The organism is Candidatus Methylomirabilis limnetica (assembly GCF_003044035.1).
Lineage (GTDB): Bacteria > Methylomirabilota > Methylomirabilia > Methylomirabilales > Methylomirabilaceae > Methylomirabilis > Methylomirabilis limnetica.
The window spans coordinates 1-113,495 of sequence record NZ_NVQC01000009.1; the positions used below are offsets into that span (position 1 = coordinate 1).

The window sequence follows — 113,495 nt, forward strand, 5'->3', positions numbered from 1 at the left end:
TTGGTTGAAATAGCCATTGAGAAATCCTCCCGTTTTCTGCAAGGGGTGCAGACCGGATTTTACCAGATGCCACAAGGCTTACAGAGGATTTCATGTTAAATTCACCCACTCGATTACGCGAAGAGCCATAATTTAGAACCTTCAGTCTTCAGCCTTCAGCCTAAACACCTGAGTAACTACTAATCCAGGTCGATGTCCCGAATGGGCCGGGCGATGGGTTCGTCTTTCGCCTTCTTGAGCAACTCCGTGAATTTCCGCTCCAACAGCTTTCCTTTTTCTTTCTCCGCTTCCATCGACTCCTTGAAGCGCGCCTCCCGCCGGCCAGCCTCGCCCTTCAGTTCTTCGACCGCGGCCCTCAGGTCTGTGACGATCGCCTCTTTGGGTGGCAGCTCATGACGCAAGACGGCGCCACGTTCGGGGTCAACGATCAGCCTCGCCTGGCAGCAGGGGCAGATCACCTCAATGGTAAATTTCGCCTCTTCGCTCATCATTTACCCCCAATCCGACCTCACACAAAGACAGGCTAGCACACTGCATATCCCGCTGCAAAACCGGGTCAGCATGGGTGCTGGGGGAGGGGGTCTCTCGGGTCAGTAAATGGCCGCCCAACCGGCAGGGTCCTGGAAGAGGCGAATGCACTTGATCTGCCGATCCTCGGCCAGAGTAAACCAGTGACGGGTACCCGCAGGCACGGTGATCAGATCGCCTGGGTCTACCCTTACGTCGAAGTAGCAGCCACTCCGCCCGCGGATCGTGAAGATGCCGTGGCCGTCGATCACGAACCGCACCTCGTCCTCAGTGTGGTGATGCTCCCGTCTGAACTTGTCGAGCAACGTCTCCAGGTCGGGGGTCTTTTCCCAGAGGACGACGATGTCGGCTGTAACATACCCCCCTTCAGCCTTGAGCGTCTCCAGGTCGCCCTCAAACGTCGCCAGGATCTCCGCCTTTTCGGCCTCGGTCAGGGCGTAGTTGTCCCGCAATTCACCTCGCAGCTTCGACACATCCCAGTTGCGGTAGACGAGGCCCTCGTCGTCGAGAAAGCTCGCCATCTCCGCCGGGGCGTCGATGCGCCGGTTATCGGGGTGCAGCCTGATCGCCGTCATGCTTCTCCTCCCACGATGCCCCCTTGCCCTGCCTCGGCCAGCTCGTAGGGGCGATCCTTGTGGTCGCCCTTCTGAGCAGGCACAAGGCCTGCCCCTACAGTCCACCGACGGAGCAGGTATTCAAACATAAACTCGAAGGCTTCCACGTGCCGCTTGGCCTCGAACGGGTTCGTACCCCAGGCGTACAGTCCATGATGCCGGATCAGGATACCTGGCACCCTCGGGTCTGTAGTCCGCTCCACCACGGCCTCTGCCAGAACGGGTAGCTTAAAAAGATTCTCCACAATAGGAACCCGGACCTCTGTCCCCTCCTCCCAGATGTCGAGCCCCTTGATCATCTCAAGATCCCGGAGCACAACCTCACCCTGGGAGGAGAACAGTTCCGCGATCAGGTTGTTCCACACCGTATGCACGTGTAAGACGCAGCCGCACCCGGTGGCCTCGTAGATGCGGGCGTGAACCACCGTCTCAGACGACGGGCGTGGTTCGACGTTGCTCACCACAGGCTGAACTCCGGGCCCCACTGGTTGAAGCGATCCGTCCACCAGGAGGAAGTCGGCCGCCGTCATCGCCTCTTTGTCCCGACCGCTGGCGGAGACGACCAGCAAGAGTGGATCGCCCGGGGCGCTGACCCGAGCCGAGAGGTTGCCGCTGGTCGCGGGGAACCAGCCCCTCCGGGAGAAGCTGGCCGTAATCTCAACCAGAGCTGTCAGAGCCCGCTCTGTGGCTAGGCGCGCCATTGTCATCCGCACACCTCCGCCTCCACACGGTCGAGTACCGTCATGACATCATAGAAGGTCTCAAAGGGCTCATAGGGAATCCCGGCCTGCCGGCACTTGACGGACAACAGATCGCGGGCCACTACCATGTCGGCCAACCTGGCCGCGGGCAGGTCCGTGATCCCGTCTCCCACCACCACCCTGCGATACTGCTCCGATGGAAAGCGGCGCATGATGCTGGGCTTGCACATCCCGCAGTCGGCCAGACAGTGCTCGTCGCACCCGTGGGGCCAGAGGATGCGCACCGTTGGGCCACTGCAGTCGCTCTCGTTACAGTAGATCTGGTCCCGTGGCAGGAGCTCCTCCATGAGGGGGTAGATGTAGAAATCGATCCCTCCGCTGGTCAGCAAAAATCGGTGGCCCTGGACCCGGCAGTACTCTATAAACTCCCGAAATCCTGATCGTAGCGTGGCGTTCCGCCGAGCATACGCCACCATCTCTGGGACGCGGTGCGAAGGGATCTGGGCAAAGAGGCGACCAACCCCCTCACGTACACTCAACGTCTCACTGATCACCGCGTCACGCACCGCCTCCCATCCTGGCTGGCCAAAGGCTTTAAAGAGGGACACGATGACCTCCTGCTCGGCGGCTGTCCCATCGAAGTCGCAGAAGATGACCACCTGTCTGCTCATATCGGAAACTCTTTCGGGATTCGGGCCTTGTCGCTACCCCACTGGTCAAGGGCCGCCCGAAGATCGCTGCTTCCTGCGGCAGCCTGTTCCAAGGGAACGCCGGCTACGCTAGCAGCTATCGCCGCGCGGAAGGCCCGCCCGCCCGCAGCCGCACCGCCCGGATGACCGTGGATGCCGCCGCCGGCATTGATCACGACGTCGAAGCCGAAGTCGTCCATAATGTGTGGCACCAAACCAGGGTGAATCCCCGCTGAAGGCACAGGAAAAGCCGGAAGGCAGGGGAGGCGGGTCTTGTCCTTGAGTCGCGAGGCCAGATCCAGGGCCTCGGACCGTTCCAAGGCCATCCCGCCATAAGGGGACGGGAACAGGACCAGGTCGGCCCCGGCCAGACGCATCAGCGTCCCCAACAGAAGTGGCGCAGCGATGCCGTAGTCGCCGGAGGGGTACATGGCCCCAGCCAGCGCCGGGTGGGCCACAAGTGGTACGGTAATCTCCGGGTCCTCGGACAGCCGCTGCAAGAGGTCAAATCCGTAGGGTAGGACATTGATGAGCAGGGCATTCGCTCCCAGGCGCACGGCCCGTCGGGCCTTCTCGGGCAACTGATGGACGGGACCGGTAAGGTTGATGGCGTACAGCACCGCCTGGCCCGTCTCCCGCCGCGCCCGTTCGCCCGCCCGCAGGCACGCCTCCAGGCGCCGCTCAAATGGCGCTTCCGAGTCGTTGAAGAAGATCTCGTCGTCCTTGATCAGGTCCACGCCGCCCAATGCCTGCGGAAAGAACCCCTCGGCCAGCTCAGTAAGTGTAAGCCCAAGGCAGGACTTGAAGATGCTCATAAGCAACGGCCGACCGTGAACCCCGGTTCTTTCGCGTACCCCTTCCACCCCAAGCTTCGGCCCAGCAAAGGCGGCGGCGAAGTGGGGTGGCAGGGTAAGGTCCACCAGGCGGATCTTGCCATCCATAGAGAGCTTGCCGAAGGTACAGGTGAGCAGCGCCGGGAGGTCTGGTGTGAGGTTCGTGAGCGGGTAGGCGATACGGATAAGGTTCCCCTCCACCGTCACCACTCGACCGGCGTGGCGATCCAACGCTTCCTGCCGGGCAGCCGGCAGGCCGGTCCAACTGCCGACGGTCATGCCCAGCGCGATCGTCTCGGCCTTCTTGGCCAGATCACCCGAGGCGGCCAGGCGATAGGTCGCAATAACATAATCTTTCCAGGTGTCGTTCAATTCAGACACTCTGGTCAATTGGCGCAAGGCCCTTGCGTCACCTCCGCCCTGCCGGCAAGAGCAGCGTAGGACTCTTTGACGAGCGATTGCGGATCGATCCCCAGCGCCCGCTGTATCCCTTGGACCTCGTCGGCGACTAACGGCAGCTCTCCCGAGTGATCGACAGTCCCTTGAAGCTCAACAAAGCCGCCCAGCCCCTGCACCTTGTCGAGGTGGATCCGGACATTACCGATCACAAAGGTCTCGCGCCGCTTCGTGACCACTGCACTGACACTGAGCGCCTTGGTGAGTATCGCCTTGAGACCCTCAGGGTCCTCTACCTGATAGAGATCGTAGTGACTTTCCCGCGCCCCGGCAACATCGCCTCGGGCATAATAGATCAGCTCGGCCCCTGACTCTGACGACTCCCGGAGCTTGAAGCGGCCATGGCTCACGCTGAAATAGGTATCGACCTGTCGCTCCGGCCCCTGACCCTCTGCCCCAAGCGACTCGCAACTCTCCCGAAGTCTTGCGAGATCTTCACAGCGCGCTTTCAGCTCGATGTTTAGCATCGGTTAATTCCTCATCGCACGAACCTGCCCCTCGAACCGGGCATCCGGTTCCAGTCGGAACTCCTCCCCGCACTTGCCGCACTTTCCCAACCAGGAGCGATCCGGCTGTCTGGCCAGTGTGACGGCGCCGCAGACTATCTGGCCGGCGATCCGGTGAAGCGTGATAGCGACAAACTGCTCTTCCACTATCTCCCTCCAGGCATCAAGCTATCCCGAGTCCTACGAGTTGCTCCGGGCTTTCACCGCCATGAATCTTGGATATTGAGTACCGCCAGTTCTTCGGTGGCTCGTGGGATCCCACTTACAATCCTCTTTCTGCGTTTAAGGGGCAAATTCGAGCCAAAATCGCCGGAGGGGTTGGCGACTACGGGCGTGTGGCGGCTCGGTGGCGTTCACGTGGCGCTGAGGCGGCTGAGCCGCTGGCGGAGCATGTCATGCTCCTGCCGGATCTGGACGGGCAGCCGCGCGGCAAGCCGGTCGAAGAACAGACCTTGTTCCGCGTGCTCCGCAGCCCAGGCATCGGCATCGATCCTCAACAACTCATCCATGGCGCCAGCGGGCAAACTGAGCCCATCCATCTCCAACGCATCAGATGTGGGAACGAAACCTATGGGAGTCTCGGCGGCCTTGCCCTGACCTTGAACTCGCTCCAGGATCCACTTGAGGACGCGAATGTTTTCGCCAAAGCCGGGCCAGAGGAAGCGGCCCTGTGTATCGGTCCGGAACCAGTTGACGTGGAAAATCGCGGGAGGGTGGGCGATCCGCTGGCCCATGTCGAGCCAGTGGGCGAAGTAGTCGGCCATGTTATACCCACAGAATGGGATCATCGCCATTGGGTCGCGCCGGGTGACCCCGACCGCGCCTGACTGCGCGGCTGTAGTCTCAGAGGCCATGCCGGCCCCGACGAAGACACCGTGCTGCCAACTATATGATTGGTAGACGAGTGGCGCCACCCGAGCCCGGCGTCCTCCAAAGATGATCGCCGAGATCGGGACACCTTCCGGATCCTCCCAGTGAGGGGAGATCGACGGGCACTGCCTGGCGGGAACAGTGAAACGCGAGTTAGGATGTGCGGCCGCCCCCTCCCCCGGCGTCCAAGGATTACCTTGCCAATCAACGAGACCATTGGGTGGTGTCGGGTCTTTTCCCTCCCACCATGGCTCGCCATCCGGCGTCACGGCCACATTGGTGAAGATCACATTTCTGTCGATCGCCGCCAGCATGTTCGAATTCGTCTTAACGCTGGTGCCGGGCGCGACACCGAAGAACCCGGCCTCCGGATTGATGGCTCGCAGCCGACCGTCGGGCCCGACGTGCAGCCACGCGATGTCATCGCCCACGGTCCACACCTTGTAGCCCGAGAGCTGGAGAGGGGCGACAAGCATTGCCAGGTTGGTCTTGCCGCAGGCGCTCGGAAAGGCGGCCGCCATATAGGTGACCTGCCCTGACGGATCTTCCACTCCGATGATCAGGGTGTGCTCAGCCAACCAGCCCTCCTCTCGACCGATCCAACTGGCGATACGAAGGGCGTGGCATTTCTTTCCCAGCAGGGCGTTGCCCCCATACCCTGACCCGATGCTCCAGATGAGACGCTCCTCGGGGAAGTGAAGGATAAAACGGCGGTCCGGACTCAGGTCCCCAAGCGAGTGCAGGCCACGGACAAAACTGTCTGATTCGCCAAGCCGCTCAAGCGCGACCTTTCCCATGCGAGTCATGATCCGCATGTTGACGACGACGTAGGGGCTGTCCGTAATCTCCACGCCGATCTTGCTGTAGGGAGAGCCGGCCGGGCCCATAAGATAGGGGACGACAAACATCGTCCGGCCTTTCATGCTGCCCTCAAAGAGCTTCCCGACTTGCGCTCGCGCCTCTTTGGGCTCCATCCAGTTATTGGTGGGGCCGGCGTCCTCCTTTCGAGACGTACAAATGAAGGTCAGGTGTTCGGTCCTGGCGACATCCGACGGATGGCTCCGATGTAAGTAACATCCGGGGTAGCGCTGATGGTTCAGTCCAATCAAGGTCCCATCCCGTAGCATCCCCTCAATCAGGACCTGATACTCCTCCTCTGACCCATCGCACCAATGGATGCGGTCCGGACGGGTTATACTCGCCACCTGATCCACCCACTGCTCTAACGCTCTATGCTGAGGCATCGGGTCTCCTTCGTGTCGTGCATCATAAATACTTTTACGTTCCGTTCGTGGTGAGCTGGTCGAACCATGAACGGAACCCATTGAAACACTTCACCCTTTCGACAGGCAAGGGCGAACGGAATGTGTAAAGAAGCGTTGGATGTGCTACACCAGCAAGTCAATTTTCGATAACAATAAAATGGCTCCCGGGGTAGGACTCGAACCTACAACCTAGCGGTTAACAGCCGCTCGCTCCACCGTTGAGCTACCCGGGATCAATAACAGCTTTAAGAACAGCTTTCAGCGGTCAGCTATCAGCCAGAGACTGACAGCTGAAAGCGTTGTTGTAATTTAGCGCACCCGATGAGTGTGAGCAACCACTTTCTACTCCGCGAGCGTCAGATCTCGCGTCGCCCCTCCAATGCCTTGGAAAGGGTTACCTCGTCGGCGTACTCCAGGTCGCTGCCCATTGGTAGGCCGCGAGCGATTCGCGTGGCCCGAACGCCTAACGGTTTCAACAGGCGCGAGAGGTACATCGCTGTCGCCTCGCCCTCGACGTTCGGATTCGTGGCCAGGATGACCTCTTTAACCTCCCCTCCCTCCAGGCGCTGCAGAAGAGCCTTGGCCGTGAGCTGTTCAGGGCCGCGTCCCTCCAGTGGCGAAAGTGACCCTCCCAGCACGTGGTACCGCCCCTTGAAGCTCGCGGTCTTCTCGATGGCCCAGAGGTCGTTCGCCTCCTCCACCACGCACAGCGCCGATCCGTCTCGATTTGGGTCGGAGCAGATGTTACATTGGTCGCTCTCAGAGATGTTGTAGCAGACCGCACAGCTCTGGATCCGATCCTTCAGCTCGATGATGGCCTGGGCCAACGCCACCGCCTCCTCCTTGGTGGCTTTGAGGAGATGGAAGGTCAGGCGTTGGGCGGTCTTGGGGCCGATGCCGGGAAGGCGGACCAGCTCACCAATCAGCCGAACCAGGGTAGGGGCATAGCGGGCCACGGCTGCTCTACACCAGCCCCGGGGGCAGTCCCAACCCGCCGGTCAGCCGACCCATCTCCTGGCTCAGCAGCTCGCGAGCTTTTCGGAGTGCCTCGTTCGCCGCCGCCACAACGAGGTCCTGCAGCATCTCCAATTCATCCGGGCCGGAGACCTCTGGATCGATCTTCACCTCGACAACCACGCCCTGACCGTTGCATACGACGGTGACCATCCCGCCGCCTGCGGTCCCTTCAACCCGTTTCGTCGCAGCCTCCGCCTGAATCCTTTCCGCCTCAGCTTGCATTCGCTGCGCCTGCTTCATCAGGTTCCCGAGGTTCTTCATCTTATTCTCCTGTCACGCCCTATTCGGGCTGTTTCGCTTTGACCCGAACGACTTGGCCGTCAAATAGCTCCATAGCTCGCTGCACCAGGGGATGACCCCGCAGCGCCTCCTGATCGGGTTGCGCCATCTGCGGCTCCGGGACGGTCGTCTGTTGGGTGTCCCGTGCTTCGCGGTGAGCCTCGCCAGACCGCGGAGGCTGACGCAACTCGCCCTGGCCTGTGGTGAGCCCGGCCGAATCGCTCCTCGCGGGCACCTTGCTTGGACTGCCGAATCGAAACTCAACCGTCAGGGGCCGCCCAAAAGCTTCGGACGCGGCTTCGGTCACAAGACGCCGGTTTTCACGGTCGTCCAGCGTTGATCGCGCAAAGGTCGTCCCGTTTTCCAGCATGACAATGAGCCTGCCTCCCTCAAGCGTCACATCCTTGGCCGCGGTGAGCAACGCGGCGAGGGACCGCTTCTTCCGTTCCAGCAGCCGCGTGGTGCGGGCCCAGCCTTCCTGCGGACTCTTGGCGCTGTCGGCCGGAGGAGGGGGTGGTGCTTCGACTGGGGGGCGGGGGGCGGGGGGCGGAGTAGCGGGGGCGGGGGCAAACACGGGGGTCGGCGATGGCCCCGGGCCGGTTGCCCGCCCGGTCAGCAACTTCTCCTCCAGGGTGGACAGGCGCTCCAGGAGCACCTCAAGGGTTTGCAGCGACCGGGCCTCTGTCGCCTCGACAAGCGCCATCTCCAGGACAAATCGCGGCTGGGGAGCACGTCGCATCTCGAACTCGGCCCGGCTCAGGACCTGAAAAATCGTTTCGATGTCTGCGAGTGTCATGGCCTCGGCTTGCGAGCGAACCGTTTCCGGTAGCACGCGGCTCAACTGAAGTAGGGGGGTGGGGTTTTTGCTCACCTTCGAGACCATCAGGTCGCGCAGGTGAGCCAGCAGTTCCTGGCAGAACCGCTGAAGGTCGTCTCCCCGGGCGCTGAGCGACTCAACCACCGCCAGGGCGAGGCTGCTGTCACGCTCGATGATCGCCTGGGTAGTCTGCGCCAGCAGCTCCCCTTCCACCAGCCCCAACACGACCGCGACGTCGAGCTCGCTCACCTCATTGCCGCTATAGGCAATGGCCTGGTCCAGAAGGCTTTGGGCGTCTCTGAGGCTCCCCTCTGCGGCGCGGGCAATTGCCATCATGGCGCCGTCCGAAACGGTAGCCCCTTCCTCGCGAGCGATCTGCTGAAGCCGCGGGAGGATCTCTCCTGGTCCCAACCGCCGAAAGTCATGGCGCTGGCAACGCGAGAGAATGGTGGGCGGGATCTTGTGCGCATGAGTGGTCGCCATGATGAAGACTACCCCGGGGGGCGGCTCCTCAAGCGTCTTCAGTAACGCATTGAAGGCCGGCTCGGTCAGCATATGGACTTCATCGATAATGATTACCTTGTGCTTGTCGCGCGACGGGGCATACCGCACGATCTCACGCAACTCCCGGACCTCGTCGATCCCCCGATTGGAGGCGCCGTCGATCTCCAGGCAGTCGAGTGAGCGGCCCGTCGCAATCGCAGTGCAGTTCGCGCACTCGCTACAGGGATCGGGCGTACGGCCCCGCTCACAGTTCAGGGCTTTCGCCAGGATGCGGGCGGTCGTCGTCTTCCCGACCCCGCGCGGACCCGTAAAGAGCAAGGCGTGCGCAACGCGATCTTTGGTGATAGCGTTCTTCAGGGTCTGCGTGACCGGCTGCTGGCCCACCACCTCATCGAAGTTCTGGGGTCGCCATCGCCTGGCGAGAACGAGATATGACATCTGAGATCCAGGGTATAGGGTTTAGGGTCTAGGGTGGAGAGGGTAGGGGATAGGGCTCAGAAGGTGTCTGCCTTGCTAAACCCTAAACCCTTTACCCTCTACCCTGCATTTCTTGGCCGTGCACCCGCCGTCGATCGCGGCTGCCGGGCTGTACCCGTGACCGAGGCTACGGCCGAGCTTCCCCGCGGCACAGGAGCCTGTTCGTTTACCGCTGCTTCCTTCCGGATCTGGCGGGGTTCACAAACTCTCCTTGCGCGGGACTCGACCATCGTCACCACGATCACAGGTCATCGCTCGAAGGCTTTAAACCTCGGGCGGGGATTCGATCCCGCTAGAGCGGATTGCGGGTACAGGGCACCGCTAACTCCCCATCTAGCACGGCCAAGTCTATTCCTGTTCATGACAACTCATGCTGCATCAGGCCGGCTTCCATCAACCGCTTGGCGTATTCTGCAATCCCTCGATCGATCGGATACTTCGGAACATATCCTAGTTCCGCGCGCGCGCGAGTCACGTCGGCCTCGGTGTGCGGCTGATAGAATGGGTACGGGTTATCGAAGTAGTCGGGATCGTGGTCAGTCCCCAGGGCTTTATTCAGGAGCGCAACGACCTCGTTGAACGAGGTGGGACGCCCGGAGCCGACATTATACACGCCGCTATGATTAGCCTCTGCGGCCAGCAGGGTCGCCTCCACTACGTCTTTGACGTACACAAAGTCACGTTGCTGCTCTCCGTATTTAAAGATCCGCGGCCGCTTGCCCGCTCGAATCTGCTCCGCCAACTGATAGATCATGCTGGCCGCCGCACCTTTATGGACTTCGCCTGGCCCGTACACATTGAAATACCGGAGCCCGACGGCTCTACAGCCTCCTGAGGTATCAGTGTAGCGCCGAGCCAGATTCTCCAGGAGCGTTTTCGAAAAGCCATACACGTTGGCAGGGCGGGCAGCCTGGTCCTCCTGCATCCGGCCCGAGCGGCAGACACCATAGACAGCGGCCGAGGAGGCATAGATCAGGGGCGTCCCGGAGAGACGCGCGAACTCCGCCGCCCGCCGAAAGCCCTCCACGTTGCTCCAGATCATCTGCCGCGCATCGGTGACGGTTGTATCGGTGATTGAAGCCAAGTGGAATACCACCTGAAATTCACCTGGCCGAAATCGGCTGAGGAGGTCCAACGACGCGAGATCCTGCGCCACCAAGTCGCCCCGAAACCCAACCAGATTGCTGAACTCGCCGGAGCGGAAATCGTCGATGATGGTGACCCGAATATCCGGGTATCGCCTCTCTAACTCCAGAGCCAGATTCGACCCGATAAAACCGCCGCCACCGGTGATCAGAGCGCTTTCCATGTTTCCTCAGTCAAGCAGGGTTCAGCGTTTAGCTTTAGCTGATGGCTGACCGCTGATAGCCGGACAGCTTCTTGTTTGGCGGAGAGGCCGGGATTCGAACCCGGGGCAGAGTTTCCCCCGCTCACGCTTTCCAGGCGTGCCAGTTAAACCGCTCCTGCACCTCTCCGCGAAGTACGTTTAGAGTTTTGCGTTTCGGGTTTCGGGCCAACGCGAAACTCCAAACTCGAAACTCGGAACCTGCTTGTTTGGGTTGGCGGAGAGGGGGGGATTCGAACCCCCGGAGCAGTTACCCGCTCAGCGGTTTTCGAGACCGCCCGATTCAACCACTCTCGCACCTCTCCGTGAGTTACAGCGATCAGCTTTCAGCCATCAGCTTTAGTGATGGCGGAGAGGCCGGGATTCGAACCCGGGCTGCACCTTTCGGCACAGACTCGCTTAGCAGGCGAGCACCTTCGGCCACTCGGTCACCTCTCCGGTAGAACCAGCGCACAGCTATCAGTTTTTGCTGATGGCTGATTGCTGACAGCTTCCCTGCTTCTTGTTGGCGGAGAGGCCGGGATTCGAACCCGGGCTGCACCTTTCGGCACAGACTCGCTTAGCAGGCGAGCACCTTCGGCCACTCGGTCACCTCTCCGGTAGAACCAGCGCACAGCTTTCAGCGATCAGCTTTCAGCTTTTGCTGATGACTGACCGCTGATAGCCGGACAGCTTCTTGTTGGCGGAGGGGGTAGGATTCGAACCCACGAGGCTTTCACCTAACGGTTTTCAAGACCGCCGCCTTCAACCACTCGGCCACCCCTCCACGGGTTCATCGTTCAGGGTTCGTAGTTTATAGATGATTCCTGTTCTTAAGGCAGATCGTTTTCCGTTCTATGAACTCTGAACCATGAACTATTAACTACTTCCTGATCCGTTCGAGCCCGTCCAGGTAGGGTCGGAGAGCTTCAGGTATGACCACCGTCCCATCCGCCTCCTGGAAGTTCTCCAGGATCGCCAGCCAGGTTCGTCCCGCCGCGACCCCTGATCCGTTCAGCGTATGGACAAACTGCGGCACCGCCTTGGGCGAAGGCCGGTAGCGGATGTTGGCCCGCCTCGCCTGAAACGTCTCACAGTTACTAATCGACGAGACCTCCCGATACGCCCCTTGACTCGGGATCCAGAGTTCAATGTCATAGGTCTTTGCGGCCGCAAACCCCAGGTCGGCCGTGCAGAGGACCACCACCCGGTAAGGCAGGCCCAGTCGCTGAAGGACTGTCTCCGCGTGTCGAGTCATCTCCTCCAACGCGTCATGGGAGCGCTCGGGCTCCGCGAACTTCACCAGCTCCACCTTGTTGAACTGGTGCTGCCGCATGAGACCCCGAGTGTCTTTGCCGTAGGAGCCCGCCTCCCGCCGAAAGCAGGGGGTAGAGGCGACGTAAGACAGGGGCAGCGTTCCGGGCGGCAGGATTTCCTCACGGTGAAGGTTGGTCACCGGGACCTCTGCAGTCGGGATCATGTAGAGCCCCTCGTCCTTGGTCTTGAAGAGATCCTCACCAAACTTGGGGAGTTGGCCCGTCCCGCGCATGGCATCGGCGTTCACCAGCAATGGCGGGAAGATCTCCGTGTAGCCGTGCTCCTTTCCGTGGAGGTCGAGCATGAAACTGATTAGTGCGCGCTCCAGCCTGGCCCCAACTCCCTTGAGGACGGCAAAGCGCGATTGCGCGATTGCGGCCGCCCGTTCGAAGTCCAGGATCCCCAGCGCCTCCCCAAGCTCCCAGTGAGATTTTGGTGCGAAGTCAAACTGGCGCGGTATTCCCCATCGCCTGATTTCAACGTTATCTTCGGCCGATTTCCCGATCGGGACGGAAGCATGCGGGAGGTTGGGGAGAAACAGCGCCGCCTCCTGTAAGAGCTCTTCCTTTTCCTTGAGTTGTTTTTCCAGACCAGTGAGAAGCGGCGCTTCCACGACCACCCGCGCGACAACATCGCTTGTACTTTTACCTTGTCGTTTGAGTTCGGCAACCTCTTTAGACAACTCGTTGCGCCTCTGCCTGAGCCCTTCCACTTCGGCGAGCAGGGCTCGCCGCTCAGCATCGAGCTGAACAAACTCGTCAAGGGTTGAGGGCGCAGCGCCCCTGGCTGCAAGTCGCTCGCGCGTCAGTTCGACATTGTCACGAATAAATCTCAGATCCAGCACGGCATCCCTCGTTCAGAGTTCATGGTTCACAGTCAGGAGAGGAGCTGCCTGTGCTGGTTTTGTCTACGAACTACCAACTATGAACTCATAACGTTGCACTATACCACGCCCCCCGGCATCTCTCAAGCCTCGTCGAGCGGACCCGCTTCCGGTTCCGGTTCGGGCGGGAACTCCGGCCCCTCCGACTCCACCTCGCCCTCTTCGTCGCTCACCAGCCGCGTCACTGCGGCCACGCGATCGCTGGGCGTGAGCCCCTGGAGCCGCACCCCTTGGGTCGCCCTGCCGATGAGGCTGATCTCGTCCACCCGCATCCGCGTAATCTTTCCTTCCTGAGAGATCATCATGATCTGATCGCCGGGCTGTACCTGCATCACCCCGACCGCCGGGCCGTTTCTTTCGGTGGTCCGAATGTTGATGATCCCTTTGCCGCCTCGGCCCTGCAGCCGGTACTCTTCGTGCTCGGTCCGCTTGCCATAACCGTGCTCGGTCACCGTAAGGACTGCCGCTCCCGGGGCCACCACCTCGGCCCCGACCACCGCATCGCCCTCCTCAAGGGAGATCCCGATGACGCCTCGGGCCGCCCGGCCCACCGACCTGGCCTCTTCCTCTTTGAACCGGATCGCCATCCCCCGTCTAGTCCCGAGCAGAACCTCGTCGTCTCCCTTGGTCATGCGGACCGCGATCAACTCGTCCCCTTCATCCAGCGTAATCGCGATGATGCCCCCCGCGCGCGGGTTGCCATACGCGTTGAGCTCGGTCTTCTTGATGATCCCGCGCTTGGTTGCCATCAGAAGGTAGCGATCAACCTCAAACTGGCGGATCGGAATTACGGTCGTCATCGTTTCGCCGGCTCCGAGTTGCAGGAAGTTGACGAGGGCCTTGCCCTTTGCGGCCCGTCCGAGCTGGGGCAGCTCGTGGACCTTGAGCCAGTGCACCCTCCCCTGGTTGGTGAAGAGGAGGATGTAGCTGTGGGTGGTGGCGACGAAGAGGTGCTCCACGTAGTCCTCTTCCTTGGTCGCCATGCCGGTCGTCCCCTTACCGCCTCGACGCTGGCTCCGGTAGACGTTGAGATTGCTCCGCTTGATATAGCCGCCATGCGTAATGGTGATCACCATCTCCTCATCGGCCAGCATGTCCTCCAGCTCGATGTCGGCGGTCTCTTCCAGGATTTCCGTGCGGCGCGGGTCCCCATACGTTTCCTTCACGACCAGCAGTTCATCTTTGACGATCTGGCGAACCAGGGCATCGCTGGCCAGGATGCTTCGGAGACGCTCGATCGTGGCGAGGATCTCGCTGTACTCGTCCTGGATCTTCTGCCGCTCAAGCTGTGTCAGGCGCTGCAGGCGAAGATCGAGGATTGCCTGGGCCTGGATCTGGCTCATCCCGAACTGGTCCATCAGGCCGGTGCGAGCGTCGTCCACCGACCGGGACCGGCGGATGAGGGCGATGACCGCGTCCAGATGGTCTAACGCGATCCGGTACCCCTCTAAAATGTGGGCCCGCTCTTCGGCTTTCCGGAGGTCGAAGCGCGTCCTGCGAATGACGATGGTCTTCCGGTGCTCGATAAAGTGATGGAGCATCTCCTTCAGCGTCAGCACCTTCGGCTGGTTGTTCACAAGGGCCAGCATGATGACACCGAAGGTTGATTGCATCGGGGTGTGCTTGTAGAGCTGGTTCAGGATCGGCGGGGCCATCTGGTCCTTTTTGAGCTCGATGAAGATCCGCATCCCCTCGCGATCCGACTCGTCCCGTAGATCCGAAATCCCCTCGATCTTCCTGTTCCGAACCAACTCGGCGATCCGCTCGATCAGCTTGGCTTTGTTCACCTGGTACGGGAGCGCCGAGACAATGATGCTCTCCCGGCCGCCCCTGCCCTTCTCCACAAACGCCTTCGCACGCATCCGGATCAGGCCTCGGCCCGTCGTGTAGGCATCCCGGATCCCCTGCCTGCCGTGGATGTACGCGGCCGTTGGAAAGTCTGGTCCAGGCAGCACCTCCATAAGCCGATCCAGCGTCACCTCGGGATCATCGAGCTGTAGCAGGAGGGCGTCCACGGTTTCGCCAAGATTGTGGGGCGGGATGTTGGTGGCCATCCCGACTGCGATCCCGGAAGAGCCATTGACGAGCAGGTTTGGAAGGGCCGCCGGCAGGAGCGTTGGCTCTTGAAGCGTGTCGTCAAAGTTGGGAGCCCGGTCCACCGTCTCCTTGTCGATGTCCCGGAGCATCTCCTGAGCGATCCTGGCAAGGCGAACCTCCGTATATCGCATCGCCGCCGGCGCGTCGCCATCTACTGAGCCGAAGTTTCCCTGGCCGTCGATGAGGGGGTACCGCATCGAGAAGTCCTGGACCAGACGAACGAGGGTGTCGTAGACTGCCGTGTCGCCATGCGGGTGGTACTTGCCCAAGACCTCACCTACGACGCGGGCCGCCTTCTTGTATGGGCGGTTAAAGGGGAGTCCCAGCTCCTGCATGGCGTACAGGACCCTGCGGTGCACCGGCTTCAACCCGTCCCGTACGTCAGGTAGGGCCCGGCCGATGATCACGCTCATGGCGTAGTCCATGTACGACCGGCGCATCTCCTCGTGGATGTCGGTCGGCCTCACCTCGCCAATTCGGCTTAGCGCGCCTTGTTGTTCGTCAGGCATTCACTCCTCCACGAGCCACACAATGAACTACCCCGCAGCAAGCTACGGGGTAGCGTCTTCTGTTCTGGCCCGTCATTCCGTGCTTGACACGGAATCCAGTCGGGCCTGCTTGATACCGGTGCCTGCCCCGGACCCAGATCCGGGGTCCGCCGGTATGACGAACTCGCGGCAAGCCGCGGGTATCGCCTCTCGACGAGAAAATAAATGGCCCGATCGCCGGGCCTCCACGCGATGGCAGCTTAGCATTGATAGTTCATGGTTCATAGTTCATGGTAAACCAACCCGATTCTGCCGGTAACCAAGGGTCGCCCTTCGTCCATGAACCCTGAACTATGAACTCCGAACTAGATATCCAGGCTGCTTACCTCTGTCGCGTGCCTCTCAATAAATTGCCGCCGCGGCTCCACCTGGTCGCCCATCAGGGTGGTGAAAATCTGCTCTGCGGCGACCGCATCCTCAACCGCCACCCGCAGCAGCGTCCGGGTCTCGGGGTTCATGGTGGTTCTCCAAAGCTGCTCAGGGTTCATTTCTCCCAGACCCTTATAGCGCTGGACCGCCAACCCCTTCTTGGCCAGCTCCATACTCTTGCCGAGCAGGTCGCTCCAAGACTCCACGGAGGTGCTTTCCCCCTCCGCCGCCACGGTAAACGGGGGCATCCCGAGCCCAGCGAGCGCGGCGGCTGCGGTCTCTAGCTCTCGGTACTCCGGCGATCCGATGAGCCCACGATCTATGACTGCGACGCTTCGCTGCCCTTGGCCGTTGCTACCAAAGGACAGGTGGATTCGACATTCCTCCTGCTCTTCATCCCACTCCACTCTTCCCTCGGCCGGGCCTAGTCGCTCTGCCTGGGCCATCAGCGCCACCAGCAGCCGATCCAGAAGCTGGCGCGCTTTATCCTCGTCCTTCAGAGTTCCCCTGGGCACACCACCCAACTGCACCAAGGCCACCACCACGCCAGGGTGACGCCCCCGCCGCTCCATCGCCCGGAGACAGTGCTGCCAGGTAATGAGTTTTCGCATCATGCCATGGAGCCGCTGTCCGGTCCAGGCCGTTCCACCGTTGCTGCCCTCTACTCGGAGCGAGTCGGCGACCGCCTCCAGGAGGAACTCCTCCATCGCCCGATCGTCCTTCAAGTACCGCTCAACCTTCCCCTTCTTCACCTTATACAGGGGTGGTTGCGCGATGTACAAATGGCCCCCCTCGACGACCTGGCGAAGGTGTCGGAAGAAGAAGGTCAGCAGCAGCGTCCGGATGTGCTCCCCATCCACGTCGGCATCGGTCATGATGATGATCCTGTGATAACGCAGCCGGCCGATGTCGAATTCTGGGTCGATCCCAGCCCCGATGGCCGAGATGAGGATCCTGATCTGCGCCGAGGAAAGCATCTTGTCGGCCCGCGCTCGCTCGGTATTCAGGATCTTGCCCCTGAGCGGCAGGATGGCCTGGAACCTCCGATCGCGCCCCTGCTTCGCCGAGCCGCCGGCCGAATCTCCCTCGACGATGTACATCTCGCAGAGGGCAGGGTTTTTCTCCGAGCAGTCCGCCAGCTTTCCCGGCAGATCATCGCTCTCGAGCGGGCCCTTCCTGCGAGCCAACTCCTTTGCCTTGCGGGCCGCCTCGCGCGCGCGGGCCGCCTCGGTCGCCTTCTCAATGATTTGCCGGCCAATCGCCGGGTTCTCTTCCAGATATTCTGCCAGCTTCTCGTTGATGATGGTTTCGACCAGGCCCTTCATGTCGGGATTGTTCAGGCGAGCCTTGGTCTGCCCCTCAAATTGGGGATTGGGAAGCTTCACGCTGATGACGGCGGTTAGCCCCTCACGGATGTCGTCGCCGGTCAGCGTCGCCTTCAAGTTCTTCAGCAGGTCGTGCGATGTCGCATAGCTGTTAATCGTCCTGGTCAGGGCCGATCGGAATCCGATCAGGTGCGTGCCGCCGTCATGGGTATTGATGTTGTTGGCAAAGGAGAAGACCGTCTCGCTGTACCCATCGTTATACTGGATGGCCACTTCCACGACGGTCGCATCACGCTGGGCTTCGATGTGGATCGGCTTAAGGGGAACACAGGTTTTGTTCTCGTTGAGCAGCTCAACGAACGACCTGATACCCCCCGTGTAGTAGAACTCCCGCGCCTCGTTAATCCGCTCATCGGCTAGCCGAATGCGTAGACCCTTGTTGAGAAACGCCAGCTCGCGCAGGCGATTGCTGAGGGTGTCCAGGCTAAACGTCCGGTCTTCGAAGATCTCATGGTCGGGAACGAACGTCACGCGGGTTCCGGTCCTCCGAGCCTTGCCAACCTCTTCAAGGTCGCCCGTCGGCTTACCGCGCTCATACTGTTGCTGATACCGCTTGCCACCGCGCCAGATTTCGACCTCGAGCCGCTCCGCGAGCGCATTCACCACGGAGAGGCCGACGCCATGCAAACCGCCCGACACCTTATAAGCCGAATTGTCAAACTTACCTCCAGCATGAAGGGTGGTCATCACCACCTCCAGGGCTGGTCGGCCGGTTCGCTCGTGGATATCGACCGGGATACCGCGCCCGTTATCTACGACGGTGATGCTGTTGTCGGAATGAACTGTGACATCCACCTGGTCGCAGAATCCAACGAGCGCCTCGTCCACGCTGTTGTCTACAACTTCGTACACCAGGTGATGGAGCCCATCGAGCCCGGTGCTGCCAATGTACATCGCGGGGCGCTTCCGTACTGCCTCGAGGCCCTCGAGGACCTGGATCTGGGAGGCATCGTAGGCGTCTGGCGGGTGGCCGCCGATCGAGAGAGGGGCCGTCGACGGCGTGAAGCTCGCGTCTCTCGCTTCCTGGTCAGCGGCGTCGTTATTGAGATCCTTCAGTTCTCTACTCATGCTCCCCTTATTGTCCACTGAACGTTAGATCCTCATCGGCATAATCACGCAAGTGTAGCGCTTGTCGTCTTTTCCGGCAAACAGTGCCGGGCTGAGCGGATCCTGCAACCGGATCGTCGCCTGCTCGGTTGTGAGTACGCCCAGGAAGTCCAGGATGTACCGTGCGTTAAACCCTGTACTCATCTCTTCGTGCTGATACTCGACGTCGAGGCGTTCTCGCGCCTCTCCAAGGTCGAGATTCACGCAACTAAGGAGGAGTTTTCCGGGGGTGAGCTTCATTGTTGTGGGGAGGGCACGCTCGCCCAAGACGGTGGAGGTCCGGCGAAGCCCGGCCAAGAACGCCTCACGGTTTACTGTGACCTCTTTTGTTGCGTTTGCGGGGATGACCTGTTCGTAGTTAGGAAACTGTCCCTCGATGAGGCGCGCATCAATCAGGGTATCGTCGGTATGGAGTAGGAGATGGTTCTCTGAGATCTCAACTGTGATCTCGCCGGGTTCTTCTCGCAATAGTTTGAGCGTCTCTGCCGCGGCCTTCCGTGGGATAATTGCCTCCATTGGGCTACCATCTTTTAACACGTCACAGTCTATGGTGGTCATGGCGAGCCGATGACCGTCGGTGGCCACCATCCGGACATCCGTCGGCGTCACGCGAAAAAGGATCCCGTTCAAGGTGTAGCGAGTTTGGTCATAGGAAACCGCGAATAGCGTGCGGCGAATCATGTCGCGGAATAGGCGGCGATCAAGAACAATTCCTTTCTGCTTGGGTTCGCGCATTACAGGAAAGTCGTCGCGTGATAGACCTTTTATTCTAAATTCTGAGCTTCCACATGTGATGGTTGCTGTCAGGTCCGCGTCGACTGTCAGATCTACAGATGTTGCGGGGAGTTCGCGAACAATTTCATACAGTTTTCTCGCTGAAAGTGCAATCGATCCTTCCTTCAACACCTGCGCTGGCACTCGTTTCCGCACCCCAACATCCAAATCTGTTCCAAATACCGAGAGGCATGGAGGGGAAGTTTCGAGAAGGAGGTGGGAGAGGATGGGAAGACTTCGTTTGGTTTCTACAACAGCTTGGATTGGCCCGACACCATTAAGCAGATCATCACGCAACACCTTAATGTGCATGTATCCCCCACCTCGTCAAAAGCGTTAAAGGACTCTTCTATAAATATACGTAGATAAGATTATAAAAAGATCGGAGTAGTAATAGGGGCACTGGAAATGTGGAAAAGCCGGCCGACACCCAAATTCACACGTCTTACACAAGGTCAACTCCACGGCGAGTGCTGTGAATAAACTATACAAGTACTAGCAGTGTCAACAGATTTCCACAGGCGACCCCCAGAAAACGACAGCTTGTTAACATTGCGCACTTACACACACCTTGTCCACACCTGTTGAAAACTTATATAGCTTTAAATATCGACACTTAGAAGAAAATCCTATCAAAGAGAGCAAAAAGAAGGTAGCAATAGCCAACGCGGTCGTCTCCATCCGCTATTTAGGCTTGACAGCAGGGATGGTGCAGGCTATATTGACGCTTGCTTTCATCGTTAACAGAGGAGTTAACCGTACTGTTCAATGGGGACTCACCATGAAACGGACATACCAACCTAACAATCGTAAGAGAAAACGAACACACGGCTTCCTTGCTCGAATGAGCACCCCCAATGGCCGAAAGGTCCTCAGTAGAAGAAGGGCAAAAGGCCGAAAAAGACTCACCGTGTGAGCTTGCCCTACGCTTCCACCGAGCGCTGCCACCCCAATCACTCTCAAGCGCAAGAGATCGATCGGTAGAGATGCGAAAATCGGAGTTGGGACGTGCAGCCCGACTAAGAAGGGCTTGTAGCAGTGGCTACTTTACTCTCTACGCAGGGTTTCCGTCAACTAAAAAACAAGAGCTCAGGCTAGCTTTTGGGGCGCGCGTAGGTACGGCGCCAGTTCGGAATAAAGCAAAGCGCATGGCGCGCGAGACCTTTCGGCTGAATCGTCATCAGCTTCCCATGGGTATTGAAGTTCTGATTAGTGCCAAAAAGGGCATTGGTGCTCTTAGCCGACGCGATATGAGATGGCAGATCCTCGACCTCTTCAAACATGCGTGCAAACTCTCACCCCCTAGCGCCTCCGAAGCAGTTCGGCCGGATGATGCCAGCGAACATCGCTAGGGGGATTCTGCTGGTGTACAAGACGATTGTATCGCCGCTACTCCCCCAGTCCTGCAGGTTCTACCCTTCTTGCGCCGATTATGCCTCTGAGGCAATCGGCCGTTACGGACTGGCGCGAGGTATGCTTTTCGCCGTACGTCGTCTGGCCCGATGTCACCCGTGGTGCCAGGGCGGATACGACCCGGTGAAATAGGCGGCCACCCTTTTGGGCTTACGGTTTCGGGAATAGGAGCTTTACATGACGACACAGGTACGGGCACTGTTGGCGACCGCCCTTGCGACCATTATACTTTTTGCCGGGCAGTACCTCATACCGTCCCCCTTTGAGGCGCCAGGCCCAGTGAGCGAGCAGGCCGTCCCTGCAGCAGCAAAATCCTCCACGGCTCCATCGGGCACAACCCCTTCTCCCACAGACGGACTTCACGTGCAGAAGGCTCCGCCCAGGGCGCCGGAGCGAGAAGTGATCGTGGAGACGGATATCGTGAGGGCCGTCTTAACATCACGGGGGGGGACGCTGAAGAGCTGGCGGCTCAAGCCGTACCCGGTCGCTGATGGGCAGGGGGTAAACCTCGTCGCCCCCCCACAGGAAGACCTTCCTGGCCCGCTTTTGGTGTCCAGCGGGAGCTCCGAGGATCCGGCGCCACTAGACTTTGACATCGATAAAGCGCAAATCAACCTCCGCTCGTCGTCCGAGACCGGGTCGATTCTATTCTCTTCGCGGGGAAGCGGGCCCCTTCAACTTTCCAAGCGCCTGACTTTCAAGGGCAACAGCTACCGCGTTGAGGTTGAGCTCTCCTGGAAAAACGCCGGCAAGAAGCCGATGACCATCACACCGGAACTCACGTGGGGCCCAGGATTCTATAGCGACGTCAGCGATCAGCGCGCGCAGGTGCTATCGTCTGCCAGTTGGATAGATGGCCGCCGTGTGACGGACGACATCGGAAGCCTCCAGGGCGTCGCCACCCATAGCGGGAAGGTGTCATGGACAGCCCTTCAGAACCTCTACTTCGCCGCAGCGCTCTTGCCTGAGGATAAGGGGAGCGCGGCGACGCTGCGCAAAGGACCGCAGGAGCAACCGATTATTGCTCTCGTTGCTCCAACGCAGATCCTTGAGCCAGGAGGGGAACTGACCCAGCGCTTTGCCCTCTATGGTGGGCCGAAGGACGTCGACCACCTGAAGGTCGCCGGGTCGGATTTGAGTAAGCTCTTGGACCTTGGGTGGTTCGACGCGCTCGCCCGTCCTGCGCTTCACCTCATGCGCTTCCTGTATCGCCTCAGCGGCAACTACGGCGTCGCCATTATCCTGATCAGTCTGCTGCAAAAGATTGTCCTCCATCCTCTTACCGCAAAAAGTCTCCGGTCGATGCAAGAAATGAAGGCCCTACAACCGAAGATAGCCGTCATTTCGGAGCGGAACAAAAACAATGCGCAGAAGAAGCAGCAAGAGACGATGGCGCTGTATAAGAAGCACGGGATTAACCCTCTGGGCGGGTGCCTCCCCATGCTCGTTCAAATCCCTATTTTTATTGCCCTGTATAACGCCCTCTCGAGCTCAGTAGAGATGTGGCGGGCCCCTTTCCTCTGGATCCGTGACCTCTCGCAACCGGACGCGCTTTTCACGATTGACGTGTGGGGCTTGAAGGACTACCCATTTAACCTCTTGGCGCTTTTCATGGGCGCCAGCATGTTCCTCCAGCAAAAGATGTCCCCTAGCGTGGGCGATCCGCAGCAGGCGAAGCTCATGCTGTATATGATGCCGATCATGTTCACTTTCATGTTTTGGACGTTCCCCTCAGGTCTTGTGCTGTATTGGCTTATAAACAACGTCCTCCAGGTGGGTCAGCAGCACTGGCTGCAGAAGCGGGGGAAGCCCGTACTGGGCGGGTTGGAGGAGACCTGACGGGGGATTTTGCCTTGCCAGAGCAGGCGGCCCAACAGAGCGTTACTTGTCGCAAGGAGTTGCTGCGCCGAGGGCTCGATCGGATCGGCATTAGGCTGACGCCGGCACAGGACGAGGCCTTTGGCGTGTACTTGTCGGAGTTGGTACGATGGGCCTCGCAAGTGAACCTGACCGGGCTGAGGTCTGAGGAAGCCATCATCCGCGAGGGGTTCCTGCGCTCCCTTAGCTACAGGGTGGCCTTCGAGCCCTTACCGTTGATGAAGGCCATAGACGTTGGGTCGGGCGCGGGATTCCCGGGCTTGGTCCTCAAGATAGGCTACCCCGCGATCGACATGCTGCTGCTCGAGCCCAGGCGCAAGCGAGCCTCCTTTCTGCGCTCCACAATTCGACGACTGGGGCTTACCGGGGTTCGCTGCATTCAGGCGAGGGTCGAGGATCTGCATGGGGATGCCGAGCATCAGGGCAGGTACGCGCTCGCTTTCGCGCGGGCAGTTGGTCCGGTCCCGGATGTAGTGCGCATGATAGAGCCCCTTCTGGCGCCTAGTGGGCGGCTGATTCTACAGACGGGGCAAAAGACTCGCGACTCGCTTCCGGCCACGCACCCGTTGCTCGCTGCATTAGGGATGAGGGCGGAGGAGTGCGAGGCCCCTGCCCCCGATGTGGGGTTTCCGCCAACCCGGCTGCTTATCCTGGATAGATCGCCCTCCATGGCCCCCTAATGTTTCACGTGAAACACCCCATGCGGCCGCGACCGCACCACGGCGCACGAAAACCCCCTCAATCCCCCTTTACGAAAGGGGGATTGAGGGGGTTTGTCTGAGGCTGACGGCTGAACGCTGATTGCTGAATGCTTTTTTATGAGGAAGGGCAGCGATGCGCATCATTGCCATTGCGAATCAAAAGGGTGGGGTCGGTAAGACCACAACAGCCGTGAACCTGGCCGCCTCTTTCGCGGCGGAGGAGCAGCGGACGCTCCTCCTCGACCTTGACCCGCAGGGCAACGCCACGAGCGCATTAGGGGTCGCACGCGGGGCCGAGCCGGCCGCCTATGACCTGCTCATGGGGGGGGCGAAGGTCGCTGAGGTGGCGCAGCCAACCTTGGCCGCTGGGCTGGATCTGATTCCGGCTGGGGACCGCCTGATCGGGGCGGAGGTGGAGCTGGCCTTAAGCCCGCATCGGGAAGCTCGCTTGAAGGATGCGCTGGGCGCCGGAGTGGAAGAGTATGCCTACGTTTTGATCGACTGCCCGCCTTCCCTTGGCCTCCTGACCGTCAATGCCTTGGCAGCGGCCCACTCAGTCCTTATCCCGCTTCAATGCGAATACTACGCCCTGGAGGGTTTGGCCAGGATCATGGAGGCGATCGCCCTCTGTCGCGTGAGTTTGAACCCCGGCCTCCAGGTCGAGGGGATCGTCCTGACCATGTATGATATGAGACTGAACATTTGCGAGCAGGTGGAACAGGAGGTGCGGCGTCACTTTCCCCACGCAGTCCTAAAAACGGTGATTCCCCGAAACGTGCGACTGAGCGAGGCGCCCAGTTTCGGTAAACCGGTCATTATGTATGACAGGCGCTCGGCCGGGGCCGAGAGCTACCTCCGCTTAGCCAAGGAGATCATCGATGGTGCAACGCAGAGCCCTCGGTAGGGGGCTGGAGACACTGATCCCCGGAGATGATCCCTCCAGGGCGACACAGGTTCGGATCGAAGAGATCGCGACGGGCTCACTCCAGCCCCGCCGCTCTATGAACGACGCCAAGCTCAATGAATTGGCAGCTTCCATCAAGGCCCATGGGGTGCTCTTGCCAATCCTCCTTCGTCGAGAAGGCGGTCGGTTAGAGGTGGTTGCAGGGGAGCGGCGCCTGAGGGCAGCGCGGCTTGCAGGACTTGACTCGGTCCCGGCCTTGGTGAAAGAGCTCTCCAACAGCCAGGCGCTGGAGGTGGCGTTAATAGAGAATCTGCAGCGGGAGGATCTGAACCCGATCGAGCAGGCCGAAGCATACCTGAGGCTCCAGGACGAGTTTGGGCTGACCCAGGAAGAGGTGGCTCGTCGGGTGGGTCGGGATCGCTCGTCGGTGGCGAACGCGCTGCGGCTGCTCAAGCTCCCAAAGCAGGTCCAGGCCGACTTGGTTGAGGGCGTCCTATCGGAAGGGCACGCCCGGGCCCTACTGGGGCTGGAGCAGGGGGCCGACCAGATCAGGGCGCGCGCGGAGATAATCCGTCGGGGTCTATCCGTGCGCGCGACCGAAGCGCTGGTCCGGCGGTTGAAACCGGCTGGCAGCCGGGAGCGTCGTCCCACAGCAAGCGAGCCGGCGATCCGGGCAGCCGAGGACGCCCTTCGGCAGGCGCTCGGGACCAAGGTTCAAATCTGCAAAAAGGGGGCGGGGGGAACGATCGAGGTGGAGTTTTACTCGATGGAGGACCTCGATAGAATCTATGAGCGGATCTGTGGGCGCGACTGAGCGATGGATGTTGCACGTGAAACATTGCAGGGGTGGGTTTGCTTAATCGGGTGGCGAGGGCGCTGGTCTTCCCATTGGAAGATCGGAAGTGGCTGTCGAAAATCGTAGTTGGCGGCAGCGTTGGGCTTCTTCTGGAGGTCCTCTTTGTGTCCGTTGGCTTCCTGCTTACTCGGGAATTCGCTATTGCGGGGTCCCTGCTGGCGCAGGCGACCAACTTCCCCGCGCTCGGTTTTGTGCTGCTGGTCTTTCAAGGCACCCTGACAGTCCCCCAAGCAGACTCGATGCCGCCGTGGAGGCAGTGGTCGGCCCTATGTCTGAAGGGGCTGCTGATATTTATGCTCGGCATGGCTTACGAGATCATCCCCCTTCTCTTCATCGTCTCCGGCTTCGGCCTTTTGGCGCGAGGGGGCGTGGCGCTGGGCCTCGGCCTAGTCCTTATGCTGCTCGGAATGCTCGCCGGGATCACAGCCGGATTCTTTCTTCCGATGGGCATTGCGTGCTACCTGGCGGAGCGCCGGCTGGAGGCGGCCCTTCATCCGGCAGCGATCTGGTCCCGGATCCGAAAAGTGCTCGCCGAGTACGTGGAAGCGTATCTGCTGAGTATCGGCTCGTTTATTGCGGTAGGATTCATCGGAACCGTCCCGGCTCTGGGAGCCCTGCTGTGGCCGTTTCTGACGTTCTATCTCTTGGTGGTAGGCGCCCGCCTCTTCGGAGGGATCTGCTCAGAGGCCGGATAAGAGGTAGCCCGACCGTACTGCATAGGTAGATAGACTGAAGGCTGCAGGTTTTTAGGGGTAAGTCGTGCGTGACCATACAAAACTCCGAAAAGATCTTGAATCCACCGGGGGTCCATTCCCCGCGGCTTGCCGCGAGTTCGTCATACCGGCGGAAGCCGGTATCCAGAGGGCCCGACTGGATTCCCCCGTATCCAGTGCGGGGCAGGCGTGTCAAGCACGGAATGACGGGCCAGAACAGAAGACGATACCCTGCAGCTTGTTGCGGGGTAGTTCATTTGGCTCGATTCGTGCCTTGCGAGATAATTTAGGACCTTCAGCCTTCAGCCTTCAGCCTAAACACCTGAGTAGCCACGTACCGCATTCACTAACGATCCGCCAACGCAGCAGTGAGGGGAGGGGACCGTGTTTTCGAAGCGAGTAAAACCACCCCAGAATTTTGGAGATATTCGGGCGTTTCTCGGTGAGGGAACCAGTTTCAGCGGGACCTTGCAGTTCGAAGGGACGGTCCGGCTTGATGGGCGGTTCGAGGGCGATATTTCTGGAGGCGATCTGCTTATCATTGGTGAGACAGCGACTGTCCGGGCGGACATCAAAGTCGGCTCGCTCGTGGTAGGCGGGCGGCTGGAAGGAAATATCGTGGCGAGAAAGCGGGTGGAGATCCTGTCGACGGCCCAGGTGTCCGGTAGCATCAAAACGTCAAGCCTGATCGTTTGCGACGGAGCGGCCCTCAACGGCAGTTGTGAGATGCGGCGGGAAGAGGCAAAGGTTGTGCACTTAAACCAGAAGCGGGGAGACGAGGCCCAGGGCATAGGGCTACGCTGAAAAATCGAGGGTATAGGGCGTAGAGGCCAGTTTCGGGTTGACTCGAAACCCGAAACCCGAAACTCGTCTTTTTGTGGAGCCGATGGGCATCTACCTTGACTACAATGCCACTACCCCGATGCGGCCAGAGGTGCTGGACGCGATGAAGCCGTATTTCGATTCGCGCTTTGGCAATGCCAGCTCGACCCACAGCCGGGGCAGGGAGGCCAAGCGGGCACTGGAAGAGGCGCGCGAGACCATCGCGTCAGCGTTTGGGGCGCGGGAGAAAGAGAGCGTCGTCTTTGTGTCTGGGGGAACGGAGGCAGACAACCTGGCCGTCAAGGGTGCCGCCTGGGCCGCCCGGGAGCGAGGCCGACATATCGTCACCTCGGCGGTCGAGCATCCGGCGGTGATCAGCGCCTGCCAAGCCCTTGAGCAGCAAGGGTTCGAGATCACCTATTTGCCGGTCGACGGAGAGGGGCTGATCGATCCGGAGATGGTCAAGGGGAGCCTCCGGACCGACACAACGGTAATCTCCTTGATGCACGCCAACAACGAGACCGGGGTCATCTTTCCGATTTCCGAGATCGGGCAGCTCGCGCGTGAGCGCGGAATTGTCTTTCACGCAGACGCCGTCCAGGCGTTCGGTCGCCTGCCGGTCGATGTCGAAGCCCAGGGGGTAACTTTGCTTACCCTGTCAGGCCATAAGATTTACGGGCCGAAGGGGATCGGGGTCCTCTACGTCCGTCCAGGGACAAGGATCGTCCCCCAAATGCATGGGGGGGAGCAAGAGCGAGGCGTGAGGGCCGGGACAGCGAACGTGGCGGCGGCCGTTGGCATGGCCTGCGCAGCAAGGCTCGCGATCGAATCGATGCAGACCGAGCGCCTCCGTCTGGGGATGCTGAGAGACCGCCTTGAGGCGGGCATCCTGCATCGAATCGCGGGGACGCGGCGGAATGGCGATCGGGATCGACGGTTGCCCAACACCTCTAACATCTCGTTTCAGGAGGTTCGGGAGGATTCGCTGATGGTTGCGCTGGATCTGGAAGGGGTCGAGGTCTCCGCAGGCGCCGCCTGCGCCTCCGGTTCCCTTGAGCCGTCGCACGTGCTGCACGCGATGGGCCGGAGGCCTGATACCGACGGCGGCGGGATTCGGTTTTCCTTGGGCGCGGGAACGACGGAGGCCGAGATCCAGAGGGTCCTTGACCTCCTGCCGGGGGTTGTGGAGCGAATCCGCACTGCAACACTACAGGGTGTAGGGGTTAGGGTATAGGGTAAAAGCAAATGCTAACCTGCGAATCCTCACAGTGCGCCCTCCACCCTGGTCCTAAAAGGTAGGAACGCACTCCATGAGCCGTAAGCCGAGAGTCGTCGTAGCGATGAGCGGCGGGGTTGACAGTGCCGTGGCTGCCGCCCTCCTTATAGAGCAAGGGTGTGAGGTAGTCGGGATCAGCCTGAAGCTTTTGCCCGGGGGGGCGGGGAGTGGCTTGGAGCGGGTCGATCGCTGCTGCTCCGTCAAGGATGTCGAGGACGCAAGGCTCGTGGCCGCGCAGCTCGGGATCCCCTATTACGTCTTGAATTATGAGCAGCAATTTCATCGCGAGGTGATCCAGGAGTTTACGGCCGCCTATCTGGGGGGCCTGACGCCGAATCCCTGCGTGCGCTGTAATGAGCTGCTGAAGTTCGGCGCTCTGCTCCGGCAGGCGGTGGGGCTGGGGGCCGAGTGCTTGGCGACCGGACATTATGCGCGGGTCGAACGGGAGCAGAAGAGCGGTCGCTACCTGTTGCGCCGCGGAAGCGACCATGAGAGAGACCAGAGCTATTTTCTGTACAGTTTGACTCAGGCCCAGCTTGCCCGAATCTGCTTTCCCGTTGGTCACATGACTAAAGAACAGGTCCGGGAACAGGCTGCCGCCCATGGTTTGAGAATCGCCGCCAAGGCCGACAGCCAGGATCTCTGCTTTGTCGGCCGGGATTATCGGACCTTCCTGCGGGAGCAGTGTGGGGATCGCCTGAGACCGGGCCCGATTATAGACCGTGCTGGTCGGATTCTTGGGCAGCACGAGGGCCTGGCGCTCTATACCGTAGGCCAGCGGAATGGTCTGAGGCTTGGGGGCGGCCCTTTTTACGTCGTCCGGCTTGACCCGAAGAGCAACGAAGTCGTGGTGGGCAAAATGGATGAGCTGCTGCGGTCGGAATTTGTGGCCGAGCAGCTCAACCTCGTGGCGTGGGATCACCTGATCCCGGAACGCCCCGTACTGGTGAAGGTTCGCTCCCGCCAGGCCGCGATGCCGGCCACAATCTTGCCCCTCGGCGATGGCCGGATACGGGTCCGATGGCAGCAGGCCCAGCCCGCTCCTGCGCCAGGCCAGGCGGCAGTGTTCTATGATGCGTCGGAGCCCGATCTGCTCGTTGGTGGCGCCACGATTGCGGCAGCCCAGGAGTCGCAGTGAGTGCCGGCGACCTTAGGGCTTCTGGCGGGGCCAATTGTACGGGTTTGAGTAAGGCGCATGTACATACCGGAGCGTCGGGAGTACAAGGACGAAAAGGGCGAGGGGTGTGAATGCGGAAGCAGATTCCGATCGAGCAGTTAAGGGTCGGGATGTATGTCGTCGGGCTTGATAGGTCCTGGATTAAGACGCCCTTCTGGCGCCATAGGATGCAGGTTGAGAGCCTCGACCATATCGAGGCGTTGCGGGCCTGTGGTGTCCGATCCGTAGAGATCGATACGGAGAAGGGACTGGACCTCGCCTCTCAAGGCGGCATCGTCAGTACGGTCGATCCCTCTTCGGCCCGCATAGCAGCCCTCTCGTCCTCACGCGCGTCTTCGCCGCAAGGCAAGGAGCCATCGACCCCGTTCGAGGAAGAGCTTTCTGTCGCCAAAGAGGTCTATAAGCAGGCCAAAGTGGTGATAGGCCAGGCCATGGGCGATGCGCGGGAAGGCCGAGGGCTCGACATCGAGGCGATCAGTAAGGTCTCAGAGGGGCTGCTGGAGAGCGTCCTGCGCAACACGGAGGCCCTCTCCAGCCTCTCGCGCCTCAAAAGCTTTGACGAGTACACCTTCTTCCATTCGGTCAACGTGGCTATCTTGGCCCTCGCGATGGGTCGGCATCTCGGGATGCCCCGCGAAGCCCTCTCCAGACTTGGCTTGGGGGCATTACTGCACGATATCGGAAAGATGAAGATTCCCCATGACCTCTTGAACGCACCAAGGCGCCTGGAGGCGGGGGAGCGGGAGATTATCAAGCAGCATGTCATGCGGGGGGCGGAGTACTTGTCGCAGCACGCCGTCCTGCCGGAGGAGACCCTTCGACCCCTCTTAGAGCATCATGAACGGGTGGATGGGAGCGGCTACCCCACTGGCCGGAGGCGGAAGGAATTGAGTCAGTTTGGCCTGATCGCAAGCATAGTAGACATCTACGATGCCATCACCGCTGATCGTGTCTACCACGAAGGGGTGCCCCCCATCAGGCTTTGAGACAGGTGTATGGGCTGGCCATTGAAGGACACCTCGATCTCGACGCGGTGAGGGGACTCATCCAGTGCCTCGGCCGCTACCCCGTTGGGAGCTGTGTTAGGCTCTCGACGGGAGAGATCGGGGTGGTGAGCCGGCCGAACCTTGCCGATCTCTCTAAGCCGGCGCTGCTTCTGGTCATGGATGGGAGCACCCCGTGTCGACCACCAAAGCCCTTCGACCTCGCCGAACAGCCCACACGGCCCTCACGCGCTATTGTGGCTACGCTGGACCCGCGCCAGATCGGAATCGACCCCAACCATGTACTTGACAGTCTGTCTGCATGATCAGTGGCCCACATGGGTTGTAGTTGAATGTGGGGCTCCATGATGAAGCCCTTCGCAGAGAAAAGAAGGCATCGATCGCGCTACGGTGGAAGGAGAGGGGGACGATATCTTCTACTACCGGGGTCACTTCAAGCGCCTTACTCACGATAGCCTGGTGTAGCGTCCCATTAAATAGCTTTCCACATCCCGTTCGCCCTGAGCCTGTCGAAGGGTCAATATTTTCAACGGGTTCCGTCTGTGTTTCGACAGGCTCACCACGAACGGATTGTACGAGAGGGTGTAGCGGGGCGGGTTTGGGGGGCCAAAAAAGGCTTGACAAATCATGGCCCATCGGGCAAGCTGAATGGTCTTTAAGTTTTTGGGGCTGCCAGGTCCGGTTCAAGGGATCCGGCAGCGCTCTTTTACTGGTGGTATGAACGAGCGGGAGCAGTTTGTCCGAGGCGCGCTGCTGGGCGCGCTGGGTCTCGTCGTGGCTGGGCTCATCGGTTTTGGGCTCTTCAGGATGTGGGACTGGGCTTTGGGCTTTGCCGCCGGCGCCATCGTAAGCCTGCTGAGCTTCAGGCTCATCGTGCTATCGGTGATCCGTTTCACGGGGCGTCCCGCGTCTCGGTCGCGTGGTCAGTGGATCTGGTGGGCCCGATCTCTTTTGAGACTCCTCGGAGTCGCCATCATCCTCCTCCTCGTGATCATCTACCTGCCTGTAAATCTGGTTGGGGTGGCGCTGGGCCTTCTCGCGGTCCAGCTCGGGATGGGCGGGTATCTCGTTGTGCGTTCGTCGTTTTCGCAAAGCAGCAATGCCGGGACGGAGGATCGGAAGCTATGACGAAGAATCGCATCCGACTTATCGCAGTGGTGGTCTGCTTCCTCGGCATGGCGCTCTTCGCGGCCTTCCCTGCCCTGGCCGCAGAGGAGGCCCATGGAGCGGAGCAGCCCGGGATCATCAACCTGAACAGGACGTTGCTCATTCAGGCTGTGAACTTTCTCATTTTGATCGCCGTGCTGTCCAGGTTCTTGTTCAAGCCGCTCACTCAGTTTCTGGCGACACGGGCCGATGGCATCAGGCGTTCTTTGGAGGAGGCGAAGACAGCCAGAGATGCCGCAGCCCAGACGCAGAAAGAGTACGAAGCGCAGATTCTCGCCACCCGGCGAGAGGCGGCCGCGATGCGAGAGTCGGCGATCCGTGAGGTGGAGGAGGAACGGCAGCGGTTACTCAAGGTGTCGCGTGAAGAGGCCGCGCGCCTCGTCACAGAGGCCAAAGCGCAGATCGAGCAGGAAGTGAAAAGGGCCAAGATCGAGCTTCGCGAGGAGGTGGTGGGCCTCTCGCTGGGGATCACGGAGCGCCTCATTGCCCGTAGCCTCACCGCCGATGATCACCGTCGACTGGCCGAACAGGTAGCGGCGGAGATCGGGGTCGCCCGGTGAGGGCTGGCGGCCTCTCCAGGCGGTACGCGAAGGCGCTGGTGGACGTCGCAGCCGATCAACAGGTGCTGGAGGCGGTTGGGCGCGATCTCCATACGGTTGCGGAGACCATGAAACGGAATCGTGAGGCCGCCACCTTCTTCGCGAGCCCCGCCGTCCCGCTGACAGATAAACGGCGCGTCCTGCAAGCGATTGCAGGGGGGATAGGCGTAAAGCCGCTCAGCGCCAAATTTCTGAATCTGGTCCTGGAGAAGAGACGGTTCCCATACCTCGGAGAGATCGCCCTCGCCTATGAGGAGCTGACCGACGAGCGGCTAGGCCGCGGGAAAGCCACGGTGACCTCGGCAGTGCCGCTGTCTGAGCCGATCCTTCACGGGCTCAAGGAGCGCCTGCGGATAGCGACAGGGAAAGAGATCTATCTGGAGGCGCGGGTTGATCCCGCCATCGTGGGCGGATTAGTTGCACAGATCGGTAGTACAATCTACGATGGGTCCCTGAGGACGCAACTGAAAAAGGTGCGCGAGCGCTTACTGAAGAACGAGCACCACTGACCCTGAAGGGGTAGCGGAATGGCGCAAATTAAAGCGGAAGAGATTAGCGAAATTATCAAGCAACAACTGGCCGGGTACGAGGCGCTTGTTGATGTGGCGGAGGTCGGCACCGTCATCGAGGGGGGCGACGGAATCGCTCGCATCTACGGCCTGGAGAAGGCCATGGCTGGCGAGCTTCTGGAGTTTCCGCACGAGATCTTTGGTCTGGTGCTGAATCTTGAGGAGGACAACGTCGGCGCGGTCCTGCTCGGTGAGGCCGAGGCGATCAAAGAGGGCGATCAGGTGAAAAGGACGGGCCGGATCGCCTCCGTGCCAGTGGGTGAAGCGCTGATAGGAAGGGTCGTGAACGCCCTCGGCCAGCCGATCGACGGGAAGGGGCCAATCGACGCAAGCGAGTATCGGCCCATCGAGCGGTTAGCGCCGGGCGTGGTGGATCGCCTACCGGTCAAGCAGGCGCTCCAGACAGGCATCAAGGCGATCGATGCCATGATCCCGATCGGCCGTGGCCAGCGCGAGCTGATCATTGGCGATCGACAGACCGGCAAGACCGCCATTGCCGTTGACGCGATCATCAATCAGAAAGGCAAGGATGTCTTCTGCGTCTATGTTGCCGTCGGTCAGAAGCGCTCCACGGTGGCCCAGGTGGTCAAGACGCTGGAGGAGTGCGGGGCCATGGACTACACCATTGTCGTCGCGGCCACCGCCTCAGAACTTGCGCCGCTCCAGTATATCGCCCCCTACGCCGGCTGTGCCATGGGCGAGTACTTCCGCGACTCGGGTCGTCACGCCCTTTGCGTATACGACGACCTGTCCAAGCATGCGCAGGCCTACCGGCAACTCTCGCTGCTGCTGCGCAGGCCGCCAGGCCGAGAGGCCTATCCGGGCGACGTCTTCTACTTGCATTCGCGCCTCCTGGAGCGAGCGGCCAAGTTGAATGACGAGCTCGGCGGCGGGTCGCTGACGGCGTTGCCGATCATCGAGACTCAGCTCGGCGACGTCTCGGCCTACATCCCGACCAACGTGATCTCCATCACCGATGGGCAGATCTATTTGGAAAACGACCTGTTCTTTGCCGGCATTCGGCCGGCGATCAACGTTGGCCTGTCGGTCTCCAGGGTCGGCGGGTCGGCGCAAATCAAGGCGATGCGGCAGGTAGCGGGCAAGCTTCGGTTAGACTTGGCGCAGTATCGAGAGATGGCCGCGTTTGCTCAATTTGGGAGTGAACTCGACAAGGCGACCCAGGCTCAGATCAATCGCGGTGCGCGAATGGTCGAGGTGTTGAAGCAGGGGCAGTACTCGCCCCTTGAGGTCGAACGACAGGTGCTAATCATCTATGCGGGGACGGCCGGCCACCTGGACGAGCTTCCCGTCGAAGCGGTGTCTCAATTCGAGGGGGCATTGTACAAATCTGTCGAAGGGCGGTATCCAGGCATCTTGCCTGAGATCAGGGAGAAGCGCGAGCTCAGCGATGCCCTCCGCGCCCAGATGGACCAGGCGATCACCGAGTGCAAGGCTGAGTTCCTGGCAGCCCGAAAGGCAGCATAAAGACGAGTTGCGGGTTTAGAGTTTCGGGTTTCGAGTTGACTCGGAACACGGAGTTCGAAACTTCTAGCTAATGGCCACTTTCCAACGCCTTGAGGACATCGAGGTATGGCAGAAAGCGCGGGAACTGACGCGCGAGGTCTACACGATTTCAGGTCACGGTTCGTTTGCCAAAGACTTTGCGTTGCGCGACCAGATTCGAAGGGCCAGTGTTTCGATTATGTCCAACATCGCCGAAGGTTTCGAAAGAAGCGGGACAGCCGAATTTGTGCAGTTCCTTGCAGTGGCGAAAGGCTCGGCAGGTGAGGTCGTCTCGCAAATCTATGTAGCGGGAGATCAGGGGTATATCGACCCGGACCAGCGTGGTCAATTGCTAGCCATGGCCGACGAGATCAGTCGGATGATCGGTGGGTTGATGACGTACCTGCGCAAGTCGGGAATCAGAGGTGCGAAGTATAAATTGACCCGAAACCCGAAACCCGAAACCCGAAACTCTCAGTGAAGCCATGGCCACACTACGAGACATTAAGCGGCGCATTACATCGGTCAAGAGCACGCAGCAGATCACCAAGGCGATGAAGCTGGTGGCGGCGGCAAAGCTGCGCCGAGCCCAGGAGCGCATCCTGGAGGCCCGCCCCTATGCGTTCAAGATGCAGGAAGTGCTGGCCAGCTTGGCGCTGAGAGCTGACCCCCAGTATCATCCGTTGCTCCGCAGACGCGAAACCAGCAGGAAGATCGTGGTGGTCATCGCGTCCGATAAGGGGCTCTGCGGGGGGTTTAATAGCAACATCATGCGCCGATCCCTGGAGATGCTTCGGGGAACGGCTGACGAGGTGACCGTCACCCTGGTGGTGGTTGGACGCAAGGCGCGCGATTTCTATCGGCGACGTCCCTACGCCATTCGATCGGAACAGATCGGCTTCTTCGATCGGCTGGCGTACGACCATGCGGCCGCTTTGGGCCAAGAGCTGGCGAACGCCTACGTGGCTGAAGAGGCGGACGAGATCCATCTGATCTATAATGAGTTCAAGTCGGTCGCGACCCAGCGGGTCGTCGTGGAGCGGCTACTACCCATCGAGCCGCTGCAGGCTTCAGAGGAGCTTGCCGCCGTCGATTTTATCTACGAGCCCTCGCCGCAGGCGATCCTGGAGGGGCTGTTGCCCAAACACGTCGAGGTGCAGGTGTACAGAGCGCTCATGGAATCGCTGGCCGGTGAGTACGGCGCCCGGATGACCGCCATGGATGCGGCGAGCAGGAACGCCACGGAGATGATCGACCTGCTTACGTTGCAGTTCAACAAGGCGCGGCAGGAACGAATTACCAGAGAGCTGCTCGAGGTGGTCGGAGGGGCCGAAGCGCTACGACAGGCGCGTGGGTAAAAGTAGCTGTCAGCCTTCAGCGCTTTTGCTAAGAGCTGATAGCTGATAGCTGATAGCTGACTTTTGGCCAGGAGTGGGAGCATGAGCGCAGGAAAGATCGTGCAGGTCATCGGGCCCGTTGTCGATGTCGAGTTTGAACCGGGAACATTACCGGCCATCTACAACGCCCTTGAGGTCAAGGGCGAGCAGGCCAAGGATATCTTTTCTTACAGCGAGCGCCTGGTCCTGGAGGTGGCCCAACACCTGGGAGAGGGCCGCGTCCGAACCATCGCCCTCTCCTCGACCGACGGGCTTGTCCGGGGGATGCCGGTAGTCGACACCGGCGCGCCGATCACCGTTCCGGTGGGCCGAGCCACCCTCGGTCGGATCATCAACGTCATCGGGGAGCCGGTGGATAAGATGGGGCCGGTGGACGCGAAGGCGCACTACCCGATCCATCGCCCCGCCCCAGCCTTCGACGAACAGGTGACGAAGGTCGAGATCCTGGAGACCGGTATTAAGGTCATCGATCTGCTGGAGCCGTACACCAAGGGCGGCAAGACCGGCCTCTTCGGTGGTGCCGGCGTCGGCAAGACCGTCGTCATCATGGAGCTTATCCGCAACATTGCCATGGAGCATGGCGGCATCTCGGTCTTCGCGGGGGTGGGCGAGCGGACCCGCGAAGGAAACGACCTCTGGCTGGAGATGAAGGAGTCCGGGGTTATTGAGAAGACCGCCCTGATCTATGGCCAGATGACCGAGCCGCCAGGGTCGCGTCTGCGGGTCGGGCTCACCGGGTTGACCGTTGCCGAATACTTCAGGGATGAGGAGAAGCAGGATGTGCTGCTCTTCATTGACAATATCTTCCGCTTCACGCAGGCCGGATCCGAGGTCTCGGCGCTACTGGGCCGGATGCCCTCAGCCGTCGGCTACCAACCGACGCTTGGGACGGAGATGGGCGAGCTGCAGGAGCGGATCACCTCGACCAAAACCGGCTCCATTACCTCCGTCCAGGCGATCTACGTACCGGCCGACGACATCACCGACCCTGCGCCGGCGACGGCCTTTGCCCATCTGGATGCAACGACGGTCCTCTCCAGACAGCTCACCGAGTTGGGGATCTATCCTGCAGTTGATCCGCTGGCCTCCACCTCGCGCATCCTCGACCCCCGTATCGTGGGGGAAGAGCATTACGCCATGGCCAGAGCGATACAGAAGATCCTTCAGCGATATAAGGAGCTCCAGGACATCATTGCTATCCTGGGGATGGACGAGCTGTCAGAGGAGGATAAGCTTGTGGTGGCGCGCGCGCGAAAGGTCCAGCGTTTCCTCTCCCAGCCCTTCTTCGTGGCGGAGCAGTTCACCGGCCAACCCGGCCGCTACGTCAAGTTGAAGGACTCTGTCCAAGGATTTAAGGAGCTGATTGAGGGGAAGGTGGACGATTTGCCGGAGCAGGCCTTCTACATGGTCGGGACTCTCGACGAGGCCCGGGAGAAAGCAGAGAAGCTCGCGGGGCACAAGTAACGTAAAGTATCGTAAGCGCCGTCACGTCATGGCCTTTGGGGCCCTGGGACGCGACGGACGCAAGAGACGTTTTCTGAGGAAGTGATGGCAGAGCGGCATAAGCAAACTTTCAGGCTTGAGGTGGTGACGCCTCAGCGGCTGATCATCAGCGAAGAGGTCGAAGAGCTGGTGGCCCCCGGACAAGAGGGGCATTTCGGCGTGTGGCCCGGCCACATCCCCTTTATGGCGACGCTGAAGATTGGGGAGCTTTCCTATAAGAAGGGGCAGCAGGAGAGGTTTCTTGCCGTCAACTGCGGGTATGCCGAGGTTCGTTCCGACAAGGCGATCATCCTGGTGGAGACGGCAGAGCGACCGGAAGAGATCGACATAGCCAGGGCCGAACAGGCAAAGGTGAGGGCAGAGGAGCGGCTGCGCAGCCTCAGCGACGACACCATCGATCATACCAGGGCCCGGGCTGCCTTGGACCGGGCGCTCGCCAGAATAGCGGTCGCCGCCAGGGTAAGGGCATGATTATCGTGATGAAAACGGGAGCTCCCGAGAGCCAGATCCGAGAAGTCATTCAGCGTGTAGAGGCGCTCGGATACCAGGCCCATGTCATTCAGGGTACACAGCGAACGGTCATAGGGGCCATTGGGGACGAGCGGAGCAAGGACCGCCTGCAATCGCTGGAGTTGATGGCAGGGGTGGAAACCGTACTCCCGATCCTGCAGCCGTTCAAGTTGGCGAGCCGGGAAGTCAAGGGCGGTAAGAGTGTTGTCAAGGTCGGCGATCTGGAGATCGGCGGACAGGCTGTTGTAGTTATGGCTGGCCCGTGCTCCGTAGAAAGCGAGGCCCAGATGCTACAGACCGCCCAGGCGGTCAAGGCGGCTGGAGCGAAGGTGCTCCGTGGGGGGGCCTTCAAGCCGCGCACCTCGCCCTATGCCTTTCAAGGCATGGCAGAGGAGGGGCTCAAGCTTCTGGATGTCGCGAGGTCGGCAACCGGCCTGAAGATCGTGACCGAGGTGGTCAATCCCGCAGACGCCGAGCTGGTGGCGGAGTATGCCGACATCCTGCAGATTGGCGCCAGGAACGTCCAGAACTTCGCCCTACTGAAGAGGGTCGGCGAGGTCGGTAAGCCGGTCCTGCTCAAGCGGGGGATAGCGACCACGATCAAGGAGTACCTGATGGCGGCCGAATACATCCTTGCCGAGGGGAACTATAATGTGATCCTCTGCGAGCGCGGGATTCGGACCTTCGAAACCAGCACGCGCTTTACCCTCGATCTGAATGCGATCCCGGTACTCAGCAAACTGACCCATCTGCCGGTGTTTGTGGACCCCAGTCACGGCACCGGCCACTGGGAGTACGTGTCGCCGATGGCGAAGGCAGCGATCGCCTGCGGGGCCGACGGACTCATCATCGAAGTCCACCCGAACCCCGAGGAAGCCCAATCGGACGGCTTGCAGTCGCTGAAACTCGAGAAGTTCCAGCAGCTCATGGACGAGCTACGCCCCGTTGCCGAGGCCGTAGGCCGCCGGCTGTAGCGTAGCCCCTCCCAACCGCAAGCCCGCCCTGCCCCGCTTCACTCTTGACCCCCAGTTACACCGAACTTTAGCATCGGACTACGGTGATGCCCTCATTCCCTTCTTCTTTGTGCCCAGTGATCGTGGTGAGCCCCCACATATTCATGGGAGACGGGAGGACAAGGCTGCCACTTTCTGGCTTGATCCTGTCGCGTAGCAGGTAATACAGCACCACGAAGACTTATAGGTAAACACTCAGGTGTTTAGGCTATAGGCTGAAGGCTGTTAGCCATTGCGTATGGACCGAATCAAAAGGCGTCCAGAACCTTTTCGGTCTCCATCATTTTCGCGTCGCATTCGAAAAACGCTTGGCTCATCTGTGCGCGTTCCTACAGTCTAAAAGCCTACAGTCTATCTACCTAAGTAGTTACATTTACAGTGTGATTGCCACCAGGTCGATTTCGACGCTGGCGCCACGGGGGAGGCTAGCCACGCCGACCGTGGAGCGGGCGGGTTTGACGTTGCCCAGGTACTCGGCGTAGACCTCGTTCATCTTTGCAAAGCTGTTCAGATCGGTGAGATAAACAGTCGCCTTGATCACATGATTAAGGGAACTGCCCCCGGCCTCCAGGACCGCCTTGAGATTTTCTAGAACCTGCCGGGTCTGAGCCGAGATGTCGCCGTCGATCAGCGTCCCGGTAACCGGATCAAGCGCGATCTGCCCTGAAGTGAAAAGCAGGCCACCCCACTTTATGGCCTGCTCGTAGGGTCCGATCGCCTGTGGTGCGCGTTCAGTGCTAATCGCTTCACGTAACATATATCCTCCCTCATTCTCACCCTCTCCCCGCCATGGGGAGAGGGGACTGAAAGCTAATTTGCCCCTCCTGATCCTACACGCTCACGGCACCGACGACATCATGAATGGTTGTGGCCAGCGACTCGGAGATCCCGGCGGCGTGCCGCAGCTCCTCGATGCTGGCCTCGCGCAGGCGACGAAGGCTCCCGAATTGGGTGAGTAGCGCGCGCCTGCGCTTGGCCCCGATCCCGGGGACATCGTCCAGTAACGAGCGGATCGCCGACTTGCCCCTCAGCGCCCGGTGGTAGGTGATGGCAAACCGATGCGACTCGTCGCGGATCTGCTGAAGCAGTTGCCTGGCCCTGGACCGTTCCGGGAGTGCGATCGGTGTGGACCTGGACGGCTGAAAGACCAACTCCTCCTCCTTTGCCAGGCTCACCATCGGAAGCGAATGCAGCCCCAGCTCCCTCACTACGCCGAGCGCGGCGTTGAGCTGACCGCGGCCGCCGTCAAGAAGGATGAGGTCGGGGAGCGGCATCTCCTCCGCCTTGTTCAGCCGCCGCCGCACCACTTCGGCCAGCATGGCGAAGTCATCCGGCCCCTGTACCGTCTTGATCTTGTAGCGCTTGTAAGCCGATTTCTTTGGCTTGCCATCCTCCCAGACCACCTGGGAGCCGACCGCCAGCGTTCCCGAGATGTTCGAGATGTCGTAGGCCTCGATCCGCCTGGGCGGGGCCGGGAGATCCAGCACCTCCTGCAGCTCCTTCAGGGCTTGCGCGCGACTCTGCGAGGATCGGAGCGACAGCGCAAGGGCCTCCTGCGCATTTGTCATCGCCAACTGGACGAGCCGCACCTTACGCCCGCGCCGTGGGACCAGCAACTGCACGCGGCGATTCGCTCTGGAGTCGAGCCACGCCGTAATAAGCGGGGCGTCTTCCAGAGGGTGAGACAGCAGGATCTCCTGAGGGATGTCCCGTGCGCCGAGGTAGAATTGTTTGATCAACGAGGACAAAAGGTCACCAGCGGTCTCGGCTTTCAGCTCAAAGGTAAAGGTTTCGCGGCCGATTAGTCTGCCTCGCCTGATCAGGAAGAGCTGGATCTGGGCCTCCCCCCCTTCCGCTGCGAGGCCAAAGATATCCTGATTCTCGCCCCGTGGCGAGATGATCCGCTGGCGCTCGAACACCTGGCGCAGCGAGGCGATCTGGTCGCGGTATTTCGCCGCCTGTTCGAACTGAAGCGCCTCGGCAGCCTGACGCATCTGCTTGGCAAGTCGTTGTGTCAGGTCCTGATCCTTTCCCTCCAGCAGCAGTCGTGCCTGATCCACCAGCTCGCCGTACGCGGGCCCATCGATCAGCCCCTCGCACGGACCCGCGCAGCGGCCCAGGTGATATTCGAGGCAGAGCCGTCGGCCCTCGATTGACCGGCACTTCCGGAGGGGGATCGTCTTATTCACGAGGGCCAGCACGTCCCACATCGCGGTCGTCGGGACATACGGTCCGTAATAGAGCGCGCCATCGTCCTTGATCCGTCGGACCACCTGCACCCAGGGGAACGGCTCTTTCAGGTCGAGCTTGAGGAAGGGGTAATGTTTGTCATCCTTCAGGGCAATATTGTAGCGGGGCTTGTGACTCTTAATCAGGTTGCTTTCCAGGATGAGAGCCTCCAGCTCATTTGCCGTTATGATGAACTCCAGATCGGCAACCTGCTCCATCATGATCCGGATCTGGGACCGCTCTGGTACGTCCGGCGCCTCCGTGAAGTAGGAGGAGACGCGCTTCTTCAGCGATAGGGCCTTACCGATGTACAGCACATGGCCTCGCCCGTCACGAAACAGATAGACGCCCGGCGCATCCGGAAGACCCCGCACCTTTTCTTGAAGCACATCGATCTGCTGCATCACGACTGAAAGATGTCATAGGCGCCAGACGCTGTCAAGGTGCGCCGCCACTCAAGGCCCTTGACATCGTTATCTCGAAAGCGTAGGCTGTCCCATAGTACTTGCGGCTTCGTCCGAGGCTGCGCAAGAGAAGGAAGCGATCTAAGAAAGGAGAAAGTGAATGGCGGGAAAGTTCCAACCGTACCGAGGGGAGAAGCGGCGAAAGGAGACCGCACGCAAGACCAAAAAGGAGGAGAAGCTCCGAAAGAAGATGGGGAAGAAAGAGGGTGCCCTACCGACCGAGGAGAGTGAACCTGTAGTGGGCGCGCCTCCCGCCGAAGAACCACCACCCCACCCGAACTCATAGTGTCGGGTGGGGTCAGCGCGTCATCGACCCGCGACTTTCACCCGCTTTCTACCATGCCTATCTAATACCTTCTTGCGTAGCCGTAGACTCTTCGGTGTGACCTCCAGCAGTTCGTCCTCGGACAGATACTCGACGCAATTGTCGAGACTCATCTGGCGTGGCGGTGTCAGGCGCACGGAAATATCGGAGGTCGAGGCTCGCATGTTCGTCAGGTGCTTCTTCTTCGCGACATTGACCTCTAAGTCTCGTTCTTTTGCCGCCTCGCCGACGATCATTCCTTCATACGCCTCGGTCCCTGGTCCGATGAAGAGGATCCCGCTCGCCTCCGCACTCGCCAGGCCGTAAGACGTGGAGATCCCCGCCTCCCACGCGACCAGCGACCCGCGGTCACGCCCGCGGATCTCGCCAACCATGGGTTCATAGGCGTGAAACAGGCTGTTGAGCAGCCCGGTCCCGCGCGTCGCGGTCAGGAACGCCTGCCGAAATCCCAGCAACCCTCGCGTGGGGACAATGAACTCATAGTGGACGAAGCCCTGGTCACCAATACGCATATCCTGCAGACGCCCTCGCCGCACCCCCAACATCTCCATCACCAACCCGGACTGCTCCTCCGGTACCTCGATGCTGACCCGTTCGAACGGCTCCAACCGCTCTCCGCTCTGCAAATCGGTCTGAAAGATGACCTCGGGTCTCGAGACCTGCAGTTCATACCCCTCGCGCCGCATCGTCTCGATCACGACGACCAGATGTAGCTCGCCGCGTCCAGCCACCAGGAAGCTATCGGGGGTCTCTGTGTCATAGACTCTCAGGCTGACATTGTGCTCGAGCTCCTTAAACAGGCGTTCGCGGAGGCTGCGGCTAGAGCTCCACTTCCCCTCCCGTCCCGCAAAGGGGCTGGTATTCACGCTGAAGGTCATCTGTACAGTCGGCTCGTCTACCAGGAGCGGGGGAAGGGCAATAGGGTTATCCTTGTCGGCAATCGTCTCCCCGATCCCAATCTCCGCAAGGCCAGTCACCGCCACAATTTCACCCGCCTCCGCCTCCTCGACCTCGATTCGGTCCAACCCCTGATGCACAAAGAGCTGAGCTATCTTACCGGGGTAGCAAGTTCCATCCTTCGCGATCCGGATGACCTCCTGAGCTCGGCGCAGACGGCCGGCGTACAGGCGGCCGATGGCGATCCGGCCCTTATAATCATCATAGGCCAGGAGGTTGACCAGCATCTGCGTGGGACCATCCCGCTCGACCATGGGGGGAGGTAGGGAGCTGAGGATGGTCTCGAACAGGGGCTGCAGGTCAGGGGCCAGTGAGGTTGGAGAAAGCCCAGCGAAACCACGGAGGCCGTCCGTATAGACGATCGGGAAATCCGTCTGGTCTTCTGTTGCGCCAAGTTCGATGAAGAGATCGAAAGTCGCGTTGGTCGCGTAGTCGATTCGGGCGTTCGCACGGTCGATCTTGTTGACAACCACCACAACCTTATGATGGAGCTCCAGGGCCTTGCGCAGAACGAACCGGGTCTGGGGCATCGGCCCCTCCACGGCATCCACCAGCAGCAACACCCCATCCACCATGTTCAGGACCCGCTCGACCTCGCCCCCGAAGTCGGCATGCCCTGGCGTGTCCACGATGTTGATTTTCACTTTCCCATAGGTGACGGCGGTATTCTTGGCCAGGATGGTGATGCCGCGCTCTCGTTCCAGAGGGTTAGAGTCCATAACCCGTTCAACCATCACCTGGTTGTCCCTGAAGATATGGCTCTGCTTCAGCATGGCGTCCACGAGCGTTGTCTTGCCATGGTCCACATGCGCGATGATGGCCAGATTCCTGAGATCGGTACGCTGCTGTGACATAATGTGCCTTCTTCGATGCGGTTATAGACTGCGCCGTGCCCGGCAGTGGGCGGCACGAATGCGGAAAACGTAACGTACGCTCAAAACTCAGTATGGGGAGGCGCGCGAAAGGTCAGAGCCCGAAGGGAAACCGGCTGCGGACCTGCTGGGGCCGTTCTAACAGATGCGGCGTGTCAAGCTGCAACGGCACGAGTCAATCACCTCATGAATTCACGGTACTATATCGCAAAGGAGCGGATTCGTCAAACAATTCCAGTGCCGAGCGTGGTGAGACTTTTCGGTTGCGCCGTGCGGCTCGGAGGCGTACTATGCCTCGGTACCTGTCTGCCGCGCGTCGCGTGGCGCAGGCAGACGCGTGAGCGGTTCAGTTGGCTGTGTCACACCCATGGAGGATGAAGCATGAAGGGGACCCGATACGTATCGACGCTTACGACTACCCTGGTGATGATCCTTGCCCTGACGGCGAGTCTTTCAGGATGCAGCCCAGGTTCAGGCAGCTCGACCGTGCCGCCCGAAACGGCGCCGGTTAAGGCCACCAAGACTGGCGATCTCGCGATTGAGAACGGCTCCACCGTGAAGCTGGAGTACGCGCTGACCGATGACAAGGGCACACTCCTGGATACCAACAAGGGGAAGGAGCCCTTGGCGTACACCCACGGGCAGGGGCAGATCATCCCAGGGCTGGAGAAGGCGCTAATCGGCCTGCGCACAGGTGACGCGAAGCACGTTGTGATCCGACCCGAAGAGGCCTACGGACCGATCAGGCCCGAAGCCGTCGTCGAGGTTCCCAAAGAACGAATTCCGGAGAAATTACAGACAGTCGGGGCCCATCTTGTGGCCCAACGTAAGGACGGGCAACCCATGCAGGCCTTCGTAAAAGAGGTCAAGGAGAAGACGGTCGTCCTGGACACCAATCACCCCCTGGCGGGCAAGATCCTGACCTTCGACGTCACGATCGTCGGCGTCGAGGCTGCGCAAGAGAAGAAGTAAGGACTGGCGCGGGACCAGCCTTCCTGATTTGTCAGTGTAAAATGAGCGCAACCCTTGACTGCTCATGCTCCCAGGCGGCCGCCAGGACGGGCTGCGAGTTATTAGAGGGATAAACCGCCGGTATAAGCAGCCGTCTAACGCGGCTCACTGAATAGTTTAGGCACCTTGATTTCGGAGCGCCATCTCTAGTAGTTAGGGGAAGCAGGAGGATAGAGGGAATGAATCCGGAATCACTGGAAGTCTATTGCGCGAACGAGAAGTGTGGCGATCCCGAAGTGGATACGGGCGCCTCGGCTCCCACCGTGCAGTCGAGGAAGCATCGTCGCATGAGCTATATGGGTAAGCGTCGAATCGGCGTCGGTCGAGCCTTTCTCTCGAGCCTCGTCATGTTCCAGTTTGATCCCAGCGTGCATTCTCTCCCGCCAGGCAAGTACCACATCTTTCAGTGTTCCGTGTGCAACCGCGAGCGCATTTACCGTGAGCACGGCAAACAGCTCACGGAGGTGTAACCGCGGGCCCCGGTCTTTTCAATATCGTGTGGGCAGCTCCGGAAAGTTAACTTGATCTCGGCCCAGCAGCCGCTAGGCGCTGAACATCAACGGAGGATATCCCTGAGCCCGACAATATTCAGAGCTGGGGGATTCCGCTTCTATTTCTTCTCCCGCGAGGAGCACCGAATGCACGTTCATGTTCATTGTGGACGTGGGGAGGCGAAGTTCTGGCTGGAACCGAAGATCGAACTGGCGCAGAATTGTGGTATGATCGCCAGGCAACTCAGGACGGCGCAAACGCTCATCGAGGAGCACAGCGATGAAATCTGCAACGCTTGGCAAAAACACTTCAGGCACTGAGGTAACGAATATCTCGAGGCATGGATTCTGGCTGCTGCTGGCCGACGAGGAGCTCTTCGTCCCGTTCAAAGAGTTTCCTTGGTTCAAGGATGCATCGGTATCAGAGGTGCTGAACGTTGAGCGACCGCATCCTCACCACCTGTATTGGCCCGATCTCGATGTGGATTTAGCCGTTGAATCCATCAGGCATCCAGAGAAATTCCCTCTCGTCTCTAAGGTCTCGCACCCAGCGAGGCGCTCAAGCCGACGCCCAAAGGTCGCGAGCGGCTGATGCGCGTCGTTACGCCCCACCCAAGCGACAGGGGCATCGGCCTCCTGCAGCCAAAGGCGGCGACGGCCATGCGCCTGCCTCGGACGGGAACTCCGGCACCTCACTCAAGGTAGACGAGGCCCTGGCGGTCGATCTCCAGAAGGCGTACGCGGTTCTCGATCCCGAACTCGTGCCGCCATCGCTCCCCCATGCGTCGGCCGATTTCCTCACCATCCCCGCTGGTGAGCGCGAGCAGCGAAGAGCCCGCGCCGCTCAGGCAGGTAGCCAGCGCCCCGGCCCGCCGTCCCTCGTCCAGGATCGCCTCCATTCCCGGGAGTAGCGCGGCCCGGTAGGGTTGGTGGAGGCGGTCTTCAGTCCCTGGTGCGAGCAGTTCCAGGCGATCGGTGGCGAGGCCCGTGAGCAGGAGGGCCAGGCGGGTCAGGTTGAAGACGGCATCAGCAAACGGGACCTGCTTGGGGAGCACCTCCCGCGCGCGCTTGGTGGCGAGTTTGAGGTCTGGGATCACGACCACCGCCTTCAGGTGAGCGGGAACGGGGACCCTGGCGGCCACTACGCGACCCTCTACGATGGCAGAAACCGTGAGGCCTCCCATCAAGGCTGGCGTCACGTTATCTGGATGCCCCTCGAAAGGCAGCGCTCTAGCGAGAAGCTCATCCGTCGAGAGCTCGACGCGGGCCAGACGGGCGGCGGCGGCGATCCCGGCGAGACAGGCCGCGGCGCTGCTGCCAAGGCCGCGCCCCAGCGGGATCCGGTTGATCTGGTGCACCCGCAGGCCGGAAGGCTGGAGGCCCAAATCCCGTAGCGTCTCCTGCGCTGCTCGAACCGCAAGGTTCCGCTCACCTGCCCGCTCCAGCTCAGCCTTCCCCTCGCCCTCGACTTGAAGCTGGAGCCCCTCGCCATCGTCGCTGAGCTCTACCTCGTTGTACAGGCTCAGCGCCATCCCTAGCGTGTCAAACCCTGGTCCAAGGTTCGCTGTTGAGGCCGGTACCCGTACTCTAACACGTCGCATCAATCACTCTTCCTTTGAAAATCCCCCCCCACCTGTATCCTCCCCCTCCGAGGGGGGAGGAGCTCGCGTGAGGTGTCCCTTCCCCCCATGAGAGCCTGCCCCGGACTCGATCCGGGGGGGAAGGTGAGGATGGGGGGCGAAGTTGCATTTTCGTGTGCCGGGATGCGGCATGGCCCCATGGGGCGTTCCGCCAAGACTTCCGCATCTCGCATCGGCTGTCCCCACCATATACCGTACTTTGCCGATCCCCGCAAGGAGTAGTTGGTGGGCAAATCTCCTTGACTCTCGCAGCGTTTGACGCTATAAGACGAGAGGCCTTTTGGACGTAAGGAGCGCGGCATGCTACAAGGTCTGACCATCGGGTTCATCGGGGCCGGCAACATGGCCGAGGCGTTAATCCGCGGCCTGCTCGAAGCTAAGCTGGTGGCTGCAGACCAGATCATTGCCTCGGACATCGTCGAGGCGAAACGACAGCAGATCCACCAGCGCCACGGCATCCAGACGGTGACCGAGGGCCGCGATGTGGCCACGAAGGCCTCGATCCTGGTTCTGGCCGTCAAGCCCCAGGACATGGAGACGGCGCTGAAGGGGATCGCCGCTTCCGTGGATCAGACCAAGACGATCATCTCGGTTGCCGCTGGCATCACGATCGCCTTCATCGCCGAGCGCCTGCCCGCCAAGGCGCGGATCATTCGCGCCATGCCCAATGCGCCGGCCCTGGTTCTGGCCGGTGCCGCCGGGATCGCGAAGGGTGAGCATGCGACAGCCGAAGACCTGCAGTGTGCAGAGGCGATCTTCGCCGCGGTTGGCAAAGCGGTCGTGGTTGATGAGACGCACCTGGACGCCGTGACGGGACTGAGCGGCAGCGGCCCAGCCTACGCGTTCCTGTTTATCGAGGCGCTGGCTGACGCCGGTGTGAAGATGGGGCTTGCGCGGGATGTCGCCAGACTGCTGGCCGCTCAAACCGTCCTGGGCGCAGCAAAGATGGTCCTCGAGAGCGGTCGTCATCCGGCCGAACTGAAGGATATGGTCGCCTCTCCCGGAGGGACGACCATTGCCGGGCTGCATGTCCTGGAGCGCGGCGGATTGCGCGGGACCCTGATAGAGGCGGTAGAGGCGGCCACGATTCGATCCCGGGAACTGGGCAGGAGATAATCACCATGCCGTTCGTCGCCCACTTCATTGATGCATTTGCGTCCATTCTGGGCCAGGTACTGGGGCTCTACACCTGGGTCCTCATCATCCGGGCGGTCATCTCCTGGGTCAACCCAGACCCCTGGAACCCGATCGTCCAATTCCTTTGCCGTGTTACCGACCCGGTGCTTCAGCCGATTCAGAAATTACTGCCACCGTGGCGATTGGGGATCGATATCTCTCCCATCGTAGCTATCCTGGCGATCCAGTTTATCCAGCAGTGGCTTGTGCCCTCCCTCCGCGAGGTGGCCTCGATGCTTCAGTAATGATTCTGGTTCGACAGGAGGGCGAGGCCGCCTCCTTTCGTGCCCATCTTCAGCCGAAGGCGTCCCGCGAAGCGATCGTCGGCGAAGCCGACGGTATCCTGCGGCTTCGGGTAAACGCCCCGCCAGTAGATGGACGGGCGAACGAGGCCTGCCTCCGCCTGCTGGCCAAGGCTCTTGACCTGCCGGTCTCCCGCCTTCGAATTGCCGCCGGTCAGCACGCCCGTGTAAAAACCATCCAAATCGCCGGAGCCTCCGCCGATCTCATCCGCCTCGCGCTCTGCGACCTGCTAGAGCATCCAAAGCGCTAGCCCCCACTATACTGTATGAGGGTCCGTGAAGCTGCAGAAGTTAGGCTTGACTCGATCCCGCGTATTTCCTATACTTCTATTGATTTTAGGGGTGTGGAGCGTGCCCGGTCTACGGCACATGAAACCCCCCCAACCCCCCCCTTCGCAAAGGGGGGACACAGGGGGTTTGTCCGAGGCTGACCGCTGAGGGCTGATTGCCGAACGCTATTTTTTAAGGAATCGGGACGAGAGATATAATGGACCGAAACCTGGCGCTTGAGTTGGTGCGGGCGACCGAAATGGCCGCTATTTCGTCAGCTCGCTGGATGGGGTTAGGCAATCCGAGCGCGGCTGAACAGGCTGCGATCGATGCAATGCGCCACGCCTTCGATAACATCAGCTTCACTGGTTCTATCGTTACTGGTGAGGGTGAGCGCGACAAGGCGCCAACCCTCTATGTCGGAGAGATCCTTGGCCAGGGCGACGCTCCTGAGGTGGACGTAGCTCTTGACGCCGTTGAAAGCGGGACGATCGTGGCCCGTGGCCGTCCAAATGCCATCTCTGTTATTGCCGTCGCTGAGAAGGGGTCGCTGCGCCAGGTGCCGGATGCCCACATGGAAAAGATCGCCGTCGGGCCTAAGGCGGCTGGGGTGATCGACATCACCGCACCCCCTGAGAAGAATCTTCACGCCATCGCCGAAGCGATGAACTGTTCCGTGGAGGATCTCACGGTGGTCATTCTTGACCGACCCCGTCATGCCGAACTGGTGAGACAGGTCCGTGGGGTCGGTGCGCGCATCAAACTCATTCATGATGGTGACCTCTCCGCTACTGTGGCTGTGGCGTTCGAAGGGACAGGCGTAGATGTCCTCATGGGGGTCGGGGGCGCGCGAGAAGGCGCGCTTGCGGCGACTGCGCTTCAGTGTATTGGGGGTGACATGCAGGGTCGCCTGAAGCCGCAGACGGAAGAGGAGGCAGAGCAAGCGCTGAGAATGGGGATCCGAGACCTGGATCAGGTATTTACGATCTCTGATCTAACCGGAGGGGGAGAGCGCGACATTATGTTTGCCGCAACCGGGGTGACCGACGGTGATCTCCTGAAGGGGGTTCGCTTCTTCGGCGGAGGGGCCCAGACCCACTCCCTCGTGATGCGCTCCAGTTCCGCGACCGTCCGCTTCATCGAGTCGACCCACCGTTTCGACCGGAAGCCGGTCTCATAGGCCCACGTTGAGTGTTGCACTAATCAGCTATCAGCTATCAGCCATCAGCTCCCAGCTACCAGCATGCAACTGAAAGGTGTGCGCGGGGCGCCTGACCTCTTGCCTCAAGAGTCCGCGAGGTGGCAGCGCGTCGAAGCGACAACGCGTTCTCTCCTACAGCGATACGGCTACGCGGAAATCCGGACCCCCGTCTTCGAGCGTACAGAGCTATTTGTCCGCGGCATCGGCGAGGGGACCGATATTGTCGAGAAAGAGATGTACACCTTCACCGATCAGGGTGAGGTCAATCTCACGCTTCGACCCGAAGGGACCGCGCCGGTTGTCCGGGCCTACCTCGAACACCAAATGGCCACCCAGTTCCCCTTCGTGAAGGTGTACTACCTCGGCCCGATGTTCCGTCGGGAACGGCCACAATCGGGACGATACCGGCAGTTCCACCAGATTGGCGTGGAGGCGATCGGCTCTCATCAGCCGGCGGTAGATGCGGAGGTCATCGATCTCCTCTGGGCGCTTATGGTGGAGGAGCTCCGGATTCCCGATCTGCAGCTTCGCCTCAACTCGATCGGTGACGCAGCTTGCCGGCCCACAATCCGAGATCGCCTCCTCCGCTACATGGCGGATCGGTCATCAGGCCTCTGCCATGATTGCCAGGGGAGGCTGACGCGCAATCCGCTCCGGATTATGGACTGCAAGCAGGCGGGCTGCCAGAGCCTGGTGGCGGAGGCGCCAAAGCCGATCGAGAGCCTGTGTGAAGCCTGCGCGGCGCACTTCGCCGAGGTTCGGAGTCTGCTGGATATCCTGAAGATCCCCTATACCATCGATGATCGGCTGGTTCGTGGCCTTGAATACTACACGAAAACGGCCTTCGAGGTGATCAATCCCCGCCTTGGCGCTCAGAATGCTCTGGCCGGCGGCGGGCGCTTCGACGGCCTGATTGAGGCGATGGGCGGGCCCTCTACCCCAGGGATCGGCTTCGCGGTGGGACTGGAGCGGGTCATGGCCTCTCTTCCGTCAGCCTCAGACGAGGGCGCCCTGCATGGAGTCTACGTTGCCACCATAGGCCGAGAGGCGCAGCGGATCGGGATGGGGCTCTTGCAGGAGCTGCGTCGTCGTGGCATGAGAGGCCTGATGGATCTCGAAGCGCGCAGCCTCAAGGGGCAGATGCGCCAGGCGAATAAGGAGCGGGTCCGGTACTGTGTGATCCTTGGCGAAGATGAGCTCAGGCAAGGTCAGGTGATGCTGCGGGATATGGTGAAAGCTGACCAGGGCTCAGTTGCGCTGGAGCAGATTGTCGAGCATCTGGTGGGACTGGAGGCGGTGTGTGAGCGCGAGCATGGGACTCCTTAAGCGGACGGAATACTGCGGTCTGTTGGGCCCGCAGCACGTGGGGGAGCCCGTGGTGCTGATGGGCTGGGTGCATCGACGACGTGACCACGGCGGTCTCATCTTTATCGATCTTCGGGATCGCGAAGGGGTTGCCCAGACGGTCTTCAACCCCGAGTTTCACCCGGAGGCCCATGAGGTAGCCCACCGGATGCGCGCCGAATTTGTGGTGGCGATTCGCGGCAGGGTCCAGGCGCGCCCGCCGGGTACCGTGAATACCGCGCTTCCCAGCGGGGCTATTGAGGTCGTGGTAGAGGAGGCGCAGATCCTCAATGAGGCCAAACCGCCAGTCTTTCCGATTGAGGAGCAGACTGACGTGGCTGAGGAGACTCGGCTGACGTATCGGTACCTGGACCTCCGTCGCCCTTCGATGCTGCGCAACCTGCGCCTGCGTCACAAGGTGTCACAAGCCATCCGCGGCTATCTGGATCGACACGGATTTGTTGAGGTGGAGACCCCCATGCTGACCCGGAGCACGCCAGAGGGGGCCCGGGACTATCTGGTCCCGAGTCGACTGAATCCCGGAGAGTTCTACGCCCTGCCGCAGTCGCCCCAGCTCTTCAAACAGCTCCTCATGGTCGCAGGGATGGATCGGTACTATCAGATCGTCAGGTGCTTTAGGGACGAGGATCTGCGGGCTGACCGACAGCCGGAGTTTACCCAGATCGACATGGAGCTGTCGTTTGTGGATCGAGAGGATGTGCTTGAGGTGACGGAAGGGCTGGTGGCGGCACTCTTTGAAGCAGCCGGCAAGCCTTCCCTGCCCAGACCCTTTCCGCGACTCACGTACGCCGAGGCCATCGACCGGTTTGGTCTCGATGCACCGGACACCCGATTCGGAATGGAACTTGCCGATTTGACCGAGATGTTGCGCGGGGTCGAGGCAAAGGCGTTCGCCGAGCCGATTGCGCAAGGCGGCGCGGTGAAGGGGATGAACGTCAAAGGGTGCGGCTCATTCTCCAGGACGCAGATCGATGGGCTGGTTGAATGTGCGAAGGGGTTTGGGGCCAAGGGCCTGGCCTGGTTCAAGGTTTCCGCAGATGGGATCCAGTCACCCCTGGCCAAGTTCCTCGGGCCGACGATCCTCAAACGCCTTGCTGAGCGACTGAACGGGGAGGCAGGGGATCTCCTGTTGCTGATTGCCGATCAGCCGATGACGGCGGCCGGGGCGCTGGGACGTCTTCGGGTCAAATTGGGTCGTGAGTTGAAGCTGATCGATGAGAGCGCGCTTGCGGTCACCTGGGTCATCGACTTCCCACTCCTTGAATACAATCCCGAACAAGGGCGGTGGCAGGCGATGCATCACCCCTTTACATCGCCGCTGGACGAGGATCTGCCGCTCCTTGGCGACGATCCCGGAAAGGTCCGCGCCAAGGCCTATGACCTGGTCGTGAACGGGCAGGAGCTGGGCGGCGGCAGCATCAGGATCCACCGCCGGGATGTCCAGAGTCAGATGTTCGCCGCCTTGGGGATCGGTGAGGATGAGGCGAGGGCCAAGTTCGGGTTTCTCCTGGAGGCGCTTGAGTACGGCGCCCCACCCCACGGCGGGATCGCCTTCGGCTTGGATCGGATCATCGCGCTGCTTGCTGGGGCCACCTCTATTCGGGACGTCATCGCCTTTCCCAAGACCCAAAAGGCGCAAGATCTGATGACGAAGGCCCCCTCGTCTGTCGACTCGAGGCAGCTTAGGGATCTGAAGATCAAGCTGGATCTTGATGTAAAGGGCAGCCCTTAGCTGTCAGCGTTCAGCAATGAGCTGACTGCTGATAGCCGAGTGATAATCAAGGAGCAGATGCAACCGGAGCACAAGGTCTCCCTGTCCATCGGGGAAGAGATCCAGCAGCTTTTTGGTCGCAAGGACGAGATCAGGAAGCTCATCGAAGAGGCGTTGCAGGTCAAGCTGGTCGCGCGAGATGGACTCGTGAGCATCCATGGTGAGGCTTCAGCTGTGGCCGTCGGAGAGCAGGTTGTAGCGGAGCTGATCTCGGTGCTGACGCGCGGCGAGCGTGTAACCCCTCAGGATGTGAAGCTGGCCCTGCGTCTCTTCATCAAGCAAGAGAAGGAGGAGTTCAGACAGATCCAGGGTGAGAGCATCGAGGTTTCGCCAAAGAAGCGGCCGGTCCGGCCAAAGGGCCCCGGCCAGCGAAGCTACATCGAAGCCGTCCGCCAGCACGACATCGTCTTCGCCATAGGGCCGGCCGGGACCGGTAAGACGTATCTGGCTATGGCCATGGCCGTGTCAGCCCTCCTGAGGCACGAGGTCAACCGGATCATCTTGACCAGGCCCGCCGTGGAGGCGGGGGAAAAGTTGGGTTTCCTTCCAGGGACGCTCTATGACAAAATCAACCCCTACCTTCGGCCCCTGTACGATGCGCTCTACGATATGGTTGAGATGGAGCGCGTCACCCGTATGATTGAGATGGGCACCATCGAGATTGCCCCCCTGGCCTTCATGCGAGGTCGAACCCTGAACGATGCGTTCATCGTGCTGGACGAAGCCCAGAATACGACCTCAGAGCAGATGAAGATGTTTCTGACGCGCCTTGGCTTTGGTTCAAAGGCCGTCATCACGGGGGACATTACCCAGGTCGATCTGCCGACCGGTAGACTTTCCGGCCTAATCGAGGTTCAGCGCATCCTGAAAGGGGTCGAGGGGATCAATTTCGCCTATTTCGGCGAGGAGGACGTGGTGCGACACGAGTTGGTACAGCAGATTGTCAGGGCCTACGAAGCGTACCAGGCCGCCACCCTACCAGCCGAGGGGCGATAGGAGGGCGTTAGAGGAGAGTTTCGTTCGGGTTCTTTGCGGTATTACCACCGACGGGTGGAGTATGTGGGGATTCGCCTTTAAGGAGTCTGCCGGTAGAAGGGGGGCGAATGGCACTACAGGTCATAAACCGACAAAGGAAGATCGGCCTCGACACGAAATTTCTAAAAAAAGTCGGGCAGGCTACCTTGGCTACAGTAGGGGTTGAAGACGCGGAGTGCGAACTGTTGGTGGTGGGCGACCGGACCATGGCCCGCCTGAACCAGCAGTATCGGGGAATAGCCCACAGTACTGACGTCCTGTCATTTGCGATGCGTGAAGGGCCGTTTGCGTCGATCTCGCCGAATCTACTCGGGGACGTGGTGATCTCGGCTGACACGGCCGATCGACAGGCTGCAGCGGCGGGCCACTCTCTGCAAGACGAGTTGGTCGCGCTCCTGATCCATGGTATCCTACACCTCCTCGGCTATGACCATCAGATACCATCTGAGGCGAAGAGAATGAAAAGGCTCGAAAGGCAGCTCGGTGCCCCGTTCATTGAGATGGAAGGTGGATGAGCGTTGTGGACTCGTTGAATCCGTTTCGCTGCGCGCTTGAAGGGATCGCAGATGCACTCTCGACGCAACGGCACCTGCGCATCCATGTCGTTGTGGCTGGCTTCGTCGCGCTGTTCGGGCTGCTGCTAGGGTTGCCGTATGTCGATCTCCTCCTGCTGCTCATGGCCATTGCGCTTGTCGTCATCACAGAGCTCCTCAATACTGCAGTGGAGTTGACCGTGGACCTCGCATCGCCCGGCGTGAGCTCGATCGCGAGACGGGCAAAGGACACCGCGGCCGGCGCAGTCCTGATCGCGGCTCTGGTCTCGGCTGCTATCGGCATTATCATTCTTGCGCCTCCCCTGTTTCGCGTCCTCGTCGCAAGTCCATTTTCAGCAAAGTCGGCTATGCTGGCGGTAACCGCCCTCGGGTTGGGGGGAAGCATTGTCACCGCACTGTTGCCGCGCCGCTCCAGGCAGAACCCATTCCAGCGAATTAACCTCTAAGCAAAGATGACCATCGAATCGAGGCCGCAAATCACCGGGGGGTTGGATGTGAACAGTTATAAATCCGGCTTCATTGCCATTGTTGGACGTCCCAACGTGGGAAAGTCGACCCTTATGAATCGCCTGCTGGGACAGAAAGTTTCAATCGTGTCTCCGAGACCGCAGACGACAAGGGCAAAAATTATGGGGATCAAGAGCTTACCTGGAGCGCAATTGATCTTCCTGGACACGCCAGGGATCGACAAGTCGGGCGGGTACTTTCACCGGCTGATGGTGAAGACGGCCACGAACACCCTGGAGGGGGTTGACTTAATCCTCTGGATGGTGGAAGCCCCCGATCCGCTCTCCCATGACGACAAGCTGATCCTGGAGATCATGATGAGTGTCAAGCTCCCGATCCTTCTCGCCATCAATAAGGTCGATCTTGTTGAGAAAGAAAGGCTGCTGCCCACGATCGATCGCTTTCGAACACTGCTGCCATTTGCCGAGATCGTTCCCATCTCCGCCGTTGAAGGTGACAATGTTGCGCTCCTTGAGTCGCTGCTGATCCAATACCTCCCGGAGGGACAGCCCCTTTATCCCCTTGATCAGGTAACTGACCAACCCGAGCGGTTCATCATCGCAGAGATGATCCGCGAGCGGGTCTTCCGCTCGGTCTACCAGGAGGTGCCGTATGCGGTGGCCGTTTTGGTAGAGCAGGTGAGGGCGCGAGAGGGGCGAGCGCTCACCGACGTCGAGGCGACCATTTATGTCGAGAAGGATTCGCAGAAAGCGATCATAATCGGTCGTGGTGGGGCAATGTTGAAGAAAATCGGGGAGTTAACCAGGCCGGAGATCGAGAGGCTGCTCGGCACCCAGATTTTCTTGAAGTTGTGGGTCAAGGTTCGCAGTGACTGGCAGACGGATGATGATGAGCTGAAGCGGCTTGGCTATCTGCAACCGTAAAAGTGCCAAGTTCTATGACATAGGCTGCCACACTCGACAAGCTCTTTGATCTCGAACCTTGAACCTTGAACCTTGAACCTTGAACGTGAAACATGCCTTTACATACAACCGAAGCGATTGTGATTGGCGGACACAATCTTGGCGAAGCAGATCGGATTATTCCGTTCTTCACGAGACAACTGGGAAAGGTTCGGGCAGTTGCTCGTGGGGCAAGGCGGATTCGTAGCCGATATGGCGGGAGCCTCGAGCTGTTCACGCTCGGGCAACTCGTCTTCTTCGAGTTGCCTAATCGAACCCTCCACAAGATCAACGAGTTCTCTGCTGTCGAGCCGTTCGCTGAGCTCAAAGCGGATCTGGGGAGGCTGGGTCGGGGAGCCTACCTCGTGGAGTTGGCAGGTGCATCTGTCGAGGAGGCGGAGCCAAACGAGGAGATCTTCCTCCTGCTTCGGGATGCTCTTACGCTGCTCGTCTTACATGATGACCCGCGACTTCTCAGAGCCTTTGAAATCCGCCTCCTCAGAATTGTCGGATACCTTTTGGAGCTCTATCGCTGCCTGATATGCCGGTCTACGCTAGAGCACAGTGCTGAGCCCGCTATCAGCCCAACCCGCGGTGGGCTGGTCTGTTCCAGATGTCGGCCACGAGCGCAAGACAGCTTATCCATCTCATTGGAATCATTGGGATTTCTACGCTCGGCCCTGCATGGCGGACTGGAACAGTCGCTTACCTCGCCTCTTGTCCATCCTCACACTACTAGCCTTCAAGAGGTCTTGAGGGTGTGCATTGCGCACTTTTTCGGTAAAAGACTTCGGTCCCTTGCCTTCCTAAGCCTCGTTGAATAGGGCGTTAGTGGAGGAGGTGTAGATGCGGGCGCTGAGTGTGAATAGTGCGCGCCCGATCGAAGATCATCCACTCATGCTGATCGAGCTGCCGGCGCCGATCCCGGGCCCGGGTGAGCTCCGCCTGCGAGTTCAGGCCTGCGGTCTCTGCCGGACCGACCTACACATCATCGAAGGCGACCTGCCACTCCCCACACTCCCCATCGTGCCCGGCCATCAGATCGTCGGTATCGTCGATCAGGTCGGAGAGGGCGTGACGCACTTTCAGGCTGGTGATCGGCTGGGTGTTCCCTGGCTGTACTCCACCTGTGGTCGGTGTGCCTTCTGTTGGCGCGATCAGGAAAATCTTTGCGACGCAGCCCGCTTTACCGGCTACCATGTGAATGGGGGGTATGCGGAGTTCGTGGTTGCGCCAGAGACATCTGCGTATCCGCTCCCGACCGGCATCTCGAGCGCCCACCTGGCCCCTTTGCTCTGTGCGGGGGTCATCGGCCTCCGAGCCCTGCGACTGAGCGAGGTCAGGCCCGGAGAGCGCCTGGGGCTGTATGGGTTCGGTGGTTCGGCTCACATCACAATCCAGGTTGCGGTTCACTGGGGATGCGAGGTCTATGTCTTTACCAGGAGCGAGGCGCACTGCGCCCTGGCCCGCCAGCTAGGCGCCCACTGGGCGGGACGGGTCGAGGATGACCCGCCTGGGCTACTCGATAGCGCGGTCATCTTCGCGCCTGTCGGGGGGCTGGTGCAGCAGGCGCTCCGGGTCCTCAGAAAAGGGGGCACGATCGCACTCGCCGGCATCACGATGAGCCCGATCCCGGAGCTTGACTACGCCCTACTATACCAGGAGCGGACTGTCCGGAGCGTGGCCAACAGCACCAGGCAGGATGTGCGCGACCTCCTGCGCTTGGCAGTAGATATCCCGATCCGAACCGAGGTCCGCGTCTTCCCCTTCGAAGAGGCCAACCACGCCCTCCAACTCCTTAAGCAAAGCCGGTTCAACGGCGCCGGCGTCCTGGCCATCTCCTAGGGGCACATATATTGAGTTTTATTTTGTCCGTTGACAGGTTGGGGGGGGGTGGTATACAGTATCGTCCGGTGTCGGCTCTTAATATGATTGTCCCGTTCTCGGGAGAACGGCGCCGGAGAAAGCGAGGAGCAGAGATGACACCCTCTGGTCGGAGCGCAGCACTCGCCATAAAGGAACCTATGCACCAGTGCGCTGAGTCACAGCAGACCCTTCTCCTACCTCAAGCGAACAAGTACAGGACCCTTCGGATCGTCCTTGTCAAACCCTCACAATACGATGATGATGGGTACGTTACCCGCTTTTGGAAGGGCGTACTGCCCAGCAACACCCTCAGCGTGCTCCGGGGCTTGACCGAAGACATTAAGGAGCGCCGTGCCCTTGGCGACATCGCCATCCAAGTCGATACCTTTGATGAGGTAGCGGAAAAGATCCCGGTGGCGCAGATCGTCAAATGGAGCCGCCATCCTTCCACCAAGCTGGTGGTATGCCTGGTGGGAGTCCAGACTACCCAGTTCCCGAGGGCGCTTGCCATGGGGAAGCAGTTCCGTGAGTATGGGATTGACGTCATGATTGGCGGATTCCACACGAGCGGAACCATCAACATGCTCGGCGATCAAGGGCCGGACATCCAGGAGCTCTATCGAGAATCAATCGTGGTCGTCTCCGGCGAGGTCGAAGGACATTGGGAGGGGATACTGGCCGATCTCCTCAACGGACAATTGAAGCCCCTCTACTCCTTTGCCCAGGACCTCAAGAATCTGGTGGACATCGAAAAGGCTCCCCTACCTGTCATCAGTCCCAAAACGATGAAGCACTTTGCCAGACCCAACTTCGGGACGGTTGAAACCTCTCGAGGCTGTCCCTTTTCGTGCAGCTTCTGCACCATCATCAACGTGCAGGGTCGGATGATGCGGGAACGCTCTCCGGAAGCCATTACGGATCTCATCCGGAGAAATTTCTCTGAACGTGGCATCAACTTCTACTTCTTTACCGACGACAACTTTGCCCGGAAGAAGTGGTGGCGCGAGACCTTTGAGTCGATCATCCGGCTGCGAGAGGAAGGGATCAAAATCACCTTCATGATGCAGGTGGACCTGGCCCATAAACCGCAGGACTTCGTACGCCTCGCAGCCGAGGCCGGATGCACCCAGGTGTTCGTCGGTATGGAGAGCGTCAACCCTGACAACCTCAAGGCCCAGGGAAAGGGACAGAACAAGGTTGATGAGTATCAGGCCATCATTCGCGAGTGGCACGATGTCGCCGTCGCTGTCCACGTCGCCTACATCATCGGCCTGCCCTTCGACACGAAGGCGCAGGTGGCCCTCGATATCCAGTATCTCATAGATGAGATCCAGGCGGATCAGGTCTCCTTCTTTATGCTGACCCCGATGCCGGGCGCCCAGGATCACCTGGAGATGATAGAACGCGGTGAGTGGATGGATCCCGATTTCAACAAGCGGGATTCGTTTCACCCCACGACTAGACATCCCCATATGACTGCCGAGGAGTGGACTTCCGCGTATGAGGCAGCCTGGAAGTCATTTTATGGCAAAGAGAACCTTACAAAGGTCCTCTCCCGCTGGAGCCACGATCCATATACGTACTGGAACCTCTTTAATTTGTACGTGTGGTACAAGAACGCTGCGCTGATCGAGAAGCAACATCCGATGGTTGCCGGCTTTTTCCGTCTCAAGGACCGGCTTACACGGAGATCGGGATTTTCGATCGATCCGTTGCCGGTTCATCTCTGGAAGCGTACGAAAGAGATATGCCGTCTGTTCGTGGCGTGGGCCCGCTTCGTGAAGGAGATGGAAGAGATATGGCTCCAGACCCGTCCTCGCAGTGAAAGGGAGAGGCAATTTTTCGACGAGGTTCAGCGAATCCAGGGAGAGATCTGGCAGACCTTGAAGATCGCGGAGTGGCAAAAGGCGTATAGTGATGTCAAGACGGCGATGCCCGCTAAGGCCCGGGCCCTGCTTGATCCCTTTGAAGAACTCTCCTCTAAGCTGTTGCTCAGCCGCAATGACCTGAATGCGTTCCTGAAGAAGTGGGGAAGCCTTCAGGCCAAGATCCAGACCCTCCAGCGCGGTTGGGCATGGGGGGACGGACCTGCCAAAAAATGGCTTGAGCAGATCCAGGCCCTCCATCGAGATGCCTGGCAGGGGATGAAAGTCCACGAATGGCAAGCGGTCTACTCCGGCTTCAAGGGGAGGCTTCCGTCGAGACTGGATTTACGCTATGCCAGGTTTGATGCCTTGAGCAATCGGATGGTCTGCTCTCGCCAGGATCTCAACACATTCCAGACCAGAACGCGGGGGCGCCTGAGCGGGATGCGATTCTGGAACTTTCAGCCTTTCAGGTTTGCGGGCACCTTTTTTAAGGAGTTTCTGCTAATCATAACGTTCGCTAGGAGCGTCTTTGCATCGTTTCGATCGGAACTACCGAGGGCGATACAGCAGTGACGTTATGTGCTGCGATCGTCATCTCGAAACTTTTCTGCCTTGTCTTTACGTAATTCGGCGTCATCGGCTTGACAATGCGCATTAAATATGGTTATATGGCTGCAATTTTGGGGATAGACTTCTCACAGCAGACTCACCGATGGCCGTGTAGTCTCGCTGCGATGAAATGTACCGGGGTGCGAACGGGGAGTCGCATGTGTAGAGAGGAACAATCTCTCTGGTCCGCCGCAGGCCCACAGTTGGGAACACCTTCTGGCGGTCCTGAGAGAGCTATGAAAAAGGAGGGAAGGAAGAAGTGAGGGTAAAAGGTAAGATCAAGTGGTTTAATGACAGCAAGGGGTACGGCTTTATTGAGCGACCGGATGGCGATGACGTTTTTGTACATTTTTCCGCTATCCAGGGCTCCGGCTTCAAGACGCTGGCTGAGGGTCAGGAGGTCGAGTTTGAGGTTGTCGATGGGCCAAAGGGGAAACAGGCCGCGAACGTCGTCGGGCTTTAACTCCGATCCTCTGTAACGAACAAAAAGCCCCCGCGAGGAAACTCGCGGGGGCTTTTTTTAACTGAAGGCTGATCGCTGAAAACGGAAAGCTCAGTTCTCTGCCTGGTTGATGGCCGAGAGGATCCAAGGGTTCGGACCGACCGGGCGCGTGACGGTCCAGAACTCCTCAAACTTCACTGGATTGGTCCGGTTTCCTTCCACAACCTGGGAGGTTCCTTCGTCTACTGTGTAATCGAGGAGGTTCGCCAGGAATCGCACAGTGACATAGTCCTGCCCTTTTTCCTGCCACGCTTCGGTTAGTTCGATAGAGCGGACAGCGATGTTCTCCAGGCGGTTGATCCTACGTGCCGTCTTGAGCTGCTCCACGTCCTCAGCAAGCTGGGAATACATCTGGGGCGTGAGGATCGCGCGGACTGATTCAAGATCACGATTCCCCCAAGCCGCCTGGACCCTGAAAAAGAGATCGGTGCATGCCTCTCGAAAGCGCCCCTCCTCAAACCCGGAGTCCATCTGGCGGACATACGCCAAACCTTGATCCAGATCGGTTTCCTGGACCATTGTTGCCTGCGAAGTCGCCACCTGGTAGCGTTCTGACTCTCGTTCAACCAGGGCCACGCGCTGATATGGCCCCCCGACAGGCGCCGGCTGCCTCCTCTGCTTCACCACCCAATAGATCGCAAAGCCGATCCCGCCCAGGATCACCATGTCCATCAAGCCGAACCCGCCGCCACCCATCCCGCCAAGGCCGGCGAAGCCCAGGCTCCGGAATAACATTCCGCCTAGAAGCCCGCCAAGCATACCTCCCGCCATGCTCCGCATGAACCCACCTCCGAACATGCCGGACGCCGGGGATGCGAGCGGAGACCGCGGCTCGGTCCGTGACTGAGCAGGGCTGGATGGCCTGGAATAGCTACGACTCGGGCTGGAAAAGCTGCGCGACCCGCGACTCCCAAAGCCGCCTCCGCCGCCCGCCCGCGCCCACGCATCGGGCACTGCGGCCGGCAGCGTGAAAACCACTGCAAGAACGATCAACGCCAAGCACTGTCCGTACTTCCGCATCCTTACCTCCTCCTATCGCTGGCACCAACCCCAGCGGGCTGACAAAAAGACTACTAATAGCCAATCCACCGATAGAAGTATAAGCAATCCTCCCGGGCAACGCAAGTGAAATTCAGTCTCATCGTAACCATTCAGTGAGAGGGGGGAAATCATTAAATAAAATGCAGTATGTTTTTATAAAATCCCCCTTAATCCCCCTTTTCCAAAGGGGGAAACGGGTAGTCCCCCTCTTTGGAAAAGAGGGGCAAGAGCCTGCCCCGGCATGTAATAAGCCGGGGGGAGATTTTCTACCCGTAACTGAATGGTTGCCCTCATCGCTTCTGACGGAGCAGATCAGTAATGAGCCGATAGAGTTTCCGGTTCTTTGGGCAGATACGCATTGACGATATTCCAGAGGTAACTGCAAGGTGTTTAGACTGAAGGCTGAAGACTGGAGGTTCTAAATTATCTCGCAAGGCACGAATCGAGCCATTCAAGACCTTTTCGGAGTTTTGTATAATCACGCATGACTTGCCCCTAAAAGCCTTCAGCCTTCAGCCTATCTACCTTGTACCTCCAGAGATCAGCATCAGGAGACGCGGGCTATGCGTGGCGGAAGAGACGAAGGATCTTCAGGCGGACCGTTCCCCTCACGACCCAAGGCCTCCGCCAGTACGAGGCTTTCCGCGTGAGGGATAAAGGGGGCAGGAGTTTGATCTGCGCCAAGGGTTACTTGCGTGGCGACTCGCCTTCCATAGGGGTCAGAGTTCGATCCCTCGGGCCAGGCGATCCAACACTTTGGCTAGAAGCGGGCGGAAACCCCCGACGACGCTGCCGGAGGTCCTGCATGACGCTGCGCATCTCGGTCTCAAATCGGTCTTCGAACAGGGCAAGGCGGGCTTGTTGCTCCAGGCTCAAGATCGACCGCAGGCCTCCTCTGATGACTTGCTCGTGTCCCCTGAAGTCGGTTTCAGCGCGATCCAACAGATCGAGTCTCGCCTTGATCTCCTCATCTCGCAATGGCCGTTGCTTCAAAAGCTCTGCCAGCTCCTCCCGGAGCAAGCGCTGCCGCCTCTGAAATTCGCGGCGTGAAGCCTCCAATTGTGCCAGCTTCGGAAAGAGCTTAACAGCTTGATCTTCGTCCAGATTGAGCGCCTCGGTCATCTTCCAAATCTTGATTGTCTCTATCAAGCGCTTCCCTTCCGGTACGCCAGGTGACTTTGGGGCAGCAGGTGCGAGCGACTGGGCCATGACTTCAGAGAAAGGACTAAGCAGCCAGAGCAGCCCCACGGCGGCTACCGTAACAGACCAAGAGAGGACCGAGCATCGCCCCTGTAATGGTTTCATGACTCTGACCATCCAAGATGACTCAGGTGATCTAGCACGGCCTGCCGCTCCTTCTCGTCGAGCGTGGCGAGCGATTCCAATGGGTCGGCTTCTGGGCGTAGGACCCAGGCCGTTTCGAGCCGATCCGCAATCTCATTCACCCAGCGGAGCCGCTGAATCGCTTCTACCAGGATAGAAGGCTCCTCAACCAGCTCTCCAGCCACTACGAACGGCTCGCCAGGGTGTTGATTCCCGTTATCGGGACGTGGTGCCATAGCCACATTGTAACCCCCGCCATTCTGGCCCCCGACCTTTTCCGTAGCAATAGGTGCCATCTGGCGATCTGCCCTTATGGGCAAGAAGCCTGGCATCCGGACGACGATGAACATTGAAACGGCCGCCACCGCCAAGCCGGCGATGAGGCGGGGCCGGAAAGCAAACCACGACCCTACGCCAGCCAACCAGGCGGCGGTGGGTGTTGGCCTGTGCCTACAGGCCTCCTGCTCGATTCGATGCTTCAGCGAAGGCAGGAACTCTTCCCAAAAGCCCGGCGACGGTTCAGGAACCGGGTCAGCCCGGACAAGAGCTAAGAGATTGTGATACGCGGAGCGCTCAGCGGCGCACGTCGCACAGTCACGAAGATGCGCGAGAACCTCAGCCCTCTGCGCTGGCGGTAGATCCTCCTCGATCAACTCGATCAGCTTGCACTCAACTTCCTCACATCGCATGGCGACGTTGATCCTTTCCCCCCTCAGGCGCCTTCGCGCCAGTGCGCCAGCTTACGCCGTAGCGCTTGCACTGCATGAAAATAGTGGACCTTGGCCGTCGCCTCGGAGACCTTCAGGATTTCGGCGATCTCCCGGTGCGCGAGGTGATGATGGACGCGCAACGTCAGGCTCGCCCGCTGTTGCGTGGGAAGGGTCCCGATAGCACGGGCGAGCGCATCCGCTCGCTCCTTTTCCTCCAGCTGCGCGAGCGACCCTTCCGATGAATCGGCCGGATCAGGAAGCTGGTCAACCGTGGCATAGAGGGAACGTGAGCCTCGGGTCAGATGGTTGAGGCAGAGGTTCACGACGATCCGGTACAACCACGTCGAGAGGCTGGAGCGACGATCAAACCGGCTTAAGTTCCGATACACCTGTAAGAAGGCCTCCTGCGACACGTCCCGCGCATCCTCTGCATTCCTGGTCATCCGGTAGGCCAGATTATACACCTCCCGCTGGCGCCTCTGGACCAGTTCATCGAACGCTGTCCCATCGCCCTGCAAGAACCGATCGATCAGTTCAAAATCCGCCTCGCGCAAGGCCTTCGTCTCTCACCGAGAGCCATCCCCCGTCCGACCGGCCCAGCCCAGCAACGGTGTTCTTGCAGGGCACGTTACCCGATTCATTCCGTTGAGGGTTGATACCCCGCAGCTAGCCGCGAGTCCGTCATACCGGCGGAAGCCGGTATCCAGAGGGCCCGACTGGATTCCGTGTCAAGCACGGAATGACGGGCCAGCGCAGAAGCAGACACCCCGCAGCTTGCCGCAGGCTAGCTCATCTCCTTAGAACAGTTCAGCCGCCTGAATGTTTAATGCTCGGCCTTACTTCTTTCGGCGCTGGTGCCTGGTTCGCTTCAGAAGTTTCTTATGTTTGTGCTTACTCATCTTTTGCCGACGCTTCTTAACAACACTTCCCACTCACATCCCTCCTTTCTGTCCTTACGTCCGCTCAGTCAATCCGCTCTCCAGAGTTGCGGGAGCGGTCTTCGTGTCCCGTCTGATATGAAATTTCTCTAGACGATACTGGAGTGTCCGGTAGCTCAAGCCCAGGAGGCGCGCCGCCTTGGTGATCACCCAATCAGACTTCTCCATGGCCTGTAGGATCAAGTCACGCTCCAGCGCCTCCAAGTGAATTCCCTGCTCGGGAATCTCGATCGCGAACTTGCTGCCAGAGGAACTCGATGGGGCAAGCTGGACCGGGAGGTTAAAGAACCGAATCTCAATGGGAAGATCGTAATGCTTGATCTCAGGTCCTTCGGATAGTAGGCTTGCCCGCTCGATCACCGCCTCCAGTTGCCGGACATTACCGGGCCAGTGGTAATTCATAAGGATCCGCATCGCCTCGTTACTGATCCCCTGGATGGGCTTCCCCGCGCCCGCACCATGCTTTTTGATGAAATACTCGACGAGTTGAGGGATGTCGGTGCTTCGCTCGCGGAGGGGTGGGATCACAATGGAGACAACGTTTAGCCGATAGAACAGGTCCTCCCGGAGGAGCCCGTCTTTGACCGCCTCGACAGGATCCCGATTGGTCGCAGCGATGACGCGAACGTCAACGTCGATCTCGTTTTTCCCCCCCAGTCTTCTGAACGTCTCTCCCTGCAGGACACGCAGGAATTTGGCCTGAGTCGGCAGTTGCATCTCGGCGACCTCATCGAGGAAAATAGTCCCGCCATGCGCGAGCTCAAAACAGCCGGCCCTCCGCTCCGCTGCCCCTGTAAACGCGCCTCGTTCATGGCCGAAGATCTCACTCTCCAACAAACTCTCAGAGATGGCCGCGCAATTCACAGCAATAAAGGGGCGATCTTGGCGCTGGCTTTGTCGATGGATGATCCGAGCGATCAGCTCCTTCCCGGTCCCGCTCTCCCCGATAAGGAGTACCGTAGAGTGGCTGTTCGAGATCTTGCCGACCTTTTCGAAGACCTCCTGTATTCGGAAGTGGCTGCCCACGATCCCTTCGATGCGAAAACGCTCCTCCAACTGCTGTCGCAAGAGCCTGTTCTCCAGGCTCAACTGGATCCGCTCGAAGGCCCGCCGCACGGTAAGCAGCAGTTCCTCTCGCTCCAGCGGTTTCGTCAGGTAGTCGAAAGCGCCCCGCTTCAGCGCCTGCTCAACCGAATCGAGCGAGCCATAGGCGGTCATCAGGATGACCAGGGTGGGTGGGTTGTCCCGGGGCAACCGCTCCACAAGAGCCAAGCCATCGGTTCCTGGCATTCGAAGATCGGTCAGAACCAGGTCATACGGCTTCTCCTGGCAGCGCCTGACGGCCTCCGCTCCTCCTGACGCTGTCTCGACCGAGTAGCCTTCAGCCGACAGGATGGCCCGAAGAATCTCCCGCTGGGATCCCTCGTCATCCACCACCAAGATCCTGCCCTTGTGCATCAGCCCTGTTCCTCCACTGGCAGCCTGATGCGCACAGTGGTTCCCTGGTCGCGAACGCTGGTCAACGCGATCACCCCGCCGTGCTCCTCTACAATCTTCTTCGTCAGGGCCAATCCCAGCCCGATCCCGACCTCCTTTGTAGTAAAGTACGGCTCAAAGACCTTCTGCAAGTCTTCGGAGGCGATTCCGGACCCAGTGTCCTGGAAGCGGACCTCGACCCATCGTTCGCTCCCGGCGGGTGGCGTTGAGGTTGCTGGGTCGGTCCCGTTCACCAAAGCAGTGGTGATCGACAGCCTCCCCCCAGAGGGCATGGCCTGGAAGGCGTTCACCAGAACATTCACAAAGCAGGTCTTGATCTGCTCACCGTCTACCAATACCCGCGGCAGGTCAACCGAGGAGTCGCGTTCGATCTCAATCCCCTGTTCTTCGGCTTTGCCGCTGGCCATGCTCACAACATCGTGGAGCAGCGGGGCCAGGTCACACGGGCGCGGCTCAAGCTTGAGCGGCTTGCCATAGTTCAGGAAGTTGGTAATCATGGTGTTCAGCCGGTGGATCTCGCTTTTCATCCACGAGACCAGGTGGGTGAACTCCTCCCGCGAGCGGGGATCGGTGGGCGAAAACCGACTCCGCAGATGATCGATGCTCAGGTTGATGAAGTTCAACGGATTGCGGATCTCATGCGCGATGCCAGAGGCCAACTGGCCGATGCTGGAGAGGCGCTCGGCCTGGTGCAGGCGGTCTTCTAGCTCCTTGTTTGCCCGCAACTTGGCCACCATGTCGTTGAAGCTCGTGGTCAGCTCACCAATCTCATCGTTACGCTCCACCGGCAAGCTCTCCCGCAAATCACCCTGCGCGACCCGACGCGCCGCCTGGACCACCTGGTCGATCGGCCTGGTGTACTTCCAGGACAAAATAAGGGAGGCCACAATCCCGAGGCCGAAGACCAACACGGTAACAACCAGCCGTTTGACGAAGTTGAGTCGCGAGATCTGGGCAAAATCATCCAGCACCATGCTGATCAGGGCGTAGCCCATCCGCTGATTACCCACCACGATCGGCACAATCAGGTTGTAGCTCTTTTGACCTTTCTCGGTCGCGAGCGTCTCCCCCAGTCTGGCGGTGATGAACAGGTCCCGCTGCCTGGGGTCGATGGCCGCGCCCACTCGCTTCGGATTGCTGCTGGCGATGACCTCTTCCTCATTGCTGACGATGGAGATCTCATTGACCCCTTTTCGTTGTAGGCGGCTGACATAGTCCTGGAGGCGTGCCTCGTCGGTCCGCTCCTTGGAGGTGAGGCGCTCCACGCTGATCTGAATGGCGGTGGACAGATCCATCGTGTGCTTCTCCACCTGGTCGATCAGCGCTCGCTCCGCATACCAATACAGCACGAACAGCGAGGCCAGCGTGAGCAATAGGAGGGAGAACATCATGAGGAGCAGCTTCGCCCTCAGCCCAAGATTGTCGAACAACCCCTTCACCCTCAGACCCTCCCTAGACCCGGCACAGCGTAGCCGGGCGCTACAATGCAGCAGTGTAGCTTATCGGAAATGCTGGGTCTTGTAAAGCTGATAGGGGTTCAGCACACAATCCTCTCCTAGTAGCCTGGACGAGGGAGGGGTCTTATGGGTGAGAACGAAACGGGATCGCTCGACAGGACCCGAGAGGGATGGGGGGTTCGTGCCGCGAACTTTACAAATCATTCCCCGCGTATGACAAGTTGAAACTCTTATTGACGAGCGGAAAATCGGGCACGATGTTTTTCAGAATGGCGTAATGAAGTGCCGGCCAGTTGGCGAATGACGGATCTTTGATCTTCACACGTGCAAGCCGATTCTGCTCACCGGCGACAAGCCAATGCCAGATCGGGCCTCGCCATCCCTCAACCAGACCGAACCCACTCGTGCCCACCGGTAGCGCCGGGAGCGGCGTCGAGATCTTGCCCTCAGGGAGCCTGTCCAATGCGCGTAGGATCAGATTGGCGGCCTCGCGGGCCTCCTCTACCCGTTACCATCAGTCGCGCCCAGAGAGGTCTGTAGAAACGCCCTACGCGAGGAGTCAAGCGGTAGCGCAGATGCCGCGTTCTGCTTGACCACCTTGGCACGGATCAATTTGGCGCAGTAGCCGGTGAGGTCAGCCAGAAGCGGCAACAGAAATGAGAACAGCGATCCGAAGCTCCAGTTGGCGGTTGTAATAGATGAAGAGATACAGGATCAGCGGAGACGGGTGCTCCAAGGGGGCCCATCGAGAAAGGAAAGCGAAATAGATGATCAATGTTGAGACGAAGGACCCGATCAGGGCGAGCCGGAGCAGCTTCTTACGCCGGGGACTCCACCGGGATAGCCGCAATACCCGATCCCCTCTCACGAAGAGATAGATCTGCGATGCAACCAGCATCCCAACGATGATCGACCGGAGAAGTATAAACCGCATTGAGAGGGGCATCGTTTGGCGGGGGTCCACACAGGAGAAGGTGGACAAGCAATTCCATTAGTGCTAATAGATTTCCGTGATCCTCGCAAGCTTCTTTACTTCCCAAAAAGGGATGGTCTTTAAGGTGGAGGCGGCAGGGGGCGAGACGATGCAGTTGCAACGAGGCTGGTAAGCGTGGCGAACGTACTCGTCCGTCCGACTACTTTTGACTGGAACCCGGCCCTCGAATTACGGTTAGCAGGGATCGACGGTGGGGAGATCTTTTATGCCGTAGCCGGTGAGGGGGCCCCGGTGCTCTTGCTCCACGGCTTTGGAGGAGAGATCTGGATGTGGGAAAGGCAGGTGGAGGCGATGTCAAAGCGATATCGCCTGTACATCCCCGATCTCCTCGGATACGGCTATTCGGATCGGCCAAAGGTTGACTACACGCCGTCGCTTTTCGTCGATACGATCAGGCAGTTCATGGACCAAATCGGCGTAAGCCGTGCCAGCCTGATCGGAAACTCAATGGGTGCGGGGATCGCCTGGGCGTTTGCCCTCACCTACCCCACGCGAGTTGACAAGCTTATCCTGATCGATGGTATCCCCCCACATGTGGTCCCCGCGGTTCGAAGTCGCCTCTTGCGTTGGTTTCTCGCGATCCGACACATCCCCCTATTGCCTTACCTGGCTCTCGCATTACGGACTCGCCTCATGGTGCGGGCAGAGCTGATGGAGGCCATCTATGACGATCGGTTGGTCACTGACATGGTGGTCGAACGGCAGCACCAGATCAGCCGCATTGAAGGGACCGCCAGGGTCATGGCCTCTACGGTGCGCTACGCTGATGGGGTTGCTCGGTATGCCGACGCACTGGAGACCTTGCGCAAGCCAACGCTGATCATCTGGGGTGAACAGGATGAACTGTTTCCTGTGGCGGTGGGTTCGCAGCTCCACGCCTCAATCCGGGATTCCGAGCTGGTTGTCATTAAAGACAGCGGTCATATGGTGATGTGGGAGAAGCCCGACGAGACCAACCAGGCGATCCTGGAGTTCCTTGGCCGTCCCCCAGAGCGGTCGTGTACTGGTATCCCGCCACGATGAGCCTCGCTATCCGCAGCATCGACGCCCAGCGCGACGAGCCGATCGGCCGGATCGAGAAGCAACTGCGCCAGCGCCACACGCTCAACCCAGTATTCGCGTTTCGGTGGAGTCTGGCATGAAAACGAATGCCCCAGTCAACATAAAGCAACTGTCGGGTTTCCTGCGTCAGGGTGAGGGCCCGGCGCTGGAGTTCAAGCGTTCCACGGGCGAGATAAAGGAAAGCATGCAGACGCTTTGCGCCTTCCTCAACGGTATCGGCGGTACGGTCATCTTCGGCATCTGGCCGGACTGCGTGGCAGGCAGTCCGCCGTATGGGGGAGAACCGTGATGACGCTACGCCAGTTCCTGGCCAAGCACGAAAGCGTTCCCGCAACGACTGCTTGGTATCTTGCGGATCTGGGTGAGGCGCGCGGCAAGCAGGAGTTGTTCACGCGGCAGTCCCCGCAACGCTTGAAAGCGCTGCAGGAGCACGCGCTTATCGAAAGTGCGGTCTCCTCCAACCGAATCGAGGGGGTGGAGGTGGACAAGGCGCGCATCGGTACGCTCATTTTCGGCAAGCCATTTCTGCGGGACCGCAACGAGGAAGAAGTGCACGGGTATCGCCAAGCGCTGAAGCTCATCCACGAGAAGGGTTCGAAGCTGCCCCTGACCGAAGAGACGGTCCTCCGTTTACACCGGATGGCCCGCGGCGAAATCTGGGACGCGGGCAAATATAAGGAAAAAGACGGAGACATTATTGAGAGGCATGCGGACGGCACCTCGCGCATCCGCTTCAAGACCGTGCCGGCCGCCAAGACGCCAGGTGCCATGAAGGATCTGATCGCGCTCTGGAATACCTGCATCGAGGAGCGCGCGGTGCACCCCCTCATTGCTTTGGCGGCCTTCAATCTGGATTTTCTGTGCATTCATCCGTTTCGGGACGGGAACGGCAGGACGTCTCGTCTGCTGTTCTTGCTCCAATGTTACCATCTCGGCTACGAGGCGGGACGGTACATCAGCCTGGAGCGCCTCATCGAGCAGAATAAGGATCGTTATTACGACACCTTGGAGCGAAGCTCCGCGAAATGGCACGAAGGGAAACACAATCCCTGGCCGCATGTGAACTACCTGCTCTACATTCTCAAAACCGCCTGCAGGGAATTCGAAGACCGCCTGGGTCGGATCAAAAGTCCGCGAGGCGAGAAGACGGGGCTGGTCGTTCAGGCGATCCATCGCATGACGGACGTCTTCCGCGTCGCCGACCTGCAGAAACAATGCCCGTGGGTCAGTGTGGACATGATCCGGCGGGTGCTCAAAAATCTACGGGCGAAAGAAGCCGTGGAATGTCTGGGGCGCGGGCAAAGCGCCACGTGGCGAAAAACGCCCAAGTGGCGGGAATTGGGTAATACCGATTGAATTAGGTAATGAATTGGGTATCGTTGGAGCGACGGGTTCGGAGAAAATCCTCGTGCTCCTTCGGCGGAATCCAGAGGGTTTCCGCCAGGGGCATTGCAGACGCCGTGGGTCTGACCTCGCGGGCCGTGGAGAAACATCTGAGCAAACTGAAGCAGGAGGGCCGCCTCAAGCGCATCGGCCCCGACAAGGGTGGACGCTGGGAGGTGACCCGATGACGGAACCCACGATCATCTGCTCCAAGTGCAAGACTGACATCAAGCTCACAGAATCGCTGGCCGCCGCGCTCAAGGACAAGCTCGAAGCTCAGAGGGGGCTCAAGTCGCTGGAGGCCGAGCGGAATAGGAAGCGCCGGGAGCTCTTCGACGCGCAGGACGCCATCGATACCCAGCGGGATGAACTCATCAAGCGGATCGAGGGACAACTGCACCAGCGCCACGCGTTAAAGCCGGTGTTCACGTTCCGGTGGAGGCTGGCATGAACCGCGGCACGACGGTCAACGCGCAAGAGCTATCGACGCTCCTGACTCATGGCGAGGGGGAGTCCATTGAGTTCAAGCGTTCGACCGGCGAGATGAAGGAGGCCATGCAGACCTTGTGCGCCTTCCTCAACGGTATCGGCGGTACGGTCATCTTCGGCATCCGGCCGGACGGCACGGCGGAAGGCCAGGACGTGACCGACAAAACATTGCGGGAGATTGCCCAAGCCACGGAGCGCTTCGAGCCTGCCGTTCATCTCTCGATCCGCCGCGCCAAGGCCGAGGCGCGCCGTGAGGTCGTCGCCGTTTCTGTCGAGGGGGGATTGGACAAACGCCCGTTCACCTATGACGGCCGTCCCTACGAGCGGGTCGGAAGCACCACGCGACGCATGGCGCAGTCCAGATATGAGAAGACGCTCATGGACCGCGCCCACGGCACGCGTCGCTGGGAAAATGAACCAGCCGAGCGGGTGGAACTACGGGATATCGATCGGGACGAGGTGTTCCGAATCGTCAACATCGCAGCCTCTCTGGGCCGTCTTGCGGGTCCCGTGGGATCACGATTGGCGGATATCCTGGATCGCCTCAAACTGCGCCGGGACGGGAAGATTCTGCAGGCCGCCGTGGTCCTATTCGGCAAGGAGTTCATGCCAGACTATCCGCAGTGCGAACTTCGCATGGCGCGGTTCAAGGGCACCGACAAGGCGGAATTCATGGACCAGCGTCAAGTCCGTGCTCCGGCGTTCAAATTGCTTGAAGAAGCCGAGTTGTTCTGCCAGCGCCATTTTCCGATGCCGGCCAAGGTCGTACCGGAACAGCTTCGCCGCGTTGAATCGCCGCTCATTCCGATTGACGCCATGCGCGAGATTCTGGTCAACGCGCTCATTCATCGAGACTATTCCATCGCGGGCGGTGCGGTTTCGCTGGCCATCTTCGATGACCGGGTAGAGGTTTGGAGCGCGGGTACCTATCCAACCGGGATTACACCAGATAAACTGAGCAAGCCCCATTTGTCTGTACAGCGCAACCCGATCATTGCGGATGTTTTCAACAGAACGGGGCTGATCGAGAAGTGGGGACGGGGAACGAACCGGGTTATTGCGATGTGCCGGAAGGCGGGCCTTGCTCCTCCGACATTCGATGAGATTACCGGGGCGGCCGTGGTCACCTTCCTGGTCAACGTGCTGGGGCCTGGACGCGAGTCCGCACAAGTCGCGGGACCAAGTCGGGACCAAGTCGGGACCAAGTCGGGACCAAGTCGGGACCAAGTCGCCGTACTTGAGCGGTGCCGCGATGCCCGCGCCTTGCTGGAGATCATGGGGGTCGCGGGTCGCACCAACCGCACCAAATTTCGCGAAGGCGTTCTCAAGCCGCTGATTGAAGCGGGGCTTCTGGAGCCGACCATTCCCGACAAGCCGAGAAGTCGGATGCAGCGGTACAAGACTACGGGGGCCGGGCTGGCCATGCTGGAGAAGGAACGTCATGGCGAACCATAAGACCAAGCTGGAGCTGACCTGGATCGGCAAGGAGAACCGGCCGAGGCTGGAGCCGCGCATCCTCGTCGAGGACCCGGAGAAGTCCTATCACGCCTCATCTCGGGTGAGCGACAAAGACACCTTCGATAATCGGCTCATCTTCGGGGACAACTTGCTCGCCCTCAAGGCGCTGGAGCAAGAGTTTGCCGGGAAGATCAAGTGCATCTACATCGACCCGCCGTTCAACACCCAGCAGGCGATGGAGCACTACGACGACGGCGTGGAACACTCGATCTGGCTGACGCTGATGCGTGACCGTTTGGAGATTCTGCACCGCCTGCTGGCAAGTGACGGCACGCTGTTCGTGCATATCGACGACAATGAGTTAGGCTATCTCATCGTCTTGCTGGATGAGATATTTGGTCGTCCGAACCGCGTTCACGTGGTTACGTTCAAGCAGGGTTCGGCGACCGGGCACAAGTCGATCAACCCAGGGTGCGTCAACACAACGAACTACATCGTGATCTACGCTAAGAACAAGACGCCGTGGAAGCCGAATCGCCTGTTCACAGGCCGCGAACGCGACACGCGATACGGGCAGTTCATCGTCAACATTGAGGATCATCACGAGGGTTGGGAGATCGTCACGCTTACAAAGGCATTTGGAAGTGCGCTCGGCGTCACTGACAAAGACGCCCGGAAGATCATCAAGGATGAGCCGCAGCGAGTGGAGTCGTTCGTTCTGCAAAACGCCCGCAGAGTGATTCGTAATGCCAGGCCCAACTATGAAGGGGTTAGCGAATCCGCGAGAGAGATGATCGATGCTTCAAAACTTAAACCCAAGACTATCTTGAGGCTGGAGCGAGAAGATCACTCCGACATGTACTTCAGGAACGGCGAACGAATCCTCTTTTACGCAGACAAGCTCAAACTGGTGGATGGTGAATATGTGGCCGGTGAGCCGCTGACGACATTGTGGGATGACATCTTGTCAAACAACCTGCACAACGAGGGCGGCGTGGACTTTCCCAAGGGTAAGAAGCCCGAAGCCCTCATCAAGCGAATCCTTGAACTATCAACCAACTCCGGCGACTGGGTGCTCGACTCGTTTGCCGGGTCCGGCACTGCCGGCGCGGTGGCGCACAAGATGGGCCGCCGGTGGATCATGGTGGAGCTCGGCGAGCACTGCCACACGCACATCATTCCGCGTCTGAAGAAGGTCGTTGACGGCGAAGACAAGGGCGGCATCACCGAGGCCGTGGGCTGGAAAGGCGGCGGGGGCTTCCGGTATTACCGCCTTGCCCCGTCGCTCCTGGAAAAGGACCAGTTCGAGAACTGGGTCATCAACCGGAAATATAACGCCGCCATGCTGACCGAGGCGATCTGCAAGTTGGAGGGGTTCGCCTACGCCCCCAGTGACACAATCTACTGGCAGCACGGCCGCTCGACCGAGAAGGACTTCATCTACGTTACGACGCAGACGCTCGCCCGCGAGCAGATCCAGAAGCTCTCAGACGAGGTGGGCGAGGAGCGGAGCCTGCTCGTTCTATGCGGCGCGTTCCGCGTGAAGAACCTCGATGCGTTTCCGAATCTGACGGTCAAGAAAATCCCCAAGACCGTGCTGTCCCGCTGCGAATGGGGCAAGGACGACTATAGCCTTGAGATCAGAAGCCTGCCCATGAAATCTGCCGAAGAGGAACCAGATGTCGCCGCGCCGCCCTTTGGTAAGAACCCGCGCACCAAGGCCGAGCGCCGGGACCATGCCCAAGCCACGCTGTTCGACCTGACGGGCGAAGAAGGGATGGGGTCGTGAAAACGAAGCCGGCGTCCGCCTTGTATGGCCGCATCAGAGAGATTCTCGAGTCCGCCCGTGCAAGTGTCGCACGCTCCGTCAATACCACTCAGGTTGTGGCCAACTGGTTGGTCGGTCGGGAAATCGTAGAAGAGGAGCAGAAGGGGAAGGCGAAGGCGGCGTATGGGGAGCGGCTCCTGGCGGAACTCTCCAGCCGCCTCCGAGCGGAGTATGGTAACGGCTACTCGGTGGACAATCTCGAACTGTTCCGCCGGTTTTATGGGGAATATCCCGCCTTAATCTCTGACGCGCTGCCTCGGAAATTCTCCATGCCGCAGATTTCCGACGCACTGCGTCGGAAATCGCCTCCCGCGGATTTGGGCGCACTCGCGTTCGGCGGATCAGAGGTGCGCGCCGCCATGAGATGGAGACCCGGGATACTGCATCCGAATCCCTCATGGACCCATTACCGGCCAACTGAGGCCGAGCTCCGAGCGGAATTGCGGCGTGAAGTACGCGCGCTCACCGCTCCCAAGAAGCACGGAGACGCGCAATGAACCCGGCTGTGAACACTATTGCCAACCGATTGAGCCTCCGCTCGCCGCAGCGGATCTCGCTCGAAATCCTGGCGCGAATCTGCGATATCATCTCCCTGGAAAAGGGCGCGGACGTGGCCCAGGCGATCAAGGCAGTCCGGTCGGAATTCTCGACGGTCACGGATTTCGAGCGGGACTTCCCGTCCCTCTGCTTTGCCCTGGCGACCGGCGTGGGCAAGACGCGGCTCATGGGCGCGTTCATCGCCTATCTCCATAAGGCCGAGGGTATCCGTCACTTCTTCGTCCTCGCCCCGAACCTGACCATCTACAACAAGCTGATCGCGGACTTTACGCCCAACACGCCGAAGTACGTCTTCCAGGGAATCGCCGAGTTCGCGGTCGAGCCACCGGAGATCATTACCGGCGATAACTACGAGAGCGGGCGCGGCGTGCGGAGTCGAGATCTCTTTGGCGACAAGAGCGTTCACGTCAATATCTTCAACATCGGCAAGATCACGAGCATCGAGACGCCCAAGGGCGCGGTCAAGACGAACGTCCCGAAGTTCCGCCGCCTGCAAGAGTACATCGGCCAGAGCTATTTCGAATGCCTCTCGAAGCTGGACGACCTCGTGCTCCTCATGGACGAGTCGCACCGCTACCGGGCGTCGGCGGGCATGAAGGCCATCAACGAGCTCAAGCCCATCCTGGGTCTGGAGCTCACCGCCACGCCGCAGATAGAGCGCGGCGGCGGATCGGAGCCGTTCAAGAACGTGATCTACAGCTACCCCCTGTCGGACGCGATGGAGGACGGCTTCGTCAAGGAACCCGCCGTTGCCACGCGCGAGAACTTCGACATCCGCAACTACGACGAGGGCGGGCTAGAACGCCTCAAGCTTGGGGACGGCGTCCGCATCCATGAGAACACCAAGCTCGAGCTGGAGGTCTACGCCCGCGAAAACGGCGTGCCCATTGTAAAGCCCTTCATGCTCGTGATCGCCAAGGACACGGACCACGCCAACGCCCTGGTGAAGCTGATGGAGGACGACACCTTCTTCGAGGGCCGCTACAAGGGCAAGGTCATTACGGTACATTCCGCCCTCAGAGGAGAAGAGCGCGACGACACGGTCGAGCAACTGATCCACGTGGAGAAGCCCGACAACCCCACGGAGATCGTGGTCCACGTGAACATGCTCAAGGAAGGCTGGGACGTTACGAACCTTTACACGATCGTCCCGCTACGGGCGGCGAACTCGAGGACGCTCGTGGAGCAGTCCATCGGCCGGGGCTTGCGCCTGCCCTACGGAAAGCGCACCGGCATCGGCGCGGTGGACCGCCTGACCATCGTGTCGCACGACAAGTTCCAGGAGATCGTGGACTACGCCAACAGCCCCGAGTCCATCATCCGGGGCGGTCTGAGGGTCGTCTACGTCAGCGACGAACGATCCAAGATCGTGGTGGCAGAGCCGGAGATCGTCAGGCGGATCGCCGAACTCGTGTCTCCTTTCGGCAAGGCAGGCGAGCAGCAGAAGCTCCTATTCGAGTCGCCTAAGGAGCAGGAGGCGGCGAGGGCCACGCTGGAGGTCATCCGGGAGTTCGAGCGCCTGCCGCGCTCGGCCGACCTCACCAAGCCCGAAATCCATGAGCAGATTGTCGAGAAGGTCAAGACGCTCATCACGCCAGCCCAGCGGGAGATCGAGGGCGTGGCGGAGAAGGTGGACGTCGATCGAGTTGTCGCGGTCATGACGACGCAATACGTCGAACTGTCCATCGATATCCCCAGGATCACGATCCAGCCAGTGGGCGATGTGACACGGGGCTATCGCGAGTTCACGCTGGACCTTTCGCGGGTGAACTACCAGCCCGTGGAGAACGAGATCCTGATCCAGGAGTTGCACCGTCGCGAACAGCACCGCCTGATGAGCGGGACCGGTATCGTCCCCGAGGAGAAGCCGGAGGACTATTTGGTGCGCGGGCTCATCGACTTCAACGACATCTCCTACGACGACCAGGCCGAGCTACTCTACAAGCTGGTCGGGCAGGTCGTGGCCCACTTGCGCTCCTATCTGAAGGACGAAAACGAGGTCCTCAACGTGCTCCAGTACCACCAGCAGGGGCTGGTGAACCTGATCCACGCGCAGATGCAGGAGCACTACGAGGAGAAGGCTACGGCCTACGAGGCGCACGTGAGCAGGGGATTCACGACGCTCCGGCCGAACAACTACTCGGCTCCGGACAACGAGGCTGCGCGCGACTTCCGCGCACCCGTCATCGAGAAGCAGGACATCCGTAAGATGCTCTTCAGCGGCTTCAAGAGATGCCTCTATCGCGTCCAGAAGTTCGATTCGGATTCGGAGCGTCGGTTCGCGGTTGTGCTGGAGAACGACTCCGATGTGCTCAAGTGGTTCAAGCCCGCCAAGGGAGACATTCCGATCTACCATTCCGGCGACACGCCCTATGAGCCCGATTTCGCAGTCGAGACCAAGACGGCGAAATTCGTCTGTGAAACCAAGCGCGCGGACGAGATGGAGGACCGCGAGGTCCTGGCCAAGGCGAAGGCGGCCGCGGAATGGTGCGGACACGCCACGACGCATGAGGGCAAGAACGGCGGCAAGCCGTGGACCTACCTGCTGATCCCGCACGACGTGATCACGGACAACAAGACGCTCAAGGGGTTGGCCGCGTCCTACACCTATCGTGGGTAGGTGCGGACGGGCGAATGAAGGGGAAATCAGCAACGATCGAGGAGCGAGCGGACCGACTTTACCCGTATCCGTTGCCTTACCATCGTCGGGGACTTGATGGGTGGTGTGACGAACAGAGGCGTGCTACGCGGTGTTAACGCTGGCGTCCGGCCGATTGTCGGCGATCTGGGAGCGGTGAGAGATCAAGTCGTTGCTTGGCCCAGAGAATGCCGATGATGCTCTTGGCATCTACAAACTTATTTGACAGGACCCAGCGGTAGGCCTGTTCGAACGGGATCGCACGGGCCTGTAGGAACTCGGTAGGATCGTGGCGGCGGTCCCGGCCGGCTATGAGTCCTTGAGCCAGAAAAAGCTGGATGGAGCCGGTGGAGAAGCCAACTGCGGAATAGAAGGCGCACAGCTTGAGCAGTCGGCGCGGGCGAAGTCCGATCTCCTCTTCGCACTCCCGCCGGGCGGTTTCGACCGGGCGTTCGCCGTGATCGATGATGCCGGCCGGGATCTCGTAGATGGCCCGCTGGATGGCCGGCCGATACTGTCGAACCAGGTGGATTCGGCCGTCGTCATCGATCGGCACGATCGCGACTGCGTGCGGAGGGCGAACGATGTCCCGGATCGCCTGTCGCCCATCCGGCAGGACGACCGTCTGTTGCTCGGTTGAAAGGTACGCCCCCGCGTAGACTACCTGCGTGCCGAGGACTCGTTCGATGAGTTTCATGCCTCCTCCAGCGTCTATTGAACCTGTCGAGGAGAGGATAGAGGCGCTGCAGGCTGCTGTCAACGTCGACTTTTACGAGGGGAGGGAGAGGATGGAGAAGAGAGAGATGAGCCAGCTTCGGATGCTTGTGAAGGCAGGCATGATCCTCAGCGCGAAGCTCTCCCTTGAAGATGTCTTGCAGCGTATTGCCAACATGGCCTGCAAGCTGACGAACGCTCGCTACGCGGCCCTCGGCGTCTTGGATGGTAAGGGCGGTCTCAGTCGCTTCATCACGGCCGGCGCCGACGAGACCACCAGGCAGGCCATAGGTGCGCCACCGGTGGGGAAGGGGATCCTGGCGGTGCTTATTCGGGAGGTGAAGCCCCTACGCCTGAAGAACCTGACAGGGGACCCTCGTGCGCACGGGTTCCCACCTCATCATCCTCCGATGAACTCCTTCCTGGGCGTGCCCGTCGTCTCAAAGGGGAAAGTCTTTGGGAACCTTTACGTCACGGAGAAGCTGGGCGCCGACGAATTCAGCGAAGAGGATGAGGCTTTGGCTATGACGTTGGCCGCTCAGGCGGCCATTGCCCTCGAGAACGCCAATCTATACGAGGAGCTACGGCGCTCGTACGATGAACTGAAACAGTCGCAGCAGTTGCTGGTGCGGCAGGAGAAGCTCGCCTCGCTTGGTCGATTGGCTGCCGGACTGGCCCATGAACTGAACAACCCCCTCTCCTCGGTAGCCGGCTTTGCCGAGGCCCTCCAGCGGCGTGTCGAGACGGGGGAGATCAGTGACCCATCCGCTCTTGCAGAGGTGGGGCAGTATGTCACTATGATCCAAAACGAAGTGGCCCGCGCAGCGGCGATTGTCCGCCGCCTACTCGATTTCGCGCGGCAGCGCGAGCCCGCCTTCAACGTGGTGGATGTCTATGACGTGGTGTTGAACGCGGTATCGTTTGTGGAGCGGCAAGCCAGCCTCGAAAATCAGCAGGTTGTCGTAGTCCCATTCCCAGATGGGAGCGTGGTCCAGGCCGATGCTCAGATGCTTCAGCAGGTCTTGCTCAACCTTCTGACAAATGCGCTTGATGCCATCGAGAGTGGTGGAGAGATTCGTATCTATGCCCATCACCGTCGAGAGGTCATCGAGCCGGCTTTCAAACAAGAATGGCTCGATGTGTTCGTGTCCGATACGGGTAGCGGGATCTCGCCGGAGAACCTTCCGAGGGTCTTCGATCCGTTCTTTACCACCAAGGAGGTGGGCAAGGGGACAGGCCTTGGCCTTGCCATTAGCCAGAGCCTCGTCGAGCAGCACAAAGGGAGCATTGAGGTGCGAAGCGAGGGGATCGGAAAGGGGACGGTTGTCATCGTCAGTCTGCCGCTGGCTGAGCGTAGCGGGAGGCTTGAAGGGTAACCCGGCCTTGAAGGATGAGGGGTGAACATGCTTCACATGAGTGAACGAAGCGGCGCGACCCGCGCGCTTGTCGTCGATGACGAGCGACCCATCCGGTTGCTCATGGAAAAGGAGTTGCCACGGGCGGGGTACGTGGTCACCTGTGTTGGAAGCGGCGAGGAAGCCCTGGAGCAGTTGCGAACGCGTGAGTTTGACGTCGTCCTCCTCGACCTCAAGATGCCCGGGATCGGTGGGATGGAGGCACTCCGCCGGATTCGGGAATCCGGGACCTCGGCGGAGGTCGTCATCTTGACCGGTCACCCCGATGTGGACAGCGCCATCAAAGCGATGAAGCTGGGCGCCTACGACTACCTCACGAAGCCCTTCAAGCTCTCCGAATTGGAGGAGGTGCTGCGGCGGGCCGCGGAGAGGAAGCGCCTGCGGGAGGAGAACACGGCCCTGCGGCGCATGGTCGCCCAGCGCGAGTCGGCTCCCATCATGATCGGACAGAGCCCGGCCATGGCCGCTCTCCTCGCAACCGTGCAGCGCATCGCGCCGAGCGAGGCAAGCGTCCTCATCCAGGGGGAGAGCGGAACCGGCAAGAGCCTGGTTGCCAAGGCCATCCATATGGCTAGCCCTCGAGCGGGTGGCCCCTTCCTGGTCATCAACTGCAGTGGCTTTCAGGATCCGCTCCTGGAAAGCGAGCTCTTCGGGCATGAGAAAGGGGCGTTTACCGGCGCCACCAGCGTCAAGCAGGGTCTCTTCGAAGTGGCCGGAAGCGGTACCCTCCTGTTGGATGAGGTGGGGGAGATGAGCCCAGCCATGCAGGCCAAACTCCTTCAAGTGCTCGACACCAAGGAGCTGCGGCGGGTCGGGGGCATCCGTGTGCATCGAGTGGATGTGCGTATCATCGCCGCGACGAACAAAGACCTGGCCCAGGAGGTGAGGACAGGTCGGTTCCGTGAGGATCTCTATTATCGGCTGAACGTAGTCAGTTTGACGCTGCCGTCCTTGCGTGAGCGGAAGGATGACATCCCGCTTCTCATTGAGCACTTCTTGCGGCAATTCCGGGTGACCGGTCATAAGGCCAAGACCGTCTCCCCGGAGGCCATGCCGTCGCTCGTGGGCTACCCGTGGCCGGGCAATGTACGAGAGCTTGCCAACACGATCGAGCGCATGCTGATCCTCTCCTCCGGCGACGTCATTAGTCTCGAAGACCTGCCACCCAACATCCAGTTTCCGATCGGCGTGTCGGGTGGGCCCGCCTCGCTGGCGGAAATGGAGCGGCTGCACCTCATCCGGGTGCTCGATCACACGGGGGGCAAAAAGATGCAGGCGGCGCGCCTACTTGGAATCGACCTCAAAACCTTGAACAGTAAAATCAAGCGCTATAACATCCCCCCTGTGAAGTTTCCAGCGCAGCCCTACTCGAATTATGCTGACCAGCATGTATCGCCACGACAAAGCCCGGAGAACGTTGACAAGTTCCGGAAAACCTAAGAGAGTCGCCGCAGTCGTGGAGTAGGAAATAGGGACAGACACTATTTGTTTGGCGCGAAGAATTGAGGGTTGGCCTGCGCTGGAACCGACCGCGTAGAGCGGGCGTTGGTGGAGGCGAGCCAGAAGCTGGTGGAGATTTTCGAGAAGAAGATTCAGTCGAAGCTGGCGGAGATTTGGGGAGAGGAGATCGACGCAGGCACACAAGAGGCTTGAATGATGTATCCATTTTGGGTACACTCGTACCCATAATGAGTACGGTCAGTCCAGTCCATACGATCGGTACGGCGTTGTTCGGCAAGACGCAACGGGCGCTGCTGGGGCTCTTCTTCGTACGACCGGAGCAGTCGTTTTATCTCCGGCAGATTGTACGCACGGCCGGGATCGGCCAGGGCGCAGCGCAGCGCGAGCTGGCACGCTGGGTCGAAGCTGGGCTACTTGTGCGGACGCGACGCGGGAACCAGGTGCATTACCGAGCCAATACGACGTCACCGGTCTTTGCCGAGTTGAAGGGTCTGGCGATCAAGACAGCAGGGATGGCGGAAGTCTTGCGAGAGGCGTTGACCGGACTGGTCGACAGGATCACGGTGGCGTTTGTCCACGGATCGGTGGTGCGCGGCACAGAGAAGGCCGGAAGCGACGTGGATGTGGTGGTGGTGGTGGGTGCCGTAACTTTCAGTGAGGTCGCCATCGCCCTGCATAGCGCACAGGAACAGCTCGGACGCGAGGTGAACCCGACAGTGTATACGGTGCGGGAGTTCCATAAGAAGTTGGACGCCGGCCATCATTTCCTGACGGCGACGGTGTCGGCGCCGAAGCTGTTTCTGATCGGAGGCGAGCGTGAGCTTGACCGATCACACCTGCTGCCGAAATAATTCATACCCGCTATGAAAACCATTGAGGGCCTGTCTGAGCACAGCCTAACAACGCGCCGTACTGGCTAGGGATTCCACGAGACAAGCCCCTACCCGCTACAGTATGCGCATAATCCAGTGGGCTGGTACTCCTTTGACCAGAGGTGAACGGATGAAGGTGGCGGTGGTGGGGGTGGGGGCAGTAGGGGGTTACTTTGGCGGCCTGCTGGCCAAGGGTGGCGTCGATGTCACGTTCATCGCCCGCGGCGAGCGCCTGGAGGCGCTCAGGGCGAGGGGCCTTACGGTCAAGAGCGGGAAGGGGGATTTCTCCATCCGCATCGACGCTACTGACGATCCAGCGGAGGTTGGTCCCGTCAACCTGGTCCTCTTTTGCGTGAAATCGTACGATACTGAGTCGGCTATTCGCCAGGCACTCCCAATGGTCGGGCAGGAAACCCTCGTCCTGTCGCTTCAGAACGGTATCGACAACGAGGAAAAGATCTCATCCTTCATTGGAACAGGGAAGGTCTTAGCGGGGGTAGCCTACATCGGGGCGAGCGTGCTGGAGCCTGGAGTGATCCTCCACCAGGAGGGCGGGAAGATCGTGTTCGGAGAGATCGACGGCGGCGTCAGCGAACGGGTTGTCAGTCTCAAAGCGTTCTTCGACCGATGCGGCCTACCCGCTGAAGGCTCCCCTGACATGAAAAAGATCCTGTGGACGAAGCTCGCATGGAACGCCCCCTTCAACGCCATCAATACCCTGGTCGGCGGCCCGGTCAAGGCGATCATCGAGAACTCACACACCCTCGAGCTGGCGAGGCAGGTGACGGAAGAGGTCGTCACCGTGGCGAACGCCTCAGGGGTCCGCCTTGCCTTTGCGGAGGTATGGGAGCGGAATCTCCAGTTCTCCCAAGGCTACAACGTCAAGACCTCGATGCTGCAAGACCTGGAGGCGAGCAAGCCTTTGGAGTGCGAAGCCCTCAATGGCGTGATTATCAAAAAGGCGGCCGAACTGGGTCTGCCCACGCCCTACAACTTCGCCCTCTATGCCCTCCTGTCAGGGCTTCAGATTGTAAGCTGAGCAGTCCACCATGGCAGCAGCCGCACTGACGCCAAAACTTTTGCCCTTCGTGATGTGTCAAAAGTAGAATCGCTGTATCATCCTTCATCGGTGTAGTCGCACCAGTGGCCCTCTGTGTCCTCCGAGAGGCCGCCAACTGTTATTACTCGGAGCATAAAATAGCTTACCCCCCTTTCGCAAAGGGTGGTAAGGGGGGATTTGAACCATCAGCAAATCCCCCTCAATCCCCCTTTTTTAAAGGGGGAAGTTGCTTGAGATGTTGTGCAAGAATGCAATCTAGTTAGTGCTTCCCGTAATACCTTGAACAGGAGAGCCAAGATCAAATTGTGGGGCACCCTATACTCTACTGTCCTGATTTGTGCTAATATCGCTTGTCGCAAATTACCTGGCTTGCGAGACGCAAGCCAGACTTTACAGCCAAAAAGAGGGCATGAGAGGGGTCGCTCGGCGCGAGGAGGAGCTTCATGGCAGACAGCTTGACCGTCATCGACAACCGAACCGAGAAGAAGTACGAAATCCCTATCGAAAACGGGACGATCAAGGCCATGGATCTTCGGAGGATCAAAACCTCTGACGACGATTTTGGGTTGATGAGCTATGACCCGGCGTTTACTAATACCGCTTGCTGCAAGAGCCAGATCACGTTTATCGATGGTGAACAGGGGATCTTGCTGCATAGGGGCTATCCCATCGAGCAGTTAGCTGAGAAAAGCACCTACCTGGAGACCGCGTACCTCCTTATCTATGGGGAACTCCCCAGCGGCGAAGAGATGGATGGATTCGTCAATCAGATAACACACCATACCATGGTTCACGAGAACATCAAGAAGTTGATGGATGGTTTTCACTACGACGCCCACCCGATGGGGATCCTCTTGGGGACGGTTGGCGCTCTCTCTACCTTCTATCCGGAGGCCAAGAATATCATGGATCAGGAGGACCGCCACAGGCAGATGATTCGCCTGATTGCCAAGATGCCGACACTGGCGGCGTACGCCTATCGACATAGCCGCGGGCTACCGTACACCTACCCGGACAACAGCCTGAGCTTCACCGGCAACTTCCTCAGTATGCTGTTCCGGATTACAGAGCCAACATACCACCCGCATCCTGTGTTGGAAAGAGCCTTGGATCTCCTGTTTGTCCTGCACGCCGACCACGAGCAGAACTGTAGCGGCAATGCCATGAGGTCTGTCGGCAGCTCTCATGTCGACCCTTACTCGGCTGTGGCTGCAGCCATAGCGGCCCTCTACGGTCCCCTGCACGGCGGAGCCAATGAGGCCGTACTTCATATGCTGAAGGATATCGGGTCGAAGGACAAGGTGGCCGCGCATATCAAGAAGGTCAAGGCCGGCGAAGTGAGGTTGATGGGATTCGGACACCGCGTGTATAAGAACTACGATCCCAGAGCCAAGATCATCAAGCGGCTGGTCGAAGAGGTCTTTGAGGTCACGGGAATAAATCCCTTGCTGGAGGTGGCCCTTGAGTTGGAGCGAATAGCGCTTGAGGATGAGTACTTTATCGCGCGAAAGCTCTACCCAAACATCGATTTTTATACCGGTTTAATTTACGAGGCCATGAAGTTCCCGATGGACATGTTCCCGGTGCTATTCGCCATCCCCAGGACAGCCGGTTGGGTTGCCCAGTGGGAGGAAATGCTTCTCGATCCGGAACAGAAGATCGCCCGTCCCAGGCAGATCTATCTTGGTCAAATGCAGCGCGACTATTGCTCGATAACCAATCGCCCAAGTCAGGCGCCGGCAAGAGATCGATGAAACATTGCGGTATCTTGGCGGGGTAGGCATCCGCTCCAGTGCATTCTTTCCGACGGCGTGTACGTCCAGTAGCTGTCACCCTCCCTGCCCTCTTCGAAGAGTATGGCTATCATCACCATCTCCAGACAGATCGGGGATTTGAAATTTCCGAGAAGTATGTCGTTGGCTACGATCTCGATGACAACCAGCGCTATCGCAACCTGCCTTGCATCGGTGTCCTGAAACCCGAGCTGACGGAACGCTAGGGCCTTTTTTCCAGGGGTTCCGGTCCGCCGTCTCTCCGCATCTCGACACCCTTGCCGAGATATGGTAGAAGTACATGACGCCGGGGTGGTGAAACTGGCAGACGCACGGGACTCAAAATCCCGCGGACTTCGGTCCATGAGGGTTCGACCCCCTCCCCCGGCACCACTTCTTTCAACAGTCTGGCCGCATCACCCCCCCACACATCCAAAGGGGATTTTTCCGCTGGCACTAGTTCTGGTACCAGTTCGGTAGGAAACCAAACGCCTGAGCGCTCGCCGTTTGTGATTCGGGGAGAGGTGGGCGTAGCACTGCACCATACCGTATAAGGCTTGAGAAACTCACTTATCGACTGCTCTGTTTTTCCCCGGAGGGGCCAGAACTTTCTTCTTCTCTTTTGCTTCCCTGGAACAGATTCTGTTACGACCTTCCTCCTTGGCAGAGTAAAGGGCTTCGTCAGCCCGCTTGAGAAAACTGGTATTTGTGTCATTGTCAGCCCAAGAGGTGACCCCGAAACTGCAGGTGACTTTACCTGCAGATGGGAACTCATTTGCCTCAATAACTGTTCTTAGTTTTTCCGCAACTGCCTCGGCTCTTTCAAGCCCGTCATCCCTTAACAGCACGATAAACTCTTCCCCTCCAAAACGAACAAATATATCAATAACACGTATGGAGCCGGAGACCAGCCGAGACAAAGTTTTTAGCACTTCGTCCCCGACATCATGGCCGAAGGAATCATTAATGAGCTTGAAATGATCGATATCGAACAGTATAAGGGACATTTCTGTTAGATTTCTTCGCTTTCGGTCAATCTCCTCAAGGAGAACCCTATTGAACTGCAATCTGTTATAAGCACCGGTGAGTGTGTCAGTCGAAGCCAGATAATCCTTCTCCGCCAGCAATCTCTGTGCAACCTCCAACAGATGGTTGAAGCCTGTTGAAATACGACCTATCTCATCATCCGAGTTGGCTGGAATACGCTCACTGAAATCCATAGTTGTTGAAATTAAATCGATGCTCCTCAGTATGTTTCCAAGGGCTCGCAATAGACCGACAATAATCGATATTGTAATAATTATTATTACGGCGCCGATCGCCAAAGCCACTAAAATTCCCAGTCGTATGGACCCCCTCAGCTCTTCAATTCTGGCAGTCGCTTTGCTTACGATATCTTCCAGCGATCTCTCTTCGACGTTTTTAAGCCCGTCCATAACGGAAGTTGCCATAGACCACCACATTTGTGTCGTAATGCGGGATGGTTTTTTCCCTGTTTGTACAGCCTGGGAGATCTCCTTTAAAGTCGACTGGATTTCAGGTGCAGAGATCATTTCACCATATGCTTTCCTCAAATCCGGAGAAGCCTCAATTTGGAATTTGCGGAGTTCTTCTCCATATAGAGCGTTGATCTGTACAAGGTTGTGATGTAGGTTGTCGTCTTCGCCGACGATTTCTAGCCATCGTCCTGTTGTTGCCCGCATCAACCCCATATATTCCTTTGTACCGACAAGATAGTGGTGGGCCAAAATCTCGTTTTTTGCCGAGGCGGAATCATGCTGCCTTGTGATTCGTTTCATTTCGTCCAGGATATCCCCTATCAACAAAGAATACGTATCCATGAGATCCGAGGGTTTGTGGGTGCCGCTATCGAAAGCTCTTCTCGCGCGTTCAAGCTTATGCCAAGCAAAGAAGGTCCCCCTGATAAACTGGCTCTGCATTGAGAGCACCTTATCCGTTGCGGCACGTTGCGTAATAACCGCACCTTTACTGGCGTCCGACGCGGATATTTTTGATTTTCCCCTCTCCTTCTGCAATTCGTGAATCACAATAGAATATGCCTTAATCACCCGTACATCATGCGAGATCGCTTCCACTTTACGGAGCTGGAGGGTGTATTCCGCATACTGGCCCCAGAGGGTAAGTGATATCCCGAATATCGAAAGAAGACCGAGCAGTATGATTTTTTGTCTGAGAGTCATTGTTTATACCACTACATAATTCAGAGAGTTATTGCTACGTCCTTTTCCAACTGTTTCAGTATCGGTTTGAAATAGTCAGTTGCCTCATAAAATACCCCGTCAAGCCCTTTGTAAACCCACTCCAATGTACAAAGTGTGGGGACAATATGCTGTTTGTCGCGATCATTGTAGACTACCAGACATCAAGAAGCATGCACAAGCATATTGGGGAACCCAAGAGCCTGTCCTGCAAACCATCAGCTAACGGCTGAGATGTGATCGACGTGATGGGTACAAGTGTGGTCACCTGCCGGGACATGGGGCGTCAGAGCGTTGGAGTAGACCGCGCGCCGACGGCAAGAGCGGTCTGCGGGTCTCCATTATCCGCTCGCCAGTGCTCGAACCCTCGCCGGCACGAAGCCCGCGCGCCAGAGCTTGAGCAGATTATGGGTGCTGCACCACAGCGACCACTCCCCCTGGACCTGCTGAAGGCCCCGCAGCCAGAACCGGGTCAAGCCTCGCATGCTCATCTGCCCAAAGACCGGTTCGATGGTGCAGCTGCGCAACTTGTAGATAGCCTGCCCGAGACGGGTCAGCAGCTTCCGCTCCATCCAGGTGCATCTGATCCTGTGCATATGGCAGAAAGTGATAGCTCATACTCGCCCTCCATGCGTGAATGGTGTAGGGCTATGCTACGCTAGGAGGCGGGTGATCGCCAGACTGAAGTGCGCGTGCATGAGCATAAGGTTTGTCGGACAGGCTCATAGGGTACCATGATTGCATAAGTGCCCAAGGGATCGCTGCTCTATGCGGTGCAGAGAAGCCGAGACGAAGGTTGTGAAGCGAGGACTATGGGCGGGTAATGAACCCGTGCCCTCATGGGACCACAGAGGCGCGAAGTCTAAGAACTGACGGAATGCATATGCGGCGGCTCGTGATAGTCTTTGCTTGTTCAGCGGCAGCAGCTTCAAGCGGCTGCTCGGTGATCACGGCACCTTATTATGCAGTCAAAAATGTAGTTCAGGGGGGCGTATGGATCGTCAAAACAACCTATGTGGTTGCCAAAGGCACTACAAAAGTAATCTTAACAATCGGTGAATATACCTACGAAGTTGTCAAAGCACCCATCGAATGGGCGTTGACCCACGAGGAAATCGAGAGCATCGATGGTCTTCCGGTCAAAGAGGCGATACTACAGGGCAGGATAAAAGCCGCACCCTATGTAGTCGCAGGAAGGCGGTACGTTCCTATGTCGCCAGCGAAGGCGAAGGATTACAGGGAAGAGGGCTTGGCATCGTGGTATGGCTATGAGAGCGGAAGAATGACCGCAAACGGAGAAGCGTTCAATCCCAACGGCCTTTCAGCGGCACATAAATATCTGCCTATCCCCACATTTGTGAAGGTGACAAATCTTGAAAACAAGAAATCCATAATCGTGAGGGTAAATGACCGTGGGCCTTTCCCGAGCGTGCACAATGCCAGGTCAGGAGAGAGGATCATCGACCTCAGCATGGGCGCCGCCAAGAGACTTGAATTTCACGACAAAGGCGTCGCTCTCGTGAGGGTAGAGGCGATACAGGTGAAAGAAGAATAAGCGACAGATTCCTTAAAGGGCTTCCGTCAACTTACTGATATTTCAAGAGGTTCTACGTACACTGTTCATACGTCCAGCGCTCTCGCAATGAGGCCGAGGAAGCGAAGTCGAGGTCGCGCCTTCCGGACCGGATCAGGGCGTCGGTCTCGACAGGGCTGTCGGCTCGTGATACGCTGCTGCCGATCTAGGCTAGGGGTACGATCTCAGGAGGCTTTCACGTCTGCGATGCATGCCTCCCCTTGCCTGCTTACAGGGAACATCTGCGATCGCTGTGTCCTATGGCATCGTGGGTTCCCCCATTGTCTGACCTGATCCAGGTCGGCGCGTTTACTATCGTCTACAACGGGAGGAAGACATGACTAAGACCGAACTCGCAGAGCAGATGGCCCAGGATGCCGGTATCAGTAAGGCCATCGCTGACACCGCACTTCGCAGTTGCATCGACAGCATCACCAACAGCTTAAAAAATGGGCAGGATGTGGCGATTGTGGGATTCGGGACCTTCAGTGTGGCGAGTCGAGCCGCCCGGACCGGCCGTAATCCGCAGACCGGGGAGCCGATCGCGATCAAGGCATCTCGGGTGCCACGTTTCAAGCCGGGAAAGACCCTGAAGGATGCGGTGAACAGCTAAAGGGAGCAAGGGAGCCTTAACGGCAGTCAGCAGCTTGGACGGAGATGGCGACGGGATACCGAGCGAGGCGGTGTGCCGTCGCAGAGAGGACTGAGGCCCATACAGACGAGTGGCGGTCGGTCATGCGAACAGAGGTGGATCCTCCACATCGACATGGACGCCTTCTACGCCTCTGTGGAGCAGCGCGATCACCCGGCCTGTCGCGGGCGTCCCGTGATCGTGGGGGCCGATCCCCACGGCGGGAGAGGCCGCGGGGTCGTATCCGCCGCCTCTTATGAAGCCCGGACGTTCGGTATCCACTCGGCCCTGCCGATCAGCCAAGCCTACCGGCGATGTCCGGAGGGGGTCTTCCTCCCTGTTCGGATGTCGCACTATCAGGCGGTCTCCGCTCAAATCTTCCAGATCTTTGGCCGCTACACCGACCTCGTGGAGCCGCTCAGCCTGGATGAGGCCTTCCTGGATGTGACTGGAAGTCTCCGTCTCTTCGGCTCCGCAGAGGCCATCGGACGGCGGATCCAGGCAGAGATCCTTACCGAGACGGAACTCAGAGCCTCCGTCGGCATCGCCACGAACAAGTTCGTTGCCAAGGTCGCCTCCGACCTGCGGAAACCAAACGGCTTCGTAGTCGTCCCACCAGGGCAAGCGGCCCACTTCCTCCAGCCGCTTCCGATTGAGCGGCTCTGGGGCGTGGGGCCGAAGACCGCCGGACGCTTGCGGCAGATGGGGCTTATGACCATCGGTGAGCTGGCGGCTCGACCTCAGCTCGAGTTGGCGGCCGCCTTAGGGCCGCTTGGCGCGCACCTGTGGGATCTGGCCCAAGGGATCGATGTGCGGGAGGTGATCCCGGAGGAGCCCGCCCAGTCGGTGGGAGCGGAGACCACGTTTCCAGAGGATACGGCCGATCCCGTCCGGATCCGGCAGACGGTGCTGGCCCTATCGGAGGGGGTGGCTCGGCGCTTGCGGGTGGAGGCCATCCAGGCCGGCGCACTCACCCTGAAACTGCGGGACGAGACCTTCCAGACCCAGACCAGATCGGTCTCGCTCTCGGAGCCCACCGATCAATCTCAGGACATCTATCGGACGGCGCTGATGCTGCTGGAGCGACTTCCCTTCTCGGGCCGCAAGGTGCGTCTCCTGGGGGTGACGGCCTCGAGACTGTCCGATCTCATGGGATCGGGGCAGCAACTCTCGTTGGAGATCAATCCTGCCGGCGCCAAGCAGCGCCGGTTGACGGAGGCCGTAGATCGTATCCATGCGCGGTTTGGAAAGGGGGCGATCCGTCCGGCCAGCCTACTCGCTTCCTCGTGACCGCAGATGCCTATAGAGACAGAAGCTGCAAGAGTGAGTTCGCGCTGCCCAATAAATCGTCGCCCTACTGAGAGGGTGAGAGCGGTTGTTAAAAACCTATCACGAGGAGGTTAGGGTTATGAAGGTGCAAAGAATTGTATTTGCCGCAATGCTCATGGTGGGGCTCATGGTGATTTCCGCCCCGATCGCGTCGGCAGCGGAGGTCGTGTACGATCTGAAGCCTGCGGCAACGATGAAGGCCATCCTGACGGATTCTATCGGCAAACGGGTGGTGTTGCGGCTGGAGTCCAGTGAGGAAATAGAGGGGACAGTGGTTGTGGTCGGTGAACATCTGGTTCATATCTCGAAACTTTCAAAGAGGGATTTTTTTGATGCCTTTGTCGGTATCGACCGAATCAGCGCGGTGATTATGAGGGCACGGTAACGTCAGTGCAAAACTCCTTGCCTTTGGTACGGCGCTCTGATATAAGGCAAAGGCACCTTCGGTCAGGCTGATCCTGTAGACACACCGCCTGCGGCGCCACGGTTCGGACAAGGGCAAGTCGTGTCTTTAGAAGGTCTGTTGAGGTCCCTCATGAGGTCTCTGTCGATGCCACGCCGCCTCTTACCTGTCTTATCGGTACTCTACGTCCTTACTCTCCTTTGCTTCGTGCCTGTGGCTTCGGCTCAGGACACAGGATCCCGTGGCCTCCTTGATAAGCTCAATGAACTCAAGTCGACCGTTCGGATCGAGGCGAATGAGATGGAACGCCGCGAGAGCGACAAGCTCACCATCGCGAGAGGTGACGTCCGAATCCATATGGAGAATCGCATCCTCAATGCCGATGAGGTTGAGCTGGATCAGGCCCAGGAGGTCATCCGGGCCAAGGGGCGGGTTCAGCTCATCGATGGGGCAAGCCGTCTGAATGGCGATCGACTGGAATACCACTACCGCACCAATACGGGTGTCATGTATCAGGCCAAAGGGGCGATTCCCCCAGCGACCACCTTTCAAGGCGTCGAGATCCACAAGGAAGGGGATCGCAGGTATCGGCTGATCGATGGCAGCTTCACCACCTGCAGTATCTGCCAACCCGAGTCCGGCGGTGTCGATTGGGAGATCCGGGCGAAAGAGGCGGTGATCGAACAGGACGAGTATCTTGAGGCCAAGTCAGCGTCGTTCTGGATTCGGGGTCTCCCGTCCCTTTACACCCCGTACCTCGTCTACCCTGTCGGCCCACGGCGTACCGGCCTTCTTATCCCCAAGATTGGCACCAGCAGTTTGTCAGGGGCCACCTTTAGGCAGCCGTTCTTCTGGGCTATCGATGAGTCTCAGGATCTGACCCTGACCGGAGTCTACCGGACCAAACAGGGCGTTGAGGGCCAGGCCACCTACAGGTACATCCTGGGGCCGGAGGCGGGTGGCTTCGTGGAGGGCCGGGTGATCCAGGATCGGCGGAGTGATGCGCAGAGCGAGGTGCGAGCTACCATCACTGCCCGCCACGATCAGCAATGGAATCCGGAGTTGAGCTTGAAGGGCGACATCAATTATACGAGCGACCGGCATGTTCAACAAAGGTTTGCCGAGACCCCGTCTGATCTGAGGACCGCGAACCTCACCAACTCGCGAGTCTTCCTCACGCAGATGTGGCCAAATTATGGCCTGCAGTTCCTGTTCGACGATAGCCGCACCCTTGAGCCAAGCACCAACGACAGTCGTCTGACTCGGCTGCCCGCACTCAGCTTTTCCGCCTTTCCGCAGCATCTGTTCGGTTCACCGGTCCTCCTGGAGACGCAGCTTTCCGGGGCCTATCTGCAGCGAAAAGAGACTCCTGACAGCGGCCGTGCCGATCTGTTTCCGAAGCTCTCGCTCCCGTGGCGCCTGCTGCCATGGGCCACCATGACGCCCTCGGTCGGCTTTCGGGAGACCGCGTACACGAAACGCACAAATGGGGGGGCAGCGGGCGGCACGAGCCGGGAACTGTTTGAGGCTCGAAACGAGCTTCAGGCCAGATTCTTCCGCGGGTTTGATGTCGGCGGCACATCGGTTAATCGGCTCGTTCACCTCCTCGAGCCGCGCATCAGCTACTGGTTCATCAATGCTGGGGGTCAGCAGAAGATCCCGCAGTTCGACAACGTCGATTTTATCAGTCCGCAGAACAGGGTGACCTATTCTCTCACGAACCGCCTGCTGGCCAAGCTCAAAGAGGATGATGGTTCTATCCGGACCCATGAATTTCTCTCCTTTTCACTCAGCCAGAGTATCAACGTGAATCCCCAAACACGAACCTTTTCCAATCTTTTTCTGAATGCGCTGACACCGGAACGGATCGATCAGGCGGTCCGTGAGGTGACCGCCAAGTCCTTGAATAATGGGTTCTCGCGGGTGCGGGAGCGTCGCCTCTCAAACCTGGTGGCCGACCTCCGCGCCTCTCCCTTGCGGGATCTGACCTTCTATGGGGTCACTGCCATCAACACCGAAAGGAATCGGGTGGATGGGATCGAGGCCGGTGTGCGGGTCGCTTATCCGGAGTATGGGCGGATAGAACTAGCCCATAGCTTCATCCGCGGTGGGGAGACGGCCGGGCAGCCCAATGACAGTCCATTTAGTAGTCGGGAGACCTCGGGCATCATTGGTCGGCTTCTCCTCACGCCGCTCAAGAACGTTGCCCTCCACTACCTCGGGCGCCTTGATCCCAGGCGAGATAAAAGCCTGGAGAACAATGTAGTCGCGACCTACGCCACCTGCTGCTGGATGGTGGGGCTTCATTTCCTCAACCGTTCGGAGGTGCCAGGGGTCAGGGGGTCTGAGAACAGCGTCGAGTTCTTCTTCGAGCTGCTGACCGGCGGGACCCCTCCACCTGCAGAGCGAGGAGCCCAGTACCTGCGGCGCTGAAGGCAGTTGACCGATATGGGTGGTACGGGTAGAATAATTTGCAGAAGAAGGCGACCGTTCCCCGCCTACGCGGGGACAGGCCCATAGTAGCGCCTTCGAGGGGGAGCTATGTACTACCCAGTATTTCGGCCGCGGCGTCTGCGCCAAAATGAGACCCTTCGTCGGTTGGTACGAGAAACTCACCTGCGCCTCGACGATCTAATTCAGCCACTCTTTGTCGTTCACGGTCGTGGCGTGCGTCAGGAGATCTCTTCGATGCCAGGCTGTTTCCATCTTTCTGTAGATGAACTGGCCAAGGAGGCGAAAGAGATAGCTGCGATGGGTATCCCCGGGATCATCCTGTTTGGCCTCCCGGCTGCGAAAGACGCCGTTGGTTCCGAGGCCTACGCTGAGGATGGGGTCGTCCAACAGGCGGTGCGGGCAGTCAAGGACACTGTGTCCGACCTGCTGGTGATGACGGACGTCTGTTTATGCGAATATACCAGTCACGGCCACTGCGGGGTCGTGGAGCGGGGTCAGGTCAAGAACGATCCCACGCTGGAGTTGCTGGCCAGAACGGCGCTTTCCCATGCCGAGGCCGGCGCCGATGTGGTGGCGCCCTCCGACATGATGGATGGCCGAGTGTCAGCTATCCGAGAGGCCCTTGACGAGGAGGGGTTCGAGGATACGCCGATCATGGCCTATTCGGCCAAGTATGCCAGCGCCTTCTACGGTCCGTTCCGCGAGGCGGCTGCCGCAGCCCCCCAATTCGGCGATCGCCGCACCTACCAGATGGACCCGGCCAACAGTGACGAGGCGCTTCGGGAGGTGGGGCTTGACCTGGAGGAGGGAGCGGATATCGTGATGGTGAAGCCGGCCTTGCCGTACCTGGATATCATATGGCGGGTGAAGCAGGAGTTTGGCGGGCCGATCGCGGCCTATCATGTGAGCGGCGAGTACGCGATGCTGAAGGCGGCCGGGCGACTCGGGTGGATCGATGAAGAGCGGGTTCTAATGGAGACGCTGACGTCGATCAAGCGGGCCGGCGCTGACCTGATCCTGACCTATGCCGCAAAGGAGGCGGCGCGCCTGCTGGAGAATAGACCGTGACCGGCCTGCCTGTGCGTCGCACGCAGACAGGCCCTCGCTCGAAGGCGCTCTTTGAGGAGGCCACGCGTCTCCTGCCCGGAGGCGTGAACAGTCCGGTGCGGGCGTTTAAGGCTGTAGGCGGGCAGCCGGTGGTGATCGAGCGAGCCAGTGGCTGTCGCCTCTACGACGTCGATGGGAATAGCTACATCGACTATGTCGGCTCCTGGGGGCCGATGATCGTCGGCCATGCCCACCCAGCTGTCGTGAAGGCGATCCAGGAGGCGGCCTCGCTTGGGGTGAGCTATGGGGCGCCGACCCCATGGGAGACGGTGCTGGCCAGAATGGTGGTCGAGGCGATCCCCTCGATCGAGCTGGTCCGGTTTGTGAACTCTGGGACCGAGGCGACCATGAGCGCCATTCGGCTGGCTCGTGGTGTTACGGGACGCGACCGGATCGTCAAGTTTGAGGGATGCTACCATGGGCACGCCGATAGCCTTCTGGTCAAGGCCGGCTCTGGCGCCATGACCTTTGGCGTGCCGGACAGCCTTGGCGTCCCTTCTCACCTCGCCCGCCTGACGATCACGCTGCCCTACAATGATGGCGATGCTATACAGGCGGCTTTCCGGTCCGTCGGCAAAGAGATCGCCTGCGTGATTGTGGAGCCTGTTGCAGGTAACATGGGGGTTGTTCCGCCGAGGCCGGGGTTTCTCGCGGCGTTACGAGAGATCACAGCCGCCCACGGCTCACTGCTGATCTTCGACGAGGTGATGACCGGATTCCGGCTGGGGAAAGGTGGGGCTCAGGCCCTCTACGATATTCGGCCGGATCTGACCTGTCTTGGGAAGATCATCGGCGGCGGCCTGCCGGTGGGCGCGTACGGCGGTTCGCGTAGTATCATGGAGCAGGTCTCCCCCCTGGGGCCCGTCTATCAGGCCGGGACCCTCTCCGGTAACCCCCTCGCTATGAGGGCCGGCATCGAAACCCTTCGCCTCCTCGACGAGCCAGGATTTTACGAGCGGCTTGAGGCGAAAGGGAAGCAATTGGAAGCGGGGCTGCGGGAGCTGGCGGCAAAGGAACAGATTCCGCTGCAGTGTCAACGGGTTGGCTCGATGTGTACCGCCTTCTTCGCTGAGGAGCCTGTCATCGACTATCAGACGGCTCTGGCTGCGGACACCGACCGCTACGCCGATTTCTTCTGGGCCATGCTTGAACGGGGAGTCTATCTTGCGCCCTCCCAGTTCGAGGCAGCCTTTCTTTCCGATGCCCACGCCACCGGGGACATTGAAACGACCCTTCTGGCGGCAAAGGATGCCCTGGCTATACTGCGCTGTCGCTAACGTTTCATAACCACTCACTCTAACTCAAGGAGGGTTGTTATGTTGCTTACCGATTGTCTGTCACGACTCCGCTACCAGTGGTTTTTGGTGGTATTGATGGTGCTCGTTGTGGAGGCTTCTCCTGTGTTTGGGGCTGAGAGCCAAGGCACGTCAAGCCCTCAGTCGCGCTACGGCCTTAGGTGTGCCTCATGTCACGGTGCAAGCGGGAAAGGCGATGGATGGAGGGCAAAGCTTTCCTGGCTCAAGATGCCAAACTTTTCCGATTCGGCCTATATGCAAACACGATCCGATGACGACTTCCTGATAGCGATCAAACAGGGTCGTAAGTCGGTAATGCCCGCGTATGGGCTAGAGCTGCCCGAGCGCGAGATCAAGGATCTGGTGGCCCTCATCAGGAGCTTTGACAAGGCGCCAGCACCGCCGAAGCCAGCGGGAACAGCGCGTTAATTATGCGCTTTTCCCCTTGACATTGTGAAGGAGGATATGCTAAAAGTTTCACGAACTTAATCGTGGAATCTCAGAAGGCCCTGCAGCGAACAGTCGGCAAGCTCTTCAGGATGCCCTGCGCGGGGCATTTTTTTTGTCGCCGTTAACTTAAGGCCCCGGCGATCCCCTTCACGAGGCCAGACCGTAACGCATGCCTCGTCCATATCGGACGCGCACTTCGAACGCTAGGTGGTGAGATGGCAGCAGATTATGCAGTTGTAGGAGTGTTTCTGGTCGTCGGGCTGCTCTTCGTTGTACTGAATGTTGACGTAGTTTCCCGACTGCTTCGGCCAAGTAATCCTCAACGCGAAAAGTTGACCACGTATGAATGCGGGGAGGACCCGGTCGGTGCATCCTGGATCCGTATTCACGTCCGATACTACCTGTATGCCTTGGTCTACGTGATCTTCGCGGTAGAAACAATCTACCTGCTTCCTTGGGCAGTGGTCTTCCGGAGGCTGGGGATGTTTGCTTTTGTGGAGATGATGCTCTTTATCGCCATTCTGCTGGTCGGTTTCGCCTACGCCTGGCGGAAGGGCGCTCTGGAGTGGGTCTGATGACGCCGGATGAGGTCACTGAAGCCATCAAGTCGCAGTTCGGCGACGCCGTCAAGGCTTCAGAGGTCAAGGGTGTCGAGGCCCGAATGGATATCCATCAGGAGAAGAACTACGAGATTCTCATCGCGATCAAGGGGATGGGGTTCGACTACCTGAACTGCCTGAGCGCTGTGGATAGACTTGCAAGCGGCGAGCTCGAAGTGGTTTACAACATCTCCTCCCTGTCGCAACCAACGAAGGTCCTGGTGAGGGTACGGATTCCGCGGGAGGATCCGATCATCCGGAGCGTGGTGTCGCTGTGGGGCACAGCAGACTGGCATGAACGGGAGGCCTTCGACATGATGGGGATCCGCTTCGATGGTCATCCTGATCTCCGGCGGATCCTGACCTCTGAGGACTGGGTGGGATATCCGTTGCGTAAAGATTATCAAGACGAACGGCTGGTTCCGTACGAGCCGGTCTAGTGACGTTTTCAGTTGAGGCAGGCAGATGAGTCCGCAAGAGATGGAGATCGCTGAACAGACCCAGGAGACGATGGAGGAGATGTACGTCAACATGGGGCCGCAGCACCCCAGCACGCACGGCGTGCTCCGCCTCTTGTTGAAGCTGGATGGTGAGGTCGTGACCGAGGTCATCCCGTACATCGGCTACTTGCATCGCTGCCATGAAAAGATCGGCGAGAACCGCACCTACACCCAGATCATCCCGTATACCGATCGACTGGACTATCTCGCCTCCATGTATAACAACTTCGGCTATGTATTGACGGTGGAAAGGCTCATCGGGCTTGCTGTGCCGGAGCGAGCCGAGTATATGCGGGTGATCCTGGGGGAGTTGCAACGGATCGCCAGTCACCTGATCTGGTTGGGGACGTTAGGCCTTGACCTGGGCAACTTTACGATTTTCATGTACGCCTTCCGGGAGCGGGAGAAGATCCTGGATCTCTTCGAGTCTGTTTCGGGGCAGCGGTTGAACTACGCTTTCTACCGGATCGGAGGGATGCCGTTAGACTTTCCCGATTCCTTCCTGACCGATTGCAAGGCATTTCTGGAATGGTTTAAACCGCGTCTGCCAGAGTACGACGCGCTGATGAGTGACAACATCATCTTCCAGAAGCGGGTACAGGGCCTCGGAAAACTCGATGCAAAGACCGCCATCGATTACGCCATCAGCGGGCCGATGCTCCGTGCCTCCGGGATCAAGTGGGATCTACGCCGGAACGATCCGTACTCCATTTACGATCGCTTCGAGTTCGACATCCCGGTGGGAACCTCCGGAGACGTCTGGGACCGATATATGGTCAGACGCATCGAGATGGACGAGAGCGTAAAGATCGTTGAGCAGGCCCTTCAGGGGCTGCCGTCCGGTGAGATTATCGGGAAGGTGCCGAAAAAGCTGAAGCCGCCAGTCGGAGACATCTATACCAGGGTGGAGTCGCCCAGGGGCGAACTTGGATTCTACCTCGTTTCAGACGGCTCCGAGAAACCGTACCGGTACAAGGTTCGCTCCCCGGCCTTTGTCAATTTGAGTGTACTTCCCATAATTGGTCGAGGCTGCCTCGTCGCTGATATCGTGGCCATCCTGGGGAGCATCGACATCGTGCTGGGCGAGGTAGATCGCTAGAAAAACAGTTTCGAGTTTCGAGTTACGAAACCCTAAATCCAAAACTTGGAACCAGTGTAAGTATGGAAGGTTTGACGGAGAGCTTCTACAGCATTTTTGAGACCAGGGGGGTACCCTTGTTCGTCCCCCAGTTGATCGTGATGGTGATGGTGGCCACGGCCGTTCTCATTTTCGTTGCCGTCTCCGTCATGTTCATGGTCTGGTGGGAGCGGAAGATCAGCGCCCACATCCAGGTTCGCTTTGGGCCGATGCGCGTCGGTGGCTGGCATGGCTGGGCCCAGAGTATCGCCGATGGAATCAAGCTCCTCATTAAGGAGGATATCGTTCCGGAGGGGGCTGACCGGCTTGTGTTTGCCCTGGCGCCCATGGTGGTCTTTGCGGCCGGGTTTGCCGCCTATGTCATCATCCCGTTTGGTCCGGGCCTCATCGTCAGCGATCTGAACATCGGTGTGCTCTTCTACATTTCTATCTCCTCCCTGACGGTGGTGGGAATCATCATGGCCGGCTGGAGCTCTAACAACAAGTATTCAGTCCTCGGCGCGGTCCGCTCGGCGGCGCAGGCGGTAAGCTACGAGGTCCCCCTCGTGGTCTCGATCCTTGGGGTTGTCATGACGGTCGGCTCCCTGAGTATGACCCGGATCGTAGAGGCACAGCAGGGGGTCTGGTTTGTGATCCCGCAACTGCTCGGCTTCCTCATCTTTCTGACCGCAGCCATCGCTGAATGCAACCGGCTGCCATTTGACATCCCGGAGGCTGAGTCAGAGCTGGTGGCCGGCTTTCATGTTGAGTACAGCGGGATGCGATTTGCCATCTTCTTCCTGGCGGAATACGCCAATATGTTCACGGTGTCGGCCATCGCCACCGCGCTGTTTCTGGGCGGCTGGCATGGGCCGCTGCTGCCGGGGTGGCTTTGGTTCCTTCTGAAGACCTATTTCCTCATTTTTGTGATGATGTGGCTGCGCTGGACGCTGGCCAGGCTGCGAGTCGATCAACTCATGTACCTGGGGTGGAAGGTCTTGCTGCCGCTGGCTTTTCTGAATATGGGGATTACCGGATTAATTCTGGTACTGCGAGGGTAGTACGGTGGAGTTACGCTCGTGACTGTGACCCAAGTCGTATTCTTCCTCATGGCTACTTTCACCGTGGGGGCATCCCTTCTGGTGGTCCTGGCCAGAAACATCGTGCATTGCGCTATCGCATTGGTTTTTGCGTTCTTTGGCGTGGCTGCGCTGTTCATCCTGCTCGATGCCGAGTTCCTGGCAGCCACGCAGGTGCTGTTGTACGTGGGGGGCATCACCATCCTCCTACTCTTCGCCATCATGTTGACCAGCCGGATCTCGGCCAGAGGGGTGAAGATCATGAACGAGCAGGTGGGGATCAGCGCGGTGGTGGCCCTCGCTCTCTTTGGGCTCATGGTATATGCCAACCTGAAGGGTTTTCCCGCTCTGGTGCCGCCCGTGCTGGCCGAGTCAGATAATACCGCCTCGCTCGGGAGGCTCCTTCTGACCACCTATGTCCTGCCATTTGAGATCGTGTCGCTCCTCCTCCTGGCGGCCATGGTGGGCGCCATCGTCCTGGCTCGACGCGAGCAGGGGAAGGACTGAGGGATGGTGCCACTTTCGTACTACCTGATCCTCAGCGCGATGCTCTTTACCATCGGGATGTTTGGAGCCCTGACGCGCCGCAATGCTATCGGGGTCCTTATGGCGCTGGAGCTTATGTTCAATGCCATCAACGTGAGCTTCGTGGCGTTTTCTCGTTATCTTCCCCAGCAGATGCTGCAGGGGCAGATCTTTGCGATCTTTGTCATTACCGTGGCGGCAGCCGAGGCCGCAGTGGGGTTAGCGATCGTCCTTGGACTGTACCGGAACTTTAAGACGATTAATGTCGATGAGATCAACCTGATGAAATGGTAGTTATGTTCAAAACGTTCAACGTTCAAGGTTCAAGGTTCAAAGTTGCACCCCATCTTTAACGTTGCAACTCAGTACGTAGATCTTTTACCGCGCACAACCTTGAACCTTGAACCTTGAACCTTGAACCTTGAACTTTTTGAACCTTGAACGTTGAACGGATAAACAGGGGCTGAGATGAAACTCGTTGCGCTTGTGCCACTCCTGCCACTGATCGGGTTCCTGATCAACGGGCTGTTCGGTGCCTGGATCAAGGATCGAGCCCATCTGGTGGCTATCCCTGCCGCAGGACTGTCATGCCTTGTGGCGTTTATCGTCTTCTTTCAGACGATTGGTGGTGCGACGCTCGATTGGGACATCTATTCATGGCTGGAGGTCGGCGACCTCAAAGTGCCGATCGGGATTCTGGTCGATCCGCTCTCGACCGTTATGATGCTGGTGGTGACCTTCGTTGGACTTCTCATTCATATCTATTCGATCGGCTATATGCACGGCGATCGAAGCTTCGCTCGTTTCTTTACCTATCTCAACCTCTTCATGTTCTCCATGCTGGTGTTGGTGCTCGCCAACAACTATCTTCTCATGTTCTTGGGGTGGGAGGGGGTTGGGCTCTGTTCATACCTGCTGATTGGCTTTTGGTATGAGAAACAATCGGCCGCGGATGCCGGAAAGAAGGCGTTCGTCGTCAATCGGATCGGCGATGCCGGCTTCATGATCGGACTCTTTTTCATCTGGAGCACCTTCGGAACGGTGAAGTACACCGAGGTGTTTGCAGCCGTCGACCCCGCTTTAGGCGCGGGGATCTACACCACCATTACGCTGCTCCTGTTCGTGGGTGCGATGGGAAAGTCGGCCCAGCTTCCGCTCTACGTCTGGCTCCCAGATGCCATGGAGGGGCCCACTCCGGTCTCGGCCCTGATCCATGCCGCCACGATGGTGACGGCAGGCGTCTATATGGTTGCCCGATCGAACCCCCTCTTTAACCTTGCGCCTTTCAGCCTCGAAGTAGTGGCCTGGGTCGGCGCGCTGACGGCGGTCTTTGCGGCCACGATTGCGCTGGTTCAGAACGACATCAAAAAGGTGGTGGCCTACTCTACCATTTCTCAGCTCGGCTATATGTTTATTGGCGCCGGTGCTGGCGCCTACGCCTCATCCGTCTTTCACCTCGCCACCCACGCCTTTTTCAAGGCGCTCCTCTTCCTCGGCGCAGGCTCGGTCATTCATTCCCTCCATGGCGAACAGGATATCAGGAAGATGGGTGGACTGTGGAAGGCGATGCCGATAACTGCCTGGACCTTCCTGCTGGCCTCGTTGGCGAACGCCGGGATCTTTCCCCTGGCGGGTTTCTGGTCCAAAGATGAGATTCTATTCAATGCCTATGTGCGAGGGCTGACGATCCCATGGCTCCTGGGGCTGATCGGTGCCTTCCTGACAGCCTTCTACATGTTTAGGCTGTTCTTTCAGGTCTTCACCGGGCATTTTCGCGGTGACCACCATACCGCCCATCACCTGCACGAATCGCCGCCGAACATGGCGTATCCGCTGCTGGTGCTCGGCGTCCTTTCGGTGATTGCGGGACTGGCGCTCGGATTCCCCCCGGATCATGGGCTCTATCACAAATTCGTCGCGCCGATCTTTGAGGCCGCCCACGGATCAGAGGCGGCTGTCGGGCATGGTGTCGGAGAGGCCGCCGAGCATGCGATGGAAGGGGGCACCGGGCATGCGGTGGCTGCGGCTGCCGGGCATGCGGCGGGCGCATCCGAGCTTGTTATGGCCGCGGTCTCGCTGGCGGTTGCGCTGGCCGGGATCGGCCTCGCCTATCTGTTCTACGTCAAACGGCCGGATATACCCGCGGCGCTGGCGGACAAGCTGCGCGGTCTCTACAACCTGTTACTGAACAAGTATTGGGTTGATGAGCTATACGAAGCGATCTTCATCGATTTTGGCAAGCGCTTCTGTAGATTTCTGTGGGGATTCGATTCTCGGGTCGTAGACGGCGTAGTCAACGGGAGCGGCTGGCTGACCATGCGGTTGAGCACGATTTCTGCCTGGGGCGACCTGAAGATTGTGGATGGTCTGGTCAACGCCATCGCGGATTTGATCCAAGGCGGAAGCATGACCCTCCGTCGATTGCAGACGGGAGCTATCCAAAGCTACATCCTGGCCATGGCGCTCGGCATCCTTGGCATGGTCGTGTTCTATCTGTTCGTGTAATAAAAGGTTTCGGGTTTCAAGTTCCGGGTTCCGAGTTGGAGATCCGCGAAAGCGGTATGGAATCCGGAACCCGAAACCCGGAACGCGGAACCTGGAACTTAAGATAGGAGGACTGGCATTCCCATGAATGTTCTTCAGTTTCCGATACTATCCCTGATGACATACCTGCCCCTCGTCGGGGTGTTCTTCATCTCGCTGCTCCCGAAGGAGTGCAAGGGCGGTGTCCGCTGGACTGCCCTTGCCTTCACGATAGCCGACCTTTTGGTTTCCCTGTGGATCCCTGCCTACTTCGACTCTACGACTGCGCAGATGCAGTTCGTAGAGAAGGCCTCATGGATTCCCTCCCTTGGTGTGACCTATTTCTTCGGCCTCGATGGGATCAGTCTGTGGCTCGTCTTGCTGACCACTTTCCTCTCCGTTATCGCCGTCATCTGCTCATGGGAATCGGTCAGTATGCGGCTGAAGGAGTATTACGCCTTTATCCTGATGCTGGAGACGGGAATGCTCGGAGTCTTTTTTTCCCTCGACTTCTTTCTCTTCTATATCTTTTGGGAAGTGATGCTGGTTCCAATGTACTTCCTCATCGGCATCTGGGGAAGCGACCGTCGCCTCTACTCGGCCATCAAATTCTTTCTGTATACGCTCTTCGGCGGCGTCATCATGCTGCTGGGAATCCTGGCGGTCTACTTCTATCATGGCGCCCAGACCGGGATCTACACATTCGACATCCTGGATCTGATGAAGCTCTCGTATCCCTCAACTCCCATCTTCACGCTGCTGGGCCTTTCGTTCTCGTTCCAGGATCTGGTCTGGCTTGCATTCTTTTTGGGCTTTGCCATCAAGGTCCCGATGTTTCCCTTTCACACGTGGCTGCCTGACGCCCACACCGATGCCCCGACAGCCGGCAGTGTCATCCTGGCCGGCGTCCTCCTGAAGATGGGGACCTACGGCTTCATCCGGATCAATCTGCCGCTGCTCCCAGAGTCCACCCAACACTTTGTTCCGATGATCATGATCCTGTCGATCATCGCGATCATTTACGGGGCTCTGGTCTGTATGGTTCAGACCGACATGAAACGGTTGATTGCCTACAGCTCTGTCAGCCACATGGGGTTCATTGTGCTGGGTATGTTCGCCCTGAATCCCCAAGGGGTCCAGGGCAGTATCATCCAGATGGTGAACCACGGCCTTTCAACCGGCGCCCTCTTTCTCATCGTGGGCCTGATCTATGATCGCCGACATACAAGGCAGATCTCTGAGTTTGGAGGTCTGTCGAAACAGATGCCGGTCTACGCCACACTGTTCGCCATTATTATGTTTTCTTCCATGGGGCTTCCTGGACTAAACGGCTTCATCGGCGAGTTTTTGATTCTTATCGGGGCCTTCAAGGAAAATTATGTCTGGGCCGCTTTTGCTGTCACCGGGATCGTGCTCGGCGCGGCCTATATGTTGTGGCTGTACCAGCGGACCATGTTCGGGGCGCTGGATAACCCAAAGAATGCGGATCTCCCTGACCTGAGTTTCAGGGAGCTGACGACTCTCGTCCCGATCGTCGTCATGTGTTTCTGGATTGGCCTCTACCCCTCCCCGTTCCTTAGTCGGACGGAAGCGTCGGTGAATTATATCCTGGCACGGGTTCACAAACAGCAGGCCGTTACCGAGCCTACCCTGAGTAGTCCAGCCACTTCTGGTTCGACACGGCTCACCACAGGCTTCGACAGGCCTGCCATGAGCTTTGTCGAAGGGCTCAGGACGAGCGGCTGGAGCATCGAAGCTGGTCTGGAGCCCGGGAGATCTGTATTGCCGGTCCAGGGATCTGCCATGGACCACTCCGGAGGGTCTCGTGACTGACGCGTTCAACATGGCAGACATCTCCACTGCCTCGCCAGAGGTGGTCATGGGCCTGGTGGCCATGGTGATCCTTATGCTCGACTTCATCGCCCCTAAAGGCGGACGAGACTGGCTGGGATATCTGAGCATCCTTGGCGTGCTTGCCACCTTCACGACCCTGATGGGCCAACGGGGGGCGACACAGCTCGCCTTCAGCGGGCAATACCTCAGCGATCCCTTCGCGTTCTTCTTCAAGATCGTATTTCTGGTCTCGGCCGCGCTCATTCTGCTCATGTCGATTGGCCACCTGAAGAGCGAAGGAATTGACAAAGGGGAGTTCTACGGGCTGATCCTCTTCGCCACACTGGGAATGATGTTGATGGTCAGTGCTGTAGACCTCCTGATTCTCTACATCGGCATGGAGACGATGTCGATTTCCATTTACATTCTCGCGGGATTCCTGAAGCGGGAGCGGCGAAGCGGCGAGGCCGCCCTGAAGTACCTGCTCATGGGAGGGTTCTCCTCTGCGATCATGCTGTACGGCATCGTGATGCTGTATGGTCTTACCGGCACCATCGGCCTGAGAGAGATTGCCTCGACGCTGTCAGCAGACACCGCCTCGAATCCGGCGCTCATCCTGGCCATGGTGATGCTAGTGGCCGGCTTCGGGTTCAAGATCGCGGCGGTCCCCTTTCACATGTACATCCCCGACGTATATGAGGGCGCCCCTACCCCTGTAGCGGCCCTCCTGGCGGCGGCCTCAGAGGTTGCCGGTCTCGCTATTCTCTTGCGGGTCTTTCTGGTGGCCATCCCAGGACTACAGGATCGCTGGACGTTTCTCTTTTACACCCTATCCTTGCTCACGATGACGGTGGGAAATGTCGTGGCGATTGCGCAGAGCAATATCAAGCGGATGCTGGCCTACAGCTCCATCGCCCACATCGGGTACCTGCTGATCGGAGTTGTGGCGGGACGGGAGCTGGGGATCTCAGCCATACTGCTGTATACCCTGATCTATGCCCTGATGACACTCGGCGTCTTTGCCATGGTTATCCTTCTCTGCGTAGGAAAGGTGAAGGGGGAACAGATCGACGACTTCACTGGCCTGGCTCAGCGAAGCCCCATGGCAGCGGCCGCCATGTTGATCTTCCTCCTCTCATTGGCTGGCGTCCCCCCGACCGCAGGCTTTGTCGGGAAGCTCTATCTCTTCGGTGCAGCCATCGAAGGAGGGTACATCTGGCTCGCGGTGATTGCTGTCATCAATTCAGCCATCTCGGTGTTCTATTACATGAAGGTGGTGGTGGCGATGTACATGCGAGATCTTCCGCCACAGGGCCTTACCTTGAGTTCTTCCCGGCCTCTGCGGGTCGCGCTATTTGTGACCCTGGCAGGAACCATCGCTATCGGGATCTACCCAGGTCCCTTCCTGGAGCTGGCTAGGGCCTCGGTCGCCGGACTCTGGTAAAAGACAGTTTCGAGTTGCGAGTTTCGCGTTTGGAGTTGAAAAACAGGTTCCAGGTATCAGGTTGCGTGTTCCAGTACGTTGAGGACTCTTTGGAGTTTGGGTAACCCGAAACTCAAAACTCGAAACGCGAAACCCGGTTTGCGCGAGCCTTGACAGAGCGGAGGGAGAGGGCTAGAGTGAGGCCGAACGCGGCAAGAGAAAATCCCCCCAGCCCCCTTTGGTAAAGGAGGGCCAAGGGAGATTTCATCAGCGGGACGATGAAGGACAATCAGGTTCGACTGTGGCGTCAGCTCGCGGGGTTGAGCTCACTGGGGATTACCCTTGGCGCGTCGATTGCGATCGGGGCGGCGATCGGGATCGCCTTGGATCGCTGGCTGGGGACGTCGCCGTGGTTGATGATTCTGTTTTTTATTTTCGGTGTTGCGGCTGGCTTTACTAATCTTCTAAAAGACCTCAAGCATTGGGGGAGTTGATTTGTTGAGGTTCATATGTGATTTCCCGCAGAATAACGGGGAGGCGTGATGGAGCACCATCCTACATTTATCCAGATTCCTAATTTTCTGGGGGCGTTAGGGATTCCTGGGGACTGGGTTCCGGAGCAGGTAGCGATGGCCTGGGTTGTGATGGCTATCCTGATCGGCGTTTCGTATCTGGCCACGAGGCGACTCGATGCTGTGCCCGGGCCGATACAGAACCTCATGGAGGTGGTCGTAGAGACGTTCCTGGACCTGCTCACGCAGATGATCGGGCCCAAGGGGAAACGGTATCTTCCCTTGATCGGCACGGCCGGCCTCTTCATTCTCGTTGGGAATCTCCTTGGAACCGTCCCCGGTTTCAAGCCTCCAACGGCGAATCTTAACACCACTGCGGCCCTGGCCATCACCGTCTTTCTCTCCTATAACTACTTTGGTATACGGGAGCATGGGATCATTGCCTATCTGCGCCACTTCTGTGGCCCGATCCTGTGGCTGGCCCCCATCATGTTCCCTATCGAGCTTATCGGTCACCTCGCCCGGCCGATCTCCCTGTCGATCCGGTTGTTCGGTAATATCTTCGGCGAGGAGAGTGTAGTCGCTATCCTGCTGTCGTTGATCTGGTTGGGTATTCCGTATGTCATCTATCTGGGCATCATGATGCCCCTGAGTCTCTTTACCAGCATCGTTCAGAGCTTCGTCTTTGTGATGCTGTCCATGGTGTATATCGCGGGAGCAGTTCAAACAGAGCACGAGGAGCACCACTAACCCCATCTTTATTCTGAAAGGAGTCGTGTCGATGAGTCGCACACAAGGAGCGCGTGTTCTACTGTTGGTGATGGTTCTGATTGCCTTTGGATCCCAGGTCGCGTTTGCCGCTGAAGGGGCCAAGCCTGAGTCCTCAACCTTTTTTGTCGTCTCGGTCTTGACGGGGGGATTCGCCATGGCCATCGCTTCAGGCGCGGCGGCAATCGGCCAGAGTCGGGCAATTGCCAGCGCAATGGAGGCGATCGGGAGGCAGCCGGCAGCGGCTCCGCAGATCCAGGTCGCAATGATTATCGGTCTCGCGCTCATCGAGTCGCTGGCCATCTATGTCTTGCTCGTTGCCCTGATCATTTTCTTCGCGAATCCCTTCATCAAGTACATCGTTCCAGGCGCATAGAGGAGGGTAAAACTTCGGGGCGATGACCGATTGCCCAGGATAGACGCAGTGCTCTTCTCGTATCTGCCGATCTTTATCCTGATCCTTCTGGTCGCCGGTTTTGCCCTCGCTACCCTCTTTGTGTCTCACGCACTCGGGCCGCGGCGGCCGACTCAGGCGAAGCTCGCCCCGTACGAGTGCGGAATCGACCCGGTAGGCTCCGCCAGGGAGCGGTTCTCGGTCAAGTTTTACCTGGTCGCGATGTTGTTCATCATCTTCGACATCGAGATCGTTTTCCTATATCCCTGGGCGGTGATCCTGAGCAGTCTGAGACTATTCGGGTTGATCGAGATGATTGTCTTTCTCGGCATCCTCCTGATCGGCCTCCTGTATGTCTGGAGGAGGGGGGGGCTGGAATGGACAACGTGAAGGGGCCGGAGAAGAACCGCACCGTTTCAGAGCTGCGGGAAAGATTCCCGGAGGCGACCCTCTCAGCCAGAAGCTTTCGCAACGAAACGACCCTCCTCGTCAGGCCTGGCGACATCATTCGTATCTGTCGCCACCTGAAAGAGGAACCCGGCCTTCTGTACGATTTCCTCTCTGATCTGACTGCGGTCGATCGGCTCGGGGACCACCCACGGTTCGAGGTGGTCTACCATCTCTATTCCCTTCAGTACAAGTGGCGAATCCGGTTGAAGGTACCGGTTGAAGAGGGTGAGGCGGTACCCAGTGTGACCGCTGTCTGGAGCGCCGCCAATTGGCACGAACGTGAAGTATTCGATATGTTCGGCATCGGCTTCGATGGGCACCCGGATCTCCGGCGAATACTTATGCCGGAGGATTGGGAGGGATTCCCGCTCCGAAAGGACTACCCGGTGCAGGCCTCGCCGAAATGGTGGGAAGAGGGGACGACAGGTGACTGAGCGGCGCACCATGACCATTAACATGGGGCCTCAGCACCCCAGCACCCACGGCGTGCTGCGTCTGGTCCTGGAGCTGGATGGGGAGATCGTGGTCCGGTGCGCTCCGCATATCGGGTACCTGCACACCGGGATGGAGAAGATCGCGGAAAGCAAGCGGTACCAGCAGGTCATCCCCATTACGGATCGGATGGATTACCTGGCCCCCCTCAGCAACAACCTGGCCTATGTGTTGGCTGTCGAGAAGCTCCTTGACATCGATGTGCCTCAGCGGGCGAAGGTGATCCGCGTCATGCTGACGGAGCTGACCCGGATCGGAAGCCACTTGGTCTGGCTTGCGACACATGCTATCGATATCGGGGCCATGAGCGTCTTCCTCTATGCTTTTCGGGAGCGTGAGGCGATCCTGGACATGTCCGAACAGGTGTCCGGGGCCAGGATGATGTCCAGCTACTTCCGGATTGGCGGCCTGTTTGCCGACCTGCCAGAGGGGTTCGAGAGGGTGGTCCACTCTTTCGTCGAAAGCTTTCCTACCCGCCTGGCCGAGTACGAAGACCTGCTGACGAGGAACCCGATCTGGATCGAACGGACCAAGGGGGTCGGTGTGATCAAGCCGGAAGATGCCATAGACCTTGGCTTAAGCGGTCCAAGCCTCCGAGCCTGCGGAATCCCTTGGGACATTCGTAAGGCTAATCCCTATTCTGGCTATGAGCAATTTCACTTCGAGATGTCCAGGGGAATCCACGGCGATGTCTACGACCGATACCTCTGCCGAATCTTTGAGATGCGGCAGAGTGTGGCTATCGTTCGCCAGGCCCTGGAATGCCTCCCAGAGGGGCCGATTGCTGTAGCCAATCCGAAGCTCACCCCGCCGCCCAAGCCGATGGTCAAGCAGAGTATGGAGGCTCTCATTCACCACTTCCTGCTCTGGTCGGCAGGGTTTACCGTACCGGCAGGAGAGGTATATCAGAGTATCGAGTCACCGAGGGGCGAGTACGGCGTCTATCTGGTAAGCGACGGCAGCAACAAACCCTATCGCGTCCATTTTCGTGCGCCCTCCTTCGTGAACCTGGAGTCGTTATCGAAGATGGTGGAGGGGCGACTGGTGGCAGATCTGGTGGCGATCATCGGTAGCATCGATATCGTACTCGGCGAGGTGGATCGCTAGTGTGGAGTTTCGAGTTTCGGGTTTGGAATTTCTGGTTGTGGCGAGCCTTGTTGACTCGAAACTCGAAACCCGAAACTCGAAACCTTTACATACGATGACGGAAGAGACGATTCAGCGCATCCTGTCCAGATATCCCGATCGTCGCTCCGCTCTGTTGCCGCTGATGCACCTGTGCCAGGAGGAGGCAGGGTATCTTACAGAGGAGGCCATGCGTGGTCTGGCCGCCCGTCTTGACTTGCCGCCGACCCAGGTGGCAGAGGTCGCGATGTTTTATGACATGTTCCGTCTGAAGTCGGGCGGTCGGCGTGAGATCTGGGTCTGCCACAACCTGAGCTGCGCGCTCTTAGGGGCCGAACGGGTGATCCGACGCCTTGAAGAGGCGCTTGGGGTCAGCACTGGAGAGACGACACCCGATGGACTGTTCACGATCAAACGGGTTGAGTGCCTTGCTGCCTGCGGACTCGCACCGGCGATCCAGGTGGGGCCGGATTACTACGGTCCGGTTTCGCACGGTGATGTTGAGACACTGGTTGCACGGCTGCGAGAGCAATTAGCCGGCAGCGATCAACGGGCGGCTTCATGCGATCGGTTGTAGGGGCAGGGTTTACCCTGCCCAAGGAGGGCGCAGCAAGCAGCGCCCCTACACCGCTGATGGCTGAACGTTCATGAGCGAAAAGATCCTTACGAAGCGGTTTGAGATCCCTGGGTATCGCGGGACCCTTGATGAGTACGAGGCTACCGGAGGGTATCAGGCCATTGCGAAAGCGCTCAAAGAGCATACGCCAGCCAGTCTAACCGAGATGGTGAAGCGGTCGGGGCTCAGGGGGCGTGGGGGGGCAGGCTTCCCCACCGGCGTCAAGTGGGGCTTTATTCCCAAGGATCCGGAGCTGCCCAAGTATCTCGTCTGTAATGCCGATGAGAGCGAGCCGGGGACGTTCAAGGACCGTGAGCTGATCATGCGCGACCCGCACCAGCTCATCGAAGGGATCCTGCTGGCAAGTTTCGCCATCGGGTGTCGGACCGCCTATATCTATATCAGGGGCGAGTTCATTGCAGGGGCGTGTATCCTCGAACAGGCGATCAGAGATGCGGCCGCCCGTGGTCTCGCGGGAAAGGATATCCTGGGGAGCAGCTTCAGTCTGGACCTCCACGTGCATCGAGGCGCCGGCGCCTACATCTGTGGAGAGGAGACCGCCCTGCTGGAATCATTAGAGGGTAAAAGGGGGTTGCCACGGTTGAAGCCCCCGTTTCCTGCCACGTCGGGGCTCTATCGCAAGCCCACCGTCGTGAATAATGTCGAAACTCTCAGCAATCTTCCGCATATCGTACTGCGTGGAGCCGAGTGGTTCTCGAGCATTGGAAGCCCCAAGAGTACGGGTACCAGGGTCTTCTCGATAAGTGGCCATGTTCGCCGGCCCGGTATCTACGAGTGCCCGATCAATGTCTCAATGAGAGAGTTGATTTTCGAGCATGCGGACGGGATGCGGGATGGTCGCCGCCTGAAGGCGGTGATTCCCGGAGGCTCCTCGGTGCCGGTTCTGACCGAGCAGCACCTGGATACCCGGATGGACTTCGAATCTCTTGCCACGGTGGGCTCCATGGCCGGGTCTGGAGGCGTCATCGTGATGGATGAGACCACCTGCATGGTCCGGGTGGGCGAGGTCGTCTCTCGATTCTATCATCACGAATCGTGCGGGCAGTGCACGCAGTGCCGGGAGGGGACGGCGTGGTTACACAAGACACTGAGAAGGATCGAAGATGGTCGCGGACGAAAGGCGGATCTTGACCTCCTCCTGGACATCTGTGACAACATGAAGAGCAAAACCATTTGCCCCTTAAGCGATGCTGCCGCTATGCCGATTGAAAGCTACCTGAAGTACTTTCGTGATGAATTCGAGCGCCACATCGTGGATCGCGCCTGCCCGTTCGAAGCCCAGGTCGGGGCCTCGGCCAGGCCCATGGACGCGTCGTAGCCTGTCCCCGCATGCATGAAGCGGGGAGCGGGCGGTAGGGGGCATGATGCCAGAGGGCACCTTCCTCGTCCTCATGGTAGCGAAGATCGCCGTGGTCTTCGGTCTGATGTTGCTAAGTGTCGCCTACATGACCTGGCTGGAGCGCAAGATCCTCAGCGATATCCAGGTCCGACTCGGTCCGATGCGGGTCGGCCCCCACGGCCTGCTACAGCCGATCGCCGACGGGCTCAAGCTCTTGTTCAAGGAGGAGATCGTTCCCCAGGCCGCTGACCGGACACTCTACCTCCTGGCTCCCGTGCTTGCGCTGGTCCCTGCCTTCATCTCCTTTGCCGTAATCCCTTTCGGAGACCGGATCCGACTCTTCGGGCAGAGCATCGACCTGGTCATCGCTGACGTCAATATCGGGCTGCTGTATGTGTTCGGTGTCGCCTCTCTCGGGATCTATGGGATCGTCCTGGGAGGGTGGGCCTCGAACAACAAGTACGCGCTGCTTGGGGGGCTGCGTGCCTCGGCCCAGATGATCAGCTATGAACTCTCCCTGAGTCTGTCGGTGGTGGGCGTGGTGATGCTGTCGCAATCGCTGAGCCTGGTGCAGATTGTGGATGCCCAGGCCAGGGTGTGGTTTATCGTCCTTCAGCCGATCGGTTTTATCATCTTCCTGATCTGTGCTGTCGCCGAGATCAATCGCGCTCCTTTCGATCTCCCGGAGGCCGAGACGGAACTGGTGGCCGGTTTTCACGTCGAGTACAGCTCAATGAAGTTCGCCATGTACTTTATGGCTGAGTATGCCAACATGATCACCGTATCGGCCATGGCGACAACGCTGTTCCTGGGCGGGTGGAGGGGGCCGTGGTTGCCACCGGTGGTCTGGTTTCTCATTAAGCTCTATCTGTTTATTTTCCTCTTCATCTGGCTTCGAGGTACGCTGCCGCGCTTTAGATACGACCAACTGATGCGATTTGGGTGGAAGGTTCTGCTGCCCATTGCGCTGGTCAATATTATGGTCACGGCTGTGTTTGTTGCGTTGAGGTAAGAATGGAATGGCTGGTGTTCGTTCCGCTGGCCGCAATGGCGCTCATCACTGCGGTTCTGGTCATCGTCATGCGAAATCCGGTCTACTGCGCCCTCTCGCTTATTGGGACGTTCTTCGCACTGTCGGGGATCTATCTGCTGTTGCAGGCGCAGTTCATCGCTGTCGTGCAGGTGATCGTCTATGCCGGAGCGATCATGGTCCTGTTCCTGTTCGTGGTCATGCTGCTCGACCTGGGTCATGAACTACCCGCCTGGCTGCAGCGAGATCGGCCCAGGCTCCTGCTCGGCATCGGTGTGGCTCTGCTCCTACTTGTTGAGTTGGCGATCCCTATCGGCTTCAGGACTCCTCACGGTCCCCAGGGCCTCTACACTTCAGAACTCGTGGGCGCCATCGGAAATACTCAAGTCGTCGGCCGTCTCCTGTTCACCGATTTTCTCATCCCATTTGAGATCACTTCTATAATCCTGCTCATTGCCATTATTGGCGTCATGGTCTTAGCCAGGAGGTAGCGAAGTGCGGAATGTAGGGGCAGCCCTTGTGGCTGCCCGAGGTGCAACGTTCAACGTTCAAGGGTGGAGTGTGCGAGGTGCGAGGTGCAAGGCAAATCCTCTCTCACCCCCCTTTATCAAAGGGGGGTTGGGGGGATTTGATGCGAGGCCTGAAGTGCGATGACAGCAACCGTGCCTTTGAGCGCATACTTAATACTTAGCGCTGTCCTCTTTGTCATAGGGGTCATCGGGGTGCTGATCCGGCG

Annotated in this window: 115 protein-coding genes, 7 tRNA genes, 1 other RNA gene and 1 pseudogene (1 of these 124 running past the window's edge); 86 read left to right on the plus strand and 38 right to left on the minus strand. The window is 59.2% G+C overall.

The annotated features are described in order from the left end of the window. Positions 1–179 precede the first annotated feature (179 nt). From CLG94_RS01080 to dnaN, 23 genes are all read right to left on the minus strand, one after another. Positions 180–491: a hypothetical protein gene (locus tag CLG94_RS01080; RefSeq protein ID WP_239993057.1), complete on the minus strand. Its 312-nt coding sequence runs from the start codon at positions 489–491 to the stop codon at positions 180–182. Positions 492–590: 99 nt separating this feature from the next. Further along, the gene (locus CLG94_RS01085; protein ID WP_107561063.1) at positions 591–1,103 is read right to left on the minus strand and encodes a 1,2-dihydroxy-3-keto-5-methylthiopentene dioxygenase; all 513 of its coding nucleotides are present in this window, start codon (positions 1,101–1,103) and stop codon (positions 591–593) included. Continuing rightward, positions 1,100–1,849, minus strand: a complete 750-nt coding sequence (gene mtnB, locus CLG94_RS01090) for a methylthioribulose 1-phosphate dehydratase (RefSeq protein ID WP_239993058.1) — start codon at positions 1,847–1,849, stop codon at positions 1,100–1,102. The genes CLG94_RS01085 and mtnB overlap by 4 nt, the downstream gene beginning before the upstream one ends. Continuing rightward, on the minus strand, positions 1,846–2,514 hold the full coding sequence (locus CLG94_RS01095; protein ID WP_107561064.1) for an MtnX-like HAD-IB family phosphatase: 669 nt from the start codon (positions 2,512–2,514) through the stop codon (positions 1,846–1,848). The genes mtnB and CLG94_RS01095 overlap by 4 nt, the downstream gene beginning before the upstream one ends. Next, positions 2,511–3,737 (minus strand): 2,3-diketo-5-methylthiopentyl-1-phosphate enolase, encoded by a 1,227-nt coding sequence (locus CLG94_RS01100; RefSeq protein WP_107561208.1) that lies wholly within the window; start codon positions 3,735–3,737, stop codon positions 2,511–2,513. Before CLG94_RS01100 ends, CLG94_RS01095 begins: the two co-directional genes overlap by 4 nt. A gap of 14 nt (positions 3,738–3,751) precedes the next feature. Continuing rightward, positions 3,752–4,288, minus strand: a complete 537-nt coding sequence (locus CLG94_RS01105) for a class IV adenylate cyclase (protein ID WP_107561065.1) — start codon at positions 4,286–4,288, stop codon at positions 3,752–3,754. Between the two features lie 3 nt (positions 4,289–4,291). Beyond that, a complete protein-coding gene (locus tag CLG94_RS01110) occupies positions 4,292–4,474 on the minus strand; it encodes a hypothetical protein (protein WP_107561066.1) in 183 nt (60 codons plus the stop codon). Between the two features lie 206 nt (positions 4,475–4,680). Beyond that, complete coding sequence (locus tag CLG94_RS01115; RefSeq protein WP_107561067.1) at positions 4,681–6,441, minus strand: phosphoenolpyruvate carboxykinase (GTP); 1,761 nt, start codon at positions 6,439–6,441, stop codon at positions 4,681–4,683. Between the two features lie 179 nt (positions 6,442–6,620). After that, positions 6,621–6,695: transfer RNA gene (locus CLG94_RS01120), tRNA-Asn, on the minus strand. A gap of 123 nt (positions 6,696–6,818) precedes the next feature. Then, positions 6,819–7,418 carry a recombination mediator RecR gene (gene recR / locus CLG94_RS01125; protein WP_107561068.1) on the minus strand — a complete coding sequence of 200 codons (600 nt, stop codon included), beginning with the start codon at positions 7,416–7,418 and terminating at the stop codon, positions 6,819–6,821. A gap of 7 nt (positions 7,419–7,425) precedes the next feature. Next, entirely contained in the window at positions 7,426–7,740 is a 315-nt protein-coding gene (locus CLG94_RS01130) for a YbaB/EbfC family nucleoid-associated protein (protein ID WP_107561069.1), read from the minus strand. A gap of 19 nt (positions 7,741–7,759) precedes the next feature. Further along, entirely contained in the window at positions 7,760–9,517 is a 1,758-nt protein-coding gene (dnaX, locus tag CLG94_RS01135; RefSeq protein WP_107561070.1) for a DNA polymerase III subunit gamma/tau, read from the minus strand. A 116-nt stretch (positions 9,518–9,633) separates the two neighbouring features. Beyond that, positions 9,634–9,898: signal recognition particle sRNA large type (gene ffs, locus CLG94_RS01140), an RNA gene on the minus strand. A gap of 16 nt (positions 9,899–9,914) precedes the next feature. Continuing rightward, positions 9,915–10,865 carry an ADP-glyceromanno-heptose 6-epimerase gene (gene rfaD, locus CLG94_RS01145; RefSeq protein WP_107561071.1) on the minus strand — a complete coding sequence of 317 codons (951 nt, stop codon included), beginning with the start codon at positions 10,863–10,865 and terminating at the stop codon, positions 9,915–9,917. A gap of 76 nt (positions 10,866–10,941) precedes the next feature. Beyond that, a tRNA-Ser gene (locus CLG94_RS01150) sits at positions 10,942–11,031 on the minus strand. 85 nt (positions 11,032–11,116) lie between these two features. Next, positions 11,117–11,206: transfer RNA gene (locus CLG94_RS01155), tRNA-Ser, on the minus strand. A 41-nt stretch (positions 11,207–11,247) separates the two neighbouring features. Continuing rightward, positions 11,248–11,339 (minus strand) — tRNA-Ser (locus tag CLG94_RS01160). A 68-nt stretch (positions 11,340–11,407) separates the two neighbouring features. After that, positions 11,408–11,499: transfer RNA gene (locus CLG94_RS01165), tRNA-Ser, on the minus strand. A gap of 82 nt (positions 11,500–11,581) precedes the next feature. Next, a tRNA-Ser gene (locus CLG94_RS01170) sits at positions 11,582–11,667 on the minus strand. Positions 11,668–11,763: 96 nt separating this feature from the next. After that, positions 11,764–13,041 (minus strand): serine--tRNA ligase, encoded by a 1,278-nt coding sequence (gene serS, locus CLG94_RS01175; protein WP_107561072.1) that lies wholly within the window; start codon positions 13,039–13,041, stop codon positions 11,764–11,766. Positions 13,042–13,163: 122 nt separating this feature from the next. Then, a complete protein-coding gene (gyrA, locus tag CLG94_RS01180) occupies positions 13,164–15,686 on the minus strand; it encodes a DNA gyrase subunit A (RefSeq protein ID WP_107561073.1) in 2,523 nt (840 codons plus the stop codon). A gap of 344 nt (positions 15,687–16,030) precedes the next feature. After that, entirely contained in the window at positions 16,031–18,547 is a 2,517-nt protein-coding gene (gyrB, locus tag CLG94_RS01185; protein WP_107561074.1) for a DNA topoisomerase (ATP-hydrolyzing) subunit B, read from the minus strand. Positions 18,548–18,571: 24 nt separating this feature from the next. Then, a complete protein-coding gene (dnaN, locus tag CLG94_RS01190; protein WP_107561075.1) occupies positions 18,572–19,672 on the minus strand; it encodes a DNA polymerase III subunit beta in 1,101 nt (366 codons plus the stop codon). Positions 19,673–20,141: 469 nt separating this feature from the next. On the opposite strand from dnaN, the gene rpmH reads away from it, so the two are divergent. The 22 genes from rpmH to aroF all read left to right on the plus strand — a co-directional run bounded on the left by rpmH (position 20,142) and on the right by aroF (position 38,326). Then, the gene (rpmH, locus tag CLG94_RS01195) at positions 20,142–20,276 is read left to right on the plus strand and encodes a 50S ribosomal protein L34 (protein WP_107561076.1); all 135 of its coding nucleotides are present in this window, start codon (positions 20,142–20,144) and stop codon (positions 20,274–20,276) included. A 70-nt stretch (positions 20,277–20,346) separates the two neighbouring features. Beyond that, positions 20,347–20,712, plus strand: a complete 366-nt coding sequence (locus CLG94_RS13905; protein ID WP_161953955.1) for a ribonuclease P protein component — start codon at positions 20,347–20,349, stop codon at positions 20,710–20,712. Continuing rightward, positions 20,693–20,905, plus strand: a complete 213-nt coding sequence (gene yidD / locus CLG94_RS01205) for a membrane protein insertion efficiency factor YidD (protein ID WP_193450622.1) — start codon at positions 20,693–20,695, stop codon at positions 20,903–20,905. The genes CLG94_RS13905 and yidD overlap by 20 nt, the downstream gene beginning before the upstream one ends. 45 nt (positions 20,906–20,950) lie before the next feature. Next, positions 20,951–22,612: a membrane protein insertase YidC gene (yidC, locus tag CLG94_RS01210; RefSeq protein ID WP_107561079.1), complete on the plus strand. Its 1,662-nt coding sequence runs from the start codon at positions 20,951–20,953 to the stop codon at positions 22,610–22,612. Between the two features lie 14 nt (positions 22,613–22,626). Further along, positions 22,627–23,331: a 16S rRNA (guanine(527)-N(7))-methyltransferase RsmG gene (gene rsmG / locus CLG94_RS01215; RefSeq protein ID WP_161953956.1), complete on the plus strand. Its 705-nt coding sequence runs from the start codon at positions 22,627–22,629 to the stop codon at positions 23,329–23,331. Between the two features lie 154 nt (positions 23,332–23,485). Continuing rightward, a complete protein-coding gene (locus CLG94_RS01220) occupies positions 23,486–24,256 on the plus strand; it encodes a ParA family protein (protein ID WP_107561081.1) in 771 nt (256 codons plus the stop codon). Next, positions 24,231–25,070, plus strand: coding sequence for a ParB/RepB/Spo0J family partition protein (locus CLG94_RS01225; protein ID WP_107561082.1), 840 nt, complete (start codon positions 24,231–24,233; stop codon positions 25,068–25,070). The genes CLG94_RS01220 and CLG94_RS01225 overlap by 26 nt, the downstream gene beginning before the upstream one ends. A gap of 38 nt (positions 25,071–25,108) precedes the next feature. After that, the gene (locus CLG94_RS01230) at positions 25,109–25,807 is read left to right on the plus strand and encodes a DUF4013 domain-containing protein (protein ID WP_161953957.1); all 699 of its coding nucleotides are present in this window, start codon (positions 25,109–25,111) and stop codon (positions 25,805–25,807) included. A 402-nt stretch (positions 25,808–26,209) separates the two neighbouring features. Then, positions 26,210–26,629 carry a bactofilin family protein gene (locus tag CLG94_RS01235; RefSeq protein WP_107561084.1) on the plus strand — a complete coding sequence of 140 codons (420 nt, stop codon included), beginning with the start codon at positions 26,210–26,212 and terminating at the stop codon, positions 26,627–26,629. 82 nt (positions 26,630–26,711) lie between these two features. Then, positions 26,712–27,881, plus strand: a complete 1,170-nt coding sequence (locus CLG94_RS01240) for a cysteine desulfurase family protein (RefSeq protein WP_107561085.1) — start codon at positions 26,712–26,714, stop codon at positions 27,879–27,881. A gap of 76 nt (positions 27,882–27,957) precedes the next feature. Continuing rightward, positions 27,958–29,061 (plus strand): tRNA 2-thiouridine(34) synthase MnmA, encoded by a 1,104-nt coding sequence (gene mnmA / locus CLG94_RS01245; RefSeq protein ID WP_107561086.1) that lies wholly within the window; start codon positions 27,958–27,960, stop codon positions 29,059–29,061. Between the two features lie 110 nt (positions 29,062–29,171). Next, positions 29,172–30,086, plus strand: coding sequence for a cyclic di-GMP phosphodiesterase (locus tag CLG94_RS01250; protein ID WP_107561087.1), 915 nt, complete (start codon positions 29,172–29,174; stop codon positions 30,084–30,086). Next, the gene (locus tag CLG94_RS01255) at positions 30,083–30,409 is read left to right on the plus strand and encodes a hypothetical protein (RefSeq protein ID WP_133174591.1); all 327 of its coding nucleotides are present in this window, start codon (positions 30,083–30,085) and stop codon (positions 30,407–30,409) included. Before CLG94_RS01250 ends, CLG94_RS01255 begins: the two co-directional genes overlap by 4 nt. A 343-nt stretch (positions 30,410–30,752) precedes the next feature. Further along, on the plus strand, positions 30,753–31,232 hold the full coding sequence (locus CLG94_RS01260; protein ID WP_107561089.1) for an ATP synthase subunit I: 480 nt from the start codon (positions 30,753–30,755) through the stop codon (positions 31,230–31,232). Further along, complete coding sequence (atpF, locus tag CLG94_RS01265; RefSeq protein ID WP_107561090.1) at positions 31,229–31,831, plus strand: F0F1 ATP synthase subunit B; 603 nt, start codon at positions 31,229–31,231, stop codon at positions 31,829–31,831. Before CLG94_RS01260 ends, atpF begins: the two co-directional genes overlap by 4 nt. Then, the gene (gene atpH, locus CLG94_RS01270) at positions 31,828–32,379 is read left to right on the plus strand and encodes an ATP synthase F1 subunit delta (protein ID WP_107561091.1); all 552 of its coding nucleotides are present in this window, start codon (positions 31,828–31,830) and stop codon (positions 32,377–32,379) included. The genes atpF and atpH overlap by 4 nt, the downstream gene beginning before the upstream one ends. Before the next feature lie 18 nt (positions 32,380–32,397). Continuing rightward, complete coding sequence (atpA, locus tag CLG94_RS01275; RefSeq protein WP_107561092.1) at positions 32,398–33,924, plus strand: F0F1 ATP synthase subunit alpha; 1,527 nt, start codon at positions 32,398–32,400, stop codon at positions 33,922–33,924. Positions 33,925–33,994: 70 nt separating this feature from the next. Further along, the gene (locus CLG94_RS01280; protein ID WP_107561093.1) at positions 33,995–34,423 is read left to right on the plus strand and encodes a four helix bundle protein; all 429 of its coding nucleotides are present in this window, start codon (positions 33,995–33,997) and stop codon (positions 34,421–34,423) included. Between the two features lie 4 nt (positions 34,424–34,427). Then, on the plus strand, positions 34,428–35,300 hold the full coding sequence (gene atpG, locus CLG94_RS01285) for an ATP synthase F1 subunit gamma (protein ID WP_107561094.1): 873 nt from the start codon (positions 34,428–34,430) through the stop codon (positions 35,298–35,300). 81 nt (positions 35,301–35,381) lie between these two features. Continuing rightward, positions 35,382–36,803 (plus strand): F0F1 ATP synthase subunit beta, encoded by a 1,422-nt coding sequence (gene atpD / locus CLG94_RS01290; protein ID WP_107561095.1) that lies wholly within the window; start codon positions 35,382–35,384, stop codon positions 36,801–36,803. An 84-nt stretch (positions 36,804–36,887) separates the two neighbouring features. After that, positions 36,888–37,313, plus strand: a complete 426-nt coding sequence (locus tag CLG94_RS01295) for a F0F1 ATP synthase subunit epsilon (protein WP_107561096.1) — start codon at positions 36,888–36,890, stop codon at positions 37,311–37,313. After that, the gene (gene aroF, locus CLG94_RS01300) at positions 37,310–38,326 is read left to right on the plus strand and encodes a 3-deoxy-7-phosphoheptulonate synthase (protein WP_107561097.1); all 1,017 of its coding nucleotides are present in this window, start codon (positions 37,310–37,312) and stop codon (positions 38,324–38,326) included. Before CLG94_RS01295 ends, aroF begins: the two co-directional genes overlap by 4 nt. Before the next feature lie 412 nt (positions 38,327–38,738). Here aroF and CLG94_RS01310 read toward each other — a convergent pair whose 3' ends face one another. Together CLG94_RS01310 and uvrC are read right to left on the minus strand one after the other, a co-directional pair. Beyond that, positions 38,739–39,122 carry a RidA family protein gene (locus CLG94_RS01310; RefSeq protein ID WP_107561099.1) on the minus strand — a complete coding sequence of 128 codons (384 nt, stop codon included), beginning with the start codon at positions 39,120–39,122 and terminating at the stop codon, positions 38,739–38,741. Positions 39,123–39,195: 73 nt separating this feature from the next. Then, complete coding sequence (gene uvrC, locus CLG94_RS01315) at positions 39,196–40,998, minus strand: excinuclease ABC subunit UvrC (protein ID WP_107561100.1); 1,803 nt, start codon at positions 40,996–40,998, stop codon at positions 39,196–39,198. A gap of 160 nt (positions 40,999–41,158) precedes the next feature. On the opposite strand from uvrC, the gene CLG94_RS13365 reads away from it, so the two are divergent. After that, the gene (locus CLG94_RS13365; protein ID WP_107561101.1) at positions 41,159–41,344 is read left to right on the plus strand and encodes a hypothetical protein; all 186 of its coding nucleotides are present in this window, start codon (positions 41,159–41,161) and stop codon (positions 41,342–41,344) included. A gap of 20 nt (positions 41,345–41,364) precedes the next feature. Here CLG94_RS13365 and typA read toward each other — a convergent pair whose 3' ends face one another. Continuing rightward, positions 41,365–43,194, minus strand: a complete 1,830-nt coding sequence (gene typA / locus CLG94_RS01325; protein WP_107561102.1) for a translational GTPase TypA — start codon at positions 43,192–43,194, stop codon at positions 41,365–41,367. Positions 43,195–43,593: 399 nt separating this feature from the next. Between typA and CLG94_RS01330 the strand changes: the two genes are divergently transcribed. The 4 genes from CLG94_RS01330 (at position 43,594) to CLG94_RS01345 (ending at position 45,306) form a co-directional block, all read left to right on the plus strand. Next, on the plus strand, positions 43,594–44,184 hold the full coding sequence (locus tag CLG94_RS01330) for an FKBP-type peptidyl-prolyl cis-trans isomerase (protein ID WP_239993060.1): 591 nt from the start codon (positions 43,594–43,596) through the stop codon (positions 44,182–44,184). Between the two features lie 218 nt (positions 44,185–44,402). After that, positions 44,403–44,693 (plus strand): hypothetical protein, encoded by a 291-nt coding sequence (locus tag CLG94_RS01335; RefSeq protein ID WP_107561103.1) that lies wholly within the window; start codon positions 44,403–44,405, stop codon positions 44,691–44,693. A gap of 168 nt (positions 44,694–44,861) precedes the next feature. Beyond that, positions 44,862–45,035 carry a DUF4160 domain-containing protein gene (locus tag CLG94_RS01340; RefSeq protein WP_320414601.1) on the plus strand — a complete coding sequence of 58 codons (174 nt, stop codon included), beginning with the start codon at positions 44,862–44,864 and terminating at the stop codon, positions 45,033–45,035. Next, the gene (locus tag CLG94_RS01345; protein WP_107561104.1) at positions 44,995–45,306 is read left to right on the plus strand and encodes a DUF2442 domain-containing protein; all 312 of its coding nucleotides are present in this window, start codon (positions 44,995–44,997) and stop codon (positions 45,304–45,306) included. Before CLG94_RS01340 ends, CLG94_RS01345 begins: the two co-directional genes overlap by 41 nt. Before the next feature lie 100 nt (positions 45,307–45,406). Here the strand turns inward: CLG94_RS01345 and thrB are convergent, their stop codons facing one another. Beyond that, a complete protein-coding gene (thrB, locus tag CLG94_RS01350; RefSeq protein ID WP_107561105.1) occupies positions 45,407–46,315 on the minus strand; it encodes a homoserine kinase in 909 nt (302 codons plus the stop codon). A 339-nt stretch (positions 46,316–46,654) separates the two neighbouring features. Between thrB and proC the strand changes: the two genes are divergently transcribed. From proC to CLG94_RS01420, 14 genes are all read left to right on the plus strand, one after another. Then, on the plus strand, positions 46,655–47,470 hold the full coding sequence (gene proC, locus CLG94_RS01355) for a pyrroline-5-carboxylate reductase (protein ID WP_107561106.1): 816 nt from the start codon (positions 46,655–46,657) through the stop codon (positions 47,468–47,470). A gap of 5 nt (positions 47,471–47,475) precedes the next feature. Next, entirely contained in the window at positions 47,476–47,775 is a 300-nt protein-coding gene (locus CLG94_RS01360) for a YggT family protein (protein WP_107561107.1), read from the plus strand. Further along, a complete protein-coding gene (locus CLG94_RS01365; RefSeq protein ID WP_107561108.1) occupies positions 47,775–48,083 on the plus strand; it encodes a DUF167 domain-containing protein in 309 nt (102 codons plus the stop codon). The genes CLG94_RS01360 and CLG94_RS01365 overlap by 1 nt, the downstream gene beginning before the upstream one ends. A gap of 236 nt (positions 48,084–48,319) precedes the next feature. Then, positions 48,320–49,282 (plus strand): class II fructose-bisphosphatase, encoded by a 963-nt coding sequence (glpX, locus tag CLG94_RS01370; RefSeq protein ID WP_107561109.1) that lies wholly within the window; start codon positions 48,320–48,322, stop codon positions 49,280–49,282. A 63-nt stretch (positions 49,283–49,345) separates the two neighbouring features. Continuing rightward, positions 49,346–50,629: a histidine--tRNA ligase gene (gene hisS, locus CLG94_RS01375; RefSeq protein WP_107561110.1), complete on the plus strand. Its 1,284-nt coding sequence runs from the start codon at positions 49,346–49,348 to the stop codon at positions 50,627–50,629. Then, positions 50,616–52,400, plus strand: coding sequence for an aspartate--tRNA ligase (aspS, locus tag CLG94_RS01380; protein ID WP_239993061.1), 1,785 nt, complete (start codon positions 50,616–50,618; stop codon positions 52,398–52,400). The genes hisS and aspS overlap by 14 nt, the downstream gene beginning before the upstream one ends. A gap of 57 nt (positions 52,401–52,457) precedes the next feature. Further along, positions 52,458–53,435: a PhoH family protein gene (locus CLG94_RS01385; RefSeq protein ID WP_107561112.1), complete on the plus strand. Its 978-nt coding sequence runs from the start codon at positions 52,458–52,460 to the stop codon at positions 53,433–53,435. Positions 53,436–53,542: 107 nt separating this feature from the next. Next, positions 53,543–53,989 (plus strand): rRNA maturation RNase YbeY, encoded by a 447-nt coding sequence (gene ybeY, locus CLG94_RS01390; RefSeq protein ID WP_107561113.1) that lies wholly within the window; start codon positions 53,543–53,545, stop codon positions 53,987–53,989. Then, entirely contained in the window at positions 53,986–54,474 is a 489-nt protein-coding gene (locus CLG94_RS01395; protein WP_107561114.1) for a diacylglycerol kinase family protein, read from the plus strand. Before ybeY ends, CLG94_RS01395 begins: the two co-directional genes overlap by 4 nt. 6 nt (positions 54,475–54,480) lie before the next feature. Beyond that, positions 54,481–55,419 carry a GTPase Era gene (gene era / locus CLG94_RS01400; RefSeq protein WP_239993062.1) on the plus strand — a complete coding sequence of 313 codons (939 nt, stop codon included), beginning with the start codon at positions 54,481–54,483 and terminating at the stop codon, positions 55,417–55,419. Positions 55,420–55,511: 92 nt separating this feature from the next. After that, complete coding sequence (gene recO / locus CLG94_RS01405) at positions 55,512–56,261, plus strand: DNA repair protein RecO (protein WP_107561115.1); 750 nt, start codon at positions 55,512–55,514, stop codon at positions 56,259–56,261. 22 nt (positions 56,262–56,283) lie between these two features. Beyond that, complete coding sequence (locus CLG94_RS01410) at positions 56,284–57,282, plus strand: zinc-dependent alcohol dehydrogenase family protein (protein ID WP_107561116.1); 999 nt, start codon at positions 56,284–56,286, stop codon at positions 57,280–57,282. Between the two features lie 134 nt (positions 57,283–57,416). Then, on the plus strand, positions 57,417–59,744 hold the full coding sequence (locus tag CLG94_RS01415) for a B12-binding domain-containing radical SAM protein (RefSeq protein ID WP_161953958.1): 2,328 nt from the start codon (positions 57,417–57,419) through the stop codon (positions 59,742–59,744). A gap of 295 nt (positions 59,745–60,039) precedes the next feature. After that, positions 60,040–60,243 (plus strand): cold shock domain-containing protein, encoded by a 204-nt coding sequence (locus CLG94_RS01420; RefSeq protein WP_107561118.1) that lies wholly within the window; start codon positions 60,040–60,042, stop codon positions 60,241–60,243. Positions 60,244–60,333: 90 nt separating this feature from the next. Here the strand turns inward: CLG94_RS01420 and CLG94_RS01425 are convergent, their stop codons facing one another. The 8 genes from CLG94_RS01425 to CLG94_RS01465 form a co-directional block, all read right to left on the minus strand. Next, positions 60,334–61,302 (minus strand): Tim44 domain-containing protein, encoded by a 969-nt coding sequence (locus tag CLG94_RS01425; RefSeq protein ID WP_107561119.1) that lies wholly within the window; start codon positions 61,300–61,302, stop codon positions 60,334–60,336. Between the two features lie 708 nt (positions 61,303–62,010). Beyond that, entirely contained in the window at positions 62,011–62,628 is a 618-nt protein-coding gene (locus CLG94_RS01430) for a hypothetical protein (RefSeq protein WP_133174594.1), read from the minus strand. After that, entirely contained in the window at positions 62,625–63,335 is a 711-nt protein-coding gene (locus CLG94_RS01435; RefSeq protein WP_107561121.1) for an anti-sigma factor family protein, read from the minus strand. Before CLG94_RS01435 ends, CLG94_RS01430 begins: the two co-directional genes overlap by 4 nt. 23 nt (positions 63,336–63,358) lie before the next feature. After that, positions 63,359–63,910, minus strand: coding sequence for an RNA polymerase sigma factor (locus tag CLG94_RS01440; protein WP_107561122.1), 552 nt, complete (start codon positions 63,908–63,910; stop codon positions 63,359–63,361). A gap of 282 nt (positions 63,911–64,192) precedes the next feature. After that, positions 64,193–64,288 carry a 30S ribosomal protein bS22 gene (locus CLG94_RS01445; RefSeq protein WP_015745373.1) on the minus strand — a complete coding sequence of 32 codons (96 nt, stop codon included), beginning with the start codon at positions 64,286–64,288 and terminating at the stop codon, positions 64,193–64,195. 21 nt (positions 64,289–64,309) lie between these two features. Beyond that, the gene (locus CLG94_RS01450) at positions 64,310–65,752 is read right to left on the minus strand and encodes a sigma-54-dependent transcriptional regulator (protein ID WP_107561123.1); all 1,443 of its coding nucleotides are present in this window, start codon (positions 65,750–65,752) and stop codon (positions 64,310–64,312) included. After that, positions 65,752–67,230 (minus strand): sensor histidine kinase, encoded by a 1,479-nt coding sequence (locus CLG94_RS01455; RefSeq protein ID WP_107561124.1) that lies wholly within the window; start codon positions 67,228–67,230, stop codon positions 65,752–65,754. The genes CLG94_RS01450 and CLG94_RS01455 overlap by 1 nt, the downstream gene beginning before the upstream one ends. A 652-nt stretch (positions 67,231–67,882) precedes the next feature. Next, positions 67,883–68,182, minus strand: a complete 300-nt coding sequence (locus CLG94_RS01465; protein ID WP_107561126.1) for a hypothetical protein — start codon at positions 68,180–68,182, stop codon at positions 67,883–67,885. A gap of 174 nt (positions 68,183–68,356) precedes the next feature. Here CLG94_RS01465 and CLG94_RS01470 point away from each other — a divergent pair, with 174 nt between their 5' ends. From CLG94_RS01470 to CLG94_RS01510, 10 genes are read left to right on the plus strand one after another with little or no spacing between them, the layout of a single operon-like run. Then, the gene (locus tag CLG94_RS01470) at positions 68,357–69,265 is read left to right on the plus strand and encodes an alpha/beta fold hydrolase (RefSeq protein WP_107561127.1); all 909 of its coding nucleotides are present in this window, start codon (positions 68,357–68,359) and stop codon (positions 69,263–69,265) included. Next, positions 69,262–69,384, plus strand: coding sequence for a hypothetical protein (locus CLG94_RS13740; protein WP_275666207.1), 123 nt, complete (start codon positions 69,262–69,264; stop codon positions 69,382–69,384). Before CLG94_RS01470 ends, CLG94_RS13740 begins: the two co-directional genes overlap by 4 nt. Further along, a complete protein-coding gene (locus CLG94_RS01475) occupies positions 69,381–69,593 on the plus strand; it encodes an AlbA family DNA-binding domain-containing protein (protein ID WP_107561128.1) in 213 nt (70 codons plus the stop codon). The genes CLG94_RS13740 and CLG94_RS01475 overlap by 4 nt, the downstream gene beginning before the upstream one ends. Further along, positions 69,593–70,660: a Fic family protein gene (locus CLG94_RS01480; protein ID WP_193450620.1), complete on the plus strand. Its 1,068-nt coding sequence runs from the start codon at positions 69,593–69,595 to the stop codon at positions 70,658–70,660. Before CLG94_RS01475 ends, CLG94_RS01480 begins: the two co-directional genes overlap by 1 nt. An 8-nt stretch (positions 70,661–70,668) precedes the next feature. Further along, the gene (locus CLG94_RS13370; RefSeq protein ID WP_193450621.1) at positions 70,669–70,875 is read left to right on the plus strand and encodes a hypothetical protein; all 207 of its coding nucleotides are present in this window, start codon (positions 70,669–70,671) and stop codon (positions 70,873–70,875) included. Continuing rightward, positions 70,872–71,138, plus strand: a complete 267-nt coding sequence (locus CLG94_RS01490) for a hypothetical protein (RefSeq protein ID WP_107561130.1) — start codon at positions 70,872–70,874, stop codon at positions 71,136–71,138. The genes CLG94_RS13370 and CLG94_RS01490 overlap by 4 nt, the downstream gene beginning before the upstream one ends. Then, positions 71,135–72,631, plus strand: a complete 1,497-nt coding sequence (locus CLG94_RS01495; protein ID WP_107561131.1) for an ATP-binding protein — start codon at positions 71,135–71,137, stop codon at positions 72,629–72,631. Before CLG94_RS01490 ends, CLG94_RS01495 begins: the two co-directional genes overlap by 4 nt. Then, positions 72,618–74,423 carry a site-specific DNA-methyltransferase gene (locus tag CLG94_RS01500; protein ID WP_107561132.1) on the plus strand — a complete coding sequence of 602 codons (1,806 nt, stop codon included), beginning with the start codon at positions 72,618–72,620 and terminating at the stop codon, positions 74,421–74,423. The genes CLG94_RS01495 and CLG94_RS01500 overlap by 14 nt, the downstream gene beginning before the upstream one ends. After that, positions 74,420–74,959 (plus strand): DUF1016 N-terminal domain-containing protein, encoded by a 540-nt coding sequence (locus CLG94_RS01505; protein WP_239993063.1) that lies wholly within the window; start codon positions 74,420–74,422, stop codon positions 74,957–74,959. Before CLG94_RS01500 ends, CLG94_RS01505 begins: the two co-directional genes overlap by 4 nt. Next, positions 74,956–77,640, plus strand: coding sequence for a DEAD/DEAH box helicase family protein (locus CLG94_RS01510; protein ID WP_107561133.1), 2,685 nt, complete (start codon positions 74,956–74,958; stop codon positions 77,638–77,640). Before CLG94_RS01505 ends, CLG94_RS01510 begins: the two co-directional genes overlap by 4 nt. Before the next feature lie 133 nt (positions 77,641–77,773). On the opposite strand, the gene CLG94_RS01515 is transcribed toward CLG94_RS01510, so the two are convergent. Beyond that, on the minus strand, positions 77,774–78,355 hold the full coding sequence (locus CLG94_RS01515) for an NUDIX domain-containing protein (protein WP_107561134.1): 582 nt from the start codon (positions 78,353–78,355) through the stop codon (positions 77,774–77,776). Between the two features lie 91 nt (positions 78,356–78,446). Between CLG94_RS01515 and CLG94_RS01520 the strand changes: the two genes are divergently transcribed. The 7 genes from CLG94_RS01520 (at position 78,447) to CLG94_RS01550 (ending at position 85,345) form a co-directional block, all read left to right on the plus strand. Next, positions 78,447–79,748 carry an ATP-binding protein gene (locus tag CLG94_RS01520; protein ID WP_161953959.1) on the plus strand — a complete coding sequence of 434 codons (1,302 nt, stop codon included), beginning with the start codon at positions 78,447–78,449 and terminating at the stop codon, positions 79,746–79,748. A 27-nt stretch (positions 79,749–79,775) separates the two neighbouring features. After that, positions 79,776–81,227 carry a sigma-54-dependent transcriptional regulator gene (locus CLG94_RS01525; RefSeq protein ID WP_107561136.1) on the plus strand — a complete coding sequence of 484 codons (1,452 nt, stop codon included), beginning with the start codon at positions 79,776–79,778 and terminating at the stop codon, positions 81,225–81,227. A 69-nt stretch (positions 81,228–81,296) separates the two neighbouring features. Then, positions 81,297–81,440 carry a hypothetical protein gene (locus tag CLG94_RS13190; protein ID WP_161953960.1) on the plus strand — a complete coding sequence of 48 codons (144 nt, stop codon included), beginning with the start codon at positions 81,297–81,299 and terminating at the stop codon, positions 81,438–81,440. A gap of 35 nt (positions 81,441–81,475) precedes the next feature. Next, positions 81,476–82,099: a nucleotidyltransferase domain-containing protein gene (locus CLG94_RS01530; protein ID WP_107561137.1), complete on the plus strand. Its 624-nt coding sequence runs from the start codon at positions 81,476–81,478 to the stop codon at positions 82,097–82,099. A gap of 151 nt (positions 82,100–82,250) precedes the next feature. After that, positions 82,251–83,159: a ketopantoate reductase family protein gene (locus tag CLG94_RS01535; RefSeq protein ID WP_161953961.1), complete on the plus strand. Its 909-nt coding sequence runs from the start codon at positions 82,251–82,253 to the stop codon at positions 83,157–83,159. A gap of 464 nt (positions 83,160–83,623) precedes the next feature. Then, positions 83,624–84,934, plus strand: a complete 1,311-nt coding sequence (locus tag CLG94_RS01540; RefSeq protein WP_107561139.1) for a citrate synthase — start codon at positions 83,624–83,626, stop codon at positions 84,932–84,934. Between the two features lie 324 nt (positions 84,935–85,258). Next, positions 85,259–85,345: transfer RNA gene (locus tag CLG94_RS01550), tRNA-Leu, on the plus strand. 173 nt (positions 85,346–85,518) lie between these two features. Here the strand turns inward: CLG94_RS01550 and CLG94_RS01555 are convergent. Together CLG94_RS01555 and CLG94_RS01560 are read right to left on the minus strand one after the other, a co-directional pair. Then, positions 85,519–87,153, minus strand: coding sequence for a diguanylate cyclase (locus CLG94_RS01555; protein WP_107561140.1), 1,635 nt, complete (start codon positions 87,151–87,153; stop codon positions 85,519–85,521). 359 nt (positions 87,154–87,512) lie between these two features. Further along, on the minus strand, positions 87,513–87,767 hold the full coding sequence (locus CLG94_RS01560) for a transposase (RefSeq protein WP_107561141.1): 255 nt from the start codon (positions 87,765–87,767) through the stop codon (positions 87,513–87,515). Between the two features lie 299 nt (positions 87,768–88,066). Here CLG94_RS01560 and CLG94_RS01565 point away from each other — a divergent pair, with 299 nt between their 5' ends. The 28 genes and pseudogenes from CLG94_RS01565 to nuoK (CLG94_RS01700) all read left to right on the plus strand — a co-directional run. Next, positions 88,067–88,726: a septal ring lytic transglycosylase RlpA family protein gene (locus CLG94_RS01565; RefSeq protein WP_239993064.1), complete on the plus strand. Its 660-nt coding sequence runs from the start codon at positions 88,067–88,069 to the stop codon at positions 88,724–88,726. Positions 88,727–89,060: 334 nt separating this feature from the next. Then, a pseudogene (locus CLG94_RS01570) lies at positions 89,061–89,357 on the plus strand (HU family DNA-binding protein); the annotation flags it as partial. 72 nt (positions 89,358–89,429) lie between these two features. Continuing rightward, on the plus strand, positions 89,430–90,665 hold the full coding sequence (dinB, locus tag CLG94_RS01575) for a DNA polymerase IV (protein WP_275666208.1): 1,236 nt from the start codon (positions 89,430–89,432) through the stop codon (positions 90,663–90,665). A 118-nt stretch (positions 90,666–90,783) separates the two neighbouring features. Then, positions 90,784–91,089, plus strand: coding sequence for a hypothetical protein (locus CLG94_RS01580; RefSeq protein WP_107561145.1), 306 nt, complete (start codon positions 90,784–90,786; stop codon positions 91,087–91,089). 150 nt (positions 91,090–91,239) lie between these two features. Beyond that, positions 91,240–93,540 (plus strand): LPS-assembly protein LptD, encoded by a 2,301-nt coding sequence (locus tag CLG94_RS01585; protein WP_107561146.1) that lies wholly within the window; start codon positions 91,240–91,242, stop codon positions 93,538–93,540. Positions 93,541–93,648: 108 nt separating this feature from the next. Then, positions 93,649–94,629 carry a porphobilinogen synthase gene (hemB, locus tag CLG94_RS01590; protein WP_107561147.1) on the plus strand — a complete coding sequence of 327 codons (981 nt, stop codon included), beginning with the start codon at positions 93,649–93,651 and terminating at the stop codon, positions 94,627–94,629. Next, positions 94,626–95,945 (plus strand): glutamate-1-semialdehyde 2,1-aminomutase, encoded by a 1,320-nt coding sequence (gene hemL / locus CLG94_RS01595; RefSeq protein WP_107561148.1) that lies wholly within the window; start codon positions 94,626–94,628, stop codon positions 95,943–95,945. The genes hemB and hemL overlap by 4 nt, the downstream gene beginning before the upstream one ends. 39 nt (positions 95,946–95,984) lie before the next feature. Next, entirely contained in the window at positions 95,985–96,392 is a 408-nt protein-coding gene (locus CLG94_RS01600) for a c-type cytochrome (protein WP_239993065.1), read from the plus strand. A gap of 236 nt (positions 96,393–96,628) precedes the next feature. Then, entirely contained in the window at positions 96,629–96,988 is a 360-nt protein-coding gene (locus CLG94_RS01605) for an NADH-quinone oxidoreductase subunit A (RefSeq protein ID WP_107561149.1), read from the plus strand. Next, positions 96,988–97,452, plus strand: a complete 465-nt coding sequence (locus tag CLG94_RS01610) for an NADH-quinone oxidoreductase subunit C (RefSeq protein WP_107561150.1) — start codon at positions 96,988–96,990, stop codon at positions 97,450–97,452. Before CLG94_RS01605 ends, CLG94_RS01610 begins: the two co-directional genes overlap by 1 nt. Positions 97,453–97,477: 25 nt before the next feature. Further along, complete coding sequence (locus tag CLG94_RS01615) at positions 97,478–98,611, plus strand: NADH-quinone oxidoreductase subunit D (RefSeq protein WP_107561151.1); 1,134 nt, start codon at positions 97,478–97,480, stop codon at positions 98,609–98,611. Positions 98,612–98,673: 62 nt separating this feature from the next. Beyond that, positions 98,674–99,690: an NADH-quinone oxidoreductase subunit NuoH gene (gene nuoH / locus CLG94_RS01620; RefSeq protein ID WP_107561152.1), complete on the plus strand. Its 1,017-nt coding sequence runs from the start codon at positions 98,674–98,676 to the stop codon at positions 99,688–99,690. An 18-nt stretch (positions 99,691–99,708) separates the two neighbouring features. Beyond that, on the plus strand, positions 99,709–100,215 hold the full coding sequence (locus CLG94_RS01625; protein WP_107561153.1) for an NADH-quinone oxidoreductase subunit J family protein: 507 nt from the start codon (positions 99,709–99,711) through the stop codon (positions 100,213–100,215). A 3-nt stretch (positions 100,216–100,218) separates the two neighbouring features. Then, positions 100,219–100,527: an NADH-quinone oxidoreductase subunit NuoK gene (gene nuoK / locus CLG94_RS01630; RefSeq protein WP_107561154.1), complete on the plus strand. Its 309-nt coding sequence runs from the start codon at positions 100,219–100,221 to the stop codon at positions 100,525–100,527. A 174-nt stretch (positions 100,528–100,701) separates the two neighbouring features. Beyond that, positions 100,702–102,738, plus strand: coding sequence for an NADH-quinone oxidoreductase subunit L (gene nuoL / locus CLG94_RS01635; protein WP_107561155.1), 2,037 nt, complete (start codon positions 100,702–100,704; stop codon positions 102,736–102,738). 123 nt (positions 102,739–102,861) lie between these two features. Then, positions 102,862–104,589 (plus strand): NADH-quinone oxidoreductase subunit M, encoded by a 1,728-nt coding sequence (locus CLG94_RS01640; protein WP_107561156.1) that lies wholly within the window; start codon positions 102,862–102,864, stop codon positions 104,587–104,589. Then, on the plus strand, positions 104,582–106,033 hold the full coding sequence (locus CLG94_RS01645; RefSeq protein WP_107561157.1) for an NADH-quinone oxidoreductase subunit N: 1,452 nt from the start codon (positions 104,582–104,584) through the stop codon (positions 106,031–106,033). Before CLG94_RS01640 ends, CLG94_RS01645 begins: the two co-directional genes overlap by 8 nt. Positions 106,034–106,290: 257 nt before the next feature. Then, complete coding sequence (locus CLG94_RS01650) at positions 106,291–106,506, plus strand: AtpZ/AtpI family protein (RefSeq protein ID WP_107561158.1); 216 nt, start codon at positions 106,291–106,293, stop codon at positions 106,504–106,506. A 48-nt stretch (positions 106,507–106,554) separates the two neighbouring features. Further along, a complete protein-coding gene (gene atpB / locus CLG94_RS01655; protein ID WP_107561159.1) occupies positions 106,555–107,274 on the plus strand; it encodes a F0F1 ATP synthase subunit A in 720 nt (239 codons plus the stop codon). A gap of 175 nt (positions 107,275–107,449) precedes the next feature. Beyond that, positions 107,450–107,668, plus strand: a complete 219-nt coding sequence (atpE, locus tag CLG94_RS01660) for an ATP synthase F0 subunit C (RefSeq protein WP_239993073.1) — start codon at positions 107,450–107,452, stop codon at positions 107,666–107,668. Positions 107,669–107,755: 87 nt separating this feature from the next. Then, a complete protein-coding gene (locus CLG94_RS01665) occupies positions 107,756–108,076 on the plus strand; it encodes an NADH-quinone oxidoreductase subunit A (RefSeq protein WP_432264749.1) in 321 nt (106 codons plus the stop codon). After that, entirely contained in the window at positions 108,064–108,570 is a 507-nt protein-coding gene (locus CLG94_RS01670; RefSeq protein WP_239993066.1) for an NADH-quinone oxidoreductase subunit C, read from the plus strand. Before CLG94_RS01665 ends, CLG94_RS01670 begins: the two co-directional genes overlap by 13 nt. Continuing rightward, complete coding sequence (gene nuoD / locus CLG94_RS01675) at positions 108,563–109,735, plus strand: NADH dehydrogenase (quinone) subunit D (protein ID WP_432264747.1); 1,173 nt, start codon at positions 108,563–108,565, stop codon at positions 109,733–109,735. Before CLG94_RS01670 ends, nuoD begins: the two co-directional genes overlap by 8 nt. Positions 109,736–109,757: 22 nt before the next feature. Then, positions 109,758–110,330: an NADH-quinone oxidoreductase subunit NuoE family protein gene (locus CLG94_RS01680; RefSeq protein ID WP_161953963.1), complete on the plus strand. Its 573-nt coding sequence runs from the start codon at positions 109,758–109,760 to the stop codon at positions 110,328–110,330. Positions 110,331–110,400: 70 nt separating this feature from the next. After that, a complete protein-coding gene (gene nuoF / locus CLG94_RS01685) occupies positions 110,401–111,708 on the plus strand; it encodes an NADH-quinone oxidoreductase subunit NuoF (protein WP_107561164.1) in 1,308 nt (435 codons plus the stop codon). Positions 111,709–111,754: 46 nt separating this feature from the next. Continuing rightward, entirely contained in the window at positions 111,755–112,741 is a 987-nt protein-coding gene (nuoH, locus tag CLG94_RS01690; RefSeq protein ID WP_107561165.1) for an NADH-quinone oxidoreductase subunit NuoH, read from the plus strand. Between the two features lie 2 nt (positions 112,742–112,743). Continuing rightward, the gene (locus CLG94_RS01695) at positions 112,744–113,250 is read left to right on the plus strand and encodes an NADH-quinone oxidoreductase subunit J (protein ID WP_107561166.1); all 507 of its coding nucleotides are present in this window, start codon (positions 112,744–112,746) and stop codon (positions 113,248–113,250) included. Positions 113,251–113,409: 159 nt separating this feature from the next. After that, a protein-coding gene (gene nuoK / locus CLG94_RS01700) for an NADH-quinone oxidoreductase subunit NuoK (protein WP_107561167.1) crosses the window boundary here: on the plus strand, positions 113,410–113,495 show its beginning. Its footprint extends 226 nt past the window's final position; 86 of the gene's 312 nt are visible here — the first part of the coding sequence; it begins with the start codon at positions 113,410–113,412; the stop codon falls past the right edge of the window.

Bases quoted from the DNA above. Each gene is read 5' to 3' on its own strand.
- CLG94_RS01500 (WP_107561132.1), top strand. From the start codon at position 72,618: ATGGCGAACCATAAGACCAAGCTGGAGCTGACCTGGATCGGCAAGGAG.
- CLG94_RS01330 (WP_239993060.1), top strand. From the start codon at position 43,594: ATGAAGGGGACCCGATACGTATCGACGCTTACGACTACCCTGGTGATG.
- dnaX (WP_107561070.1), bottom strand. From the start codon at position 9,517: ATGTCATATCTCGTTCTCGCCAGGCGATGGCGACCCCAGAACTTCGAT.
- CLG94_RS01395 (WP_107561114.1), top strand. From the start codon at position 53,986: ATGAGCGTTGTGGACTCGTTGAATCCGTTTCGCTGCGCGCTTGAAGGG.
- CLG94_RS01580 (WP_107561145.1), top strand. From the start codon at position 90,784: ATGAAGGTGCAAAGAATTGTATTTGCCGCAATGCTCATGGTGGGGCTC.
- nuoH (WP_107561152.1), top strand. From the start codon at position 98,674: ATGGAAGGTTTGACGGAGAGCTTCTACAGCATTTTTGAGACCAGGGGG.
- CLG94_RS01555 (WP_107561140.1), bottom strand. From the start codon at position 87,153: ATGACTCTCAGACAAAAAATCATACTGCTCGGTCTTCTTTCGATATTC.
- CLG94_RS01465 (WP_107561126.1), bottom strand. From the start codon at position 68,182: ATGCGGTTTATACTTCTCCGGTCGATCATCGTTGGGATGCTGGTTGCA.
- ybeY (WP_107561113.1), top strand. From the start codon at position 53,543: ATGGCACTACAGGTCATAAACCGACAAAGGAAGATCGGCCTCGACACG.
- nuoH (WP_107561165.1), top strand. From the start codon at position 111,755: ATGCCAGAGGGCACCTTCCTCGTCCTCATGGTAGCGAAGATCGCCGTG.
- nuoF (WP_107561164.1), top strand. From the start codon at position 110,401: ATGAGCGAAAAGATCCTTACGAAGCGGTTTGAGATCCCTGGGTATCGC.
- atpB (WP_107561159.1), top strand. From the start codon at position 106,555: ATGGAGCACCATCCTACATTTATCCAGATTCCTAATTTTCTGGGGGCG.
- era (WP_239993062.1), top strand. From the start codon at position 54,481: ATGACCATCGAATCGAGGCCGCAAATCACCGGGGGGTTGGATGTGAAC.
- hisS (WP_107561110.1), top strand. From the start codon at position 49,346: ATGCAACTGAAAGGTGTGCGCGGGGCGCCTGACCTCTTGCCTCAAGAG.
- CLG94_RS01515 (WP_107561134.1), bottom strand. From the start codon at position 78,355: ATGAAACTCATCGAACGAGTCCTCGGCACGCAGGTAGTCTACGCGGGG.
- rpmH (WP_107561076.1), top strand. From the start codon at position 20,142: ATGAAACGGACATACCAACCTAACAATCGTAAGAGAAAACGAACACAC.
- CLG94_RS13905 (WP_161953955.1), top strand. From the start codon at position 20,347: ATGCGAAAATCGGAGTTGGGACGTGCAGCCCGACTAAGAAGGGCTTGT.
- CLG94_RS13370 (WP_193450621.1), top strand. From the start codon at position 70,669: ATGAATTGGGTATCGTTGGAGCGACGGGTTCGGAGAAAATCCTCGTGC.
- yidD (WP_193450622.1), top strand. From the start codon at position 20,693: ATGCCAGCGAACATCGCTAGGGGGATTCTGCTGGTGTACAAGACGATT.
- aroF (WP_107561097.1), top strand. From the start codon at position 37,310: ATGATTATCGTGATGAAAACGGGAGCTCCCGAGAGCCAGATCCGAGAA.
- gyrB (WP_107561074.1), bottom strand. From the start codon at position 18,547: ATGAGTAGAGAACTGAAGGATCTCAATAACGACGCCGCTGACCAGGAA.
- CLG94_RS01600 (WP_239993065.1), top strand. From the start codon at position 95,985: ATGTTGCTTACCGATTGTCTGTCACGACTCCGCTACCAGTGGTTTTTG.
- recO (WP_107561115.1), top strand. From the start codon at position 55,512: ATGCCTTTACATACAACCGAAGCGATTGTGATTGGCGGACACAATCTT.
- CLG94_RS01240 (WP_107561085.1), top strand. From the start codon at position 26,712: ATGGGCATCTACCTTGACTACAATGCCACTACCCCGATGCGGCCAGAG.
- CLG94_RS01385 (WP_107561112.1), top strand. From the start codon at position 52,458: ATGCAACCGGAGCACAAGGTCTCCCTGTCCATCGGGGAAGAGATCCAG.
- mtnB (WP_239993058.1), bottom strand. From the start codon at position 1,849: ATGACAATGGCGCGCCTAGCCACAGAGCGGGCTCTGACAGCTCTGGTT.
- CLG94_RS01640 (WP_107561156.1), top strand. From the start codon at position 102,862: ATGAATGTTCTTCAGTTTCCGATACTATCCCTGATGACATACCTGCCC.
- CLG94_RS01670 (WP_239993066.1), top strand. From the start codon at position 108,064: ATGGACAACGTGAAGGGGCCGGAGAAGAACCGCACCGTTTCAGAGCTG.
- CLG94_RS01435 (WP_107561121.1), bottom strand. From the start codon at position 63,335: ATGCGATGTGAGGAAGTTGAGTGCAAGCTGATCGAGTTGATCGAGGAG.
- dnaN (WP_107561075.1), bottom strand. From the start codon at position 19,672: ATGCACATTAAGGTGTTGCGTGATGATCTGCTTAATGGTGTCGGGCCA.
- CLG94_RS01335 (WP_107561103.1), top strand. From the start codon at position 44,403: ATGAATCCGGAATCACTGGAAGTCTATTGCGCGAACGAGAAGTGTGGC.
- CLG94_RS01530 (WP_107561137.1), top strand. From the start codon at position 81,476: ATGAGTACGGTCAGTCCAGTCCATACGATCGGTACGGCGTTGTTCGGC.
- CLG94_RS01510 (WP_107561133.1), top strand. From the start codon at position 74,956: ATGAACCCGGCTGTGAACACTATTGCCAACCGATTGAGCCTCCGCTCG.
- thrB (WP_107561105.1), bottom strand. From the start codon at position 46,315: ATGCGACGTGTTAGAGTACGGGTACCGGCCTCAACAGCGAACCTTGGA.
- nuoL (WP_107561155.1), top strand. From the start codon at position 100,702: ATGAAACTCGTTGCGCTTGTGCCACTCCTGCCACTGATCGGGTTCCTG.
- CLG94_RS01425 (WP_107561119.1), bottom strand. From the start codon at position 61,302: ATGCGGAAGTACGGACAGTGCTTGGCGTTGATCGTTCTTGCAGTGGTT.
- CLG94_RS01475 (WP_107561128.1), top strand. From the start codon at position 69,381: ATGAAAACGAATGCCCCAGTCAACATAAAGCAACTGTCGGGTTTCCTG.
- CLG94_RS01085 (WP_107561063.1), bottom strand. From the start codon at position 1,103: ATGACGGCGATCAGGCTGCACCCCGATAACCGGCGCATCGACGCCCCG.
- CLG94_RS01585 (WP_107561146.1), top strand. From the start codon at position 91,240: ATGAGGTCTCTGTCGATGCCACGCCGCCTCTTACCTGTCTTATCGGTA.
- CLG94_RS13365 (WP_107561101.1), top strand. From the start codon at position 41,159: ATGGCGGGAAAGTTCCAACCGTACCGAGGGGAGAAGCGGCGAAAGGAG.
- CLG94_RS01535 (WP_161953961.1), top strand. From the start codon at position 82,251: ATGAAGGTGGCGGTGGTGGGGGTGGGGGCAGTAGGGGGTTACTTTGGC.
- CLG94_RS01615 (WP_107561151.1), top strand. From the start codon at position 97,478: ATGAGTCCGCAAGAGATGGAGATCGCTGAACAGACCCAGGAGACGATG.
- CLG94_RS01365 (WP_107561108.1), top strand. From the start codon at position 47,775: ATGATTCTGGTTCGACAGGAGGGCGAGGCCGCCTCCTTTCGTGCCCAT.
- CLG94_RS01080 (WP_239993057.1), bottom strand. From the start codon at position 491: ATGATGAGCGAAGAGGCGAAATTTACCATTGAGGTGATCTGCCCCTGC.
- CLG94_RS01415 (WP_161953958.1), top strand. From the start codon at position 57,417: ATGACACCCTCTGGTCGGAGCGCAGCACTCGCCATAAAGGAACCTATG.
- uvrC (WP_107561100.1), bottom strand. From the start codon at position 40,998: ATGCAGCAGATCGATGTGCTTCAAGAAAAGGTGCGGGGTCTTCCGGAT.
- CLG94_RS01280 (WP_107561093.1), top strand. From the start codon at position 33,995: ATGGCCACTTTCCAACGCCTTGAGGACATCGAGGTATGGCAGAAAGCG.
- glpX (WP_107561109.1), top strand. From the start codon at position 48,320: ATGGACCGAAACCTGGCGCTTGAGTTGGTGCGGGCGACCGAAATGGCC.
- CLG94_RS01225 (WP_107561082.1), top strand. From the start codon at position 24,231: ATGGTGCAACGCAGAGCCCTCGGTAGGGGGCTGGAGACACTGATCCCC.
- mnmA (WP_107561086.1), top strand. From the start codon at position 27,958: ATGAGCCGTAAGCCGAGAGTCGTCGTAGCGATGAGCGGCGGGGTTGAC.
- CLG94_RS01430 (WP_133174594.1), bottom strand. From the start codon at position 62,628: ATGAAACCATTACAGGGGCGATGCTCGGTCCTCTCTTGGTCTGTTACG.
- rfaD (WP_107561071.1), bottom strand. From the start codon at position 10,865: ATGGAAAGCGCTCTGATCACCGGTGGCGGCGGTTTTATCGGGTCGAAT.
- proC (WP_107561106.1), top strand. From the start codon at position 46,655: ATGCTACAAGGTCTGACCATCGGGTTCATCGGGGCCGGCAACATGGCC.
- CLG94_RS01295 (WP_107561096.1), top strand. From the start codon at position 36,888: ATGGCAGAGCGGCATAAGCAAACTTTCAGGCTTGAGGTGGTGACGCCT.
- atpE (WP_239993073.1), top strand. From the start codon at position 107,450: ATGGCCATCGCTTCAGGCGCGGCGGCAATCGGCCAGAGTCGGGCAATT.
- CLG94_RS01130 (WP_107561069.1), bottom strand. From the start codon at position 7,740: ATGAAGAACCTCGGGAACCTGATGAAGCAGGCGCAGCGAATGCAAGCT.
- CLG94_RS01490 (WP_107561130.1), top strand. From the start codon at position 70,872: ATGACGGAACCCACGATCATCTGCTCCAAGTGCAAGACTGACATCAAG.
- CLG94_RS01220 (WP_107561081.1), top strand. From the start codon at position 23,486: ATGCGCATCATTGCCATTGCGAATCAAAAGGGTGGGGTCGGTAAGACC.
- aspS (WP_239993061.1), top strand. From the start codon at position 50,616: ATGGGACTCCTTAAGCGGACGGAATACTGCGGTCTGTTGGGCCCGCAG.
- CLG94_RS01480 (WP_193450620.1), top strand. From the start codon at position 69,593: ATGACGCTACGCCAGTTCCTGGCCAAGCACGAAAGCGTTCCCGCAACG.
- gyrA (WP_107561073.1), bottom strand. From the start codon at position 15,686: ATGCCTGACGAACAACAAGGCGCGCTAAGCCGAATTGGCGAGGTGAGG.
- CLG94_RS01695 (WP_107561166.1), top strand. From the start codon at position 112,744: ATGGAATGGCTGGTGTTCGTTCCGCTGGCCGCAATGGCGCTCATCACT.
- CLG94_RS01605 (WP_107561149.1), top strand. From the start codon at position 96,629: ATGGCAGCAGATTATGCAGTTGTAGGAGTGTTTCTGGTCGTCGGGCTG.
- CLG94_RS01260 (WP_107561089.1), top strand. From the start codon at position 30,753: ATGGTCTTTAAGTTTTTGGGGCTGCCAGGTCCGGTTCAAGGGATCCGG.
- CLG94_RS01310 (WP_107561099.1), bottom strand. From the start codon at position 39,122: ATGTTACGTGAAGCGATTAGCACTGAACGCGCACCACAGGCGATCGGA.
- atpF (WP_107561090.1), top strand. From the start codon at position 31,229: ATGACGAAGAATCGCATCCGACTTATCGCAGTGGTGGTCTGCTTCCTC.
- CLG94_RS01105 (WP_107561065.1), bottom strand. From the start codon at position 4,288: ATGCTAAACATCGAGCTGAAAGCGCGCTGTGAAGATCTCGCAAGACTT.
- CLG94_RS01095 (WP_107561064.1), bottom strand. From the start codon at position 2,514: ATGAGCAGACAGGTGGTCATCTTCTGCGACTTCGATGGGACAGCCGCC.
- atpG (WP_107561094.1), top strand. From the start codon at position 34,428: ATGGCCACACTACGAGACATTAAGCGGCGCATTACATCGGTCAAGAGC.
- CLG94_RS01520 (WP_161953959.1), top strand. From the start codon at position 78,447: ATGGAGAAGAGAGAGATGAGCCAGCTTCGGATGCTTGTGAAGGCAGGC.
- CLG94_RS01410 (WP_107561116.1), top strand. From the start codon at position 56,284: ATGCGGGCGCTGAGTGTGAATAGTGCGCGCCCGATCGAAGATCATCCA.
- atpA (WP_107561092.1), top strand. From the start codon at position 32,398: ATGGCGCAAATTAAAGCGGAAGAGATTAGCGAAATTATCAAGCAACAA.
- CLG94_RS01360 (WP_107561107.1), top strand. From the start codon at position 47,476: ATGCCGTTCGTCGCCCACTTCATTGATGCATTTGCGTCCATTCTGGGC.
- CLG94_RS01560 (WP_107561141.1), bottom strand. From the start codon at position 87,767: ATGCACAGGATCAGATGCACCTGGATGGAGCGGAAGCTGCTGACCCGT.
- atpD (WP_107561095.1), top strand. From the start codon at position 35,382: ATGAGCGCAGGAAAGATCGTGCAGGTCATCGGGCCCGTTGTCGATGTC.
- CLG94_RS01610 (WP_107561150.1), top strand. From the start codon at position 96,988: ATGACGCCGGATGAGGTCACTGAAGCCATCAAGTCGCAGTTCGGCGAC.
- CLG94_RS01450 (WP_107561123.1), bottom strand. From the start codon at position 65,752: ATGCACAAGGGCAGGATCTTGGTGGTGGATGACGAGGGATCCCAGCGG.
- CLG94_RS13740 (WP_275666207.1), top strand. From the start codon at position 69,262: ATGAGCCTCGCTATCCGCAGCATCGACGCCCAGCGCGACGAGCCGATC.
- CLG94_RS01115 (WP_107561067.1), bottom strand. From the start codon at position 6,441: ATGCCTCAGCATAGAGCGTTAGAGCAGTGGGTGGATCAGGTGGCGAGT.
- CLG94_RS01540 (WP_107561139.1), top strand. From the start codon at position 83,624: ATGGCAGACAGCTTGACCGTCATCGACAACCGAACCGAGAAGAAGTAC.
- CLG94_RS01525 (WP_107561136.1), top strand. From the start codon at position 79,776: ATGCTTCACATGAGTGAACGAAGCGGCGCGACCCGCGCGCTTGTCGTC.
- CLG94_RS01340 (WP_320414601.1), top strand. From the start codon at position 44,862: ATGCACGTTCATGTTCATTGTGGACGTGGGGAGGCGAAGTTCTGGCTG.
- CLG94_RS01650 (WP_107561158.1), top strand. From the start codon at position 106,291: ATGAAGGACAATCAGGTTCGACTGTGGCGTCAGCTCGCGGGGTTGAGC.
- CLG94_RS01495 (WP_107561131.1), top strand. From the start codon at position 71,135: ATGAACCGCGGCACGACGGTCAACGCGCAAGAGCTATCGACGCTCCTG.
- CLG94_RS01345 (WP_107561104.1), top strand. From the start codon at position 44,995: ATGAAATCTGCAACGCTTGGCAAAAACACTTCAGGCACTGAGGTAACG.
- hemB (WP_107561147.1), top strand. From the start codon at position 93,649: ATGTACTACCCAGTATTTCGGCCGCGGCGTCTGCGCCAAAATGAGACC.
- nuoK (WP_107561154.1), top strand. From the start codon at position 100,219: ATGGTGCCACTTTCGTACTACCTGATCCTCAGCGCGATGCTCTTTACC.
- CLG94_RS01250 (WP_107561087.1), top strand. From the start codon at position 29,172: ATGCGGAAGCAGATTCCGATCGAGCAGTTAAGGGTCGGGATGTATGTC.
- yidC (WP_107561079.1), top strand. From the start codon at position 20,951: ATGACGACACAGGTACGGGCACTGTTGGCGACCGCCCTTGCGACCATT.
- typA (WP_107561102.1), bottom strand. From the start codon at position 43,194: ATGTCACAGCAGCGTACCGATCTCAGGAATCTGGCCATCATCGCGCAT.